This is a genomic window from Methanobrevibacter sp. (assembly GCF_030539875.1).
Lineage (GTDB): Archaea > Methanobacteriota > Methanobacteria > Methanobacteriales > Methanobacteriaceae > Methanocatella.
In genome coordinates, this window is record NZ_JAUNXI010000001.1 from 57,087 (window position 1) to 172,429 (window position 115,343).

General features: G+C 32.9%; 116 protein-coding genes and 1 tRNA gene (2 of these 117 cut by a window edge). 78 read left to right on the plus strand and 39 right to left on the minus strand.

Going from position 1 to position 115,343, the window contains the following annotated elements; all coding sequences use genetic code 11:
- A protein-coding gene (locus tag Q4Q16_RS00300) for a hypothetical protein (RefSeq protein ID WP_303345395.1) crosses the window boundary here: on the plus strand, window positions 1-23 show its final stretch. Its footprint begins 772 nt before the window's first position; 23 of the gene's 795 nt are visible here — the last part of the coding sequence; its start codon lies beyond the left edge, outside the window; it ends in the stop codon at window positions 21-23.
- Here the strand turns inward: Q4Q16_RS00300 and Q4Q16_RS00305 are convergent.
- Together Q4Q16_RS00305 and Q4Q16_RS00310 are read right to left on the minus strand one after the other, a co-directional pair.
- Window positions 20-406 carry a hypothetical protein gene (locus Q4Q16_RS00305; protein ID WP_303345396.1) on the minus strand — a complete coding sequence of 129 codons (387 nt, stop codon included), beginning with the start codon at window positions 404-406 and terminating at the stop codon, window positions 20-22. The two genes, Q4Q16_RS00300 and Q4Q16_RS00305, sit on opposite strands and share 4 nt — an antisense overlap.
- 9 nt (window positions 407-415) lie before the next feature.
- Window positions 416-1,348 carry a transcriptional regulator gene (locus Q4Q16_RS00310; protein ID WP_303345397.1) on the minus strand — a complete coding sequence of 311 codons (933 nt, stop codon included), beginning with the start codon at window positions 1,346-1,348 and terminating at the stop codon, window positions 416-418.
- Window positions 1,349-1,405: 57 nt separating this feature from the next.
- Between Q4Q16_RS00310 and Q4Q16_RS00315 the strand changes: the two genes are divergently transcribed.
- From Q4Q16_RS00315 to Q4Q16_RS00355, 9 genes are all read left to right on the plus strand, one after another.
- Window positions 1,406-2,671, plus strand: coding sequence for a tRNA(Ile)(2)-agmatinylcytidine synthase (locus Q4Q16_RS00315; RefSeq protein ID WP_303345398.1), 1,266 nt, complete (start codon window positions 1,406-1,408; stop codon window positions 2,669-2,671).
- A 205-nt stretch (window positions 2,672-2,876) separates the two neighbouring features.
- A complete protein-coding gene (locus Q4Q16_RS00320) occupies window positions 2,877-3,773 on the plus strand; it encodes a DUF3100 domain-containing protein (protein WP_303345399.1) in 897 nt (298 codons plus the stop codon).
- Window positions 3,774-4,280 (plus strand): hypothetical protein, encoded by a 507-nt coding sequence (locus tag Q4Q16_RS00325; protein WP_303345400.1) that lies wholly within the window; start codon window positions 3,774-3,776, stop codon window positions 4,278-4,280.
- Between the two features lie 70 nt (window positions 4,281-4,350).
- Window positions 4,351-5,760 carry an MmgE/PrpD family protein gene (locus tag Q4Q16_RS00330; protein ID WP_303345401.1) on the plus strand — a complete coding sequence of 470 codons (1,410 nt, stop codon included), beginning with the start codon at window positions 4,351-4,353 and terminating at the stop codon, window positions 5,758-5,760.
- Window position 5,761: 1 nt separating this feature from the next.
- The gene (locus Q4Q16_RS00335) at window positions 5,762-6,664 is read left to right on the plus strand and encodes a peptidase (RefSeq protein WP_303345402.1); all 903 of its coding nucleotides are present in this window, start codon (window positions 5,762-5,764) and stop codon (window positions 6,662-6,664) included.
- A gap of 4 nt (window positions 6,665-6,668) precedes the next feature.
- Window positions 6,669-7,541, plus strand: a complete 873-nt coding sequence (locus Q4Q16_RS00340) for a fumarate hydratase (protein ID WP_303345403.1) — start codon at window positions 6,669-6,671, stop codon at window positions 7,539-7,541.
- 59 nt (window positions 7,542-7,600) lie between these two features.
- Window positions 7,601-8,401, plus strand: a complete 801-nt coding sequence (locus Q4Q16_RS00345) for a citryl-CoA lyase (RefSeq protein WP_303345404.1) — start codon at window positions 7,601-7,603, stop codon at window positions 8,399-8,401.
- Window position 8,402: 1 nt separating this feature from the next.
- A complete protein-coding gene (locus Q4Q16_RS00350; RefSeq protein ID WP_303345405.1) occupies window positions 8,403-8,912 on the plus strand; it encodes a nitroreductase family protein in 510 nt (169 codons plus the stop codon).
- Window position 8,913: 1 nt separating this feature from the next.
- Window positions 8,914-9,252, plus strand: a complete 339-nt coding sequence (locus Q4Q16_RS00355; protein WP_303345406.1) for a hypothetical protein — start codon at window positions 8,914-8,916, stop codon at window positions 9,250-9,252.
- On the opposite strand, the gene Q4Q16_RS00360 is transcribed toward Q4Q16_RS00355, so the two are convergent.
- Window positions 9,242-9,571, minus strand: coding sequence for a hypothetical protein (locus Q4Q16_RS00360; RefSeq protein ID WP_303345407.1), 330 nt, complete (start codon window positions 9,569-9,571; stop codon window positions 9,242-9,244). The two genes, Q4Q16_RS00355 and Q4Q16_RS00360, sit on opposite strands and share 11 nt — an antisense overlap.
- A gap of 64 nt (window positions 9,572-9,635) precedes the next feature.
- Between Q4Q16_RS00360 and Q4Q16_RS00365 the strand changes: the two genes are divergently transcribed.
- The 11 genes from Q4Q16_RS00365 (at window position 9,636) to Q4Q16_RS00415 (ending at window position 19,274) form a co-directional block, all read left to right on the plus strand.
- Window positions 9,636-9,986, plus strand: a complete 351-nt coding sequence (locus tag Q4Q16_RS00365; RefSeq protein ID WP_303345408.1) for a hypothetical protein — start codon at window positions 9,636-9,638, stop codon at window positions 9,984-9,986.
- A gap of 164 nt (window positions 9,987-10,150) precedes the next feature.
- The gene (locus tag Q4Q16_RS00370; protein ID WP_303345409.1) at window positions 10,151-10,465 is read left to right on the plus strand and encodes a V-type ATP synthase subunit H; all 315 of its coding nucleotides are present in this window, start codon (window positions 10,151-10,153) and stop codon (window positions 10,463-10,465) included.
- A gap of 11 nt (window positions 10,466-10,476) precedes the next feature.
- Window positions 10,477-12,480 (plus strand): V-type ATP synthase subunit I, encoded by a 2,004-nt coding sequence (locus Q4Q16_RS00375; protein ID WP_303345410.1) that lies wholly within the window; start codon window positions 10,477-10,479, stop codon window positions 12,478-12,480.
- Window positions 12,481-12,544: 64 nt separating this feature from the next.
- Complete coding sequence (locus Q4Q16_RS00380; protein WP_303345411.1) at window positions 12,545-13,030, plus strand: V-type ATP synthase subunit K; 486 nt, start codon at window positions 12,545-12,547, stop codon at window positions 13,028-13,030.
- Between the two features lie 13 nt (window positions 13,031-13,043).
- Complete coding sequence (locus Q4Q16_RS00385) at window positions 13,044-13,655, plus strand: V-type proton ATPase subunit E (RefSeq protein ID WP_303345412.1); 612 nt, start codon at window positions 13,044-13,046, stop codon at window positions 13,653-13,655.
- Between the two features lie 15 nt (window positions 13,656-13,670).
- Window positions 13,671-14,825, plus strand: a complete 1,155-nt coding sequence (locus Q4Q16_RS00390) for a V-type ATP synthase subunit C (RefSeq protein WP_303345413.1) — start codon at window positions 13,671-13,673, stop codon at window positions 14,823-14,825.
- Window positions 14,822-15,139, plus strand: a complete 318-nt coding sequence (locus Q4Q16_RS00395) for a V-type ATP synthase subunit F (RefSeq protein WP_303345414.1) — start codon at window positions 14,822-14,824, stop codon at window positions 15,137-15,139. Before Q4Q16_RS00390 ends, Q4Q16_RS00395 begins: the two co-directional genes overlap by 4 nt.
- A complete protein-coding gene (locus Q4Q16_RS00400) occupies window positions 15,136-16,878 on the plus strand; it encodes an ATP synthase subunit A (protein ID WP_303345415.1) in 1,743 nt (580 codons plus the stop codon). The genes Q4Q16_RS00395 and Q4Q16_RS00400 overlap by 4 nt, the downstream gene beginning before the upstream one ends.
- A 2-nt stretch (window positions 16,879-16,880) precedes the next feature.
- Complete coding sequence (locus Q4Q16_RS00405) at window positions 16,881-18,272, plus strand: V-type ATP synthase subunit B (RefSeq protein WP_303345416.1); 1,392 nt, start codon at window positions 16,881-16,883, stop codon at window positions 18,270-18,272.
- Between the two features lie 27 nt (window positions 18,273-18,299).
- The gene (locus tag Q4Q16_RS00410; protein WP_303345417.1) at window positions 18,300-18,977 is read left to right on the plus strand and encodes a V-type ATP synthase subunit D; all 678 of its coding nucleotides are present in this window, start codon (window positions 18,300-18,302) and stop codon (window positions 18,975-18,977) included.
- Window positions 18,978-19,124: 147 nt separating this feature from the next.
- Complete coding sequence (locus Q4Q16_RS00415) at window positions 19,125-19,274, plus strand: hypothetical protein (RefSeq protein ID WP_303345418.1); 150 nt, start codon at window positions 19,125-19,127, stop codon at window positions 19,272-19,274.
- Here Q4Q16_RS00415 and Q4Q16_RS00420 read toward each other — a convergent pair.
- The 5 genes from Q4Q16_RS00420 to dnaG all read right to left on the minus strand — a co-directional run bounded on the left by Q4Q16_RS00420 (window position 19,246) and on the right by dnaG (window position 22,928).
- Entirely contained in the window at window positions 19,246-20,430 is a 1,185-nt protein-coding gene (locus Q4Q16_RS00420; RefSeq protein WP_303345419.1) for an ATP-grasp domain-containing protein, read from the minus strand. The two genes, Q4Q16_RS00415 and Q4Q16_RS00420, sit on opposite strands and share 29 nt — an antisense overlap.
- A gap of 26 nt (window positions 20,431-20,456) precedes the next feature.
- Window positions 20,457-20,528: transfer RNA gene (locus Q4Q16_RS00425), tRNA-Gln, on the minus strand.
- A 50-nt stretch (window positions 20,529-20,578) separates the two neighbouring features.
- On the minus strand, window positions 20,579-20,977 hold the full coding sequence (locus Q4Q16_RS00430; RefSeq protein WP_303345420.1) for a DUF1284 domain-containing protein: 399 nt from the start codon (window positions 20,975-20,977) through the stop codon (window positions 20,579-20,581).
- A gap of 48 nt (window positions 20,978-21,025) precedes the next feature.
- Complete coding sequence (locus Q4Q16_RS00435; RefSeq protein ID WP_368660201.1) at window positions 21,026-21,631, minus strand: biotin transporter BioY; 606 nt, start codon at window positions 21,629-21,631, stop codon at window positions 21,026-21,028.
- A 64-nt stretch (window positions 21,632-21,695) separates the two neighbouring features.
- The gene (dnaG, locus tag Q4Q16_RS00440) at window positions 21,696-22,928 is read right to left on the minus strand and encodes a DNA primase DnaG (protein ID WP_303345422.1); all 1,233 of its coding nucleotides are present in this window, start codon (window positions 22,926-22,928) and stop codon (window positions 21,696-21,698) included.
- 423 nt (window positions 22,929-23,351) lie between these two features.
- Between dnaG and Q4Q16_RS00445 the strand changes: the two genes are divergently transcribed.
- The 3 genes from Q4Q16_RS00445 to Q4Q16_RS00455 all read left to right on the plus strand — a co-directional run bounded on the left by Q4Q16_RS00445 (window position 23,352) and on the right by Q4Q16_RS00455 (window position 25,457).
- Complete coding sequence (locus Q4Q16_RS00445) at window positions 23,352-24,095, plus strand: RraA family protein (protein WP_303345423.1); 744 nt, start codon at window positions 23,352-23,354, stop codon at window positions 24,093-24,095.
- 97 nt (window positions 24,096-24,192) lie between these two features.
- Complete coding sequence (locus Q4Q16_RS00450) at window positions 24,193-24,480, plus strand: H/ACA ribonucleoprotein complex subunit GAR1 (protein ID WP_303345424.1); 288 nt, start codon at window positions 24,193-24,195, stop codon at window positions 24,478-24,480.
- Between the two features lie 5 nt (window positions 24,481-24,485).
- Window positions 24,486-25,457, plus strand: a complete 972-nt coding sequence (locus Q4Q16_RS00455) for a transcription initiation factor IIB (protein WP_303345512.1) — start codon at window positions 24,486-24,488, stop codon at window positions 25,455-25,457.
- Between the two features lie 106 nt (window positions 25,458-25,563).
- Here Q4Q16_RS00455 and Q4Q16_RS00460 read toward each other — a convergent pair whose 3' ends face one another.
- The 3 genes from Q4Q16_RS00460 to Q4Q16_RS00470 all read right to left on the minus strand — a co-directional run bounded on the left by Q4Q16_RS00460 (window position 25,564) and on the right by Q4Q16_RS00470 (window position 29,589).
- A complete protein-coding gene (locus Q4Q16_RS00460; protein ID WP_303345425.1) occupies window positions 25,564-27,474 on the minus strand; it encodes an MJ1255/VC2487 family glycosyltransferase in 1,911 nt (636 codons plus the stop codon).
- 23 nt (window positions 27,475-27,497) lie between these two features.
- A complete protein-coding gene (locus Q4Q16_RS00465; protein ID WP_303345426.1) occupies window positions 27,498-28,403 on the minus strand; it encodes a DMT family transporter in 906 nt (301 codons plus the stop codon).
- Between the two features lie 121 nt (window positions 28,404-28,524).
- Window positions 28,525-29,589, minus strand: coding sequence for a hypothetical protein (locus Q4Q16_RS00470; RefSeq protein WP_303345427.1), 1,065 nt, complete (start codon window positions 29,587-29,589; stop codon window positions 28,525-28,527).
- 40 nt (window positions 29,590-29,629) lie between these two features.
- Between Q4Q16_RS00470 and Q4Q16_RS00475 the strand changes: the two genes are divergently transcribed.
- Together Q4Q16_RS00475 and Q4Q16_RS00480 are read left to right on the plus strand one after the other, a co-directional pair.
- Window positions 29,630-30,439: a sulfite exporter TauE/SafE family protein gene (locus Q4Q16_RS00475; RefSeq protein WP_303345428.1), complete on the plus strand. Its 810-nt coding sequence runs from the start codon at window positions 29,630-29,632 to the stop codon at window positions 30,437-30,439.
- A gap of 9 nt (window positions 30,440-30,448) precedes the next feature.
- Entirely contained in the window at window positions 30,449-30,805 is a 357-nt protein-coding gene (locus Q4Q16_RS00480) for a lipopolysaccharide assembly protein LapB (protein WP_303345429.1), read from the plus strand.
- A 48-nt stretch (window positions 30,806-30,853) separates the two neighbouring features.
- Here the strand turns inward: Q4Q16_RS00480 and Q4Q16_RS00485 are convergent, their stop codons facing one another.
- The 6 genes from Q4Q16_RS00485 to pyrH are packed head-to-tail and all read right to left on the minus strand — an operon-like array spanning window position 30,854 to window position 33,933.
- Window positions 30,854-31,057, minus strand: coding sequence for a hypothetical protein (locus Q4Q16_RS00485; RefSeq protein ID WP_303345430.1), 204 nt, complete (start codon window positions 31,055-31,057; stop codon window positions 30,854-30,856).
- A 12-nt stretch (window positions 31,058-31,069) separates the two neighbouring features.
- Complete coding sequence (locus Q4Q16_RS00490) at window positions 31,070-31,918, minus strand: hypothetical protein (protein ID WP_303345431.1); 849 nt, start codon at window positions 31,916-31,918, stop codon at window positions 31,070-31,072.
- A gap of 1 nt (window position 31,919) precedes the next feature.
- Window positions 31,920-32,243 (minus strand): heavy metal-binding domain-containing protein, encoded by a 324-nt coding sequence (locus Q4Q16_RS00495; RefSeq protein ID WP_303345432.1) that lies wholly within the window; start codon window positions 32,241-32,243, stop codon window positions 31,920-31,922.
- 8 nt (window positions 32,244-32,251) lie between these two features.
- Window positions 32,252-32,443 (minus strand): DUF2116 family Zn-ribbon domain-containing protein, encoded by a 192-nt coding sequence (locus Q4Q16_RS00500; protein WP_303345433.1) that lies wholly within the window; start codon window positions 32,441-32,443, stop codon window positions 32,252-32,254.
- A 15-nt stretch (window positions 32,444-32,458) separates the two neighbouring features.
- Window positions 32,459-33,247, minus strand: a complete 789-nt coding sequence (locus tag Q4Q16_RS00505; protein ID WP_303345434.1) for a TatD family hydrolase — start codon at window positions 33,245-33,247, stop codon at window positions 32,459-32,461.
- Window positions 33,248-33,255: 8 nt separating this feature from the next.
- The gene (pyrH, locus tag Q4Q16_RS00510; protein WP_303345435.1) at window positions 33,256-33,933 is read right to left on the minus strand and encodes a UMP kinase; all 678 of its coding nucleotides are present in this window, start codon (window positions 33,931-33,933) and stop codon (window positions 33,256-33,258) included.
- 76 nt (window positions 33,934-34,009) lie between these two features.
- On the opposite strand from pyrH, the gene Q4Q16_RS00515 reads away from it, so the two are divergent.
- The gene (locus Q4Q16_RS00515; protein WP_303345436.1) at window positions 34,010-34,699 is read left to right on the plus strand and encodes a nitroreductase family protein; all 690 of its coding nucleotides are present in this window, start codon (window positions 34,010-34,012) and stop codon (window positions 34,697-34,699) included.
- 20 nt (window positions 34,700-34,719) lie between these two features.
- On the opposite strand, the gene Q4Q16_RS00520 is transcribed toward Q4Q16_RS00515, so the two are convergent.
- Both Q4Q16_RS00520 and Q4Q16_RS00525 read right to left on the minus strand, forming a co-directional pair.
- Window positions 34,720-35,418, minus strand: a complete 699-nt coding sequence (locus Q4Q16_RS00520) for an MIP family channel protein (protein WP_303345437.1) — start codon at window positions 35,416-35,418, stop codon at window positions 34,720-34,722.
- Between the two features lie 6 nt (window positions 35,419-35,424).
- Window positions 35,425-36,558 (minus strand): adhesin, encoded by a 1,134-nt coding sequence (locus Q4Q16_RS00525; RefSeq protein ID WP_303345438.1) that lies wholly within the window; start codon window positions 36,556-36,558, stop codon window positions 35,425-35,427.
- A 464-nt stretch (window positions 36,559-37,022) separates the two neighbouring features.
- Here Q4Q16_RS00525 and Q4Q16_RS00530 point away from each other — a divergent pair, with 464 nt between their 5' ends.
- Both Q4Q16_RS00530 and Q4Q16_RS00535 read left to right on the plus strand, forming a co-directional pair.
- On the plus strand, window positions 37,023-41,288 hold the full coding sequence (locus tag Q4Q16_RS00530) for a hypothetical protein (protein ID WP_303345439.1): 4,266 nt from the start codon (window positions 37,023-37,025) through the stop codon (window positions 41,286-41,288).
- Between the two features lie 268 nt (window positions 41,289-41,556).
- A complete protein-coding gene (locus Q4Q16_RS00535; RefSeq protein ID WP_303345440.1) occupies window positions 41,557-41,994 on the plus strand; it encodes a hypothetical protein in 438 nt (145 codons plus the stop codon).
- 11 nt (window positions 41,995-42,005) lie between these two features.
- Here the strand turns inward: Q4Q16_RS00535 and Q4Q16_RS00540 are convergent, their stop codons facing one another.
- On the minus strand, window positions 42,006-42,584 hold the full coding sequence (locus Q4Q16_RS00540; protein ID WP_303345441.1) for a ZPR1 zinc finger domain-containing protein: 579 nt from the start codon (window positions 42,582-42,584) through the stop codon (window positions 42,006-42,008).
- Complete coding sequence (locus tag Q4Q16_RS00545; RefSeq protein ID WP_303345442.1) at window positions 42,577-43,521, minus strand: 3H domain-containing protein; 945 nt, start codon at window positions 43,519-43,521, stop codon at window positions 42,577-42,579. Before Q4Q16_RS00545 ends, Q4Q16_RS00540 begins: the two co-directional genes overlap by 8 nt.
- A gap of 869 nt (window positions 43,522-44,390) precedes the next feature.
- Between Q4Q16_RS00545 and Q4Q16_RS00550 the strand changes: the two genes are divergently transcribed.
- Entirely contained in the window at window positions 44,391-45,443 is a 1,053-nt protein-coding gene (locus Q4Q16_RS00550; RefSeq protein ID WP_303345443.1) for a DUF1611 domain-containing protein, read from the plus strand.
- A 5-nt stretch (window positions 45,444-45,448) separates the two neighbouring features.
- Window positions 45,449-45,952 (plus strand): cell division protein SepF, encoded by a 504-nt coding sequence (locus tag Q4Q16_RS00555; protein ID WP_303345444.1) that lies wholly within the window; start codon window positions 45,449-45,451, stop codon window positions 45,950-45,952.
- 24 nt (window positions 45,953-45,976) lie between these two features.
- Here the strand turns inward: Q4Q16_RS00555 and Q4Q16_RS00560 are convergent, their stop codons facing one another.
- Both Q4Q16_RS00560 and Q4Q16_RS00565 read right to left on the minus strand, forming a co-directional pair.
- Window positions 45,977-46,876: a TDT family transporter gene (locus Q4Q16_RS00560; RefSeq protein ID WP_303345445.1), complete on the minus strand. Its 900-nt coding sequence runs from the start codon at window positions 46,874-46,876 to the stop codon at window positions 45,977-45,979.
- A gap of 9 nt (window positions 46,877-46,885) precedes the next feature.
- Window positions 46,886-47,641, minus strand: a complete 756-nt coding sequence (locus tag Q4Q16_RS00565; protein ID WP_303345446.1) for a TatD family hydrolase — start codon at window positions 47,639-47,641, stop codon at window positions 46,886-46,888.
- 163 nt (window positions 47,642-47,804) lie between these two features.
- On the opposite strand from Q4Q16_RS00565, the gene Q4Q16_RS00570 reads away from it, so the two are divergent.
- Entirely contained in the window at window positions 47,805-48,590 is a 786-nt protein-coding gene (locus Q4Q16_RS00570; protein WP_303345513.1) for a transcriptional regulator FilR1 domain-containing protein, read from the plus strand.
- A 9-nt stretch (window positions 48,591-48,599) separates the two neighbouring features.
- Here the strand turns inward: Q4Q16_RS00570 and glyS are convergent, their stop codons facing one another.
- The 5 genes from glyS to tfrB are packed head-to-tail and all read right to left on the minus strand — an operon-like array spanning window position 48,600 to window position 54,135.
- Window positions 48,600-50,294 (minus strand): glycine--tRNA ligase, encoded by a 1,695-nt coding sequence (gene glyS, locus Q4Q16_RS00575; RefSeq protein WP_303345447.1) that lies wholly within the window; start codon window positions 50,292-50,294, stop codon window positions 48,600-48,602.
- A gap of 14 nt (window positions 50,295-50,308) precedes the next feature.
- On the minus strand, window positions 50,309-50,893 hold the full coding sequence (gene dcd, locus Q4Q16_RS00580) for a dCTP deaminase (protein WP_303345448.1): 585 nt from the start codon (window positions 50,891-50,893) through the stop codon (window positions 50,309-50,311).
- 21 nt (window positions 50,894-50,914) lie between these two features.
- Window positions 50,915-51,742, minus strand: a complete 828-nt coding sequence (locus tag Q4Q16_RS00585; RefSeq protein WP_303345449.1) for a 4Fe-4S binding protein — start codon at window positions 51,740-51,742, stop codon at window positions 50,915-50,917.
- The gene (locus Q4Q16_RS00590; RefSeq protein WP_303345450.1) at window positions 51,739-52,647 is read right to left on the minus strand and encodes a TrmJ/YjtD family RNA methyltransferase; all 909 of its coding nucleotides are present in this window, start codon (window positions 52,645-52,647) and stop codon (window positions 51,739-51,741) included. Before Q4Q16_RS00590 ends, Q4Q16_RS00585 begins: the two co-directional genes overlap by 4 nt.
- A gap of 12 nt (window positions 52,648-52,659) precedes the next feature.
- Entirely contained in the window at window positions 52,660-54,135 is a 1,476-nt protein-coding gene (gene tfrB / locus Q4Q16_RS00595; protein WP_303345451.1) for a fumarate reductase (CoM/CoB) subunit TfrB, read from the minus strand.
- Between the two features lie 106 nt (window positions 54,136-54,241).
- Here tfrB and iorA point away from each other — a divergent pair, with 106 nt between their 5' ends.
- From iorA to Q4Q16_RS00610, 3 genes are read left to right on the plus strand one after another with little or no spacing between them, the layout of a single operon-like run.
- Entirely contained in the window at window positions 54,242-56,134 is a 1,893-nt protein-coding gene (gene iorA / locus Q4Q16_RS00600; protein ID WP_303345452.1) for an indolepyruvate ferredoxin oxidoreductase subunit alpha, read from the plus strand.
- Window positions 56,135-56,138: 4 nt separating this feature from the next.
- Complete coding sequence (locus Q4Q16_RS00605) at window positions 56,139-56,723, plus strand: indolepyruvate oxidoreductase subunit beta (protein WP_303345453.1); 585 nt, start codon at window positions 56,139-56,141, stop codon at window positions 56,721-56,723.
- Between the two features lie 54 nt (window positions 56,724-56,777).
- Entirely contained in the window at window positions 56,778-57,056 is a 279-nt protein-coding gene (locus tag Q4Q16_RS00610; protein ID WP_303345454.1) for a hypothetical protein, read from the plus strand.
- A 52-nt stretch (window positions 57,057-57,108) separates the two neighbouring features.
- On the opposite strand, the gene Q4Q16_RS00615 is transcribed toward Q4Q16_RS00610, so the two are convergent.
- Both Q4Q16_RS00615 and Q4Q16_RS00620 read right to left on the minus strand, forming a co-directional pair.
- Window positions 57,109-57,540 carry an amino acid-binding protein gene (locus Q4Q16_RS00615; protein WP_303345455.1) on the minus strand — a complete coding sequence of 144 codons (432 nt, stop codon included), beginning with the start codon at window positions 57,538-57,540 and terminating at the stop codon, window positions 57,109-57,111.
- Between the two features lie 8 nt (window positions 57,541-57,548).
- Window positions 57,549-58,850, minus strand: a complete 1,302-nt coding sequence (locus Q4Q16_RS00620; RefSeq protein ID WP_303345456.1) for a phenylacetate--CoA ligase family protein — start codon at window positions 58,848-58,850, stop codon at window positions 57,549-57,551.
- A 311-nt stretch (window positions 58,851-59,161) separates the two neighbouring features.
- On the opposite strand from Q4Q16_RS00620, the gene Q4Q16_RS00625 reads away from it, so the two are divergent.
- The 10 genes from Q4Q16_RS00625 to Q4Q16_RS00665 all read left to right on the plus strand — a co-directional run bounded on the left by Q4Q16_RS00625 (window position 59,162) and on the right by Q4Q16_RS00665 (window position 68,878).
- Window positions 59,162-60,775: a sodium:solute symporter gene (locus tag Q4Q16_RS00625; RefSeq protein WP_303345457.1), complete on the plus strand. Its 1,614-nt coding sequence runs from the start codon at window positions 59,162-59,164 to the stop codon at window positions 60,773-60,775.
- Window positions 60,772-60,885 (plus strand): symporter small accessory protein, encoded by a 114-nt coding sequence (locus Q4Q16_RS09260; RefSeq protein WP_368660200.1) that lies wholly within the window; start codon window positions 60,772-60,774, stop codon window positions 60,883-60,885. The genes Q4Q16_RS00625 and Q4Q16_RS09260 overlap by 4 nt, the downstream gene beginning before the upstream one ends.
- Window positions 60,886-61,433: 548 nt before the next feature.
- Window positions 61,434-62,537: an ABC transporter substrate-binding protein gene (locus Q4Q16_RS00630; protein WP_303345458.1), complete on the plus strand. Its 1,104-nt coding sequence runs from the start codon at window positions 61,434-61,436 to the stop codon at window positions 62,535-62,537.
- 10 nt (window positions 62,538-62,547) lie between these two features.
- Entirely contained in the window at window positions 62,548-63,561 is a 1,014-nt protein-coding gene (locus Q4Q16_RS00635) for an iron ABC transporter permease (RefSeq protein WP_303345459.1), read from the plus strand.
- The gene (locus tag Q4Q16_RS00640) at window positions 63,552-64,355 is read left to right on the plus strand and encodes an ABC transporter ATP-binding protein (protein WP_303345460.1); all 804 of its coding nucleotides are present in this window, start codon (window positions 63,552-63,554) and stop codon (window positions 64,353-64,355) included. The genes Q4Q16_RS00635 and Q4Q16_RS00640 overlap by 10 nt, the downstream gene beginning before the upstream one ends.
- A 9-nt stretch (window positions 64,356-64,364) precedes the next feature.
- Complete coding sequence (locus tag Q4Q16_RS00645; RefSeq protein WP_303345461.1) at window positions 64,365-64,934, plus strand: FmdE family protein; 570 nt, start codon at window positions 64,365-64,367, stop codon at window positions 64,932-64,934.
- A gap of 215 nt (window positions 64,935-65,149) precedes the next feature.
- Window positions 65,150-65,803: a peptide ABC transporter permease gene (locus Q4Q16_RS00650; RefSeq protein WP_303345462.1), complete on the plus strand. Its 654-nt coding sequence runs from the start codon at window positions 65,150-65,152 to the stop codon at window positions 65,801-65,803.
- Window positions 65,800-66,441: a MotA/TolQ/ExbB proton channel family protein gene (locus Q4Q16_RS00655; RefSeq protein ID WP_303345463.1), complete on the plus strand. Its 642-nt coding sequence runs from the start codon at window positions 65,800-65,802 to the stop codon at window positions 66,439-66,441. The genes Q4Q16_RS00650 and Q4Q16_RS00655 overlap by 4 nt, the downstream gene beginning before the upstream one ends.
- A gap of 4 nt (window positions 66,442-66,445) precedes the next feature.
- A complete protein-coding gene (locus tag Q4Q16_RS00660; RefSeq protein ID WP_303345464.1) occupies window positions 66,446-66,748 on the plus strand; it encodes a DUF2149 domain-containing protein in 303 nt (100 codons plus the stop codon).
- Window positions 66,749-66,790: 42 nt separating this feature from the next.
- A complete protein-coding gene (locus tag Q4Q16_RS00665) occupies window positions 66,791-68,878 on the plus strand; it encodes a nitrous oxide reductase family maturation protein NosD (RefSeq protein WP_303345465.1) in 2,088 nt (695 codons plus the stop codon).
- 110 nt (window positions 68,879-68,988) lie between these two features.
- On the opposite strand, the gene Q4Q16_RS00670 is transcribed toward Q4Q16_RS00665, so the two are convergent.
- Complete coding sequence (locus Q4Q16_RS00670) at window positions 68,989-70,539, minus strand: hypothetical protein (protein ID WP_303345466.1); 1,551 nt, start codon at window positions 70,537-70,539, stop codon at window positions 68,989-68,991.
- 595 nt (window positions 70,540-71,134) lie between these two features.
- On the opposite strand from Q4Q16_RS00670, the gene Q4Q16_RS00675 reads away from it, so the two are divergent.
- The 4 genes from Q4Q16_RS00675 (at window position 71,135) to Q4Q16_RS00690 (ending at window position 80,730) form a co-directional block, all read left to right on the plus strand.
- Window positions 71,135-72,937, plus strand: a complete 1,803-nt coding sequence (locus Q4Q16_RS00675) for an Ig-like domain repeat protein (protein WP_303345467.1) — start codon at window positions 71,135-71,137, stop codon at window positions 72,935-72,937.
- 149 nt (window positions 72,938-73,086) lie between these two features.
- Window positions 73,087-76,167 (plus strand): right-handed parallel beta-helix repeat-containing protein, encoded by a 3,081-nt coding sequence (locus Q4Q16_RS00680; protein ID WP_303345468.1) that lies wholly within the window; start codon window positions 73,087-73,089, stop codon window positions 76,165-76,167.
- Window positions 76,168-76,337: 170 nt separating this feature from the next.
- The gene (locus Q4Q16_RS00685; protein WP_303345469.1) at window positions 76,338-77,285 is read left to right on the plus strand and encodes a nitrous oxide reductase family maturation protein NosD; all 948 of its coding nucleotides are present in this window, start codon (window positions 76,338-76,340) and stop codon (window positions 77,283-77,285) included.
- A 1-nt stretch (window position 77,286) separates the two neighbouring features.
- Complete coding sequence (locus Q4Q16_RS00690; RefSeq protein ID WP_303345470.1) at window positions 77,287-80,730, plus strand: right-handed parallel beta-helix repeat-containing protein; 3,444 nt, start codon at window positions 77,287-77,289, stop codon at window positions 80,728-80,730.
- Between the two features lie 280 nt (window positions 80,731-81,010).
- Here the strand turns inward: Q4Q16_RS00690 and Q4Q16_RS00695 are convergent, their stop codons facing one another.
- A complete protein-coding gene (locus Q4Q16_RS00695) occupies window positions 81,011-81,559 on the minus strand; it encodes a DNA-3-methyladenine glycosylase I (RefSeq protein WP_303345471.1) in 549 nt (182 codons plus the stop codon).
- 66 nt (window positions 81,560-81,625) lie between these two features.
- Between Q4Q16_RS00695 and Q4Q16_RS00700 the strand changes: the two genes are divergently transcribed.
- The 14 genes from Q4Q16_RS00700 to Q4Q16_RS00765 all read left to right on the plus strand — a co-directional run bounded on the left by Q4Q16_RS00700 (window position 81,626) and on the right by Q4Q16_RS00765 (window position 95,804).
- Entirely contained in the window at window positions 81,626-83,389 is a 1,764-nt protein-coding gene (locus Q4Q16_RS00700; protein ID WP_303345472.1) for an FUSC family protein, read from the plus strand.
- A gap of 60 nt (window positions 83,390-83,449) precedes the next feature.
- A complete protein-coding gene (locus Q4Q16_RS00705) occupies window positions 83,450-84,592 on the plus strand; it encodes an aldo/keto reductase (protein ID WP_303345473.1) in 1,143 nt (380 codons plus the stop codon).
- A 107-nt stretch (window positions 84,593-84,699) separates the two neighbouring features.
- Window positions 84,700-85,050: a nascent polypeptide-associated complex protein gene (locus Q4Q16_RS00710; RefSeq protein WP_303345474.1), complete on the plus strand. Its 351-nt coding sequence runs from the start codon at window positions 84,700-84,702 to the stop codon at window positions 85,048-85,050.
- Window positions 85,051-85,055: 5 nt separating this feature from the next.
- Window positions 85,056-85,799 carry a metallophosphoesterase gene (locus Q4Q16_RS00715; RefSeq protein ID WP_303345475.1) on the plus strand — a complete coding sequence of 248 codons (744 nt, stop codon included), beginning with the start codon at window positions 85,056-85,058 and terminating at the stop codon, window positions 85,797-85,799.
- Window positions 85,800-85,857: 58 nt separating this feature from the next.
- Window positions 85,858-86,874 carry a Zc3h12a-like ribonuclease gene (locus tag Q4Q16_RS00720; RefSeq protein ID WP_303345476.1) on the plus strand — a complete coding sequence of 339 codons (1,017 nt, stop codon included), beginning with the start codon at window positions 85,858-85,860 and terminating at the stop codon, window positions 86,872-86,874.
- Window positions 86,875-88,077, plus strand: a complete 1,203-nt coding sequence (locus Q4Q16_RS00725) for a hypothetical protein (protein ID WP_303345477.1) — start codon at window positions 86,875-86,877, stop codon at window positions 88,075-88,077.
- A gap of 22 nt (window positions 88,078-88,099) precedes the next feature.
- Window positions 88,100-88,462: a hypothetical protein gene (locus Q4Q16_RS00730; RefSeq protein WP_303345478.1), complete on the plus strand. Its 363-nt coding sequence runs from the start codon at window positions 88,100-88,102 to the stop codon at window positions 88,460-88,462.
- A gap of 15 nt (window positions 88,463-88,477) precedes the next feature.
- Window positions 88,478-89,701, plus strand: a complete 1,224-nt coding sequence (gene argJ, locus Q4Q16_RS00735) for a bifunctional ornithine acetyltransferase/N-acetylglutamate synthase (protein WP_303345479.1) — start codon at window positions 88,478-88,480, stop codon at window positions 89,699-89,701.
- 309 nt (window positions 89,702-90,010) lie between these two features.
- Window positions 90,011-90,601 (plus strand): class I SAM-dependent methyltransferase, encoded by a 591-nt coding sequence (locus Q4Q16_RS00740; RefSeq protein ID WP_303345480.1) that lies wholly within the window; start codon window positions 90,011-90,013, stop codon window positions 90,599-90,601.
- A gap of 690 nt (window positions 90,602-91,291) precedes the next feature.
- Window positions 91,292-92,095, plus strand: coding sequence for a molybdate ABC transporter substrate-binding protein (gene modA, locus Q4Q16_RS00745; RefSeq protein ID WP_303345481.1), 804 nt, complete (start codon window positions 91,292-91,294; stop codon window positions 92,093-92,095).
- A 51-nt stretch (window positions 92,096-92,146) separates the two neighbouring features.
- Window positions 92,147-92,821: a molybdate ABC transporter permease subunit gene (modB, locus tag Q4Q16_RS00750; RefSeq protein WP_303345482.1), complete on the plus strand. Its 675-nt coding sequence runs from the start codon at window positions 92,147-92,149 to the stop codon at window positions 92,819-92,821.
- A 38-nt stretch (window positions 92,822-92,859) separates the two neighbouring features.
- Window positions 92,860-93,897 (plus strand): sulfate/molybdate ABC transporter ATP-binding protein, encoded by a 1,038-nt coding sequence (locus Q4Q16_RS00755; protein ID WP_303345483.1) that lies wholly within the window; start codon window positions 92,860-92,862, stop codon window positions 93,895-93,897.
- Window positions 93,898-94,084: 187 nt separating this feature from the next.
- Complete coding sequence (locus tag Q4Q16_RS00760) at window positions 94,085-94,795, plus strand: 2-C-methyl-D-erythritol 4-phosphate cytidylyltransferase (protein WP_303345484.1); 711 nt, start codon at window positions 94,085-94,087, stop codon at window positions 94,793-94,795.
- Window positions 94,788-95,804 (plus strand): alcohol dehydrogenase catalytic domain-containing protein, encoded by a 1,017-nt coding sequence (locus Q4Q16_RS00765; RefSeq protein WP_303345485.1) that lies wholly within the window; start codon window positions 94,788-94,790, stop codon window positions 95,802-95,804. Before Q4Q16_RS00760 ends, Q4Q16_RS00765 begins: the two co-directional genes overlap by 8 nt.
- A gap of 1 nt (window position 95,805) precedes the next feature.
- On the opposite strand, the gene Q4Q16_RS00770 is transcribed toward Q4Q16_RS00765, so the two are convergent.
- From Q4Q16_RS00770 to Q4Q16_RS00780, 3 genes are all read right to left on the minus strand, one after another.
- Entirely contained in the window at window positions 95,806-96,333 is a 528-nt protein-coding gene (locus tag Q4Q16_RS00770; RefSeq protein ID WP_303345486.1) for a hypothetical protein, read from the minus strand.
- A gap of 168 nt (window positions 96,334-96,501) precedes the next feature.
- Entirely contained in the window at window positions 96,502-97,866 is a 1,365-nt protein-coding gene (locus Q4Q16_RS00775; RefSeq protein ID WP_303345487.1) for an MATE family efflux transporter, read from the minus strand.
- A 113-nt stretch (window positions 97,867-97,979) separates the two neighbouring features.
- The gene (locus Q4Q16_RS00780; protein WP_303345488.1) at window positions 97,980-99,815 is read right to left on the minus strand and encodes a YhgE/Pip domain-containing protein; all 1,836 of its coding nucleotides are present in this window, start codon (window positions 99,813-99,815) and stop codon (window positions 97,980-97,982) included.
- A gap of 559 nt (window positions 99,816-100,374) precedes the next feature.
- Between Q4Q16_RS00780 and Q4Q16_RS00785 the strand changes: the two genes are divergently transcribed.
- From Q4Q16_RS00785 to argB, 3 genes are all read left to right on the plus strand, one after another.
- The gene (locus Q4Q16_RS00785) at window positions 100,375-101,298 is read left to right on the plus strand and encodes an SAP domain-containing protein (protein ID WP_303345489.1); all 924 of its coding nucleotides are present in this window, start codon (window positions 100,375-100,377) and stop codon (window positions 101,296-101,298) included.
- Window positions 101,299-101,513: 215 nt separating this feature from the next.
- Entirely contained in the window at window positions 101,514-101,762 is a 249-nt protein-coding gene (locus Q4Q16_RS00790; RefSeq protein ID WP_303345490.1) for a hypothetical protein, read from the plus strand.
- A gap of 183 nt (window positions 101,763-101,945) precedes the next feature.
- The gene (argB, locus tag Q4Q16_RS00795; protein WP_303345491.1) at window positions 101,946-102,809 is read left to right on the plus strand and encodes an acetylglutamate kinase; all 864 of its coding nucleotides are present in this window, start codon (window positions 101,946-101,948) and stop codon (window positions 102,807-102,809) included.
- Window positions 102,810-102,868: 59 nt separating this feature from the next.
- Here the strand turns inward: argB and Q4Q16_RS00800 are convergent, their stop codons facing one another.
- Both Q4Q16_RS00800 and aksF read right to left on the minus strand, forming a co-directional pair.
- Window positions 102,869-104,338 (minus strand): class I adenylate-forming enzyme family protein, encoded by a 1,470-nt coding sequence (locus Q4Q16_RS00800; RefSeq protein ID WP_303345492.1) that lies wholly within the window; start codon window positions 104,336-104,338, stop codon window positions 102,869-102,871.
- Window positions 104,339-105,328 (minus strand): homoisocitrate dehydrogenase, encoded by a 990-nt coding sequence (gene aksF, locus Q4Q16_RS00805; protein WP_303345493.1) that lies wholly within the window; start codon window positions 105,326-105,328, stop codon window positions 104,339-104,341.
- Window positions 105,329-105,493: 165 nt separating this feature from the next.
- On the opposite strand from aksF, the gene Q4Q16_RS00810 reads away from it, so the two are divergent.
- Window positions 105,494-105,958, plus strand: a complete 465-nt coding sequence (locus Q4Q16_RS00810; RefSeq protein WP_303345494.1) for a HEAT repeat domain-containing protein — start codon at window positions 105,494-105,496, stop codon at window positions 105,956-105,958.
- 191 nt (window positions 105,959-106,149) lie between these two features.
- Window positions 106,150-106,731 carry a pyridoxal 5'-phosphate synthase glutaminase subunit PdxT gene (gene pdxT, locus Q4Q16_RS00815; RefSeq protein WP_303345495.1) on the plus strand — a complete coding sequence of 194 codons (582 nt, stop codon included), beginning with the start codon at window positions 106,150-106,152 and terminating at the stop codon, window positions 106,729-106,731.
- Window positions 106,732-106,741: 10 nt separating this feature from the next.
- Here pdxT and Q4Q16_RS00820 read toward each other — a convergent pair whose 3' ends face one another.
- Window positions 106,742-107,275 carry a TIGR00730 family Rossman fold protein gene (locus tag Q4Q16_RS00820; RefSeq protein WP_303345496.1) on the minus strand — a complete coding sequence of 178 codons (534 nt, stop codon included), beginning with the start codon at window positions 107,273-107,275 and terminating at the stop codon, window positions 106,742-106,744.
- A 10-nt stretch (window positions 107,276-107,285) separates the two neighbouring features.
- Window positions 107,286-107,840, minus strand: coding sequence for a DUF2115 domain-containing protein (locus Q4Q16_RS00825; protein ID WP_303345497.1), 555 nt, complete (start codon window positions 107,838-107,840; stop codon window positions 107,286-107,288).
- A gap of 73 nt (window positions 107,841-107,913) precedes the next feature.
- Here Q4Q16_RS00825 and Q4Q16_RS00830 point away from each other — a divergent pair, with 73 nt between their 5' ends.
- The 10 genes from Q4Q16_RS00830 to Q4Q16_RS00875 all read left to right on the plus strand — a co-directional run.
- A complete protein-coding gene (locus tag Q4Q16_RS00830; protein WP_303345498.1) occupies window positions 107,914-108,558 on the plus strand; it encodes a hypothetical protein in 645 nt (214 codons plus the stop codon).
- Between the two features lie 56 nt (window positions 108,559-108,614).
- On the plus strand, window positions 108,615-109,082 hold the full coding sequence (locus tag Q4Q16_RS00835) for a hypothetical protein (RefSeq protein ID WP_303345499.1): 468 nt from the start codon (window positions 108,615-108,617) through the stop codon (window positions 109,080-109,082).
- Window positions 109,083-109,199: 117 nt separating this feature from the next.
- Window positions 109,200-109,655 (plus strand): nickel-responsive transcriptional regulator NikR, encoded by a 456-nt coding sequence (gene nikR / locus Q4Q16_RS00840; RefSeq protein WP_303345500.1) that lies wholly within the window; start codon window positions 109,200-109,202, stop codon window positions 109,653-109,655.
- A gap of 15 nt (window positions 109,656-109,670) precedes the next feature.
- Window positions 109,671-110,438 (plus strand): methyltransferase domain-containing protein, encoded by a 768-nt coding sequence (locus Q4Q16_RS00845; RefSeq protein ID WP_303345501.1) that lies wholly within the window; start codon window positions 109,671-109,673, stop codon window positions 110,436-110,438.
- Window positions 110,439-110,446: 8 nt separating this feature from the next.
- On the plus strand, window positions 110,447-110,929 hold the full coding sequence (gene hycI, locus Q4Q16_RS00850; RefSeq protein ID WP_303345502.1) for a hydrogenase maturation peptidase HycI: 483 nt from the start codon (window positions 110,447-110,449) through the stop codon (window positions 110,927-110,929).
- Window positions 110,926-112,020 (plus strand): acetyl-CoA carboxylase biotin carboxylase subunit family protein, encoded by a 1,095-nt coding sequence (locus tag Q4Q16_RS00855; protein ID WP_303345503.1) that lies wholly within the window; start codon window positions 110,926-110,928, stop codon window positions 112,018-112,020. The genes hycI and Q4Q16_RS00855 overlap by 4 nt, the downstream gene beginning before the upstream one ends.
- A 65-nt stretch (window positions 112,021-112,085) precedes the next feature.
- Window positions 112,086-113,168: a glycosyltransferase family 4 protein gene (locus Q4Q16_RS00860; protein WP_303345504.1), complete on the plus strand. Its 1,083-nt coding sequence runs from the start codon at window positions 112,086-112,088 to the stop codon at window positions 113,166-113,168.
- A gap of 22 nt (window positions 113,169-113,190) precedes the next feature.
- A complete protein-coding gene (locus tag Q4Q16_RS00865) occupies window positions 113,191-114,621 on the plus strand; it encodes a Mur ligase family protein (RefSeq protein ID WP_303345505.1) in 1,431 nt (476 codons plus the stop codon).
- Between the two features lie 81 nt (window positions 114,622-114,702).
- A complete protein-coding gene (locus tag Q4Q16_RS00870) occupies window positions 114,703-115,137 on the plus strand; it encodes a hypothetical protein (RefSeq protein WP_303345506.1) in 435 nt (144 codons plus the stop codon).
- Window positions 115,134-115,343, plus strand: the 5' end (the start) of a protein-coding gene (locus tag Q4Q16_RS00875; protein ID WP_303345507.1) for a hypothetical protein. 1,068 nt of this gene lie beyond the right edge of the window; 210 of the gene's 1,278 nt are visible here — the first part of the coding sequence; the start codon lies at window positions 115,134-115,136; the stop codon falls past the right edge of the window. Before Q4Q16_RS00870 ends, Q4Q16_RS00875 begins: the two co-directional genes overlap by 4 nt.

The following is a 115,343-nucleotide window of genomic DNA, read 5'->3' on the forward strand; positions in this document are numbered from 1 at the left end:
TCACTCTTTTAAAAGAATATTAAAGTTTAACAATTTCATATTCTTCAAATGGAACGAGGTTTTCTTCTTCAAGAGATTTATTTATATCTGCCAAACCGTTTATTAAATCTTTTAAATTTTTATTGGACGGTTTTGTACCTGTAATCTGCAGGTACTGTCTTGGTGAAATTTCACATAATTCACATTCGAAGTTGCAGCATCTGTCCTTTTCTTCACAACCATATCCTTCTTGAGTTTCATCTGTTCCAATCACAATGTCATCCAATATTCTTGAAACTCTCTCGTCTGAAGCGAACATAGCTACTTTTTGAGTCTTGCCGCATATTCCAATGGCGTTCTGCCCTTTGAAGTTGCAGACCCATTTAATAGGATAATTTTCCATTCCGGTAATCTGTAAATTTTCCATCTAATCACACTACTCTTCTTTTCTCTCTCTAATCATTTTCAGTAATTCTTTTGAATTTTCAAATTCTTTTAATTCCCAGGACTTTATAACGGGGATTGTACCGATTGACTCTTTGATTTTGTCATTGTTTATGATAAAAACAGGTTCTGATGTTGTAACCATAGATAAATCTTTTAATGGAATGGCCATTCTTTTTAAAGTTTTTTCAGTCCTGTTTTTTTCAACATTGGCCATTAACGGAGAATGTTTATCTGATGTTTTCATTTTTGCTACAGCATCAAACGGACTTTTGTTAGTTGATAAAACTCCGTATCCTAACTTTGATAAGTCATTAGCATCGTCATTATATTCAATGTCCTCCTGTTGAGGCTGTTTTAATAAGTCAATGTCAAGGGTAACCTTTGTATTTAATATCTCTTCTAAAATCATTGCAGTTTCAGCAGTTGCGCGGACAATTCCATTTTCGTATTTATACATTGTTGCACGGGATACATGGGCCAGGCTGGCCAGGTCTTTAAGAGACATGGAATATTCTTCACGGTATTGTTTTATGACATTGCCATCAATTTTAACAAAGTAACCTCCGCGGTCTGCTAAAATTTCGGGAAATTCATTGTACAAAATCATATTCTTGAAGGTTTCAAGTCCTATGGTCGGAATATTGTATCTTTCATATATTACTCCTTCTTCAAGAGGCCCGTTTCTTGATTTTTCCCCAATAATTATTGGTGAAGCCAAAAATATGTGGGCTAACTGCTTCATTTCATGAGCATTATGTTCATTTATGCTATCAATATTTAGAAATGTTTTTAAAAGTAAAATTAACAAGTTTTTTCTTGCTACAAGGTCAAATGAACCGTGTTCATAAATATCTGAGGTTTTAAAACCTTGGGATTTTAATAAAGCTTCTATTTGATGTAACAAATTTCCTCGAGTCAACATTGTAAAACCTCTAATTAGTATATATAGTTTAACTCTAATATATTTGTATATTTAAAGGTGATTATAATTAATATTTTACATATTGGAATTGATGATACGGATTCTCCCGATGGAATGTGCACTACCTTTTTAGCGAGTCAAATTATTAACAAATTCGAATATAATGGGATTGAAATTATAGATTATCCCAGACTGATAAGATTAAATCCTTTTGCCCGCTTTAAAACTCGAGGGAATGGAGCAGTTGGTTTAAAGATTTTAAATGACGGCAATGGGGATTTGGCCAAAAAAATAGTTTTGGATGCAGTTGAAAAATTATCCATGTTTGACTGTGATAATACTAATCCTGGTGTAATTTTTTATGAAGGTGAAATTACAAAGGAAATGGAAAATTACGCATTTAGGGCGATTTATGAATTCATCACAATTGAAGAGGCAGAAGAGTTTGGAAATTCTGTTGGCTGTGAAATTCATAAATTTAAAAAGGGAAGGGGAATTATAGGATCTATTGCGGCCATTAGTTTGCCTTTATCTGACTGCACTTTTGAATTATTAACTTACAGGGCCTCTGAAAATTATGGGGCCAAAAGACGAATTGACTATGAATCTGTATATAAAATGGATAAGGAAACTTTTCCGGATACTTTTGAAAATATTGATTATTCTGAAGATTATATTGCCATTGAACCCAAAACTCCATGCCCTGTATTGTATGGTATCAGGTCAAATACTGTTGAGGCATTAAAAAAAGCAGGAGATATTGTTCAGGTATCCGAACCTGTTGTGGACTGGTGTATTTTCAAAACAAATCAGCATACTGATATGCATATTCAAAAAACTACAGATATCTCATCAATGAATCAGTATGGTTGCTATGAAGTTGAAGGGGAGGTTAAAAATAAACCTAAAATCATTGATGGAGGACATATGTTTTTCCACATCTTTGATGAGTCAGGTGAAATAGAATGCGGGGCCTATGAGCCAACAAAAAATTTCAGAAAGACAGTTTCGTATTTGCGTCCAGGAGATATTATTAAAGTCTATGGGGGGATTGGAGAACAAAATACATTTAATATTGAAAAGTTTAAAGTCATAAAACTAAACGATATTGAGTATAAGAATCCAATTTGCAAATGCGGTAAAAGAATGACTTCTGCAGGTAAAAATAAAGGTTTTAAATGTAAAAAATGCGGAAATAAAATTCAGGAAAATGAAAAAGTTCCTATTAAGATAACTCGTTTTTTAAAAAATGCTCAGTTTTATGAAACACCAGTTTCTGCAAGGAGACACTTATCAAAACCTCTTTGCAGAATGAATTTATAATATATAATCCCTTAATCGCTCCATATTTGTAATTTAGCTAATTAAAATGCATATTTATTAATTCACTTATGGTGAAATAATTCTTAATTTTTCACTATTTTTATTCTATTTTTTAGAACTTTTAAGAACTATATCCTATTATTTTATATATGATAATTTTAAGAGTATAAATTATTAAACATCAGATGTTTGTTTGTAAAAGGGGTTGACAATAATATTTAAGAAACATGATGACAGTAATGAAATTCAGCACATTTACCGTGATAAAACGGATAAACGTATTTTAAAGAAGAATCCGTGGAAAGATTACGGTTTACACTGCAGCGTACTTGTTTTAGTTATAATTGCTGAACTCATTGGTCCAATCAAAATCCCAATAACTGATGGTGTTTCAGTTACAATAATGCCGTTGCTTTACACAATGATTTTAGGTTTGATATTCTATTTGGCAAAACCTATTAAATGGATTAAAAGAAAACAATCCAGAGTTGCTGAAGGGGCAATGATGCTTTTTATCGGTGTTTTAATTGCAAAATTAGCTGTTTCCAGTGGCCAATCTATTCATTTAATTTTTGAAATGGGTCCGGCTTTAATATTGCAGGAATTGGGGCACTTGGCTACAATATTAGTTGCACTTCCTATAGCATTGTTGCTTGGTTTTAAACGTGAATGTATTGGAATGACTTCTTCTATTGGTCGTGAACCTGAAGTTGCTGTTGTTGTTGACAAATATGGTTTTAACTCTGCTGAATCCAGAGGTATTTTTGCTCTTTTTATTGTTGGAACAATTATAGGAACAGTATTCATTAGTTTCCTAACAAGTATCTGCGTTTCTGTTTTGCCGTTGCATCCCTATGCATTTGCTATGGCTTGTGGTGTAGGCAGCGCCAGTATGAATGCTGCATCTCTGGCTCCTACAATAGCTGCATTTCCGGATTTAGCAACACAAATTCAGGCATTTGCCGGTTTTAGTAATCTGCTTTCATTTTCTATAGGCATTTATATTGTAATATTTATTGCACTGCCTTTAACCGAAAAATTATATAAGTTCTTAGAACCTAAAATTGGAAGGGAGCCTATTATTGAAGAGGAGGATGATTAAATGGGAGATATCATTGATGGATTTGATATTATTGACGGATCTGAAAATATTTCTGTTCACGGTATTTTAAACTGGGTGTTACTTTTAACCATATTCTCAATTATTGTTGTTGTTGGCAATTCAATAGGTTATCACAATCCGATAGGTGATTCCTTAATTGGAATGTTTATTTTATCTCTGATTACTCTTATTGGTGTCTGGATGGAAAGGTATTTGCCTTTCAATATTTCATCAATTATCTATATTAGTGTAATCGGTATTGTATTGGCATTTCCTGGAATGCCTACTTCTGAAACTCTGATTTATTATGCTTCTCAAATAGAATTGATATCAATTGTTACTGTCTTTTTAGCTTATGTAGGTATTGGAATGGGTAAAAGCTGGAATGAATTTAAGGCATTAGGTCCAAAAGCATTAATTATTACAATTCTTGTTATTGCATCCACATATTTAGGTTCTGCAGTTGTAGCGCACTGTGTTTTAATATTTACCGGCGTTCCAATATGATTTTATCATCAAAATTCTAAACTTATCTATATTAATACTACTTTTTACATATAATATAGATAGGTGTTTCATGTTTTTACAAAATATTTCAAAATTTATCTCAAACTATCGCTTTGAACAAGCAACTGCCGAATCTGTTACTACTGCAAAAGCTGCTTTTTTAGATTTCTATGGTGTTGCTTATAGGGGAATGGATGAAAATGCTCCAAATATTGCTCTAAACACAGTTGGTGAGATATTTTCAGGAAACTTTAATTCAAATTTAAAGTCATCGGTTATTGGAACAACTTTAAAAACAGATATTTTAAGTGCCGCCTTTATAAATGGTGTTGCAGCACATGTGCTGGAGTTGGACGACGGTCACAGAGGAGCCCAACTTCATTTAGGTTCCATAATCTTTCCAACTGCCCTGTCAATTTCTGAAGCTTATGATTTAACCGGCAGGGAATTTTTGGAAGGTGTTATTGTAGGTTATGAAGTTGGAATTTTACTTGGCCAGCTCGTAAACCCCAAACATAGGGACAAAGGATTTCATACAACCGGAACAATCGGAACCTTTGTTGCAGGTGTTGTTGCCTCTAAATTGTTGAATCTTGATGAAGATCAAATTTTAAATGCATTGGGATTGTGCGGAACTCAGGCAGCAGGGCTTCTGGAATCAGACCATGGCGGGTCTATGGGTAAAGTTTTACATGTTGGAAAAGCAGCATTCAACGGTATTTTATCTGCAATGCTTGCCAGAAATGGTTTTACAGGTAGCGGATCCATATTTGAAGGGGATGAAGGATTTTTAAAAGCAATGGTTTTTGATGATAGGAATCAGGATGATGATTTCTCACTAGATGATGCATTAAAAAACATGGAAACAGTAAGAGTCCGTGACATTTACTTTAAAAAATACCCATTCTGCAGACATTTGCATTCCTCAATAGATACTGCATTAAAACTTAAGGCAAGTATCGGGGATGAATATGACCACATTCAGAATGTAGCAGTTAAAACATATTCTGTTGCTGCACAGCATAATAATTTCCATCCTAAAAACCTGGAAGAATTAAAGCAAAGCCTTCCTTATGCTGTTGCTATTTCATTGGTTGTTGGGGAAATTAATGTTGATGTTATTAACCAGTTAATCAATTATGGTCTTTTAGAGAATTATTCCACCGTCGATACAGTAAACAGCATTAAGAATTTGGTAAACGGGATGGTCATATTATCAGATGATAAATTAGATGAACTGTATCCTGCAAAAAGACCATCAAATGTTATTATTAAATTGGATGACGAGTTTAGAAACGGTATTTTTCAAAACATCACATTTATTCCAAAAGGAGATTTTGAAAATCCGTTACAACTAAGGGAATTAATCGATAAATTCAAATCTCTCAACCCAAATTACAACGTTAAAAATTTAACAGTCATTGATTCTCTTGAAGATTATTCTATGAAATTTGTTGTCCGTAAATTAAATGGTGGATAATATGGAAAATACAAAAAAATTCCTTAAAAAGATAGGCATAAATGATGTTTCAAAGGATTATGTCTCTGATAAGCGTTTCGGTGATGGTGGACAGTATCGTTTTGAGGTTCCAGGTATCCAGTCTCCAAAAACAATGGATGCACTTTTAAAGGAATCTGTTAAACAGGATATTTTTATCCATAGGGTCACTCAGACCAAAGGAATAATGATGCTGACTGATTCGGAAATTAAAGAAATGGTTAATCTGGCTAAGAATTATGGTTGTGAGTTATTTTTGTCAGTAGGTCCAAGAGCAACTTACGATACTTCTGCAACTGTTCATACTCAAGAAGGAAGCAGAATAGGTTACCGCCTTAGAGGTTATGATAACTTAGTTTATGCAGTTGAAGATGTCAGGAGAGCCTGCAGGTTGGGAGTTCGCGGAATACTGCTTTATGATGAGGGATTGCTGTTTGTATTAAATCAAATGAGACAGAAAGGCGAAATGCCTGATAATGTTCATTTTAAATTGTCTGCTCATGCAGGTCATTGCAACCCTGCTTCTGCAAAACTGCTTGAATCCCAAGGTCTTGATTCATTGAATCCTGTAAGGGACCTGCAGATTCCAATGATTGGTGCAATCAGGGACGCTGTTGATATGGCTATTGACTTGCATACTGAAAACCCCAAGTCTACAGGGGGATTTATAAGGCATTATGAAGTTCCCCAATTTATCAGAGTTGCATCTCCTGTTTACCTAAAAACAGGAGGATCCGTTGCATCAAACCATAACTGGGATACAACAGAAAAAGAAGCAATAGCTCGTATAAAGCAAGTTTCATTAGTAAAAAGGGTAATTGATGCATATTGTCCGGATGCAGTTGTTTCTTCAAAAAAATCAGGAGATTTATCTATTCCTGTGTGATTTTATGGATATTTTAGAAGATATTTCAAAAACAATCATTGATGCATCAACCTCTATTTCCAAAGACAAATTCGATGCATTAAAAAGAGCTATCGATATTGAAGATAATGAAAATGCCAAATGGGTATTAAAACAAGTTTTAGAAAATTATGGGGTGGCTCAAAAGACTAAATTTCCTCTGTGTGATGATACGGGCATTCCTCATGTGATTATTGAAATTGGTGAGAAAAGGGAAATTTCAGGAGATTTGTTAAATCAGATTCATAAAGGAATTGAAATAGGTTTGAATAATCTTCCTGCAAGGCCGATGGCTGTTAAGGGTAATGAATCTGAGAGAATCGAGCAAAGTAAAGGTTTATTTGAAAAACCGGGAATGCTTCGCCCTGCATCTGTTTTAATCGATAATGTTAATGATGAATCCACATATGCCAGGAACATAACTTCCGATACATTGAATATTCATTTTCTGCTTCAAGGGGGAGGTCCTGAAATAAGGGCAAAAACATTTAGGGTCTATCATAAGAGGTCTTTTGAAAATGTGGTTGATACTGTATGCGGATGGTTGGAGGAATCATTAAAAATGTTGGGATGCACTCCATCAATTCCTTCAATTGGTATTGGGCGAACTCATTTTGAAGCTGCTTCTCTTCTTTTAAAATCAACTGCTTATGGAAACTTGGATAATCAAAACGAATACGAACAGCTAATTGCTGATAGATTAAATCAGACAGGAATTGGCCCTATGGGTTTTGGTGGTAAAACTACGGTTCTGGGATCCTATTTGAATATTGGAAATCAAAGGGCCAGTGGTGTTAGAATAGTTTCAGTCAGGCCGTCATGTTTTGTCGAACCTCGTGTTGCAACATTAAAATTGTAAATCTTTATATTATAAATTTAATATAAATTATTTTTAATTAATAAAAAGGGTACTAGAAAATGCAGGAAAATAATTTTAAAGTTAATAATCATTCTTTAAAAACAGCCATTTCAAATGTTGAAAAAGATAAAATTGTCACTAGAGGATATAATCAACGGGATTTAATTGAAAAGATTAGATATAGTGATATGGTTTTTTTACTTTTAAAGGGAAGATTGCCTTCTGTTCTTGAAGGAAAAATCTTTAATCATGTTCTTGTTTCATTTTGCGACCATGGAGTAACGCCGCCCAGCACTCAAGCAGCCCGCATAGTCTCTTCTGCAGGTTCACCAATGAATTCTGCAGTGGCAGGTGCATTGCTGTCTTTCGGACATAAACATGCCGGAGCTATTGAAAAGACAATGGAGCTATACCAATCAAAAATTAATTCAGCACGAATTGCTGAAGATTCAGATATTAGCAACAAGCAAATAGCTGCTTTGGCTATTGAAATATATAATGAATATATTCTCTGGGATAAAAAAATACCAGGTTTCGGCCATAGGTATCATGATGTTGATCCCCGAGCAGATAAGCTAATGGAACTTGTTATAAAAAAGGGATTTATAGGCAATCATATTAAACTGGCGCTGGCCGTTGAGGATTTGGTTTTCCAAAAAAAACAGATCAGACTTAATGTGGATGGTGCAAATGCAGCCATATTATCTGATTTGGGATTTTCCCCTGATTTGGGTCTGGGAGTATTCATAATTGGCAGAATTCCCGGAATCATTGCACATATTCATGAAGAGCAAATGGATGAAGACGAATTTAGAAAATTTTGCGACCTTGATGATGTAATTTATCAAAGGAGAGGATAAGATGGAGTTTATTGATGTAATCAATGAAAGGTATAGTGTTAGAGGATATCTTGATAAAGAAGTTGAAAAGGAAAAACTTGAATATGTTTTAAAAGCGGCGACAATAGCTCCGACAGGAGTTAATGCACAGCCATTTAAAGTTTTTGTAATTGATACTGAAAAATACAGGGAAGAGCTGTCTGAAATTTATGCTGCAAAATGGTTTGTTGAAGCGCCTTATGTGTTGTGCGTTGTGGCATTAAGGGACAAGGCATGGGTAAGGCCGTGGGACTCTAAAAATATTGCAGATATTGATGCAACAATTGTAATGGACCATATTATTTTGGCGGCCACCGATGTGGGTCTTGGAACTTGTTACATTGGAGCATTTAAGAAAAATAAAGCGCACAGATTCTTAAATTTAGATGAAAACGAAGAACCTGTTTTATTCACGCCTCTTGGATATGGCAACGCTGAGCCTCGTGAAACTCCGAGAAAAGAATTAGATGAATTTGTAGTATACGTGGATTAAAATGAAGTTTTATATTCTATCGGCAGACAATCCAAAAGAAATGGATAAAATATTTGAGGAATTGGCTTTAAAAAAATTTAAATCTATTCAGAATGACGAGGATTATATCTTAATGCGTAAAAGAAGATACGGCAATATTTTAATTCAGGTTGTTTGTTTAATACTGGCTTTGCAGGTCAGCGTTATATTTTTAGCAATCAATGTGGCCTATTTTACTTATTCATATCTGTGGGCTTCACCACATGTGCTGATTACAACTCAAAAAGTAGATGATGAAGGAAACCCTTTGGAATTTAGCCAAATGGATGATGTGTTAAATCAGGCTAATGCTATTCTATAATTTCATCTACGCTGTATTCCTCTATTTTTCTAATAACTAAAGGATTTAGTGCATGAACGTATTCTGATTCTTCACCTATTTTCGCATCAGCGAATACTTTATCTGCATCAGGCTCACTAAATAACGAGACAATATCTAAAATAAATTCGTCATATTCCCTTTGAATATTCTCATCACTAAAAGCTAATTTCGGCAGTTGGCTTGTCCAAAGGTCCTCTCCAGGTGAAAATTTTTTATCACAGATTTTCCCGTCTTTTATTTCACTATCTAAAATTAATGAAAAATTATTATTTAATATTATCCAAACAGCTCTTTCCATGTATACTACTTTAATATAAAATCATATAAATATTATGAAAGTAAAATAAGAATCTAGTGTTATTATGGCAAATGTTAAAATGTTTAAAATATTAGGAGTACTGCTGGCTGTAATGTTGATGGCATGGGCGATTTACCCATTTTTAAAACACCAACCGGTAACTACCGAAGTTATTGCCACTGCTATTATATTAATTTTAATAGCAGTTGCATATTTGGTTATAATGTATAATCCGAGCTGGACTAAAGCGGTTTTCTTTTTCGAAGGTGTTATTATTGGTGTAAGCGGATATGCATTATTGGATTTTCCATACAGTCTGGAATTTGCTATTGTTGGTTTAATCATAATCATAATAGCTATTCTTGCTTATTTAATGAAATTGCCTCCTAGTGTCCTAAAATGGTTTTATAGATAAGTTTTTTATCTTTTATTCTTTTTTTTCTCATTTGTTTAAATATAAATATTAAAATTTAAATGCTCTTTTTTTATTTATTTTCAATTCTAGCTATTTTTACAATATTGAATAGTAAAAGATATATATATTACACGATAAAAATAGATACACCATGGTGATTAATTATGGCAGAGATATCAGACGCAATCGCAATGATAAAAAAAGCTGAATCTGATGCTGAACAAATTATTGTCGATTCTGAAGCTAAATCTAAAGATTTAATTGCAGAATCAAATGCAGCAGCTGAGAAATTAATTTCAGAAGCTAAAATTGCAGCAGAAGAAGAAGCTCAAAAAACTGTTTTTGATGCAGAAGATAAAGCTAAAAAAGAAGCACTTGATATTGCTGAGCAGTCTAATGTTGATATTAAATCAATAAAAGACAAGGCTGTTGGTAATGTTGATGAAGCTGCTTCCATTATTGTCAAAAATATATTGTAGTGTGAGTTTATATGTTCAAGACAGCTAGAATGCGTAAAATTAGAATTGTTACACTGGATAAGTATGTAGCTCCTACAGTGGACGCTCTCCACGAGTCTGGGCTTATACAGGTCAGTGATATTTCTGAAAGCATTCAGCAAGATCCTGAATTGGCGGAATTAGTAATTCCTTCAAAAGCTACTCCTTACACTGGCAAATTATCTTCACTTCTTATGAAAACAAACGGTATATCTGAATTATTAGGAAATTCTTTATCAGAAGGCCATGGGTTAAAAGACACTTTAATGTCTTTTATTAGTCCAGATTTACCTGTTCCAAAAGAAGTTGGAAAATTAGATACTCCTGCTTTTATTGAAAAAGCTGAAGATATTTTAGCACAGGTTGAAAGTAAAACTAGCGTTATTGAAGGCAAATTAGCCGCACTCGACACTGAAACAAGTGAACTAATGTCTAATAAAAGTTTGGCTAAACGTTTATCTAATTTTGACATGGATTTAGCTCTTTTAAAAGATTCAAAGTACACTTCTACTACTGTTGGAAGGATTAATGCTGAATCTACTTCAGAAATCAAAAATAAATTAAGTAACTTGACTGATGAATTTGATGTATTTACTGTTCCTATGGATGATGATGACGGCGTTATTATCGTTATAGTGACCTTAAAAGAATTTAGTGATGATGTTTATTCAACACTTCGTAAGTTTGACTTTGAGAAAATTGAAATAGGTGATGTTGAAGGTACTCCGCAGCAGATTATTTCAAAAGCCGACTCAAGATTATTAACTATTGAATCAGAACGTACTGCTGTTAAATCAGAATTAAAAGCAGTAGCTGAGCAATGGGATGATGAAATCTTAGCTCTCAAAGAACAATTAGAAAATGAAAAAGAAAAAAATGAAATTCTTTCTTCTTTTGTTCAAACTAAGGATGCTTATGTTCTTGAAGCATGGGTGCCTGTAAAAGACTCTGATAAAGTTGAACAATTAGTTGAAAAAAGTTCTGATGGACATTGTGCCTTTGAAACTATTGAAATTGAAGGTACTGATGATGAAAATGTTCCTATTTTACAACAAAATGGATGGTATTCAAAACCTTTCGAATTCCTTGTAGATATGTACTCACCTCTACGTTACAACGAAATTGATCCAACATTATTTGTTGCAATCTCATTCCCATTCTTCTTCGGTTTCTGTTTAACCGATGCATTTTATGGATTGTTCGTATCTTTAATTGGTGTAGTATTAGTAAGGGGAATAGGTAAAATCAAAGAATCCATGCGCTCATTTGGTTGGATTTTAATCTGGTCAGGTCTGTGGGCTGTTATTTTGGGTTTGCTGACTAATGGTTTTATCGGGGACTTCCCGGAAAGGATTGCAGGATTCCGTTTGCCGACCGTATTTGCTCCAGTTGAAGCATTTGTACATCCGGATACTATTTTATTAATAGCTATCGCTGTTGGTATTGTATACACTAACCTTGGTTTTATTGTTGGTGCTATTGACAACATAAGGTACGGTAATGTAAAAGAAGCTATCGGATCTCAAATCTGTTGGTTTGTTTTCGAAGCAGGTATTATCTTCATCGCTTTAGGTTTCCTTGTGCCTGCTATAGGCATGATTGGAATGATTTTAGGCGGAATTTTAATTCTTGTAACTATTGGAATGTTAGTTTGGGCTAACGGTGCATATGGTGTAATGGATATTTTCGGTTACATGGGAGATATTTTATCCTATGCTCGTCTTTTAGCATTATGTTTAGCTACTGGTGGTATTGCTATGACTGTAAACATCTTAGCTGAAATGTTAAATAATATGGTTCCATATGCAGGTGTTGTTCTTGCAATACTTATATTCATATTCGGTCATATCGCAAACTTCGCTTTCCAAGTATTAGGTGCATTTATTAACTCTTTACGTCTTAACTATGTTGAATTTTTCTCACAATTCTTCATGAGTGGTAAAGCTAAGTTCGAAGCTTTCAAAGCAAATAGAACATTTACAAAAATTAAAAATTAGAAATTTTTCATTTATATCTTAAATTAAAATTAAAAATCAATATTATTTCAAAGGTGAATTAAATATGGTAGAAATTGCTTTAGGTACTGCTTTAGCAGCTATTGGTGCTGGAGTAGCAATTGGATTTGCCGGTTTAGGTTCCGGTTTAGGGCAAGGTATGGCAGCTGCTGGTTCTGTAGGTGCTGTTGCAGAAGACAATGACATGTTTGCAAGAGGTATTATTTTCTCCGCATTACCAGAAACTCAGGCTATTTACGGGTTCTTGGTTGCGATCTTATTATTAGTATTCTCAGGATTATTAGGTGGCGGACAAGGATTACCTACTGAAGCAGGTATTGTAGCTATCGGTGTAGGTGCATCCATTGGTTTTGCTGGTTTAGGTTCCGGTATGGGACAAGGTATTGCTGCAGCATCATCTGTTGGAGCTATCGTAGAAGACAATGATATGTTTGCTCGTGGTATTATTTTCTCTGCATTACCAGAGACACAAGCTATTTACGGTTTCTTGATTGCTATTTTACTTATGGTATTCGGTGGAATCTTAGGTTAAGGAGGCAATTTATATGAGCTCAGGCACAGATAAAATTGTTTCAAGCATTATGTCTGAAGCCCAAGAGAAAGCTGATGTAATCATTCAAGATGTTAATGCAGAAGTTTCAGCAATTAAAGCAAAAGCTGAAAAAACTGCTGAAGTTGAAAAAACAAAAATCTTAGAAAATGGTAAAAAACAATCTGATATGAGATATCAGCAAATTATCTCTGAAGCTAAGATGAATGCTCGTAGAGCAGAATTAAGCGCTAAAGAAGAAGTTATTGAAATGGCTTTTAATCAAGCTACTGGTGAATTAAAAGAAAAAGCTTCTTCAAGAAGTGTAGATTATGAAGATTCATTAATTAAAATGATTAAAGAAGCAGCTGATGAAATCGGCAGTGATGATTTAATTATTCAGTTAAATGAAGCTGATACAAATCAATTTAAAAAAGAAATATCTTCAGACAATACTTTTGAAGTTGAAGGAATCAAATTCCAGTTAGGTGAACCTATCGATGTTATTGGTGGAGCTATCTTAAAAACAAGTAATGGAGATATTGAAGTTAATAACACTATTGAAGCAAGATTAGAAAGATTTAAAAGTATCTTACGTAGTGAAGTTGCTAACGTTTTATTTAAATAATTAGGAGGATAAATTATGGCAGATGAAATTGCTACCTTAATAAGTTCTGTAGGGCTTACACAAGAAACTTTCTTAGTATTTTGTGTTATTGCATTACTTGTTGTTGGTGCAGTAGTTGTAATCATTACATCTAGACCAATTTTGGACATTTATCCTTATCTTAATCCAAGTGCAAGAGTAAGAGCTAGAAAAGGAAGATTATTTGACGATAAACAAATTTCTGAAATTGTTGAAGCTAACAATGTTGAAGAAATTGAGAATTACCTCAAAGGTGTTCCTGATTATGCGGATGTTTTAGACGAATATCCTCTTGATAAAGCATTAGATGTTGAGCGTGCTAATACTTACGATTTTGTTGCAAGATTGGCTCCTAAAGAGATTAAAGCTCCTTTTGTTGCAATGTCTAAAAAGACTGATATTAACAACATTAAAAGTCTTTTAACTGCAAAGGAAGTTGGACTCACTTCAGAAGAAACCATGGAATTATTGATTCCATGCGGTTCATTATATGATGAGTTAGAATCTTTAGTTGATGTTGATAATGTAACTGATATTGTCACAAGTTTAGACAACACTGAATATGCACAAGTTTTAGAAGATGCTCTTCCACAGTATGAAGATACTAATATGATTCTCCCATTAGAATCTGCTTTAGATAAATATTATTTAGGCAAATTATTACGTTCTACTAGCGTTCCTTCAGATGAAAATAAACAAATTTTATATTCATATGTGGGAACTCAAGTTGATGTAGCTAATCTTAAACTAATTATAAGGGCTAAAGAAGATGGCCTTGATTATGATGCAATCTCTCCTTATATATTAGAAGAAGGATACCAATTACGTGAATGGAAACTTAAAGATTTAATGGAATCTCCTGATGTTACAAATGTAATTTCCGGATTAGAAGGAACCAAATACTCCGATGCATTAACTGATGTAATGCCTGTTTATACTGAAACAGGTTCAGTTGCAGTATTTGAAAAAGCATTGGACGTTTACACTTCTAAATATTCAAAATCTTTAGCATCTAAAAAACCATTAGGTATTGGTCCAATTATTGGTTATTTAAGTCAAAAAGAAAGTGAAATTAAAAATTTAAAAATTATTGCAAGAGCAAAAAGAGAAGTGGACTTCCCTAATTCTAAAATCATGGAGATGTTAATATGAGTTCAGTAGCAATTATTGGTGATGTTGACACTGTTTCAGGATTTAGACTTGGTGGTGTCAAACAAGCAGAAGTAGTTACAACTTCTGATGAAGCTATTGCAGCTTTTGATAAATTTTTAGAAGACGAAATTTCAATTATTATCATTACTCAATTAATGGCGAATGAAATAAGAGAACATATTAATAGAAAAATTGGTTCAAGTGTTTTACCAATGATAATTGAAATACCTGATAAAGATGGGTCCTCACAAGGATCATCTGATCAAATAAATGACCTTATTAAAAGAGTTATCGGGGTAGAGATGGTTAAATGATTATTGAAGGAAATATTATTAAGATTGCTGGGCCTGTTATAGTCGCAGATGGTATGAAAGGGGCTCAGATGCTTGAGATGGTTAGGGTAGGTGACGAAAAGCTTATCGGGGAAATCATTGAGCTTGAAGGTGACACCGCAACTATCCAAGTATATGAAGAAACAGCCGGTATCCAACCGGGTGAAGTAGTTGAATGTACCGGAGGAGCATTGTCTGTAGAACTTGGTCCTGGTGTAATGAGTTCTATTTTCGATGGAATTCAAAGACCTTTAAGAATCATCAGAGATATTTCTGGTGATTTCATTGCAAGAGGTATTGATGTGGATTCCATTGACAAAGAGAAAAAATGGGAATTCAAACCTGTAGCTAAAGTTGGAGATGTTTTAAAAGCTGGAGACGTACTTGGTGAAGTGCAGGAAACCACTGCAGTTTTACACAAAATCATGGTTCCTCCATCTCTTGAAGGTGAAGTAACTGAAATTGCAGCTGAAGGCGAATACACCATTTTAGAAGATATCGCTGAAGTCGGCGGACAAAAAGTACAAATGCTCCAAAAATGGCCTGTTAAAAAAAGCCGTCCTTTTGTAAGGAAATTGGATCCGGATATACCTTTAGTAACTGGTCAAAGAGCACAAGATACTTTCTTCTCCGTAGCTAAAGGTGGAGCAGCAGCTATCCCAGGTCCTTTCGGATCAGGTAAAACTGTTACCCAACAGCAATTAGCTAAATGGGCAGATGCTGATATTGTTGTATATATCGGATGTGGAGAACGTGGTAACGAAATGACTGAAGTACTTACCGAATTCCCATTCCTCGACGACCCTAAAACTGGTAACCCATTAATGGACAGAACTGTTCTTATTGCAAACACTTCCAACATGCCGGTAGCAGCTCGTGAAGCATGTGTATATACTGGTATTACTATTGCTGAATACTACCGTGACCAAGGTTACGACGTAGCACTTATGGCTGATTCAACATCAAGATGGGCTGAAGCTATGAGGGAGATTTCAGGAAGATTGGAAGAAATGCCTGGGGAAGAAGGTTACCCTGCATATTTAGCATCCAGATTAGCTCAATTCTACGAAAGAGCTGGAAGAGTTGAAACTATCGGTTCAGAACCTAAAGTTGCATCTATTTCTGTAGTTGGTGCTGTATCTCCTCCTGGTGGGGACTTATCCGAACCTGTTACTCAAAACACCTTACGTATCTGTAAAGTGTTCTGGGCGTTAGACGCATCTCTTGCTGATAAACGTCACTTCCCTTCAATCGACTGGTTACAAAGTTATTCATTATATGTAGACAGTATTGAAGGATGGTGGGCTGAAAACATAGCTGCAGATTGGAGAGCAACTCGTGACCAAGCTATGGGTTTATTACAAAAAGAATCCGAGTTACAAGAAATTGTACAATTAGTTGGTCCTGATGCATTACCTGAAACTGACCAAGCTACATTAGAGACTACTCGTATGTTAAGAGAAGACTTCTTACAACAAAACGCATTTGATGATGTAGATACATACTGTGCACCTTCCAAACAGTACAAAATGTTAAAAACAATCCTTTTATTCTACAAAGAATCTCTTGCAGCTGTTAACAGAGGTGTTCCAATTGCAAACATTGTAGCTTTACCTGTTAAAGAAGAAATTGGTAAAATGAAATATATCCCACAAGACGAATTTGATGCAAAAATTGAAGAAATTCAATCTGCAATTACTAAACAATGCAGTGAGGCTTAAAAATGAATACAAATATTAAAACTAGAGAATATACTACTGTATCCGAAGTCTCAGGTCCTTTAATGGTTGTTGAAGGAGTAGAAGGCGTTGGTTACAATGAAATTGTAGATATTGAAACACCTGCTGGTGAAAAAAGAAGTGGACAAGTTCTTGAAGTAAGTAAAGACGTTGCTGTTATTCAAGTTTTCGAAGGAACTAATGATTTAAACACTAAAGATACTAAAACCAGATTCACTGGTCAAACCGCTAAAATCGGTGTATCCAGAGATATGGTAGGACGTATTTTTAACGGTATTGGTAAACCTATTGACGGCGGACCAGAAATCATCCCTGATGAAGAATTGGATATTAACGGGGCTCCTATGAACCCTGCTTCTCGTGAATTCCCTGAAGAATTTATTCAAACTGGTATCTCTACCATTGACGGAATGAACACATTAGTAAGAGGACAAAAACTTCCTATTTTCTCAGGATCTGGTTTACCTCACAACGATTTGGCTGTACAAATTGCAAGACAAGCTAAAGTATTAGGTGCTGACGATGAATTCGCAGTAATTTTTGCAGCTATGGGTATTACAAACGAAGAAGCAAACTTCTTTATGAGGGACTTCGAACGTACTGGAGCTTTAGAAAAATTAACAGTATTCATGAACTTAGCTGACGATCCGGCTATTGAAAGAATCTTGACTCCAAAAATGGCTTTAACTACTGCCGAATATTACGCATTCACCTTAGGTATGCAAGTATTAGTTATCTTAACAGATATGACTAACTACTGTGAAGCTTTAAGGGAAATTTCCGCAGCAAGAGAAGAAGTACCTGGAAGAAGAGGTTATCCTGGTTACATGTATACTGACCTTGCTGGTATTTATGAGAGAGCTGGTCGTATCGACGGTAAAGAAGGTTCTATTACTCAAATGCCTATCTTAGTTATGCCTCAAGACGATATTACTCACCCAATTCCGGATTTAACCGGTTATATTACCGAAGGACAAATTGTATTAAGTAGGGAAATTTTCAGGAAAGGTATTTACCCTCCTGTAGACGTACTTCCTTCACTTTCTCGTTTGATGAGTGGTGGTATCGGTGGAGAAAAAACCAGAGATGACCACAGTGGTGTATCTGACCAACTTTATTCTGCATATGCAGAAGGTCGTGAATTAAGAGACTTGGTTGCGGTTGTAGGGGAAGAAGCACTTACTGACAGGGATCAAAAATTCTTAGAATTTGCTCAAGAATTTGAAGATCAGTTCATTACTCAAAGTAAAGATGAAGATAGGACTATCTTTGAAACCTTAGACCTTGGTTGGAATTTACTTAAAATCTTACCTAAATCCGAGCTCAAAAGAGTTAAAGAAGAATTTATTGAACAATACCTTCCAAAAGATGACTAATCTCATTACAGTAATGTAGGTGATTAAATGGCACAAGATATTATAGATGGAATTAATCCAACTCGTATGGAATTATTATCTCTTAAAAACAGAACTAAACTGGCTATTAAAGGGCATGGTTTACTTAAAGAGAAAAGAGATGCATTAATTAAAGAGTTTTTTGATATCTTGGATCGTGTCAAAGGTATTCGTGAAAATGCAGAACTCAGTCTTAAAGAAGCAAATGATGCTTTACTTGAAGCTCAAATTGCTATGGGTGATTTGGCTGTTAAAAAAGCAGCATTATCTGTTAAAGAATCTATTGATGTAGAAATTACATCAAGAAGTGTTATGGGTGTTGCTGTACCTGTAACCAATGTTAAAATGGAAGAAAATTCTCTTATTGATAGAGGTTACGGTTTTGCTGACACTACCATTCAATTAGACGAAGCTGCAAAGAAATTCGAGGAATCTCTTAAGTATTTAATCGAACTTGGTGAAATAGAAAAAACAATTTTCTTACTTGCTGAAGAAATCGAAGCTACTAAACGTAGAGTAAATGCTTTAGAACACATTATGATTCCTAGATTCCAAAATACTGAAAAGTATATTGATATGAGACTCCAAGAAATGGAAAGGGAAAACTTTGTAAGATTGAAAATGATTAGATCAACTATTGAGAAAAATGAAAAAGAAGCTGCTGCTTTAAAAAATGCAGACGCTTAACTTTTTCTCATAACTTTTCATTTTCTTTTAATTTTATTTATTTTTTTAATTAAAGCTTAAATTTTTATTAATTTCAAAAAACAGTTATTATTATTTAGTTATTGTAATATATTTCTTTTACTCGAAATTCTAGAAAATGGTGTTAAAATGAAAAGAAATCCAATTGACCAATATTTGAAAGACCCTGATAATAAGGCTAACGTATTTATTTGGATTACTCGTCTTATGGTGATTACTACTTTTATGATAACACTTGGGATAATATTATTCATATTATTTTTAGTTGGTGTTTTATAGCTTCTTCTTTTACTGTTTCACTTGACAATTCAACTTTTTCAAATAAATTTTTAAAATATCTGTCCTTATCGATTACTGTAAGCAGAGGCTCTGATTTTTCAGTAATTGATCCAATGTGGGGTAGGTCATAGATATTGTCCAAATCTATTTTTTGATATTTCATTCTTGTCGGTGAATAAATGATTTTTTTATAGGAATAATATTCAGGATAGGGGATTTCAATAATTTTGCCTTTACATGCATTGATATGTGCTTCAAGCATGTTTATTCCGAATGATTTTTCAACACATTCAAATGTTCCCTGTATTCTTGGATTGATCTCGATTACATACAGTCCTTTTTCATTAAGAATATAGTCAACTCCATTTGAACCGATTAATTTGAATTTTTGTATGAGTTTCTGTGAAGTTGTTTCCAGCTGCTTTGTTATTTCATCGGTATATTTTATGCCTGCCATTATTGATTTATTTGTTAAAGGCAGTATGTTTCCAACATATTTAAAAGAGCTGTTTTTTTCAAAATCATTTATTGTTAATAATCTTGAACTGGTTATTGTCTTTGCATCACTTTCGGTTGAAAGCACTGATGAACTTAAACTGATTCCATTAATGCATTCCTGTAAAATAAATTCTCCCTCATTAAATTGTAAATCTGCATTATTATTTAATAGATTTACATCATACCCTCCACTTCCTTGAAGGGGTTTTAAGATAAATTGAGTGTCAGGGTAATTATTATTTATTTCCCGTGCTTCACCTATATCACTTAACCTAAAAGTAACCGGTGTTGAAAATTCATCTTTTATATTCCTGTAAAATCTGAATTTGTCTTCGACATTTCCAACATCCTTATTTCCTAAAATTTTCTTTTGATGTTTTTTTGAAAAATCACTTGGCGAAACGCCGGATATGGGAATTATATTGTCAACTTCATCTAGGTAGTCATTTGATATTTCCAAAAGGGTTTGACTATTGAATTGACTATCAAAAACACCACAGCTTTCATCGCATTGCTCTTTTAGGACAATTTTTTGGTTTTTTATAGAGGGTGAGTCTGATGTTGAAAAATAGCTTGCAGAATAAATATCATAATTTAATTTTAAGGCACTATTAACCATACTTCTTGTGTTAATTCCAATAAGCAATAGTTTTTCCATAAAATATCCAAAAAAAGTTTTTATAATAGTCCCGAGCGGAGTCGAACCGCCGTCTCCGGGTCCAAAGCCTAGAAGGATTACCACTACCCTACGGGACTATATTGTATTGTACAACATTTAATATATTTTTATCATGTAGTATTTAAATTTATCGGTTATCTGATAAATTTTGATAAAATAAGCATTTGTCATGCCAAATACAATTACAACAAATTTCAGATACGCTTTCTTCAGTATTAAAAATTCCATCGACTTTTTCAAATAATTCTACAGAATTAAACTCTTTTGAGGAATCTAATTTTTTTAACACTTCATTATCCATATTGGTAATTATCTCATTTGTTTTGCTGTTCTGGCATAATCCGTCTTTAAGGTTCGGACACTTCCTGCAAATATCATCTGGAGTGTTGGTTAATAAGACGGTTGTTTTTTTAAGTTTTCTTTTGGAGTTAACATCAGCCATGTTTAAAGCAAAGTTTTCATCGTAGCCGTATCCCTGAAAACCTTTAAGGCATAATAGGTGATGTCCTCTTAAAATAAGTTTCATATTTCTCAAAAAAATAAATAAAATAAAAAAAGAAGGTTAAAAAACCTTTTAGTCTTTTGGTAAAAATACTTTGGAAACAGATGCCGCTCCTAATATTTTCACAATGTCTCCTACAATAAACGGTACAAGACCCATCATTAAAAGATCAACAATACCAATTGCTGTACCTTGGGTTAAATTAAACCATAATGCGAGACCTGCAAGTCCTGGGATGTAGATTAAAGCAAAATTTGCAATTCCAATAACAACTGCCATTTTTCTAAAACTACGTGATTCAGCATATTTTTCAGTTATCAATCCAATAAAGTATGCGGTAATGATAAATCCTATGAAGTATCCTCCGGTTGAACCTAATAATGCTTCAAGTCCTCCGGTCATTCCTCCAAACCAAGGAATAAATGCAACACCTAAGACAACATATAAAACTTGACTTAAACATCCATATCTTTTACCTAAAAATAAACCAGAACATAATACTGCAAATGTTTGTGCAGTTATAGGAACGGGAGTCCATGGTAGTGGAATAATGATTTGCGCCATTATACCAGTTAAACAAGCCATCATTAATGACATGAGCAACTTAGTTGCGGTACTAGCGTCCTGAATTCTTTCAAAAACATTTTTTCTAGTACTATAAAAATTATCCATATTAATATTCATTGTTGTTTCCTCCAATTTCCAAGTTTTTAAATAAAATGAGAATTTAAATTCTCATATTTCAATCAATAGTTATGATTTTGACATTGTGCGGTTTTTTAACTATGTTGACGGATTTGAATGCGACCAATTTTTTAATTCCTTTCTCGGATGCCACATCCACTAATCTTTGACTAATAACTCCGTCGAATATTACTGCATTGGCAGTGCCTTCTATGCCTTTGATTTCTTCATAGATGTTTTCCACTTCAACTTCTTTAGTCATATTTAATGCTTCGTCTAAGATTGCTCCAACACCTGTGCCTTCAAATTCTTTAAGCATATCTTTCATTAAGCTTACTTCATCATCTTCAATGACCGGTTCTTGAACAGCTTCATGGTTATTGTTGTTGTATCTTTGTTTTTTATTGTGTCTGCCATTTTTTCTGTGTTCTTTTTTATGATTGCTGTCATTGAGAATGTTGCTGGTAGCTAAGAATTGTGCAGTTGGGACCTTATCCCTAAGTGCAATTAAAACTTCGTCTTTTTCCAGATCTTCGACTTCTTTTCCTTTTGGAGCACGGGTAATAAAGTCGACGCTTCCAATTTGCAATAGTTCTTTTAATATGAGTTCTCCGCCTCTGTCACCATCAACAAATGCGGTTGTTGTTCTTTTTTTACTTAATTCGCCGATTGAATGAGGTACATTCACCCCTTCGACAGCTACGGTATTTTTAATGCCGTATTTGAGTAAGTTTAAAACATCGCTGCGACCTTCAACTACAATAATTGCGTCGGATGTGTGGATGCTAGGGCCGGCAGGAAGGCGGTCTTCACCATATTCAGAGATTTCATGAACTCTCATGGCTTCTCTGACTTCCTCAATCATTTTCATACTGGTAGGGCCAATGCTTTCAACCATGTTTTTATAAATTTCTTTAGCACGGTTAACAACTTGTTCTCTTTTGACGGCTCTTACATCTTCAACTTTAGTAGTTTGAATTTCCGCTTCACAAGGACCTACTCGATTTATTGTTTCAAGAGATGCTGCAAGAATGGCGGTTTCAACTCTATCCAAACTGGAAGGAATTACAATTTCTCCTTTTGCTCTTCCACCATTGGATTGGATGTTGACTTGAATCCTTCCAATCCTTCCGGTTCTTTGAAGTTCTCTTAAATCTAAATCATTACTAAGTAAACCTTCAGTTTGCCCAAATACTGCACCAACAACATCAGGTTTTTCTACAATTCCGTTAGCGTCAATTTGAGCGTGAATTAAATATTTTGTTGTAGTTAATTCTTCACCTTTTCCCATTTTTAAGCCTCCTAAGCTTATTAATCGGGATAATTTATGTAATTCTAAAAATTAAAATGATTTTTAATAGGTGAATTTGCATAAATTACACGATAAACATGTTCTTGTCTTAAAGACCTAACATACATTAAAAAGAGCTTCTACATTCATAGAGGATTGCTATTAAGGTTCTACTATTAATACTTTGTATTGATTGTTCATATACGGTTATATTCCTTAATAATTGTTTTCACTCCTCTTAGATAATATAATGATAAATTAATAATGATAAATGTAAATTAACTCAAATGTGTATGTAATAAATATTAAGTATTTATAAATACTATAATTATTATTTATTGGTAAAACTAATATATAAACTGTGTCATGTGTAATTTGATTAATCTAAATTGCATAAACAGTGATGAAATTTATGGTGAAGTCATGTCAATAAGTCCAAAAGATGTTTTAAATAAAAATAAAAATCTAAATAAGCGTGTAAGTATTGAAGAAATTAATTTAGATGATGTTACAATCGATGATTTAAAATTCAATGGTAAAAATTATGATAAATATATTAATTTATATTCCCTATTGGAGAACGTTTCAGCCTGCCAGGTCTCTGATGCATATAACGGAATATCTCACAGGTCAGGAACAGTTCAAAAAATAAAGTCCGTTAACAACAACAGGGTTTTCGGAAAAATTTTCACTGCACAAACAACAAGCGATGACTGGGGAACTTCTGCTTTGGCTATCGATGATGCTGACGAGGGGGATATTTTATTTTTTAAAGTTGATAGTGAAGATAAGGCCATTTGGGGAGAATTGGCTTCTACCTGTGCAAAAAATAATGGAATTAAAGCCACTGTAATTTATGGATCAGCCCGTGACTTGGATGCGCTGCTCTATATGGATTTCCCTGTTTTTGCTTCTAATCACTGTCCTAATGCAGGTTCTGCTTTGGGTTTGGGCAGTTTAAATGAACCAATCGAAATTGAAGGTGTTGAAATAAATCCTGGCGACTTTTTCATTGGTGATGAGAACGGAATTGTCGTAATTCCAAAAAAATTATTCGCAAAAACAATGGCTGCGACACTTGCAGTTAAGGTCAAAGAATCTAAAATCATAAAAGACATTGGTTCAGGCACAACTTTGTCACAAATAGTTGGTCTTAGAAACAAATAGAAAAACATTTAAATAGAATTTATATTTATATATAAATATATCGATAGATTTATATATTAGTTTTTTATTATAATATAAATGATACAGATTTGATTTTATGAAATTATTAGGTAAAAGTTTGCACATTGCAAGCTCTGGAAAATTAATAGCTCGAACTACTAAAACACCTTCACCGGGAGCTGTAGTATTTGATAGTAATAAAAAGAAAATAGGTAAGGTAAATTATATATTCGGACCTACTAGTATGCCTTATGTGTCTATTAGATTATTCGGGTCTGCTAATAAGGATCAAATTGAGAAGAACTGTGGTGAAAAACTATTTGTATCAAAACCGAAATCCAAAAAGTCTAGAAAAAGGAGGATGAGACCACGACACAAAAAGTAGAAGAGATTCCTAAAAGGGGACGTAAAAGAACTCAAAGAACCAAAACACAAAATGATGCAAGCAATAAAAACGAACAAACTGTATGTCCTGATTGTGGTTCTACTGAATTGATAGGTGACTATGAAAGAGCAGAAGTCGTATGTGCTCGTTGCGGATTGGTCATTGATGAAAATCTTGTGGATATGGGTCCTGAATGGAGAGCATTTGACCACGAACAAAGAGACAAACGTACAAGAGTGGGTGCTCCGATTACATACACAATTCACGATAAAGGTTTAAGTACCATGATTGACTGGAGAAACAAGGATATCTATGGTCGTGACATTCCTGCAAGAAACAGGGCTCAATGGTACAGATTAAGAAAATGGCAAAGAAAAATCAGAATTTCAGGTGCTACTGAGAGAAATTTGGCATTTGCGTTAAGTGAACTTGACCGTGATTCCTCAAGATTAGGCCTTCCAAGAAGCGTTAGGGAAGCTGCAAGTGTTGTATACAGAAGTGCAGTTGACAATAAACTGATTAGGGGAAGAAGTATTGAGGGAGTAGTGGCCGCGTCATTATATGCTGCTTGCAGACGTTGTAATGTTCCCCGTACTTTAGATGAAATTGCAGAAGTGTCCAGAGTTACTAAAAAAGAAGTGGGTCGTACATACAGGTTTTTAACACGTGAATTAAACATTAAATTGCCTCCGACTTCTCCTGTAGATTATGTTCCTAGATTCGCATCTGAACTTGGACTTTCTGGTGAAGCACAATCCAAAGCAATTGAAATCATTGAAAAGGCAATGGAAAAAGGATTAACTTCCGGAAGAGGACCTACAGGTGTTGCAGCAGCTGCATTATATATTGCGTCAGTTTTACTTGGTGATAGAAAAACCCAAAGGGATGTGGCTGAAATTGCTGGTGTTACTGAAGTGACAATCAGAAACAGGTACAAAGAATTAACTGAACAGTTAGATATGGGTGTTACTTTATAAACACTCAATTATTTCTTTTTTTTGAATTAATCCCAATAATCATAGAACCATCCGCTATTTGAGATGATAAATCAGATTAGAAATTTAAGCATAAAGTTCACTGACACTAGGATGTGTCGTTTTTATATTTTGAATATTTGTCGATTCTATATTTTAATTCGTGAACAATTCCATCGTTTCCTGTTTTTTTAACTTTTTCAAGCTTTTTTTGATATTTTGGAAGTCTTTTAAGGAATTTTTTAACATTTGGAGCATTCATGCTTTCATGATATTCTCCATAACCTAACTTCTGAACATAAAATCCGTTTAATGTCTGTTCAAAATTTCCGATAGCCGGAACAGAATAAATTGGTTTTTTAAGGTATATTGCTTCTGAAATAAAGGTAAATCCGCCGTTGCAGATTACTGCTTTTGATGAAGCCAGATCATCATAAAATTCGTCTTCGTTAAACTCTTTATAGGTTAAATTTTCATCCACTTCATTTTTATTAAATCCATAAACGATGAATTTTTCATCTTTAAGGGATTTTAATTTACGAACAAGTTTTCCACTTTCCTTACTTGTCTGATAAACAATTACGCAATCTCCGTTTTCAGGTTCTAACTTCAAAATATCTTCGCGTATGATTGGAGGATAAATCACCGCATTCTTTTTTGGCCTTATTTTTGGATAAAAGAAGCTGGTTAGAATATGCACCTTCGGCTTGACAACATATGTTTTGATTACTCCTTTTGCTTTAATCATGTCTGCATAATGATTTTTAGGATAATCTATCTGGGTTTGCGTAATCATATGGATGTTGTCTAAACTTATCAGGGGGATGTTTAAAAGCTTTGAAACGACCGTTGCAAATATTTCGAAATCGGTTACTATCACGTCGGGTTTAAGCTTTCTTGCTTTTTTGTATAAGGTTTCATATCCAACTTTCATGTTGCTCGGATTTCTTTTTATGGCATTTGCAAGTGTTTTTATATTATTTACCTTATTGTTGATGTAGACTGTATTGAATCCTCCGATTTTATAAACGTTGTCGAATTTGGAATTTAAGTATTCATATGCCCTGTCGCTTGAGAAGAGATAAACATCGTAGTCCTCTTTAATTTTATCAACAATTACTCCTGTTCTTATTGCATGGCCCATTCCTTCACCACAAACACAGTAAAAAACCACTTTTTTATCTCTTTCGATTTTGGAATTGATTTTAGACCTCACTGAACTGATCTTTTCTTTTGATTCGTCATAGGTTTCCTTAATCGTATTCAGTTTCTCGGCACTTTTTTCAAGCTTTGATAATTTGGTGGTGGTAAGTTTTTCATGGCCGTGGCCGAAGTTGTAGTTTAACTCACTTGCATCAGTTCTTTTTCCTAAAAAATCGTTGACAGTACTTTTGCCGTATTGCCTAATTAATGTGGTAATTCCTTCTTCTTCCAGTCTTCTTGTTGAAACACCAATTTTGGCATTTCTAAGTACTTTAAAAGGTTCTTCCTTTGCCAACCTTTCAATGTAGTCGGTATCTTCACCGAATGTCAGTGACTCGTCAAATCCGCCGCACTTGTCATGCAATTCTTTTTTTGCAATAATTCCGTAACACCCCGCACCGTGGGGCTTGATGTTTTCAACACTAATCATAAAGTAATTCGCAAAATCATGGAATATTTTGTCCTGCATCTTATTTGATAATGGTTTCATCTGGGTAATTGCGATTCCAACCCTCTCCATTCTAAATTCATACAGGACATCTCTCAGGTAGTCTTCTGTAAGCTTTAAATCAGAATCCAGAAATAGCAGATATTCTCCTTTTGCAACATTGGCACCATTATTCCTACCTACGGCCGGAAGACCTCCGTCAACTACAATACAACCGAATTCCTCTGCAATTTCCCGTGTTTTATCTGTGGAGTTGGCATCGGCTACAATAATTTCGTAATCATGAAAATTTTGTTTTTCAATACTCTCTAAAAGAACCGGAAGGTATTCTTCTTCATTATAGGTAGGTATGATAATGCTTAAAATCATATGTTAAGATTTATTTTTAAAATTTATAAGTTTTTGTAATGGGATTTTTCATTTTCTGCTCTACTCAACATCATCATAGCGATTATTGTTAAAATAAATCCGCAAAACATCAGTAATGTCGGAATTTCTGAGTAAAATATAAATCCGAAAATCAATGCGGCAAATGGTTCGGCTCCGGATAGGAATATTGAAGATATTCCGGAATCAATATAGTTTAAACTCACAGTGGAGAAGATATAAGGTAGTGCAAATGAAATTGTCGAATGAATGATTAAAAAAGCAACGATTAAAAGAGGATTAACTGAAATGAAATTCTCAATCTGGTTAAAATCAGTTAATGGGGCCAAAACCAGTGAAATAAACACGATTGAATAAATAAGGATGGTAAATGTATGTTTTTCATTTTCGATTAGTTTTTTAGAAGCCATTAGATAAACCGCCCAAAACAGTCCTGCCCCTGCACCAAAAACAATTCCGTGCATGGGAATGTTTTCTAAAGCTGTTTCTAAAATTCCGGTCATCAATACGCATCCGAAAATAGCTAAGGACATGCAAACTAACTTGTTTTTTGTAATCTTTTCTCCAAACAGGAAATATGCAATTATTAACACATAAACTGGAGCCAGTGATAATAAAACGGCCGCCAAGGATAATGGTATGGTATTCATTGATTCATTATAGCATAAATTAAGTCCTACGATGGACATTGCACAAACCAAAATTAAAGGTATGTCTTTTAAATCTATTTTAAGCAATTCCTTCTCAGTAGCTATTATTGCTATTAATATGGGGACAATAGCTATTGAAAACCTTAAAAAAAGAATTGTAATTGAATCAATTCCATTATGCATTAGTGTTCTGATGAATACTCCGCCTGATCCGAACATCATACCTGCAAGAATTGGCAATATCAAATAGATTTTTTTCATAGAAATTATCTTTTTAATTTATTACTATAAATTTTTATCTGATTTATGTGATGTTAATGTATCTATCATTAAAAGTAATTGCATATTGTTTTGCTGTTAATGAAAAATAATTTCATTCCGTTTAGGAATTTAAATAGGAATATACGTTCCATGAAACCGTGTAATACTCGCAGGAATTATTCAATGGCACTTTTAAATCATTAACTAATTCCATTTCATTATAATCTGAATCCACGATGTAGGTTTCATTGTTTATTTTCTCAATTGGAATGTCTCCAAAGTCAACATCGTCTGAAATATTTGCAATATTTACAGTATAATGGTCTGTTTCAGCACCTGCAAGGGCTATTGTAAATCTCAGAGCTATTACTACAATGACTATTATGTATGGTAAGAAACGTTTGAGGAGATATCTTTTTTTGCTCAGACCGGTCCTTTTATATGGTGGCTGTTTTGATTCATTGTCTTCTAGTAATTTTTTATCTTTTAATATGGTGCCTGCAATTAAATTTAAGTAATATCCGTTTCTATAAACTAACCATAATCCCAATAGTCCAACAAGAGATGGGGTTGCCCACATTCCTCCGTCTATCGCACCAATAATCAGGCAACTTGAAAATAAAGCAATTAAAAAGTTTGTAAACCATGCTCTTTTTTGAGAAGCCATAACCAATGTTGTAAATAGTATGGGGATTATTAGAATTATCAAAAATCCTGCACTCGGAACATATGGATATAGGCCGATGCCGGTATTTATGTCCTGCTGGATAAAAGGTCCGATTATTTGAGTTAAAGCCGCTCCTAAAATTGATTTTAGCATGTGGGTATGCAATATGCTTGTGGAACTCATTGTGCTGGTTACAGAACAGAATATGGTGTTAAGTTCGATGCCCATTTGCATCCTAAATAAAACTTCTAAAAAAATACCTAAAACCAGTAAGGCAAATCCGATAACGATTGAAATCTTTAGATACTTTACATTATCAATTTCCTTATCTGTCAGCTGGGATAAAATTAAAAATAATCCTAAAAGACCAAAAAACAAAATGTCCTTTCCTTTAGATGATCCCATTAAAAATAAGTGGGTTACTGGTCTTATGACCGGATTTAGAATGTCACTTATAAAAAGTACTCCTGCAAGCAGCATGAATAAAAATCCGGCTATGATAGTTTTATTAAGTTTCATTAACAATAATTTAATATTAATACTTTAAATAAGTGATGTTATGTTTACAATTGAATATTTCATAGGACTAATTCTAATTGGTACACTTGCAGGTTTTGCATCAGGACTTCTGGGAGTTGGTGGAGGTTTCTTAATCACTCCACTTCAGTTTTTCCTATTAAAATATATTGGAGTCGCGCCGGATCTTGCTATCCTGATTTCTTTCGGAACAAGTTTGGCCATTATTATTCCAACATCCATTAGTGGTGCTTACAGGCACACTAAAACAATGGACAATATATTGCAGCCGGGAATCCGATTGGGTATTTTTGGAATAGTCGGAGGGGCTATTGGCGGTTTTGTTGCATCAGCACTTCCTTCAAGAACATTAGAAATAATATTTGGTCTTTTATTGTTATTCATAACTGTTAATAATGTTTTCAATATTAATAAGGAGAGGGATGAAGCCAAAATTCCATTTAATTGGTTTACTATCGGAATTATTGGATTGACTGTTGGATTTTCATCAGGGCTTTTAGGCGTTGGTGGGGGAGTATTTTTAATAGCTATCTTAACTGCACTTTTAGGATTTTCAATAATAGAGGCAATTGGAACTTCTTCAATATTCATCAGCCTAACGGCTGTTGGAGGATTTTTATCCTACATGATTACCGGTTGGGGGGTCAGCACATTTCCATATTCAATAGGTTATGTAAGTATTGTTAACTTAATCTTAATTTCATGTTTTTCAGTGCCGATGGCTTCACTCGGTGCAAAAATGGCACATAAAGTCCCTCAAAAAAAGTTAAAAATAATCTTTTCAGTATTGATTTTCTATATTGCATTAAATATGTTAGGAATTGTACCATGAGGTGATAATGTGGGTGAGAGAAAAGTCGGCGAAAATTTTGATGCTAAAAAGGCAGAAGATATTTTTGATAAGTTAAAAAATGTTGAAGGAAAAATTAAACCTAAAAGGCAGGGCGAATTCGATAATATTAAAAACATGATGAATGAAGCCCAATATCTATTTGATTTGGGTAAATTAGGCCGGGCAATCGAATTATATAAACAGGTTATATTTGTTTTGCCGGATTCAAGTAAGGCATATGAGAATTTAATAAAGATTTATCAAAAACAAGAAGACTTGGACAGTGAAAAAGACATACTGAAGAAAGCCATTAGTAACTGTAAGAAAAATGAGGATTTTAAAAAGAGATTAAAAGAAATAAGCTAATGTTTAATGAAGATATTCTCATCAAACATTTAATCCTGCTTATAATGATCATATAATAATTATTTTTATTAATGTAGTGACAACAAATATTATAATTGAAAAATAAATTATTAATCTGCCGTGTTTGCGATATAACTCCACATCTTCTTTAAAGAAAAATAATAGCGCACCGTATACCAATCCAGCAATCGGAATTATTAATGTAAGGACATATCCGATAATAGGTATGATTTTGCTTCCTTCATTTCCCATTTTTCCACCTGCTTATTTTATATACACTCCAGTTCCCATGGAACTTATCTGGTAATTGTCACCGCCAAGTCCGATTAAACAATATTGGATGTCTAAGTCAATCACGCCGTTTCCGCCGGATGCTTTTATTTTTTTAGTTAAATTGATTAAACATTCATCCTTTCCGGATTTAAGTCTTTTTAATGTTTCTTTTTCATTCTGTTTAGGATTTAAATTAATTAAATTTTTATCCTTTTCTAAAATCACGGTTGATTGAAATTGGCCTAAATTGATAACATTTTTGTCTAAAACATCGGTGCTTGTTATAAAGATAAAATCAAGGCTATTCAGCTTTTGATTGCTTCCCATTTCATCAAAATCTTCAACAACTTTAGTTTTAATTTCAAATGGTTTTTTGAGAATGTATTTATATATGATGTATTTTATTTTATAATAAAATTTGTAGATGATCTTCTTAAAGACGCTTATAATATAGACAACAGCTCCAATTCCCACAACAATCAGCACATAATTGATTAATGTCGGAAAAGCGGCCTGCAATATTACTGCAACTGATCCGACTGTTATAAAATTCACGCCCAGCAGGGGATTTGCCACTATAAAGCTGTAATATGTTGTACCTATAAACAGGATAAATGCGCTTATTGCACCTGTTGCCTCATCCATCAGCTTGTCTGCAAGCAATGTTTCACAGTATCCTGCAAGGAGCGGTGCGAAAATCAATCCTAAATTCCAGCCAAATATGGCTATTTTGAAATAAAGGAATATTGCATAAATTCCGATACCAATTATGGTACCAAAAACAATGCAAAAAACTTTTTCTTCCATATTTTCAGGCCAATCAGGCATTTTAATTTTCATGCTATTCACATTTTACAGCAGTACCATAGGCAGTTACAAGAATTGTATTTCCCATGGTGCCGCCAAGATTGTCATAAGAGATTTTAAGCCCTATTATTGCATTTGCACCTAAACTTTCAGCTTTTTCTTCCATACTTTTCAAAGCAATATCACGTGCTTTCTGCAGTTCTTCTTCGTATTTTGAGGTTCTTCCACCTACAACGTCACGCACGCCGGAAAACAAATCTTTATAAATATTTGCGCCGATTAAGGATTCTCCAGTTACCAATCCTTTATATTCGATTATCTTTTTTGTAACCAGAGTGTTTGAAGACGATAAAATCATTATTATCCCTATTTTACAAATGTCATTATTGCCCAAACAATTAAAAAGATTGCAATAATCACGTATAGAACTATTCTGGTTCTTCTGGTTTGCGCCAATCTTGCATCCCAGACAGTCTGACAATCCGGTGAGCATACAAGTTCATTTAACGGGATTGGGGTTCCACAAATCGGACAATGTTTATGAGGTTCTATTGACATTTTTAATCACTTCCTTTATATTTTGAAAAATTCTTTTGTATTTTTATTAATCTGTGTTGCAAGTTCTTCTACATCAAGACCCATGCAAAGTGCAACTGTTTTGAGGATATGAGGTAAATATTTTGGTTCATTTCTATTCTTTTTAGGTTTAAAATCAAAATTCTTAGGTATTAAAAATGGAGCGTCTGTTTCGATCATTAATCTTTCGGGAGGAATCACGCTTACAGCATCTTGCAGGTATCTTCCTCTTTTCATATCGCAGATCCATCCTGTAATTCCAATATAGCAACCTAAATCAATATAATTTTGTGCTTCCTGTTTTGTTCCGGTAAAACAGTGAACTACTGATTTTTCAATAACACTGTCATGCCTTTTTAAGATATTGTACAAATCTTCATGGGCTTCCCGCTCATGTAAAAATAATGGCATGCCGGTTCTCTCGGCCACTTCCACCTGGGCTTCAAACCATTTTCTCTGAATATCTTGCGGAGAATAGTTTCTGTTGTAATCTAATCCGCACTCTCCAATGGCAACAACACAATCGCTTTTAGCTATTTTTTCAAGTTCAAACATTGTGTGCCCATTACATGTTTTGGCATCATGGGGATGAACACCTGAAGTTGAAAATAATGTTCCAGGATATTTTGAAGCGTATTCAGCTGCAATATGGCTTGAATGCACGTTGGTTCCGGTGATAATGAATTGTTTAACACCGGCTTTTTTTGCTTCTTCAATGATTTCGGCCCTGTCTTTTCTAAATGAAGAATGCATTAGGTTCAGGCCAATATCAACAAGATTATCCACTAAATCACCTATTCGTTAATAATTTTAGTTCCTATTTTTTCTCCGTTAACTGCTTTAATTAAGTTTTCCGGCTCAAAACCATTTGTGATAACAGTTTCCAGATCAGACCTTTTAATCATCTGAACAGCAGTTGTGTCAAAGAACTCGTAAGTTCCGGCTTTAACGTCTTTGCCGCTTAAAAAGTCAAGTAAATCTGTTGCTGTAATTTCAGGAACAAGTTCGGCATCATCGAATTTATTCGGATCTTTTGTATACATTCCATCAACAGAAGTTAGGTTGATGAGTTTATCTGCTTGAATGTATTCTGCCAGGATTGCAGATACTGCATCAGTACTGTGTGCAGGTTCAGTTCCACCCATCACAATTATTTTTCCGGCAGCTGAGAATTCCAAAGCTTCCTGGAAATTGTGGGGCACTCTTTGATAGGCAACGTCGCCAAGTGCAGACAACATCAGTTTTGCATTAATTCTTGTAACTTCAATTCCGATATCGTCACATTGTGCTTCACCAGCACCTAAATCACGCACCACTCCAATATAGTCTCTTGCAGGTCTTCCGCCACCTACAACAACAAATAATTCGTGGTCATTAGCCAATTCTTTTAAAATAGTACTGTATTCCTGGAATTTTTTACAATCATATTCTTTAAGTAAAATTGATCCTCCAATTGCAATAACAATTTTCATATATTCACCTTATATGGAATATATCTTTTAGATATTATTTAAATTTTAATAAGGATTAACTTAATAAGTACTGTTAATGAATTTAGAAGAACAAATCTACATCAGAAAATCCTGTAGAAATTATTCTGATGGGGCTGTTGACATGGATTTGATTCATAAGTTTATGGAATCTGCAAAGTCCCTGAATAATGAAATCAACTGCTATTGGGAAATTTTAACAAGAGATAAGGTTGCTGTTCGAAATTCATGGTCAGCTCCCTATTATTTGGCGATATATTCCGAGAAGAAGGATAATTACTTAACAAATATCGGTTTTATTTTTCAGCAGCTTTGCCTTTGTCTTCAAAGTATGGGCATCGGCAGCTGTTGGGTAGGACTTGATGTTCCTAAGAGAAAAAATTCCGAATTTGTAATTGCAATAGCTTTTGGAATGTCCAGGGACATTTCAAGAGACCTGTCTGAATTTAAAAGAAAAGAATTGTCTGAAATTTCAGATTTTGAAGATGAAAAGTTAATTCCGGCACAGCTTGCTCCATCAGCCATCAATTCACAGCCATGGTATTTTAAACATTCCAATGTTGGTTTTGATGTTTATCAAATAAAACATAATATTTTAAAACGTCAAATCCTTAAAAGATGGAATCCCATTGATGTGGGGATAGCTTTGGCTCATATGTATGTGGCCAATAAACATTCCTTTGAATTTGAGATTAAAGATAATGAAAACATCAAAGGTTATTCATACATCGGAAGTATTAAAATTTAAAAAAAGAAAAGGTAGAGGATTTAATCATCCTCTGTGTTTAATCCTTTGTATATTAAACCTGCAATGACCGCACCGACAATAGGTGCTAAAATAAATACCCAAACCTGTTGTAAAGCCTGACCGCCTAGGAATAATGCAGGTGCTAGACTACGTGCAGGGTTAACGGAAGTTCCGGTTAATGGAATTCCCATAATGTGTACGAATGTAAGTGTCAAACCGATTACAATACCTGCAACAGCTCCGTTTTCCACTTTTTTTGTAACGCCAAGAACAGTAAATACAAATACAAAGGTTAAAATAATTTCAACAATTATTGCTCCAATCACATCTAAACCTACGGCAGATGCTGATCCAAATCCGTTTTGACCTAGTCCTGTAGCAGTATATCCTCCAAGACTTGGTGCAGAGTTTATAATAGCTGCTAAAAGAGCTATACCAATAACTGCTCCGATACATTGGAATATGATGTAGATAATTAAATCTTTGGATTCTAATCTTCCATCAACCCACATACCAATTGAAACAGCAGGGTTTATATGGCATCCGGAGATGTCTCCTATTACATAAGCCATGGCAACAATGGATAAACCAAATGCCAATGCAATTCCAAGTGTGCCCAACATGGAACCGGCTATTGCCGCACTTCCACAACCAAATAGGACAAGCACCATTGTTCCTATTAATTCGGATATATATCTTTTCATAAATTTTTCCTCCATTAATTTTTAAAATCTACCTATCCTTTTCATAAATGAATATGCAAGGATTAATACGATTAATATTAAAATAAATGGAAATATGTGCAGTAATATTGAATCATTAACTTTATCGAATTCATATTCGCTTTCAAAGCCCATATGTTGTGCGTCAGTATGATTTTGAACGATTTTAGCAAAATTATATGTTAAATCATAATAGCTGATATGTGCTCCTTCATATTCAATTGAATCAGGGGCTCTTCCATTTTCATCCATGTAATTTTTAACAGTTCCGGCCATCTTGAAATAATCATAAACTGAATATTTGTCTTTTGTTAAAAATGAAATTCCTAACGGATTTTCCGGTCCGTCATAGGTTTTCGGAATATCGATTCCATCACCATTTAAATAAGCACTGGTTTGATAAAGCAATTGGGGAGTTGTATATGATCCATATGGGCCTTTCAATTCACTGTCTCCACTATTTACAAGCAGTTTGCTTGCATCGGCCATTCCTTTAGGGGATAGCTTGTTTGTTGTAATTAAATTGTCACTTAAAACTTTACTTTCGTTTCCGGGATTATTGACTATATCAACAATTTTCTGTGCAATTTCACGATTCATATCCTCATCATATTTTGATAAATAACCGTCATCGGTATTGTCGGGATAGTCTTTTGCAACTTGAATATATTGTATTCCTGCGTTTTTAAGGAATGTTCCGGGATTGCGCATTCCTGCTAGGGATTCATTTGAATAATTGTCGTCCCATGCTCTTCTTAAAAAACTGGACTGGTTATCTAAATCATAACTGCCGGTATTAATGAAGATTATTTGTTTATCGCTGTTAACGGTGGCTTTTCCAAGCTGCAGGAAATTGCCTGCATCTGATGCTGCAATGTCTATGCTTATGTCACTTGTCACGTTTATTGATCTCCATCCTTCTCCGGGAGATGGGGACTGGTTATCAACTATTACTTGAATTTCACCATTACTTATTTCTTCGATGTATTTTTTAATCGAATTTAACATTTTTATGTCATTTTCCTGATCTATTATGTTGTCGGAGGTTATAAATGCTGTTTTTGACGCACTTACTCCCTGCACAATCGGTGCGGCTATTAATAGAATCATTAATAATATTGCAATTTGCTTTTTCATACTTTTTGTCCTTGATGTTAATTAATTATATATTTATCAACTTTATCCATAAAATATTTTTTTAAGATAAGTTTATAATATTTCTTTTTAAATCAATTATTTTTTAATTTAAAGAAATTTAAATCATTTATAAGAAAAAATTTAAATAAATTATTAATTAATAGATTTTTTGAGGATTTAAAGAGATTATCTTTTATTTTCAGTAAATTTTGCACTGATTTGAAAAAGTATATTTCTTTGCATTAAATTGGAAAATAATTCTTGGTTATGGCAATAAATTTAATCAAAAATATATTGTGCAGGGCAACCTAATTTCTAGTTTGCCTTTTAGTTAAGGTTATTTTTTTAAAATTGATGTTGTGATTTGTTCTTTTTAAATGCTGGCTTAAAATAAAAAGTTAATTGCTGATTGATAACTTCTGTTAATTAATAGTGGTAATAATGTCCTCGATGGAGGTTATGCAATGTTTAACAATATTCAAAAGATAATTATTAGCAAACCTTTTCTTATTTCATTAATCCTTGTTTGCATGATGTTTATGTCTCTTGGAGTCGATACTAATCATGCATATGCTGTAAATTTAAATGAAAGTGGTGAAATGGGATTGAAGACAGATGTTGAAGATAAACTGGAAAATTCTCAGGAAAATGATGCAATGCAAGTGACCAGTCATGAAAACTACATATTGCAGGCAAACTCATATTCATTAAATGGAGGTATGTTTAAAGATATTCAGGATGTAATTAACAAAGCAAAAAGTGGGGATACAATAAAATTAAAAGGCAATTTTGTTTCAACAGGTGGGGACACCATTTCTCTATCAAAGAAATTAACATTTACTTCATCATCACAAGCAACATTGGATGGTAAAAGTTCGGCTGTAATTCTTAAGATTTATTCCGGAGGAGCCCAATCTAAATTTTCTAATTTGAAATTTATTAATGGTTATTCAAATGACAGGGGAGGTGCTGCATTCATAGCGGCAAAATCTGTTACCTTTGACAATTGTGTGTTTGAAAATAATCATGCGGATGTAACTTCAGGTGCGATACATACGCCCTATAAGGCAGATTCGGCTCAGGGTTTAACAATTAAGAATTGCAACTTCACTAGAAATGATGCGGGAATTGCAGCAGGTGCTGTTGGAGCATATAGCCACGGGTTTTTAGTGGATCACTGCATTTTTGATTCAAATTATGTTGAATTTGAAAATGAAAGTTATGGCGGAGCAATTCAGGTTGGATTGGATATAATGCCATCTTATGGTGTCGTTAAAAACTGCATATTTAAAAATAATAAGGCCATATCCTCTAATGGCATATCTCATGGAGGTGCGGCATGTGTTAGAAACGGTTCTACATATTATAACTGTGTATTTATTAACAACAGTGCCGATTATGGTGGCGCTTTAACATATCATGCATCCGGAAATTTAAATAACTGTACATTAATCGGCAACACGGCAGGTAAGTATGGTGGAGGAATATCAATATTGATGGATTATTTGGATTTGATGAATCTAAATATTACAAACAGTATTTTTAAAGGAAATAAGGCTCCTTTGGGAGGTGCTGTTAAATTAGACGGGTTTAATATAACAATAAAAAATTCAACCTTTGATGATAATTATGCATCATGGTATGGCGGCGCCGTTAATATTAATGCAAGCAATGTTAAAATCATGTATTCTGAATTTAACAGAAACATTGCAAATATTGATGGGGGAGCGGTATTTATCAAAGGAAGGGATACTGTAATTGAGAATTCAGGATTCATATCAAATGAGGCGATACCTGATGTTAATAAATTAAAAGATGGATTGGGCGGAGCCATTTATGTAAATAGTACAAAGGTATTGGCTCAAAATAATGTATTTAAATTCAATACTGCAAGAAACGGCAGCGCGATTTACTTTGATAAATCGGGCCTTGAATTTAAGTTAAAGAATAATACATTTTACCAAAATCAGGCATGGGTTTATCATCTGCCGGTTTTCGCTCATGATATTTACTATGGTGAAGTGGAAAACTTCAAATCAGTAATATATGGCGGAAACAATATTGCAAATTTTGATAACTTGAATGTATCAAATGCCATTTATAATGCTGCCGGCGGCGATAGAATCGAAATTGATGGTGAAAATCCTATCGTGGGAGCTACCGATAGCGGTGAATTGTATCAGGACGACAGGGAATATAACGTGAACATACTGGTAATGGTTCAGCATGAAGACGGAACTGTAGTTTATAATAAAACCTTGAACTCCAGCTATTTGGGAGAGGTGGCTGATAATGTAGATAACTTAAAGCCTGGAAAGTATTATGTAACGGCTAAGCATCTTGAGGATAATTACTACAAAGCAATCACCAATACAACCGTGTTTAATGTAATTCCGAAAACAGATAATAAGATTCTAAAGACAAGTAATAGGGATTCAATCGATTATGGCGATACAGTTGTTTGGACACTGAATATTACTAATAATGGGCCAAATGATGCAACTGGTGTTGTAGTATATGATGTGTTGTCTGAAGGACTGATTTGGTTAAATGATGACAGTAATGGGGCTTATAATCCAAAAACTGGTGTTTTAACAATAGGATCTCTTAAAGTTGGTGAAACTTTAATTGTAAATATATTAACCAGAGTTAATGCTACTGGAGATATTGTAAACAAAGCTAATGTTACAGGCAACGAATTTGATATAGACCTGGATAATAATTATGATGAAGAACAGATTAATGTTCCAGCGGCCGTTGATGTGGCGGTTAGCAAAAATGTCAATGTTTCCAATCCTAATTTTGGAGATTTAATCATGTGGAATATAATAGTTTCTAATTATGGTCCGGATGATGCTCATGAAGTAATCCTGAGAGAGGTATTTTCAGAATCTTTAATTTGGATTGGTGATGATTCTCAGGGAAAATATAATCCATCTTCCGGAATCTGGAATATCGGAACTTTAAGCAAGGGAGAGTCTATTGAACTTAATATTATATCAAAGGTTAATCAGACAGGAAACATCACAAATAATGTTTCGGTCACCTCCCGCGAATTTGACATCAATTTAACTAATAATCATGACAGTGAAATTATTGTAGTTAATAAATCTGGTGATTTGGCTATTGTAAAAACAGTTAATACAAGTACTGTTGATTATGGGGGGATTATTAAATGGACTTTAACAGCTTCAAATAATGGTCCTGATAAAGTGACTGATGTTATTGTTGAAGATGAGATTCCAGATGGGTTAATTCTTCTTAACTATACTGCCAGTAAAGGATTTTATGATATGGGGATGTGGGCTTTATGCTGTCTTGAAAATGGTGAAACACAAACCTTGGAGCTAATCTGTAAGGCGGTTAAATCTGGCAGCATTACAAATATTGCCAGCATTTCTGGAATGGAATGTGACCCGATACCTGACAATAATGTGGATAACGAATCTGTTGACGTATCAATGGCTTGTGATATTGCTGTTTTAAAACAAGTAGATATTGAAAATCCCTTTTTTGGAGATATTGTAACTTGGATGATTGAAGTTAGAAATAACGGCCCTAATCCTGCAACCAATGTTGAAGTCTTTGATATGCTGTCTGGAGAATTAATTTTTAAAGATTATGTCTCAACTAGGGGAATTTATGAAAACGGCATTTGGAGCCTTGATTATCTGGATGTAGGGGAATGTGAATATCTAAATATCAGTTGCTATGTTAATGGATTGGGAAGCATTGTAAATAATGTATCTGCAACATCAAACGAATATGACCTTGACATGTCTAATAATTATGCTGAGAAGCTGATAGATTCGTTTCCAATCTCAGACCTTTCAATTGAAAAAACAGCTAATGTTTCGAATGCTAATTATAATGATTTGGTCAAATGGACATTAATTGTTTCAAATCATGGCCCCAATAATGCAACAGGAGTTACTGTTGATGATCACTTGCCCGATTCGTTACAGCTCATTGATGTGGTATGTGATGGAATTTACATGGAAGGTATTTGGCGCATTGGTGATTTGGATGTTGGTGAATCTAAAAAATTGGAGATTATTACAAAAATCATAAAAACAGGTGATATTGCCAATAATGCTATGGTATATGGAAATGAAATGGATTTGAATCCTTCTAATGATGAGGATGAATATGTTGTGCATGTCCCGCCGGCAGTTGATTTATCAATTACAAAAACTGTTTCAAAATATGAATATCATGTCGGAGACATTATTGATTATGCAATTGGAATAAGAAATGGTGGTCCCGGAGATGCTTTAAATGTCAAAGTCAGTGAAAATTTTCCGGATTCATTAGTTTTAAAATCAGTTAAAAAATCAGCTGGTACATTTGACACTTTAAAAAATGAATGGTTAATTGATAAACTTGCCGCAGGAGCAGAAGAAAAGTTATATATGAAATTTGAAGCTGTTCGGAGTGGAATATTTGAAAATCTGGTTTCTGTTGTTAATGATATATTTGACTATAATTCTGATAATAATTTTGATTCCGCATTGGTTAAAGTTGTTAGTTGGAGTAATAATTCCTCAATTAATCTCATCAATAACATTACAGAAAATTCAACTGATAATAGCATTGTTAAGGCAGGAAACGTTAAATATCCGATTTATAGTCTGGAGAGAAATCTTACTTCCAATCTTATAGCTTTGCTTGTTGTTTCTGCATTGGGGTTCATAATTTTTGGCGGTAGCAATATTTTTAGAAAAAGGTAAAATTAAAGTAGCTTTTAAGCTACTTATTATTATTTTTTTAAAACGATTTTTTAAAATTCATGAAGTATACGAATTATTAATTTTTTGATAAATTATTTTATAAGTTGATTATATAAACACTACAATAATTCTTCGTTTTTTTAATTTAAACAAAACATTTAAATAAAACTTTTGACAAATATGCAACTAGATATTGGTGAAATTATATTTTTTTTAAAAAATAGTGGTATGAATCAATATTTTTAAATAAAACAGATGAGGTGTAATTATGTCTGAAGAAGAAATGATTGAAGAAACTTCTGAAGAATTCGTCGATGAAGACGAAGAAAAATTGCCTTTCGCTAAAGCAGAAGTTGTTCGTTTAATGAAAGAAAATCTCGACGATGACAAAATGATTAGGGAAAGAGTAAAAGTGGAAATGAACAAATTCTTAGGCGAAGTTTTAAAAAATGTATGTAAACAATTAAATGAATATCCATACACTACTATTGAATATGAAATGCTTAAGGAATCCACTTATCCATACACTAATATAGAAAGAATCAATCAAGAAAAAGAAAGAATTTTATTACATTTAGAAGCTATTAAAGCAGATTGTAATGCATTGGCTATGGATGTTCAAAAAACATTAAAATTAAAAGACGTTGTTGAAGAAGATACTTTTAGTTTTTCAGCAAGCAACGGTGAAGAAACTGAAGAAGAATAATTCTTCTTTAACTATTCTTCAATATGGCTAAAACCTGTTTTTAGATTATGCAATTCCTCTTCGGGAATTTCTGAAATTTCAACATTTTCACTTACAATGTTGCTCTGACCAAACGGATCTAACATAATTAATGTTGCAGTTCCATTTCCTTTTTTAAGTTCTCTTATCCTATTTAGAGTATTTTTTCCATTTTCTTGTGATTCTAAATCGTCAAATAAGTTCAAAGCTTTTTTTACAGCATCTTCAAAGCGAGTGAGAACACCTTCAACATTTGTTACATATCCTTCAGATTTTGGTCCAGGTTCCACTTTAACACCAAGCTCCGGAATTACAACAGTTGATGACTGTGATCTGACAACTCTAACGGATAGGTTGTTTTTATTAATGCCAATAACATATTTGGCAGGATCATTTTGCTCTAAAGCTATAATGTCGCTGTGCTTGAATCCGCATTCAGGACATTTGATTGTTGTTTCTAAAACTTTTCCAAAATGAGGTATTTCTATTTCTTTCATTATTGATTTGGCAATACCTTCAACAGAGCAAGCAGGACATTTAATAACCATTTCATTAATTTCACTTTCATTCATTTAAAACATATCCTTTTTCATCTAGTTCTTTTATTATTTTATCTAATTTTTCTTTATTTGGAGCACAGATTCTAGTTTCCCTATACTCGGATAAGCTGTATAATTGGGATAAATATTCTTTTTTATCTTTATTTTCATTAAGAGTATTTATAAATCTATTGGCGGATTTTGTATCATAAACATTAATATTTCTAATTAACGGTTCTTTAAATCCTTTGAAATTATATATGATTTTTTCAAGGGTTCCGTTGTTTTTATTGCTTACAATATCAACAACATCTTCCAGCTCCTCAATTGTATTGACCAATTTGATTGTGGTACAGGATTTATTGATTATTGTTAAAATGCTGTCCAGGGTAGATTCAATAGATTCGGAGTTGATGATGGTAACATTATTATTTTTTGCCTGGTCTAATAAATGATTGTGAATAATTCTATTTTCTTTAAAGAAATCCAGTTGTTTTCCTCCTCTGTGGATTCTGATGGCTCTTTTAACAAATCTTTCTTTGTGGGACTCTTCATCAGAACTTAATATGAAAAAATAAATGTTTGCGTCATCTTTAAATTGTTCTATATTTATCAAACCCGGAACGAGATGGACTCCCTCAATAATGATGTCGTCATAATCAGTAATCGCTCTTTGAATAATTTTTTCTAGGGCGGGAATTACATATGCTGCATGGTCATCAAATCCGGCAGATACAAGTTCCTCATAGTTTTCATATCTGCTTTTATTTCTGATATGTTTATATGCATCATAAGAGGAGCTATGGAGGGCAGGCGCATATTCCTTACCGATAATTCCGCGAACAACCGCTCTTATAAAGTCACTTTCGATTAAATGTTTAATGTTTAACGATTTGGCAAGTTCAGCAGCAATCGTCGACTTTCCAATTCCGGATGCACTTCCAATTAGTATAACATAAGGCTTTCTCATGCTAATTATCCTCCAAAATTTTATTTTAGTTACTTTTTTATTTATGTTAATTTACTAATTAATTTTATTATTTTTCAGTTTATTTTTGATTGTGCCGGATTTTGTAGTGGATTTTTTAAAGTATAATTTATAAAATATATTTTTTAACTTTATATTTAATTAACAGTAATAAATTTTCATTTAATCTTTATAAATACTATTAGTATGGAGGGATATTGCTATTTGTTAGGGCGTGCTGATGTGGGGAACTTTAATAAATTATTTGTACTTGAATCTTTTTTATTTGTTTGAAATGTATTTGTGCAGTTTCGGATAATGTGGTTTAAATGATGGTTGTCGAAGTGAGGAGTTATAATATGTTTTTTTGTTGATTTAGACCTTACGGGGTATTGTCATATCATGGGATTTTCATTAATGAAAGTTATAACAAGCATAACTGAAAGTAAATTAAATATAAACTGTCAGATTTACTTTATCTGTCCGTACTATTTGTTTCATCCATATTTTCTCCAGATATAGCAAATAGGATATTGCCTTTTTAATTAAAGGGAAGTGATGGTGTAAAATAATTTTTAATAATGGAATAATGCTCATGGCAGTAATGGGGTATTATTTGTAAGCGGGTAATGCAATTTGATATCGATTATTTCAATGTGTTTAAATGTTGTAAAAAACAGGATTTCTGCAAGGCCGGTTAATAAATAAAAATAAAATCATTTTATTTCAATGTCACTTAAAAACATTTACATTTATTAATATGGAAAAGTATAATATAAAATTAATAGTAACGTTTTTTAGATTATAAAAAAAATATTAGGATAATAAATTTACGTGTTGTTATATGATTATAAAATATAGGGGTGAAGTTGTTGTATTCAGTAAAATCAGTTAAGGATATTCAAAATTTAAATCCATTCATTGTTGTAGGTTGCGGAGGAGGAGGAGAAAAATTCTCCAATCTTGAAGGTGTAGAAACAGTAGGTTTCATTGACGATAATGTAAAAAAGCAAGGAAAAGAATTTTGCGGCTGTGTTGTTTCAGGCAGTTTAGAGGAATGTCTTGAATGTGCTAAAAACGCAAAATCTGTTGTAATCATGCTTCCAATAGGCGCGGAAGGGACTGCTTTAAAATATGCTGTTCAAGCTATTGACGCAGGATTAAATGTAATCACTTCATTTAGATCATTATCTGTTGCTGAAAATATATCTTTGAAGAAATTTGCAGATGCGAAAAATGTCGTAATCAAAGATATCGGCCCCAGACTGGATGTTATTGAAAAAATAGCCGGGGTGGCTCCTGAAAAATCATGTGAAGTATTGCCAAAAATTTCATATAAGCCAAAAGCACCTGTAATCTTTGTTGGCGGAACTTCCCAGGAATGCGGCAAAAGAACCACAACTAAAATGTTAGGTCTTGCATGTATGGAAAGAGGCATTACTCCCGCCATTATTTCAACTGATGAAATGGGATTGGAAGAACCGACAGATTTTAACTTTAGGGCAGGAAGCTTATCTGCAATGGATGTTCCGGCAGCAATTTTATCTTCAATTAAATATGCCGAAGAAACAAAACATCCGGACATTATTTTCATTGAAGGCCAATCCAGTTTAACTGAAAAAGGAAATCCTCATCCAAGAGGTTTGTCTGCAGCCATTTTAATCGGTTCGGCTCCTGATGCAGTTATTGTTGGACACAGACCAAATCACCCATACAGAGAACCTAGGGGAATTGAAGAGGAAATTAAAGCTATTGAGGCTGTTGAACCTACAAAAGTTGTTGGTTTATCAATAAATCTTAAAAATGCTAGCTTAGATTTATGCCCTGAATTCTTTGAATCTAAATTCAATTTACCTGCTGAAGATGTTTATACAAATGGTGCTTCCAAATTATTAGATGCAATATTTGAATATTTAGAGGAGTAGTTTAAATGAGTTTTATGGATACTTTAAAGAGAAGTTTAGGTTTTGAAGAAACAGAATCTCCAAAGAAAGATGAAGAAAGTTTTAACTTGACAGATTTTATAAATGGTTTTACTAAGTCTTTTAAAAATGCGGAACCTCGACAAAATAATTCACAGCAGTATGAATCAACTCCTAAACCGCAAAATCGTCCGCAGCATCCTGTTTATGATGATTATGATGATTATGTAATTACTCCTGAACAGCCATTTTACGAAATTGTATTAATTAGGCCTAAGACACTTGATGACATTAATTATGTTGTTGATCAGGTAATTGAAGAAATGAATCCTGTTATCCTTGATTTATCATTTTTAGAAAAAGAAAGTGAACCTAACTTCAGATTAGCCGGAGATAAAATTAAACAGATGAGGGCGAAATATGGTGCTCAGGCATTGTTGCTTTCACGTTCTGAAGATAAAAATTTAATTGTCATATCTCCTAAAAAAGTAAAATTAATCAATAAAGGATAAGAGGATTAATTTCTGCTTTTTTTATTATTTTTTTAAGAAGTTCACATATTCGGTTATCACATAAAATACAGTAATTACCGATATTAATGTTTCTATGGTTAAAATCGATGATAAAATCAGATTTTCGCCAGCTATTTTTATAACTCCTTTTGTTGCAAGTGCGCTTATTACAAATGGAAATGTAAATGCCGAAAAACTTGGATAAAACTCCAGTGTTCTATATTCAACTAATTTATAAAATGCAAAAATATAAAATATGCACGCAATGCAGTATAAAGCCATTAAAAATTCGGGATATATTTTCGGTGCTGAATTTAAATATCCTACTATCAGTATGCTGAATAATGCTGTGTAAATGCATGTTGTTGGTTTATTGGCATCTGAAATATCGGGATATTTAATATGTCTGTATGTTATTAATGGTAGAGTTATCAGCATGGAAGCAAATCCTATAATTATGCATGCAGTTCCTATTTTGTTGAGTCCGTGAAATGGTGCTGTAACTGCTCCCATTGAAATTCCAACATAAACAATCCAGTATGTAGGATTGACTGCCAGTATATCAAAATCACGTATTATAAAATGATAGGTAAAGTAAATCATTAACAAAATATGTAAGCCAATTCCAATTATCCATATGCCTTGCGAAATAGTCGGCATAAATCCTAATGTATATGTAGATAAAAGCATCAAACTCATTGAAAAAGTACCTGAACTGCTTGCGGTTACCGGATTTTTAAAGTCATCTTTAATATCTTTCGGATATGTTATTGCCTTAACAACCAGTAAAATAATCAATATTGCACTAATCATTCCCAGGAAATATTTTATTCCTGGATTAATATCATGTAAAAGATTGCCTAATGATAATAAAGCAAGGATTAAACCTGCAACGGTAATGGGTAACCTTTTGGTGATATTCATGGTATCAAGTTATATTTTAAAGTATTTCTCTGCATTTTCATGTGATACTTTATCTATTTCTGCTTTTTTATAACCTAATCGGGTTAATTCACGAACGGTTTTAGCAACGGAAAGGGGGTCTGATGGTTTGTTGCTTATGTCGCTGTTTAAAATGAATTTATCAAATCCATAATTGTCTAAAATATCTACTGCACTTTCAATGTCAAGTTTTTGTGGCTGCACGGTCAGTCCGAGCATATAATCTTTATCAATAACTTCGTTGATAATGTCTAGGTTAATATGATCAATAACTGCTTGTGATTCATCTAAATGTTGGGGAACAATGTCTAAAATAACTTTTAGGACTTTTGATTTATTTTTCCTTGGAGTATGAATAATCACTTTTGAGTTGGTCTCATCTGCAATATCTAACTGCTTTTTAAATGTATTAATCTCCAGGTCAGTTAAATCTTCAAGACCTATTTCGCCTATTGCAACGATTTGCCCTCTTTCAGTCCATCTGTATAATTCATTAAAAATCATTTCAGGTTTTTCGATACTGTTTGTTGGATGAATTCCTAAGGCCACCTTTAAATCCATCCCATACTGTGATGCTCTTTTAGTATCATATTCTAAAATTCTATTCAAATGATTTAAAAGAACAATTTCCGAATCTATTCTGTAAGGGTAATAACTGCAAGTTATTGCACTGTCTATTCCGGCCAGATACATGTCCTTAAAATCTTCACTACTTCTTGAATCGGCATGAATATGTGTATCAATCATTTTACTCACTATTTTGTTATTTGTGGTAGTTTAGATATAAATTTTTACTCATGTCTGTTTTTATTTATAAGCTTTTTGCAAGTTCACTTTTTCATATTTTCTCACTTCAATAGATTTTATATTTTTCAGTATTAATAATATTAGTACAAGTAATACGACATTGGTGATTTATTTGGTAATTAATAAAAGTTATTTAAACAGCTACGAATCGATTTCAGAAGAACTAAAATACATGACTAATTCAATAATCAGATTAAAAATATTAGCAACTTTATACAAGTGTCCGCTGAACATGAAAGATTTAAATCAGATTACATCTTTAAGTTACAGTTCAATATCAAGTAATATGCATAATTTGGAGCTGAAAGGATATGTATATAGGGAATATAATAAATATTTTTTATCAAATTCGACTAAATTGAAAATTGACCAGGTCATGAAACTCGGTTATATAATTAATTTATTAAATGATTTTTTTAATATTTTGGACAAGCATCTTGTTAATATGATTCCAAATCAATCTGTTGCAGAGTTATACCTTCTTGGCAATGCCCATCTTATTGAATCAGACGGTATTGATGTATATAGGATTTATAATTTCATTGAAAATAGTTTAAGCAGTGCAAAACAGGTCAAATGTGTTCTGCCATTTTATTATGAAAATTTCAATGACAAACTAAACGAACTTGTTGAAAATAATAATGACGTTGAAGTTATGATTCCATCAGGCATTTCGAAAATATTTAATAAAAAGTCTAAAATTAAAAATTTATCTTATTTTGCAGGTGAAAACACATTTCTGTTAATAGTCACTGACCAGCTAATGATTTTAGGTTTGTTTAAGGAGGACGGTTATTTTGATCAAAACAGATTGCTGACATCAAAAAATAGTGATTCAATAAAATGGGCCAGTAATCTTTATGAAAATTTTAAAATTAAAAATAAATGAGTTTTAAACTCATTTATAATATTTTTCCAAATAATCTTCTAATTCAGCTATTGGAATTCTTTCTTGAGCTTCTGTATCTCTGTCTCTGACAGTCACCTTTTCATCTTCTATTGATTCAAAATCAACAGTGACTGCAAGGGGGATACCAATTTCATCGGCTCTGGCATATCTTTTACCAATAGTTCCGGTTGCATCATATTCTACAGTAAAACCTGCCATTCTCAATTGTTCTGTTAATTCTTGAGCAATTTCACGAGGGCCTTCTTTATTGACAAGCGGAAATATTCCAAGCTGAACCGGAGCAATTGATTTGTCAAATTTAAAGTATTCTTTTTCTTCTGTTTGTGTAAATGAATGTAATAAAACAGAGTAGGTAATACGGTCAATACCAAATGAAGGCTCAATAACGTGTGGTATGATTTTCTCACCGGTTATTTCTTCTTCAACATCTTCAAAGATAAGCAAATCTTCACTTACTTCATATGTTTTGTCCAATTCAATGGTGAATTTGCCTTCAGTTTCTATTGCAGTTCTTATATCTTCAACATTCGCATCTTCAATAGCCTGTTTTACCTTAGGAGAGTCCCCTTTAAATACCGGTCCGAATTTGGACAAGTTTGGTTTAACTACAGTTTTTCTGACTTTTTTAGGTTCATCATATTCAATAAATATGTTCAATTCTTCATTGCTAAACTCGGAATGTGATGATAAATCGTAATCTCCTCTATCTGCTATACCGATGATTTCAACCCATCCGTATTTGTCGGTTTTAACTTCAACGTCCCAGCAATCAAGTGCATAGTGGGCCATTTCTCCGGCTAAATGTTGTCTGAATCTTAAAACATCTTCGGGAATTCCAAGCTCAATTAAAAATTTGCGGGCTAAGTACAGCTGATAGATTAACATTTCATTTGCCACGATTCCTTTTTCAAGGGCTTCACGGGCAGTAATTTCCAAAGGTTCCAAATCGTTTTCCTGAACCTCCTGTGAGTTTAAGCGCAATACCACATCTTCGATTTGTGAAAATTTGGGATGTGTTTTTTCTTTGGGATTTAAAAAGATTTCCGCTTCTGCTTGAGTGAATTCTCTAAGTCTGATAACTCCTTGTCTTGGTGAAATTTCATTTCTGTACGCTTTACCAAGCTGAACTGCTCCAAATGGAAGTTTTCCTCTGAAAAATCTTTCCAAACGTTTGAATAAAATGAAGATTCCCTGTGCAGTTTCAGGTCTCATGTAACCTACTTTATCTCCCTTAGCACCGATTTCGGTTTTAAACATTAAGTTGTAGTTCCATATGTTGGACAGGTCTCCGCCACAATCAGGACACTTTATATTGTTGTCAGTGACTATCTGGTCAAGTTCCTCGTTTTCGAGGCTTTCCACATCTTCTCCGATTACTGCTTCAATTATGTGGTCTGCTCTGAAAACTTCTCCGCAGTTTTCGCATTTGCACATCGGATCTGTGAAGTTATCCACGTGTCCTGATGCCTTTAAAACTTCTTTGGGCATTACGGTAGGGCCTTCAATTTCGTAAAATCCTTCACCTGAAACATATTGCTTTCTCCATTTTTGCATGATATTATTTTTCAGGCTGGCTCCAAGAGGGCCGTAATCTGTAAAACCGGACACTCCGGAATATATTTCAAAGGACGGCCATAAAAATCCTCTTTTTGCACTAATATTTGACATTTTATCATGATTCATAAATATTATCTCCATTATTTTTTTAATTCGTAATCTAATTTGACCCTGCTGCTTTCAGGACGGGTCTGTCCCATATATTTGCTATTTCTAGAAGGATGTCCGTAAGGAATTTCTGAAGGTGTAGTCATTGTTTCAAATACAATCTGACATACTCTTTGACCAGGGTATAGCGCTACAGGCATTGCACCGATATTTGATATTTCCAAAGTGATTTTACCTTCAAAACCCGGATCAATAAAACCTGCTGTAACGTGCATTGTAACACCGAGTCTTCCCATACTTGAACGGCCTTCCACTCTTGCAACCAGGTCATCAGGTATTTTAACGTATTCTAAAGTGGTGGCCAAAGCAAATTCATTAGGATGGATTATAAACGCTTCGCCTTCTTTAACAATAGATGATTCCATATATGATGCAATGTCTTCTTCATCTTTAGGATTGATATAGGGTTTTCTAATAACTTTAAATACTTTAAATTCATCTCCTAATCTCATATCAACAGAAGATGGTTGTATTTGCTTTTCATCTAAAAGAGGTTCAATACCAATTTTGCCTTCTTTTAAATATTCTTTTATAGTTTTATCACTTAAAATAGCCATATTCTCACACAAGTAATTTTTTTATAATTCATTTATTTCAATTAAATCGTTAATTCTATTAATTATGCTGTCTACACTTTTTTTAGTGTAGTCAAGGGTAATAGCATCAAATTTGCATGCATTAACGCAAAGTCCGCATCCTTTGCAAATATCATGATTGATAGTTATTTTTTCATTTTCTAAACTGATGGCCTGATAAATACAAACCTCTAGGCATTTATTGCAATTCCTGCATTTGCCTTCATGAAACTTTACTTCAACACCTTCAAGTTTTTCTATCTTGCTGCTTATATCTTCATCTAAATTAGGATAAACTTTCCATAAACAGCAGCACGGACAGCAGTGACAAATCGTTAACAGGCCTTTTCCAGGTCTTATGTTCATCCAGATTGAATCAAGTTTATTTCTGCCGATAATGTGGCTTAATCCTGCTTCGTCCGCCCTGTCAATATGGACTAACGCTTCTTCAACTGTTGCTTTTTTTCCGATGTTTTCTGGAATCTTTCTAGCTGTCGGTCCAAGGAAAATGCATCCAATATCCTGAGGATAGTCCCGGCAGTTATTTGAAGTTCTACAAAGACAGGTATTCATAATTACAATGTCTCTGCTATGTTTTACAACTTCTTTAATAATGTCTGTCGGTAAGAATTCAGAACCTTCAGTTTCAATTTTTTTATTTATATTGATTGTATTTGGCACAACAACGATGTTGTCTTCATCAAAAAGCGTTTTGTCAATAATTTTTTTATAAACTTTTGATTTCCGGGTTATTTCAGCTATCCAAAATCTCCAGTTGAAAATATATTTAAGGACAAATATGCTGATGTCTGCAAATCTAATTCTTCTCATTGTTCACCAAGTTTATTTTTTAAACGCCTCAATATTCCTTTAAAGGTGTGCGCTTCTCTTGAAGTAATGAATGCTCTTGAAATAATGTTGTTGAAGGTTTTAATGCCGTTTCTTTTTTTATGATCTGGAATGTCCAGACTATCGATTAAATCGGTCATGTCATTTAACAAATATTTTTTTTCTAATTTAGTGCTTTCATCAAGCCCTTCAACACCAAAATCATGTTTGTTCTTAAATAATTCATAAAAAATTATTGCAGCTGCATGGGAAATATTCATTATAGGATAAGTCGGATCTGTTGGAATAGAAACGCATATGTCGCAATCTGCGACTTCCTTGTTAGTAAGTCCATTTCCTTCTCTTCCAAAGAGTATTGCTATTTTATTTGAAACATTCATTGACCTTCCAAGTTCTTCTGGTCTGATTGGAATTCGTGACAGATTATAACTTCCTCCCGCCATTCCAGTTGAAGCAACTTTAAAATCAATCTGTTGGGACTGGTAGAAATCATCTAGTGTAGGAAATATTTTTGCATTTTCAACAATGTATTTTCCATGGGTAGCCTGATAATATGCTTCTTTTGTTAATGTGGGAGGGTTAATCAATATTAAATTTTTCAATCCAAAGTTTGCCATAGTTCTTGCAAGAAAACCAATGTTTCCAGGAGTTTCGCATTCAACAAAAACAATATATATGTTTTCTTTAAAGAGACTAACTTCCTTTTCCTCTTGCTGTCTTATAATTTTTGCTCTGACAGTTCCTCTGGACTGGGTTGTGGATTTGGCTTTTTTTGTAGAAGTCGATTTTTTTTCACTGTCTGATTCTTCTTTTTCTTTAGGTGAGTTTAAAGAGGCAGTTTCAACTACTTTTTCTTCACCTACAGCAGTATCTCCTATTATAATCAACTCCTAATCCAATTATTCATAAGCTTTATCCAGCAGTTCTAAAATGTGCATACATTTTATATCTCCACAGCCTATTTCATTTAAACCGTCCTGTATGTTTAATTGACAAAATGGGCATATGGTAATTACTGCATCAGCACCTGTGTCTTTAATCATTTCTGCTTTTGATTTAGATAGTTCCATTGCAATTTCAGGTTTTCCGGATTTTATTCCTCCGCCGGCACCGCAGCACTGGCAAGGATAAAGCATCTCTTTAAATTCAATGCCCGGAATTTTTTCAATAACTTCTCGGGGAGCATCTTTAATGCCCTGCCCTCTTCCTAAATGACATGGATCGTGATATGTAACGGTCATGTTCAATTCTTTTAGTTTGTCTTCATCAAGCTTGTCTACTAAAAACTCACTAATGTCCATTACATTTAAGTTAGAGCCAAATTGCGGATGGTTGTTCTTTAAAGTAGATCCGCAGCCGGAACAGATTGTAATTATAGTATCATAATCCTTAAATACTTCCTTATTCTTATCAACAAGTCCCTGTACGACATCTGTCTGACCAGTTCTTAAAAGGGGAGAACCGCAGCAAACTTGGCCTTCAGGAACATCAATGTCTATTCCATTTTCTTTTAGAACTTTAACTAATTTATGGCCAATTTCAGGGAATTTGTAATCAACCATACACCCGGTAAAGAAAGCTATTTTGGACCCTGTTTTATTTTCAGCTTCTTCGATAAATGACGGTTTATCGGTTGTTATTGACCTTCCTCTTTTCTGAATATTTTCCTTAAATGCAACATGTTTTGGAAGAGGTCCTGAACCGTTGGCAACTGCAAGAGCCCTCATTTTTTCTATTGCATCACCGAACGTATTGATATTTTTAGGGCAAACTGCCAAACATTTGCCGCAACTGGTACAATTGTATAAACCTTCATCAAGTGCTTCTTTAAGCCTATCAAAATTATCTCTCGGGTCGGTATCAAATTTGTTGATGTATCTCATTAAATATGGTCCACCAAATTCTTCTGTTGCAATATTGACCACCGGACAAGTTGAATAACAGGAATAGCATTCAATACAGCTTCTCACCTTTTTAGTATCTTGAGTGTCCTCTTTGGTTATGCTTGTGTCTAATTCCTCGCAAGTGTGGTCGCATTGCAAAGACAGTTCCAGGTCTTTTACTTTTGCTTCGATACTTGATTTATCAACAATTAAATCTTTAATGACTGGGAAATTAAGAGGTTCAATAATTGCTCCATCTTTAATTTCTTTTTGACAGGCAAGAGCTCCATTTCCTTTAAATAAAATGCCGCAAGACCCGCATTGTCCTGCTCTGCAGGAGCTTCTAAAACTAATATCTGCATCATATTTTTCATTAATAGCTTGAAGGGCGTCAAGAACTTTCATATGAGGTGTTTGTTCAATTTCATAACACTCCAAATGAGGCTCTTTGTCGGTTTCTCTATTAAATCTTGAAACATAAACTTTAATCATTATTCTTCCCCATTCTTAAAAACTTATAAATTATTATAATATAATATTTATATCTAAAACTATTATATAATTTATATGTATTAATGATTATTTTGAGGAAAATATAATGAATTTAAAAAAATTAGTCACAGGAGTATCTGGTGAAAAAGAATTTTTACTGGGTAATGAAGCTGCTGTAAGGGGAGTTATAGAAGCTGGCGTTTCTATTGCAGCTACATATCCAGGAACTCCTTCATCAGAAATTGGAAATGTGTTATCAGTATTGGCCAAGGATGCTAATATTTATTTTGAATTTTCTACTAATGAAAAAGTCGCAATGGAGGTTGCAGCAACTGCAGCTGCCTCAGGTCTCAGGTCATTTACATTCATGAAGCATGTAGGTATGAATGTTGCATCTGATTCATTTATGACAACTGCCTATTCAGGCGTAAATGGCGGGATGGTTATATTGTCAGCTGATGACCCGTCACTTTTCTCATCTCAAAATGAGCAGGACACCCGTAATTATGCAAGATTGGCCAATGTACCTATTTTAGAGCCTTCTAACTGTCAGGAAGTAAAGGACATGGTTAAATATGCATTCGATTTGTCCGAACAGTTTAACATACCGGTAATTGTCAGAACAACCACTCGTGTATCTCACATGAGGGGTGTTGTTGAATTTGGAGATGTGGAGGATAATTCATCAAATAATGAAAATCACTGGAAAAGAGGTCATTTTAACAAAGACCCTTCCAAATATGTTCCTGTACCTGCATTTGCAGGTGATATGCATGTAACTCTTTGGGATAAAATCCATAAGATTGAAGATTCAACTAATAAAAGTGATTTAAACCGTGAAATCGAGTTTTCAACCGATAAAAAATATGGATTAATCGCTTCAAGCAGCGCTTATAATTATGCTTATGATGTTGTAAAATTCAACGGTTTGGATGTAAATATTTTAAAATTAGGATTTTCATATCCTTTCCCAAAGGAAAGGGTTGTTGAATTCTTAAAGGATTTGGATGAAGTATTTATTGTAGAGGAAGTTGACCCGATTATTGAAAGGGATACTCTGGCATGTATCGGTTCTGAAAATCTAAATGTGGAAGTCCACGGTAAATTAGATGGAACTTTTCCGATTTATCATGAATTTAACTCTGATATCGTAGCTGACGGATTAAATAAAATATTGAACTTTAAAAAGGATGAGGACATTGCATTTTCACAAAGCCTGGAAAAACTAAACGATGAAATTCCATCAAGAGTTCCTGTTTTATGCGCAGGATGTCCTCACAGAGCAATGTATTACGGAATAAACGTTGCAATTGAGGAATTGGGCCTAAAACCCTCTGATGTAATCTTTGCTTCAGATATTGGGTGTTATACATTAGGTATTAATCCGCCTTACAATGCTGCGGATTACTTATTGTCCATGGGTTCTAGTGTAGGGGACGGTTGCGGATTTTCAGTTTCAACAGACCAGAAAGTGGCCAGTTTTATAGGTGACTCCACATTTTTCCACAGCGGAATTTCTCCATTAATAAATGCAGTACATAACAAACACAACTTTGTTTTAACAGTATTGGATAATAGGATTACCGCAATGACCGGAGGACAGCCAAACCCAGGAATTCCTGTTGATGGGATGGGGGATGAGGCTCCCGAAGTATCTATTCGTAAGTTGGCTTTAGCTTGCGGTTGTGATTATGTACGTGTAATTAATCCGTTTAATTTAGAACAGGTTGTTAAGACTTATAGGGAAGCACTTGAAAGAGATGATGTGGCTGTAATTATATCAAAAGCTCCATGTACTTTAATTAAAGGTTTAACTAAAAAACCTCCAGTGAAATTCATTGAAAGTAATTGTAATAAGTGTGATAAATGTGTAAATGGATTTGCATGTCCGGCAATTTCCAAAATCAATGGTAAAATCATAATTAATGAATCTCAATGTGATGGATGTGGGGCATGTATTCAGGTTTGTAAATATGGAGCTTTAGAGGCAGGCAGGTGAAAAAATGGATAATCATTATAGTATTTATATTTGCGGTGTTGGAGGTCAGGGAATTATTAAAACCTCAACAATCATTGGCGAAGCTGCAATGAATCAAGGTTTGGATGTGGTAATGAGCGAAATTCACGGTATGTCACAAAGAGGAGGATCTGTTTCTACCGAGTTAAAAATAGGTGGTTACAACTCATCAATCATACCTAAGAAAGGTGCAGACATGCTGCTTTCCTTTGAACCTATTGAAACAATAAGGGGATTGGATAAAGTAAACAGTGAAACTAAAATCGTGTATAATACTCATCCGATTATTCCGTCTTCAGCCAATAAGCCATATCCTAATGTGGATAATATTACAAAAACTTTAAAAGAGAATTTTAAACATGTCCTCCCCATTAATGGAACACAATTGGCTATTGATGCTGGAAGCGTATTATCATTAAACATGGTTCTTTTAGGTGCTGTTACAGCTGATGACAAATTCCCTCTTACAAAAGAATCAGTTATTGAAGCTATGAAAAATAATCTAAAACCTAAATTCCATGAAATGAATTTAAAAGCTATTGAAAATGGATATAAATCAATCAAAAATTAAAAATTTAAATACTATTTAAACTAAAGACCTATATAGATATTAAAGTGTGATATTATGGCTTACAAAATTGACAATGCTATTATAAAAAAAGACATTAATGGGCAGGTAACATTAATTGATCCAGAAAATGTTTTTGGTGATGAGGATGCTTTTATTGCAATTAAAAGTGATGATTTAATTACTATTCAACTTTTAATCAATGGCATTATGAGAAACGATTTTAAAAATTGGAGAGAAGTAGGGGCTATTCCTGAAAGAGAACCAATTAAAAGCCTTTTTGTCCGCTTAGGTTATTCAAAAGAAGATATAGCTAATATGTTAAAAGATTTCTAGCTGTATCTGATTATTTTTTAAAAAAAATAGTTTAGAAAAGATTAAATCTTTTCTATAAATTTTTAATGTCTTCTGTTTCTAAAATTTTAACATTGCTGTTATTTAATACTTTGATGGCTTTTTCCATATCCTCTAGTCTCATAACAACAATGGCTTCATCACTTTTGCTGCTTACAAATGCATATAAATATTCCAAATTAATGCCCTGTTCATCGAATATTGCCAATGTTGAGTTCAAACCGTTTGGCCTATCAGGAACTGATAAAAGAATGACCTCATTTTCTTTTACAATAAAACCATCTTTTTCAAGAGCTTCTATTGCTTTTTTGTTATCAGAAACGATTAGTCTTAAAATTCCATATTTTGTCGTATCAGCTATTGATAGTGCACGGATATTGATATTTTCTTGAGCTAATGTGTTAATAGCTTTTTTAATCCTTCCTTCTTTGTTTTCCACGAAAATTGAAATTTGTTTAACTACCATTTTATCACCTATTCAAAATTCCTTTCATCAATTACACGAACAGCTTTACCTTCACTTCTCGGGAGTGAATCCGGTTCACAAATGGTCACATCAACTCTAAGTCCAGTTTCAGACCTGATGGATGCCTGGATTTGTTTTTCAACCTTTTCCATTTCTTTCATTTCATCGAAGAATAATTCTTTTGTTGCTTCTACTTTAACCTCTACTTCATCTAAAATGTCAGGTCTTGTTACATGAATCATGTAATTAGGGCTAATGCCCTGAATTTTAAGTAATGCTTTTTCAATTTGTGATGGGAACACCATAACTCCTTTGATTTTCAGCATATCGTCACTTCTGCCGGTGATCCTTGTCATTCTGACGGTTGTTCTTCCGCATTCGCATGGCTCCTCAATTAAAGAAGTTAAATCCTTTGTTCTAAATCTTAAAATAGGCATTCCGGTTTTTGTCAGGGAAGTAAGCACAAGCTCTCCTTTTTCACCGTGATCCAATGTTTCGCCAGTCTCGGGGTTGATGATTTCGGGATAAAAATAATCATCTTGAATGTGCATTCCATTTTGCTCACTGCACTCCTGAGCAACGCCCGGACCCATAACTTCTGTTAGACCATAGATATTGTGGGTTTTAATTCCAAGAGATGATTCGATTCTTTTTCTCATCTCGTCAGTCCACATTTCTGCTCCATGGATTCCTGCTTTTAAATTAATCTCGTCTAAGGAGATTCCTGCTTTTTCACGGGATTCTCCAAGATACATTGCATAAGATGGTGTACAGGTCAGGATATCGCTTTGAAAGTCAATCATTGTATCAAGTTGTCTTTTAGTGTTTCCTGCTGAAATCGGAATTGTAATTACGCCCATCTTATTTCCTCCATGGTGAATTCCAAATCCTCCGGTAAATAGGCCATACCCGTATGCATTTTGAAGAATGTAATCCTTTTTAGCACCTGCCATTTTAAGGCCGCGCGCAATACATTCTCCCCAGATTTCTAAATCATTTTGAGTATATGCTGTAACGGTTGGTTTTCCGGTTGTTCCTGATGACGCGTGAACTTCAACAATATCATCCCGCGGAACTGCAAGCAGACCTAAAGGATAAGCTTCTCTTAAATCGCTTTTGGTTGTAAATGGAATTTTTTCTATGTCTTTTAAACTTTTGATGTCTTCAGGTTTTAAACCTGCTTCGTCGAATCGTTTTTTGTAAAACTCTACATTTTCATATGCAAGTTTTGCTGTTTTTTGCAGTCTTTCTAGCTGTATTTTTTCTTTCTCATCTTTACTCATACATTCGGCTTTCTCGTCCCAAAACATACTATCCCTATTTTTATCAAATTTTTCTTAAATAACATTATAAATATTTCATCTTATTATTATAAAAGTTTATTATTATAATGAAATCCTTCTGAAAAATATTATTTTATTTTGTTATTGCTTATAAAATGTTGTGGTGAAGGATAATTGATTTTTAGAGTCATGAAGTGATATTGTGATGTTGGGGTAATTTATTTTTAAAAAATGCTCCGGCTGAATACTTTAATCCTGACTAGTAATTTTTATATAATTCGCATATCAAATAAATATATTGTATACACTTTTTTGTATTTTTTTTAGGAGAATTATTTATGAACGTGATGATTTTAACAATCGTATTTATAATCTATATATTTTCGCTTGTTTTAGTAGGATATTATGCCTATAAAAAAAATGATTCCTCCGAAGACTTCATGATTGCCGGTAAAGATACCCACCCTTTCATTATGGCAATGAGTTATGGTGCGACTTTTATTTCAACGGCAGCTATTGTTGGTTTTGGAGGAGTTGCCAGTGAATATGGTATGAGTGTTTTATGGTTGGCATTCTTAAACATTATCATTGGTGTATTTATTGCATTTGTATTTTTAGGAAAGAGAACTCGTAGAATGGGGCATGCTTTGGATTCTTTGACTTTCCCTGAGTTTTTAGGTAAACGTTTTGACTCAAAATTTATACATTATGTCTCAGGTTTAATAATTTTTTGCGCAATGCCGATTTATGCGGCAGTAGTATTGATTGGAGCTGCCAGATTTTTGGAATCTTCATTATTAATCGATTTTAGCATTGCTTTACTTATATTGTCAATTATTATTACATTCTATGTATTGTTTGGTGGTATTCGTGGTGTAATGTATACTGATGCATTGCAGGGAAGTATTATGGTTGTAGCCATGGTATTCCTGCTTGTATTTGTATACTGGTTACTTGGGGGTGTTGAAACAGCAAACACCGCATTGACAAACATGGTTCATTTATACCCTGCCAGCGCCACTGCAACGGGAGGAACCGGGTGGACGGCATTTCCGGAGTTCGGATCTCCATTCTGGTGGTCACTTGTATCATCCACTCTTGTTGGTGTAGGTATTGGGGTGCTTGCTCAACCTTCATTGATTGTAAGATTCCTAACAGTCAAATCAGATAAAGAATTAAACAGGTCTGTTTTGATTGGAGGTATTTTCATTGCAATCATGCCAACAACCGCTTATATTGCAGGTTCACTTTCAAATGTATACTTCTTTGATAAGCTGGGCAAAATTGCAATTGATGTAGTTGGTGGAAACATTGATAAGGTCATTCCAACATTCATTACAATGGCGCTGCCTGAATGGTTTGTATATATTTTCTTGCTTTCATTAATTGCAGCTGCAATGTCAACAATTTCTTCACAACTGCACACTCAGGGTACCTCATTTGGTGTGGATATCTATGGAACAATAAGAAACAAATCCAAACAAAAAATAGATCAGGTAACTATTACAAGGATAGGTATCTTAATAGCTATTATCTTGGCGTTAGTAATGGCATTTTTACTTCCTGGAAGCGTAATTGCACTTGGAACAAGTCTGTTTTTCGAAGTTTGTTCAGCAGCATTCCTGCCTGTATTTTTAGGAGCGCTTTACTGGAAAGGAATTACAAAGCTAGGAGCAATTGCAGGAATTCTTTCAGGAACATTTGTCAGTTTATTCTGGTTAGCATTTGTATTTAAGAAGACCGCTGTAGGACTTGGAATCTGTAAAATGATTTTTGGTGTTGAAACATTATTGCCTGCAGCGCCATGGCCGTTTATTGATGTAATGCTGATTGCAGTACCGATTTCAGCCTTATTTACAATTATTGTAAGTCTGCTTACCAAACCTCCTGCTCAGGAGGTAATCGATAAAGCATTTTCAGACATAGATAATAAAGGAAGTGAAGCGCAATGATGGTTTTGGGAATAGAAGACCCGCTGATTTGGGGAGTATATGTGGGAATTATCTTATCAACACTTCTATGTATTGTTTATGGTATTGTAAACTGGAATAAAGGAGATTAAAACCAACTTCTCCCGGAGAATGTTGAAATATCTTTCTCTGTTAAATTGGTTTAATGGAAAAACATTTAAATTAATTTCCTTTGTTGTCTTAAGACATATGCAGTATTGAGTTATTTCAATAAATAACTCATAATTTTTTATTTTTTTTATATTTGGTGCATTATTGAATGCATTTTTTTTTAAATCTTATCTCACTTTTGCTTTTTTTACTGTCTGCGGTTGCAGGGTAGAATTTTTCTTGTTAAACATTTATTTTTCCGATTAGCTTATTTGCACTTCCATATCTTAAAAATTCATAAGTAAAGTTTTTTAATTAATCTGATGTGCAGTATCATTGTTCAGTAAAATAATAACGATATATTGATTTAATTTAATTAAAACAAGTCATTTTATAATTTATATATGATTTAATTCATTGTTATTTAATTAATTTTTATTTAATGTTATATTTGTTAATTATTTTTTCTTTTATTTTTTTTAGAAAGATTATTAAATAACTTAGTGAATATATATTCCTATCGAATATTTTTTTTATTTGGGGGTTTGTAATGGAAAGGAAAATTAAAGTTATAGTTTTAATGTTAGTTGTTTTGGTGGCGATTGGCGTTGCTACTCATTTATTTTTAAGTCCCTCCACTACCGGCAGTGAAGGTTCTCAAAATATAACTGATATGATTAATAGGACAGTGGAAATACCTGCCGTTAAAAATGTTGTAGCCACTGCTCCTCCGATGACTACTGTGGTTTATATGATTGCTCCTGATAAATTAAAAGCGGTTAACTTCCAGTGGACTGATGAAGAGTTGAAATATGTGCCGAATGAATATGCAAACTTCCCCGTTGTTGGCGGTTGGTATGGTACTCAGGATGGAAGTTATGAAGAATTTATCGCAGCAGAACCTGATGTTGTAATAGAATCCATTGATGAAGGCAGCGGAGGAGATTTGTCCACTGTTAATCAGCGTCAGGAAAAATTCGGTAAAATTCCTGTTATTGGAGTTCGTGACACTACCAATGTCAAAAAAGTAGGAGAATCCATACTGTTCATGGGAAAAGTTATAGGGGCTGAAGATAAAGCCAATCAGCTTAATGATTTTAATAATAAATATTTGAATATTGTACATGATAAATCATCTAAATTGTCTGATGGTGAAAAAAAATCGGTTTATTATGCCTGCGGCAGTGATGGTTTACAGACTTATCCTTCAGGTGCTTCTCACGGTCAGTTAATTGATTTGGTAGGTGGAAAGAATGTTGCAGATTCTATAAATCAGGGCAATACTACAACAGGTGCACAAATATCTATCGAACAGGTCATTAAATGGAATCCTGATTTGATTATTACCAGTGATATGGATTTCTATAATAAAGTTTATAATGATTCAAATTGGGCGCATATTAAAGCAGTTCAGAATAAAGAGGTTTACCTGTCACCACAATCTCCGTTCAAATGGTTTGATAGGCCTGTTGGTGCTAATATGATTATTGGCGTTCCATGGACTGCAAAAGTAATTTATCCTGATGATTATAAAGAATTCAACATGGTTGATGTTACTAAAGAGTTTTATAGTAATTTTTATCATTTTGATTTAAGCGATGATCAGGCAAGGGATATTCTAATCAGTTCAGGACTTGATGAATCAAATTTTTAGGGTAGTGATTATGGATAAAGAATCAAGGGAAATTATAAGTATCTTGCTTTTGGTTTTCTTACCGGTTATTTTATTTTTCGCATCATTTCTGCTTGGAAGATATCCCATTAGTCCGGTTGATGTTATAAAAACAATATTGTGTCCACTATTTCCTCAATTGGAAGTTTCATCAACAATAACCACCATTGTTTTTGAAATAAGGCTTCCAAGGATAATTGCAGCATTTGTTGTTGGAGCATCACTTTCAATGGCTGGAGCAGCATTTCAGAGTATTTTTAAAAACCCTCTTGTATCTCCGGATTTGCTTGGCGTATCTAATGGTGCAGGTTTTGGAGCGGCATTGGCTATTTTGTTAAGTGGTGTTGGCTTTGTAACTCAGATATTTGCGTTTATATTTGGAATCATTTCAGTTTCAATTACTTATCTGATTTCAAAAGCTTATAAGGCCGGCGGAATATTGGTCTTAGTATTGTCAGGGGTTGCCATTTCGGCATTTTTCAGTGCGTTAATTTCTGCTATAAAATTCATTGCAGATCCTGATGATAAGCTCCCTGAAATAGTATACTGGTTAATGGGAAGTTTAGCTTCTGTAACTACAGACCAGCTGATAATGATTCTCATTCCGATAATTATAGGTTTTATAATTCTTATAACTCTCAGATGGCACATGAATCTACTTGCGATGGGTGATGAAGAAGCACAATCATTAGGCCTTAATCCGACAAAAGTCAGGTTATTGATTATTGCGGGATGTACTTTACTCACTTCCGCTTCAGTATCTGTAAGCGGTATTATCGGCTGGATTGGACTGGTTATTCCTCACATGACTCGTATGATTGTCGGTCCTGATAATAAAATATTGATTCCTGCATCATTAAGTTTAGGTGCAAGTTTCCTATTATTGATAGATAATATTTCACGTGCATTAATATCAATAGAAATTCCGATTGGTATTCTGACAGCCATTATTGGTGTGCCGATATTTTTATATCTACTTAAGAAGGGGTATTCAGAATGGGCTTAAATGATAAACTGTTTGATGTTAAAAATATTTCATTTTCCTATGGCGATGTGGAAATTTTTTCAAAAATTAGCTTTTCTGTTGAAAAAGGAGACGTATTATGTATTTTAGGTCCGAATGGAACTGGAAAAACAACTTTAATCAAGTGTCTTAACGGATTGCATGATATAAATGATGGTGAAATTTTAATTAATGGCGAAAATATCAAAAAATTATCTTTTAAGGAAATATCAAGACACATCGGTTACATTCCTCAGTCCCACGTTCCGTCATTCCCATTTAAAGTTTTGGATGTTGTAGTTATGGGCAGGGCACCATACCTGAATCTAACGGATTCTCCCAAAAAGGAAGATATTGAAATTGCCATAAATTCCCTAAAGATTTTAGGTATTGAAAATCTTAAGGATAAGGAATACACCAATTTAAGCGGTGGAGAAAGGCAGCTGGTGTTTTTAGCAAGGATATTGTGTCAGCAACCCGACATTCTGATATTGGATGAGCCAACTTCACATCTGGATTTTGGAAATCAAATCAAATTTTTAGAAATTGTCGATAATCTGGCAAAAGAAGGTCTTTCAATTATAATGACATCCCATTTTCCTGATCATGCATTTTTAAGTTCAAATAAAGTGGCAATAATGAAAGAAAAAAAATTCATAGATTTTGGAAGTCCGGATGATGTTGTAACTGAAGAAAATTTAAAAGAAGCTTATTCAATTGATGCGAAATTAATTGAATTGGATAATGAAAGGAAAGTCTGTGTTCCTTTAAAAACAAATTTAGAATTAGATTTATAAGGTGATTATATGAATGAACAAGATTATGATGAACAGTTAGCAAAAGCAGCAGAATTTCATGGCCATATTTGTGGAGGAATTGCAATCGGAACTAAATTGGCAATGTACGGTCTTGAATTACTTGGATTGGGATTTAATCAAAGACATAAAAACCTCATTGTCTTTTTGGAAATTGATAGGTGTATGTCTGACGCAGTTCAGTCTGTTACCGGTTGTTCCATGGGTAAAAGAACCCTTAAACAAATGTATTATGGTAAATTTGCAGCCACATTCTATAATACAGATACTGATGAAGCATTAAGGATTACTGATGCTGATGCAAATAAAAAGTTCAAGGATGAAGAAACAAAAGATGAAATGATTGCTCGTTTTAGAAGAACTCCTCCTGAAGAACTGTTTAAAGTAGATAGGGTCAAAATAGAATTGACTCCTGGAGACATGCCTGGCAAACCATATACAACCACATTCTGTTCTGTATGTGGTGAAAAGGTATCTGACGGTCGTCATGTTCTTAGAGGTGGAAAACCGGTCTGCAAGTCATGTGCTCAAGAGTCATATTATGAATTGATTGAAGATTAGTTTATAACCTTATTCTTAATTCTTTTTATATTTTTTATTTTTTTAATTTTTATTTCTAATTCCTTTTTATTGCTGTTTTATTGATTTTTAGACTATTTTTTTTAATTTGGATTAGTTTTACTTCATTAATTTATTTTTTAATAAATAATTGCGATATGTTTATATATTCATATTTAGAAATATTATTCCATAACAAAGAATTTGGGTGTTGAAAAATGGATTTGATTGGGGGTTATTTACTAATTGCTTTATTGTTATTTTCAGCTAATTTAGCTCTTTTACTTGGCAATTATCAGATTAATAATAAAAGGACAGCAGCTATTGGCTTAATATTTTCAATAATGTTATTTTTAGCGATGAGCGTCTCCAAATATTTAAGTAATCCATTATCCTTTCTAACTGATTATTTTAACTATTTATTTTTCATTATTTCAATAATCCTATTTGTTTTAATGGTAATTTATATGAAAAATAGTAATAATTTAGTTTATTTGATTTATTCAATTTCAGTAATGTTTTTTATTTCAACTTTATTATTGTCATCTCAGGCAAATTTATTATTTTCTGATGTGATTATTTATTCTTTGTTAGTTTTAATTACTGTATTTATTGTTTATCAAATTTCAAAGTTTTTAACTCATGCAAAAAGACAATACCCTGTATTAGTTGGCGAATTTATGAGTTTATTTTCAATTCTGGTCTTTATTTTTGCTCTAACATATGATTCTACAAGAAATATTGACTACACCATGTTTAGTTCATTTTTGATTTTAACTCCAACTTACCAGTTAATTTATCTTATAATTGGAATAGTTGCACTGATGATTTTGGGTGTCCTTTTAAATGAGAGTAAAGGAGGAAATTCATGATAATTCAAGGAACTGAAACATTAACTTCATTGATTCATATACTTTCGGAAAGTTTATTGACTCCAGTTGTCGTTTTAATTATTATATCTGTTGTAATAGTTATTTTGTCATTTGGCGGTCTTATTAATGAGTACATATCAAGAAAGCCAATCAGTTCAAATGAATTGGAGCAGTTAATAAGAAATGTTTCATTTTCAAATGATGTTTCAAAGCTGAGAAATGAGATTGAAAATAGTAATCTGTTCACTTTTCAAAAGGAAATCCTGATTAAAATAGCTAATAATTATGATATAGGTCAGGATGCAAGAAAAGCGCTGGCTAGTGAACTAATTTCAAATGAAGAAACAAAATTAATTAAAAAGACTAATAAAACTGATATTCTGATAAGAGTAGGTCCGATTTTAGGTCTTTTGGGAACATTAATTCCTTTAGGTCCTGGTCTGGCGGCACTGGGTACCGGAGATATTTTAACTCTTGCCCAGTCACTAACTATTGCATTTGATACAACTGTAACAGGATTGTCTGTCGGGGCATTGTCTTATTTAATATCAAAATTTAAAAAACAGTGGTATGAATCAGATTTGATTAATGTCGAATCTATTGTTGAGGCGGAACTTGAAGCTATAAACAGGTGGTAGATTTATGCTTAGAAAAAGACGAAGGATTTCACAGGACTATGATGATGATCCTATGGGAGGATTAAATAACCTTTCGGATGCTATGCTTGTTTTAGCTTTAGGATTTTTAATCTTTGCAATTATGGCTCTGTCTGTAAATCCTGATTTAGTTTCAAATCAGCAGACCACACAAGATGTATCGACTGCAAATACGTTTACCCAAAATTACACTAGTGCCGGAGGTATTGAGGATAGCGGATATAGTGAAGTGGGTAAAGTTTACGAAGATCCAAGTACCGGTAAACTGGTTCTTGTATCTGGAGGGTGATTTATATTTATTAATTAACTAGAACATTTAAGGAGGTGAAAAATGAATAAGAAATGTTTCGTGATTATATTGATTCTGTGTGCATTAGTTTCATTAAATTTCTGTGCCGCTCACGAAATTGATAATTCAACAGAGATTATTGCTCAGCAGGACAATTCTACCGGAATTCTTGAAAGCAGTAATGCTGAGATTCTGTCTGCATCAGATAAGCCGAATACTTATATTGATGCTGTAAGCAATACTACATTTGACGTGGTCGGCGAGTATTTCAAAGTGAAATTGTCTGATGGGAATAACAAATCAATTTCTAATGTTAAGGTGGTATTTACAGTAAATGGAGTCAGTTATACTAAAAATACTGATTCCAAAGGTATTGCTTCACTTCAAATTAGACTGGCTGATGGTTCATATAAGATTACTTCAAAATTCGCTGGTAATTCCATGTATAAGGCGTCATCATACACAACTAAGATTACTATGAATAATACTCGTGTTGTTGAAAGCGGTTTGACCAACGCCGAGATTCAAAATATTATTGATAATGCTAAAGTAAACAATATCATTTTGTTTAAAGGAGCCAGCTATTCAGATATTAATCTTGTAATCACTAAAAGTTTGACTCTACTTTCCAATGTTAATACTGTGTTAAAATCTACTTCAAATTCCCCAGTCATTACTATTAAAGGAAAAAATGCTTCTTTAACTTCCGTTAAAGGCTTTAACATACAGGGTAATGGTGATGGTGTCAAAGTAGATGGATCAGATTATGTGACTATTATTAAAAATGACATTACAACCAGAGGCAGCGGGATTGTTGCATCAAATGTAAAATATCTAAATATTACCAAAAATAATATTGTTAAGAATGGCAAATGCGGAATAATCCTCTCTTCAGCCAACAACTCTTATATTGTTAATAATAAGATCACAAATAATGGTGAAAACGGTATTGTTTTGACAAAATCCAACATGATTTATATTCATGAAAATACTGTTTCAAATAATGTTCGAAACGGCATTCTTCTAACTAATAAGTATAACGGATTCAGTCATAAGACAGGTCCTCAAAATGTATTTATTACCAAGAATACTGTCAATAAAAATAAATGGGACGGTATTTCAGTGGATTTTGCAGGAGATAATATAAATATTAGGGGAAATACTATAGATTCAAATGCGGATAATGGAATTTCTCTTAATAAAATCGGACATAACAACATTCAGTCCAATGTTATTACCAACAATTATGTGGGCATAAAATTCGCTGAAGAATATGCAAAACCTAAAAACCAGAAAATTGAATATAATGCAATTTATGGCAGCTCTCATGTTGAAATTGAAGCTAAAGAGACATATGCTACTGAAAATGGTGAAAAGTTAACTGTTGGTGATAATTGGTATACTGACAATGGATTGCTATGTCCTAAAATCAGTACAAATAATTTAAAGTTTACTGTAACACAAATTGGTAAAAACCAATTTCAGGCATCATTTGTTGATTCAAAAGGAAATATTGCAACCTTGCTTCCTGATAGGGTTTTAACTTATAAGACTAATGACGGCAAAACATTTTCTGTCACAATAAGTGGAGGTATTGGAACGTTCACTGTAGATGCAAAAGATGCCGACATTATTAAGGCCACTGTAGACCGCAGTAGTAGAAAAAATGTTTTTGATTCAAAAACACCTTCTTCTGCTCCAATCAACGGCCAATCTCCAACATATAATCTGCCAAGTATTCCTCAATATGGTTTATTTGAAGATATTGGAAATGGAGGAGGTTCTGGAGATGGCAACGGTCAAGGATCAAACGGCAATGCCAATAGAGGTAACGAATCTTCACATCAGTCTAGTGACAATGCTGGAAATAGTTCCCATAGTCAAAAAATGGAACCGAATGACAGTCCTGCAAATCAGGTAAATGATGTTTCACAAAGTTATGACTCATTAGATGTGGCACAGGCAAGTGCATCTGAAAGCAGCGGTGCAAATGCAGATTCTGGTTCTACTGCAAAACAGATTATTATAGATGATGAAATTTTTAAGGTTAAAGGTACATTCTTAATCATTCTGTTAATAATTTTAACAATCGGTTTGTATTACCGTGATGATATAAAAGATATTATCTAAACTTTAAAAACTTTTTTTCTTTTTTTTTTAAATTCAATTATTGTTCTTTAAGATAAAAAAGAGCAGGCACACGATTTTTCTTTAAAATAAAAAAAGAAGATAAATATTGGCTATTTATCTTTTGAATTTTGTTTTTTGTAACCTATAATCAATGCTAAAAATATGATTATCAGACAAATTATTACATATATTAATTTCGGAGACTGGGATTTGGAAACTGATTGTGTTTCATTTAATTCATATGCCTTTTCGTCTTCTCCAGCAGAAGCGGTTGAATTAATATATATCTGATTATCTGATTGTATTTTATTGCTGGTCGCATTAGGTAGAGCTATTTTTATATTATCCAATTTGCTGTTTGAATTGTTTAAATCAAAGTTTTCAACAGGTTTGTTGTTATTCGGATTTTGATTTTCATTATTTTCCTGATTTTTATTGTTTTTAATGTTTTCTAGATAATTCTCAGGGAAATAATCCTTAATTAAATCATTATATCTATTTAATAAATTCAGATTCAGTTCATTTAATAAATTAGATTTTGAAGTATGGCTTACTTTAATTCTTGAAGTTACGTTGTTCGGATCATTCACTCTGTAGTCATTAGGGTTTTCATCTCCCCAGTCATTGTTGTTAAAGTTAGGATATAAGTTTTCCGCATGTCTCCATTTTATAAAGACTTCCATACCTTTAGGGGCGGAGTTATTTGTAATTAAATTATTATTGACATTTATATAGGTTTTTGCCTTATACATTGGCTCCTGTATATAAAATGAACCTCCTGTTTCACCTCCGCTGTTATTAACAATAATGGAGTTTTCAAGGTTTAAATTACCGGAAACCATTACCGCTCCTCCATTAGTTCCAGCAGTATTGTTCATAAATATGCATCTGTTAATGTGTGATGTGCCGGACCAGCTATAATATGCCCCTCCCCATTCATCAGCATGATTATACATAAAAATACAATCTTCAACATGGCCGTATCCATAAATACTGACTCTTATAGCGCCACCGTCTCTGCAAGCAGTATTATTTATAAAAACACTATTGTAAATATCTGAATTGGCATAACAGGTAGTTACTGCTCCTCCATCATGGTCTGCATGATTATTGATAAATAACGAATTATTTACAAATAGGTATGCTTTCTGATTAGCAGTTCCGTAGTTGGATATTGCTCCGGCATTGGTGTTGTTAAGTGCAGTATTGTTGATGAAATTACAATAATCTACATAAACATGACCGGTTTCTATGGAGATTGCACCTCCAAAATTATGGGTTAATCCATTAATAAATGTTAAATTTTTAAAAGTAACATATGTAGAGTCATTGTTTATTAAAAAAATACTGGATTTTCTATCGCCATCAATTATGATGTCTGATGGTTTCCCGTTTCCGTGAATTGTTATGTTTTTGGTGATTGTCACGTTATGAATATGGTAAGTTCCTGGATTGATAACAATTTTATCGCCATTTTTTGCATTAATAATTTTATTTTTCAATTCCAAAGATGCGTCATCTGTTTCATCATCGGAATTTGTTTTTAAAATATTTAAGTCATCTTGAATACTTAAAAGATTTTCATCGCTAATACCGGTTAAATCATCGTCTGTGGCACTAACTGCTGTGACTGAAACTAGCATAATTACAAATACAATCATTAAGAATATCTTGGATTTAATTTTTTTCACCTCCTTAATTTTCTTAAATCAAATGATTTTGTAATTTAATGTTTATATTTCAATATATAATAAACTTTATGTCGTAAAAATATAATTTTTATTAATATTTTTTTTATAATGATTTATTATGGGATTTATTAGTTTTGGTGTAGTAAAATATGAATTGTGTTGTTAAAAATCATGCATTGATGATTTAAACTATTTAATTCAATTTTTTTTCATTTTACTAAATATTTATTATTTTTATTGTTGTGAATCTCTTTTCATATTAATTATTTTGCTTTATAATTATTTATATAATTAAATTTAAATTAAAATATCTTTATTTATTTTTCAACGAATTTATATATGTGCATATATGAATAAATCTTATTTTAATTTATTTTATTAAATTTAAACTAATATTAATTATTTTTAATTTTGGCGATAAATAATAATCTTTATATTACATATCGATATAAAATATTAATTATACTTATATTCAAATAAAAGTGATTGGTTTTTTTCTTAAAATTTTATTTCAATATAGTATAAGTTTCAATAATTTAATAAATGGAGAAAATGGAGAATAATTATGAAGAATAAAAAGATAATCATGTCTCTTTTATTAGTTGTTCTTGTCGCATTATCATTAGGTGTTGTTTCTGCAGAAGACCCTGCAGATTCTGCTGCTGATAATCCTGCTATTGAGGTTAGCGGAAATAGTATTACACCTCCAACAACTGACGCTGCAGGTGTTCAAGAGGCTGTTAATAGTGCAATTTCAGGAGATACTATTTTATTAGGAGACAAAACATATGATTTTGCTGATGCAACTGTAACCGTAAATCAAAAAGATAAACTTACTTTTAAAGGTGATGGCGTAAGTACCACTATTAAAGGTCATGGTGAAGGAAAAGGATTGTTCCATATAACTGAAAGTGCAAACGTTACTTTTATAGGTATCAAGTTCATTGACACAAACCCTAAAAACAATATTGTATATGGTGGTTCAATTAATGGTAATGGTATTAACTTCGATGGTATAGGTTCATCAAAGGGTACTGTAGATAACTGTTCTTTTAAAGACTTCAATCAGGCTGTCGTTGTTAACAAATGTAATAATGTAACTGTTAAAAACAGTAATTTTACTGGCGGTATCGCAACCAAACTTATTAACGACCCTACTGTAAATAAAGAATCTGGTTCCAAAATGATTAGTGTAGGCGGATCTTTCTATCTCAAAGTTATTAACAACACATTCGATGGTCGTGTACTTGATGCAATTTCAATTGCAAAAGGTAGTGGAGACGCTTCAATTATAGGAAACACTTTCAAAAATAATGCTTATTCCATTTACTTCGGAGGAGCATCTACTGAAGGTACTTACATCTATGATAACACATTTATTAAATGTGGTCAATTTGAATTAGATAATGGTACTGTTTGGGGCGAATTCCCTGTAATCAGTATTCAAAAAGCATCTGAAGGTGTTTTCTTCAACAATAACACTTTCTATGTTGTAAACAATAATCTATTAATCGCTGCTGAATCAAGCAATCCTTCTCACGGAGCTCCAAGTACTTTAGGTAACATTAACGTAACTAATAATAAAATTATCAAAGCTGAAGGAGAAGATGTTATTGGTCGTTCAGTAACTTTAATACACATTTTAAGCAGATCAGGAGACCTTAATCCTAAAGCTCCTATCACTATAACTAACAACACTTTCTTTGCAGGTGTCAGACCTCTCGTAATTTGGTATAATGATTGGGGTAATGAAGATGGGGAAATTGTAATTCCTCAAGCTCCTGAACCAATACCTATTCCAGAACATGTTGCAACCGATATTGCAGCTTCTAACTTAAATGTTTATGCAGGAAATAATGGTGTTCTCAAACTCACTTTAAAAGATGTAAATGGAAATGCTGTTGCTAATAAAATGGTGACTATTGTTATTGATGGTGTAACCAAAACTGCAACTACTGATGATAATGGTATTGCAACTTTAAATGTAAAATATGCTTCTTCTGGAACTCATTACGCTACAATGGTTTTCACTGGTGATGCTAACTACACCGGAGCTACTAAAACAGTTAAGATTAGTGTGCTTAAAAAAGCAACTGCTTTAACCACTGCTAAGAAAACATTTAAAGTTAAAGCTAAAACTAAAAAAGTAACTGCAACTCTTAAATCCGGTAAAACTGTTCTCAAAAATAAAAAAGTTACTTTAAAAGTTAATGGTAAAACCTATACTGCTAAAACCAATGCTAAAGGTGTTGCTACTTTCAGCATTAAATTAGCTAAAAAAGGAACATTTAATGCATATTATAAGTTTGCTGGAGATGGAGCTTACAAAGCAATAAGCAAAAAGAATACTATTGTTATTAAAAAATAGAATGTAATATTCTATTTTTCCTTTTTTCTTTTTTTAGTAATTTTTTTCATTTATTTGTTGGTTATTTTTAAATTGATTATTTTGGAGGGTCTGAAATAAAAAAATTTAAATTATTATTTTTATTCATGCTAATTTTTTCAATATTATTTTTGCTAGGCACTGTTAATGCAGAAGATGCAAACAGCACAGTGCCATTAACAAATGACAGTTTTGAATCTATTCAAAATCTGATTAATAATGCTAATTCTGGAGATTCTATTTATTTGGAGAATAAAACTTACCAAAGTACCGGATCTCCTATAATTGTCAATAAATCGATTAACATTTATGGTGTTGATTCTTCTAAAACAATTTTAAATGCAAATAATAAATCAAGTATTTTCATTATACCTAAAAATGTCAATGTCAGCATTAAGGGATTGACTCTTACTAAAGGTTATAATCTCACAGAAGGCGGTGCCATTTACAATTTAGGTATATTGGCTATAGAGGATTCCATAATTTCTAATAATTATGCCGAAACAGGTGCGATACACAGTGGCGGCAGTGCTAAATTAACTATTTCAAATTCGCTATTTGATAAAAATGGAGGCAGTTTTGGAGCGGCTGTTGATAATTATTTAGGGGAGCTTAAAATTTTCAGCACTGTTTTTACAAATAACTCTTGTCATGAGGGAGGTGCAATCTACAACAGATTCGGTAATTTTTTAGTTAATAATTGTACATTTATTGACAATTCAGCTGTTAGGGGAGGCGGAATTTATAATAACAGGGGAATTCTTGTTGTTCATAATTCAAGGTTCCTGTCTAACAATGCATCTGATTTGGGCGGAGGTATTAAAAGTTGGGGTGCATGTGAAGTGTATAACTCAACAATTACAAATAACGCCGCAAAACAAGGCGGGGGAATTTATGTATCCGAATTCACATTAATTGCTGAAAACTGCTTAATTGAGAATAACTGCGCTGATTTAGGCGGAGGAATAAATGTTGATGCCAAGGCCACTGCAATTATTAAAAACCTGACTATTGTAAATAATTCTGCTTATCGTGGTGGAGGCATTGATTTAACAATTGGGTCTCTTAATTTACAGAATTCTGTTGTAAGTAATAATTCTGCTCAGACTCATGGAGGAGGAATCTATTTTGCATTACTAAACTCTATTGTTCAAAATTCAGTAATTGATAATAACTCCGCAAAATTAGGTGGAGGACTTTATATTAATGGATTTAGGGGTGTTGTTGTAAATATCACAAACATAACTCTTAATAATAATTCTGCTTTTAAAGGTGGGGCAATTTATAATACTGGAACAATAAATCTTGAAACAAGCGTTTTAAAATCAAATCATGCTGATTATGCAGGGGGAGTGATTTATAATGAGCTTAATTGCAGTGTTAAAAAATCTCAGCTAATATCAAACAGTGCTGATGATATGGGAGGAGCTGTTTTTAATAAATTTAATATTGTGATTGATGAAGTTATTTTTAATTCAAATAATGCTTATGCAGGCGGTGCAATTTATAATGAACGTAACTGCAAGGTCAAAAATTCTAAATTAATTTCAAATCGCGCTGAAACGTCTGGAGGAGCAATCTTTAATAAATTTAATATTGTGGTCGACAATGATATTTTTAATTTAAATGATGCTCATAATGGCGGTGCGATTTATAATGATCTTAATTGCAGTGTCATGAACTCCCAATTTAGTAAAAACAATGGCCATTTCGGAGGAGCTATTCACAACCGTGATTTAAATATTGTCAAAAACTCAATATTTGATTCTAATAAGGCATTTCAGGCAGCTGCTGTTTATTCATCTGGAGACTTGGCCATTGACGGTTCTCAATTTATTAAAAATTTTGTCACTCATAATTCAGGGGTACTGATGCTTCATAAAGGAAATGTAACTATTTCAAATTCATTATTCAAATCTAATTATAATGCAGATGAAGGGGGATGTATTTTTAACATCCGTGCAAATGTGTTGGTTGAAAACTCTCAATTTATTTCAAATAGTGCAAGAAGCTATGGTGCAGCTATTGACAATGAAGGTAAATTAACAATTAAAAACTCATTGTTTGATAAAAATACTGCATATGGTGCCGGAGCTATAGACAATGCCGGTGAATTAACCCTCATTAAATCTAACTTTACAAATAATGCCGCAACAAAAAATGGTGGTGCTATTGACAGTAAAGGCAGAATGACAATTACCGGTTCAATTTTCAATGGCAATATTGCAGGAGGTAATGGCGGAGCAATAATGATTAGGGATAATGCTTCAATCGCTTATTCAGGCATTTATAATAATGCCGATGTGAATGGATGTGCTATTTTCAATAACGGTGTTGAAAATGTATCTCTTTTAAATAATTGGTGGGGATGCAACAATCCTAATTTTGAGAATTTATTAAACAATAATGTTCCTGACAATTTTAATTGGATAATAATGTGTTTTACAAGTAAAAATCAATTGGTTCAATATAAAAATGCTGTTTTGATTGTTGATTTTAAAATTAAAAATAAAAACGGCACTATTTCTAAAATTGATTCTCCATGGATGTTGCCTATTTTTAAAGTAAAATTATCCGCAGGAAAAGTTGAAAACATTGTTAACGGGTCTAAAGCAATATCAGTGTATATTCCATTAATTACGACTATTTCATCTAAAATTGATGGTCAAAGTATCACTTTAAAAATTGCACCAACTAACAAACGGATAATCGGCAATAAGGATATTGTTATGGATTATAATGGAAAAACAACATTTAAAGTTCGTGTAATAGGAACTGATGGAAAAATTGCAGGAAAAAATGTGGCTGTCGTAATGAAAATTTCCGGTAAAAAATACATTGCCAAAACAGATAAGAATGGATGGGCATCGAAAACATTCAGCCTACTTCCAGGAAGCTATAAAATCACTGCGACCTATAAGGGATACAGTGTTAAAAATTCAATAACTGTCAAAAAAGTTTTAAAAGCCAAAAGCGCCACTAAAAAACGCTCAAAAAAGATAAAATATTCGGCTACATTAAAAACAAGTAATGGAAAACCTATTGCCGGTAAAAAAGTCACTTTTAAAATTAAAGGTAAAACTTACATGGCCAAGACAAATAAGTATGGGATTGCTAATGTCAAGTTTATTAATTTGAAAGTGGGAAAATATTCAGTTCTTGTTAAATATGTGAATTCATATGTTAAAACAAAATTGAAGGTAAAACGATAAAGTTTTCATTAAAGGTGAGTGAAATTTTTCACATCACTTTTAATTTTCAATGAGAACCAATATTCAAATCAGATTTCAAAAATTGAATTTAACTGCTCTTTTTTAAAAATTAAATCAAATATATTAAATATGTCGATAGGTATAGTAATATATATTGATTGGAGGAAAATATGAAGTTTAATAAAATTTTAATGATATTTTTATTAATATTGGTTGGACTGCTTTGTATAAGTTCAGTTTCAGCTTCTGAAGATGAAAATATTTATGCAGAGGATTTGTCAAGTTCTGAAATATCTTCTATTGATGAATCTAGTTTAAAAGATGTTGAACCGACTTCTGAAAAACTAACGGCTGGTGAAAACTCTGGTGTATCTAATGTTATAGTTGTTGAGGAAGTTGAAAAAAATCACAATGAAATGAATGATCCTACAATACAGGTGGCAATTGATAATGCAAAGGCAGGAGACACAATTGTTATTAACGGAGAAAGCTATGTTCACTGTCATTTCATTGTCAATAAAAAACTGAATATAATAAGCAATGTCGGAACAACAATGGAGCCATGCGGTAGCAGCGCAGTATCTGGTTATAGGGGCATTTTCTATATTACTCCTGAAGCCAGCGGAACTGTAATCAGCGGTTTTAATATAGTAAATGATGTTTCCGATAATGATTATGGGATTCTTGTAAGGGGAGCATCAGATGTTACAATTAAAGACTGTAGCTTTTCTAATAGTGGACGTTATTCCGATGCAATCAGAGCAGAAAATACAAACAGAATTCTTATTCAAAATGTAACCATATCCCATGTCACAAACGGAATTAAAATTGTAAATTCACAAAATGTTAAAGTTAAGAATTCTCTGATTGATGATTCAAAATATTGTATTAACATTATTGACTCATCTAAAGCAGATTTAATTTCTAACAATATTACAAATAATTTCATTGCAGGAATTGCCATTTCAGGCTCAAGTAATAATATTAACATTCATTCTAACAATATTTCTGAAGGCAATATTGGAATCAATATGACTGCAGCCAAGTATGTTTATATCTTAAACAATTATATTGGATTTAACAAAAGATATGGTGTTTATACTAACTGCAATAACTAAAATGGAAATTAAAGGAAATTTCATTAATCAGAATGCTCAATATGATATTTTCAATGATCATCGTGTTAAAAATTTATTTAAAAAAGGTGGAGAAAGTTTACAGGTAATCACCAATAACTACATGATAGGTCATGGCGACAGACCAGTATGGCGTCAAGTTTATGAATATAAACCTTCCATAGGGGAGTTTATATATGATGCCGCAAATGATGATTATATTTATGTTGGCGAAGGTAAAGGTGAGTATATCGGTCATCAAAGCGGAACTTTCTTGGGTTATATATTCGATGTTGACCAGGATTTGATTTGTCCGAATATTTTCTTCAGCTATCCTACATCCGGCGTAACTCCATGGTCCCATACCGGAAATTATAAATTGTATTTAAGTGAGATTACTCAGGTTAAAAAAGGTGTTTATTCAATTTCAATTGTCGATGTTAACGGTAACATTGCCAAAGACATAAGTTCCGTACCGGTCATTTTTTATCTAAACAAAAACAACACTAATGTTTCTCCTCAAGAGGGGGACACTTATAAGATTGTCATGATGAAAAATGGAACTGCAACAGTGAGATTCTACCCGGATGACTTTAATAAAACCGGAAATGTCTTACTTGCAAGCTTCCCTGGTAAGGGCAATAATTTATACTCTCAGATGTACAGGCCATACAAAAAATTTGCAATTGATGATAAATACATTCCTGGAAATGTTAGTGGTACAAAAATAACAGTTTCAGATTTAAACACATATCCAGTTTCAAATGCATACTTTAAAGCAACTTTAACAGATTTAGACGGCAATCCTATTGCCAATGAAAAATTAATCTTTACAATCAATACTCGGTCATACACTGTTTTAACTGATGGTAAGGGTCAGGCCAAGCTTAAAATCGGACTTGCAAAAGAAAAAACCTATGCCATGACAGTTAAATATATTGGGGATGGGGTAGATTATTCTTCAAGCAATGCTCAGGCCAAAGTTGTCATAAAGAAAACACCTACAAAAATTTCATCTTCAAATGTTTATATGATTCCAAAAATGGCGGAAAATTTCTATATAACTTTAAAAGATGGATCAAATAAGCCGATTGCTAATCAAAAAATAGTTATTAAAGTCAATAAGAAAACATACACTTTAAAAACAAATAGTAAGGGAGTAGCATATAAAAAACTTAAATTCAATAAAAAGGGAACTTACACTATTAATATTAAATATTCAGGATCCAAGAAATACAAATCCTTTTCAAAAACAAACAAGATAGTTGTCAAATACTCTTCAAAAGGAGTTAAATTGACTGTTCCTAAAGTAACTATTCCTCCAAAAACTTATAAATACTATACAATATCATTGAAAAATCTTAATGGTAAAGGATTGGCTAAACAAAAAGTTATTGTCAAATTAAATGGTAAAAAATATTCAAAAGTAACAAATAGCAAAGGAAATATCGTATTTAAAGTTAAATTTTCAAAAATCAAATCATATTCAGTATCTGCTTCTTATAAAGGAAATAAAATATATAAAAAAGCTCATTCTGATGGCAAAATCAACGTCGCTAAGACTCCAACAAAATTTGCAGTTTCAAAAGTATCAAGTTTCCCTAATGAGAAAAAAACATACACAGTAACCTTAAAAACAAGTTCCGGAAAAGCATTATCCAAAATGCCGGTTACTATGAATGTTAACGGTAAAACCTATTCAAAAGTAACCAATAATAAGGGTCAGGCAAGTTTATCTTTGAAATTCGCAACAGAAAAAACATATCCTGTTACAGTAAAATACAATGGAAACTCAATTTACAAATCCAGTAAAGCCACTGGCAGTTTCATTGTTTCAAAGATTAACACTCAATTAATGAGTTATGATAAGACATTTGCATCTGATGCTAATAAAACTTTCAGAGTAACCCTTAAAGATAAATCCGGTAAAGCATTGGCTAATGAGAAAATTGTCTTTAAATTTAATAATCAGACTTTTACAAAAGCAACCGATAAAAATGGTGTTGCATATGTTGATATTGACTCAAATATCGGTTCATTTGATGTTTCATCAAAATATACAGGAACAAATAAATACAGAGCTGTTTCAAAAGTAAACAAAATTACAATATCAAACAAAACAAATGTGGTTTTTATTGATAAGAATTTGCCAAATTCAGAAATTCAAAATATTTTAAATGGCTGTCATGACGGAGATAATGTTGAATTTTTAGGAGATTTCTATTCTGGCATCTCACTGAATATTAATAGCGCATTAAACATCTACTCTTTAAATACCACAACTTTAAATGGTAAAGCAAAAAGCCCAGTATTTAAAATTTTAAATTCCAATACTACTATTTGCAATTTGTCTATTGTTGGAAATTCTTATGATGGAATTGAAATCAATAATGCGTCAAATGTTACAATAAAGGACAATATTATTTCCAATAAATTAGATAAGTCTAAAAATGCAAGTTATATGGACAGTACAATGTCCCTGCCTGGATACGGTATTAATATTGTTGATTCAAGGAATATTGTAATCTTAAATAACTGCATTGACAGTTTTGAAAGTGGAATTTTTGCCGGAAATACAAATAATCTGACCATTTCCACAAATTCATTGAGAAAAAATAATTATGGAATAAAATATGGATTCGGTGTTGCCAATTCCATCATTACAGGCAATAACATAGCAGACAACATTGGACTGTACACTATGCTGGTGCCTGAAGGTCCTAGAGGATATGGGGTATTCTTAAATAATTCTGCAGTAAATGTAACAATCACTAAAAATAACATCACATGGAATCATTTGGGAATTTCAGTTGATGCAAATTACTCAACAGGCATTTTGATAACTGGCAATGTAATTACTGATAATGTTTTAGAGGGAATCAGATTTAATGAAGGTTATGATTTGGCTCAAAATGCAATTGAACCGTTAGTAACTGATAATGCGATTTATAGAAATGCCAAAGGTCCAAGTATGATGATTTTAGGTGAATTAAGTGCAAATCCTGCTGGAATTTATGGTCCTGGTGCATTTAATGCATCTTTAAGATTGAATATAGGTCCAAATTGGTATGGTAAAAATCAAATTGTCACATGGGACTATGAAACCGGTATTGTCGGTTATGGAACAATGTGTCCGAGAATCAGCACAACCGGAATTGCATTTAAGGAAATTACCTGCATCACTCCAGGTACATATTCAATTACATTTTATAAAAATGAGGAAGTAGCTTCAAATCTGCCGGTATTTGAAATGTATGCTATGCTAAACGACAATCATGAAATTAAATTCAATGTTGTAAATGGTGTGGGCATATTCTCTTTTGATGCTCAGAACTTTTCAGAAGGTTCTAATGAGATAAAAATTTCAATTGGTTCTTTAAATGATGGGAATAGGACTTTTAAAGTCGAAATGTCTAAAATTTTAGAATCCAGTGAAATTCCAGTTTGAATAGTAAAATATTGATGATTAATTTCATTAATATTTCTTTTTTTTTATTCAGATTTTTCAAACACCGACTGCTGTCCTGCGGGCAAAACCAACATCTTTGATTAAATGCACGGAATCAAATATAAAACAACATTTCTTTTTAGAACTCTTAACTTTAATGATATCTGAAACTCAATATAATTGTAATGTAGTGGAAAACAGCATTCTTTGTCAATATGATACACATATCATAAAGTAGTTTCAAAGCAGGTCATGGTTTTGGATATTCTAACTTTTTTTATTAGTCCTTTCCGCAATATTTAAAACAGTCTTTCTGATGGTTATTGATGATTCCAACAGATTCAAGATAGGAATAAATTATTGTAGGTCCGACAAATTTCATTCCACGTTTTTTCAAGTCTTTTGAAATGGTTTTGGATAATTCAGATTCAGTTTTAAATTCACTATTAATTATTTCACCATTTGTAAATCCCCAAATGTATTCGTCAAAGCTTTTGAACTCCTTTTGAATTTCAATAAATATTTTGGCATTGTTTATTGTAGCATTGATTTTGCCTTTATTTCGAATAATTCCCTTGTTTGATAATAATTCATTAACTTTCCCCATGCCATATTGTGATATTTTCTTATAATCATACTCATCAAATGCTTTTCTAAAGTTGTCTCTTTTTTTAAGTATTGTTATCCAGGAAAGGCCGGCCTGAAAAGATTCTAAAACAAGCATCTCAAATAATTCTTCATCGTTATGTGTTGGAACTCCCCACTCCTCATCATGGTATCTGATATAGTCTTCATCATCACTTACCCAGTCGCATCGTTTAACAGTCATAGAAATTATTATTAAATGATTAATTTAAATATATTTTCATTAAGGACGGGTTGGAAAGGTTAAACAATGAACAAATCTTTAAAATTGAAATTGGGCATGTTCGTTTTCATGAGCATTGTCATGATTTTTTACATATTGGTGTTTGGCCAGACAAATGCAATTATTGGGCTGATGGTCGTTATTGCTGCTTTTCTGAATTTAGGTAATGATTTATCATCAAATCCCAAATTGTCATTTATTAAAATATTTTCTCTTTTGATGATTCTGGGAATCGCCTCATATCTTAACAGTCCCATTACTATTTTAAGTTGTATTCTGACATTTTTTATAGTATTTGCAACTACATTTTCATCATATAAGCTATTTGGAACACATTGCTATTTGCCTTTTTTAATGGTTTATTTTATGATGTCATTTTCTCCGGTAACTTTTGAAGATTTGGCGATAAGGATGTTATCTTTAGCTTTAGGGGCAGTAATCATTGTTGGCTTAAATTTGATTATTAATAGGAATAAATATCACAGGTTATCTGAAAATACAATTTCTTTACTAATTGAAGAGCTTATTAAAGCAGCCGATTTGAAATTGGATGGAGATGAACTGTCTTCAAATAGCTTTAAAGTGGTCAATGGATTTTATTCAAGTATCATTTCTAAATTCAAGTATAATTATTTCCCAACTCAAAAACACGAATCGGTTGTAAATGTCATAAAAGCATTTCAGAATATTGGATGGATTATGACAAATTTTAAGCTGTCCGAAGATGAATTGAAATATATCAAACACGTGTTGGCTGATTTTAAACAGTTCAGGAATTTGGATGGAGATGTTCTTGTCGAAACTAAAGGTATGAATCTGATTCTTTTAAATTTTAAAATTATTGAAAATGAAATTGATAAAAAAACATTAAAAAAAGAAAACGATTCAAAAAAGGCATTGTTTGGTGTTGTAAAGCCATTAATCAAACGACAATTGTCATTTAAATCAGCTAAATTTACTTTTGCTTTTAAAATGGCATTTGTTCTAACATTGTGGGAAGTTTTAACATTGATATTTAATTTTCCATATACGAAATGGCTGTTTTTCGCATCGATTTCCTTAATGGTTCCATATATTGATGATATTGCACGCACTGCCAGAAATCGTATTGGGGGAACATTGATTGGTGTCTTTTGCTTTGCATTAATTATGATAGCTATGCCATACATTCCAATACCTAATTATCTGCTAATTGCGGCAGTATTGTTTTTGGGGATAGTTGGAATAATTTTCTCATTTAAAAATAGATTAGTATTGTTATCATTTACAACCTTGTTGTCTGTTACGGTTTCTTTAATGTATATCACGCCTCCTGAAGCTATCGAATTGAAGATATTGTGGGTTGCTGTGGCTGTTATCGTGGTTTCATTTATCAATTATGGATTTTTACCATATTCTGTTGAAAAACAAACAAAAAATAACTTGAAAACATCTTACATTTTAAATAAGAAGTTTTTGGATTTAATCAAATCGAAATGCCTGGGCGAAGCTTCAATTAATAAAACTGCATTGCTTGTTGTAAGCAACATTATTCATGAGAATATTGAAATTACCGATAAAAACAAGGAACTGTATCGAATACAATCAGAAATAAGAGGTATTTCTAATTTCATTCTAGCATATATGGATATTTATGATTTGTCACCTCAGATAAAGAGAAAAATGATTAAAATAATTGAAGAGGAGGATAGTTTTAATAATGATTTTGATGATGGTGAAAGTGTTGTTTTGTTTTCACTAAATTATGTTGTCCAACAGTTCAATAAAGAAAAGGAATTAATCAAACAATGATTATGTTTATAAAAGTTTCAATAAAATATATAATTAAGTTTTATTATGGAGAGGGATTATATGGTTAAATTAGGTATGGGAATGATGAGACTTCCGGTTTTGGATGAGAATGATTTTTCAACCATAGACCTTGATCAATTTGCAAAAATGGTTGATGCGTATATGGATGCAGGTTTTAATCATTTTGATACAGCTTATCCTTATCATGAAGGTTTAAGTGAAGTGGCTTTGAGAAAATGTGTTGTTGAGAGATATCCGAGAGATTCTTTTACAATTGCCGATAAATTGCCTATATTTAATATTACAAAAGAATCCGAACTTGAACCGACATTTTCAAAACAACTTGAAAGATGCGGCGTTGACTACTTTGATTATTATATGATGCATAATGTAAGCGGATACTCCGAGGCGGGATGGATGGACGTTGATTCATTTGCTTTTGTAAATAAGAAAAAAGAAGAAGGATACATTAGACATTTGGGATTGTCCACTCATGCTGATGCCGAATTTTTGGATAATATACTGACAATTCATCCTGAAATGGAATTTGTGTTGCTTCAGATTAATTATCTTGACTGGGAAGATGAAGGAATTGAATCTAAAAAATGCTGGGAAGTTGCAAGAAAGCATAATAAGTCTGTAATGATTATGGAAGCATACAAAGGCGGTTTTTTGGCAGATGTTCCGAAGGAAGCCGAAAAACTCATGAAGGAATATGCTCCCGATAAATCTGTCATTTCATGGGCAATGAGATTTGCAGCTTGTTTGGATGGAATTTGCACAGTTTTAACCGGTGCAAGTAGTCTTGAACAGCTTGAAGAAAATATTTCAGAGTTTAATAATGCAACTCCTCTCAACGGCGATGAATTAAATCTGCTAAAGGAAGTTTCAGAAATTATAAATTCAAACATCACTGTTGACTGTACAAAATGCAGATACTGCGTTGATTCCTGCTCTGAAGGAATTGATATTGCAAAACTATTTGATTTATACAATAAAGAAAAGCTTCTTGACGGTAATGGATGGTCACAAATGGGCAATGCATATGTAAATTATTCTAAGCTTCCAGGTGTCGGAATAGCTTCAGATTGCAGCGGGTGTGAAATGTGTGTTGAAGAATGCCCTCAGCAGATTAATATTCCTGAAGTTTTAAAGGATGTCGCTGAAACATTTGAAACTGAAACTTATGGATTTACCAATTAATTTTATTTTTTTTTGAATTTTATTTTTTTAAAATTGCAAATTAAAGCAAGTTTTAATAATAATTAATAATATAATTAGAAATAGTTAACTTTTATGAGGATTGTATTATGATACCTGGTATGAACAAAAAACAAATGAAACAGATGGAAAGGCAAATGAAAAAAATGGGTATGAAAATGGAGGAACTTGAAGGCGCTCGTGAAGTCATTATCCGTTTTGATGAAAAAGAGTTGATTATCGATAATCCCAGCGTAAGTTTAATGAATGTAATGGGTCAGGAAACCTACCAGATTGAAGGTAAAGCCCGTGAAGTGGAGCTAGAATACGAAGTTGAAATTCCTGATGAAGATGTTGAAATGGTAGCAAACAGTGCGGATGTTTCATTAGATGAAGCAAGAGCAGCACTTGAAGAATGTAAAGGAGACCTTGCAGAAGCTATCATGAAATTAAACCAATAGATAAAATGACTGTTGTTGCACATATTTCGGATTTGCATGTTTGTAAATTAGAATTTGATGAAGAGGTTTTCATGAATGCTGTAAGTGAAATAAATCATCTGCAGCCTGACATGATTATTTTAACTGGAGATCTTACCAATAATGGTTATTATAAAGAATATCAACAGGCGGCTAAATATTTAAAGATGTTTGAAGCCCCAATATTTGTTGTTCCTGGAAACCATGATGCCCGAAATTTAGGTTATCAAACTTTCGAAGAGTTAATTGGAGAGAGAAGTTGGAAACTTACTATGGACGGCAATCTTACAGTAATTGGTCTTGATAGCAGCACTCCTGATGAAAATAGGGGTCATATTGGAAATCCTCAACATATGTGGCTGGATCATCAGTTGGATGAATGTGTGATAAATGAAAACTTTTCCATTGTTGTTTTACACCATCATGTAATTTCCATTCCTCAAACAGGGCGTGAACGTAATGTTTTATCTGATGCGGGAGATATTTTAAAGACACTGACAGGTCATGAAGTTGATTTGGTGTTGTCCGGACATAAGCATGTTCCAAATGTCTGGAAAATAAATAACACGGTTGTTGTAAATGCGGGATCTCTTTGTTCAACCAAGCTTAGAGGGAAAAATAAGAATTCTTACATGGTGTATAATATTTCTGATGAGCATATAGAAATCATCCTCAATATTGTTGGTGGGGAAAAATTCTTATTCGGAAAATATGCTCGAAATGTATTATAATTAAAAATTTAAATAAGAACATACAAAGATATAATATTAATTTGATTTAGGTGATATTATGAAAGTTGTTGTAGATGCTTCTAATGTAGCTTACTATATTAAAAATGAAAATGGCCAACCTCAAATGTCCAACATACTTGCAGCTGTTAAAGCATTAGAAGAGGGTGAAGACGAATTTGTAATTATCGCCGATGCATCACTTCGTCATGATATTGATGATAAGGATAAATTCTTGAAATTGCTGGAAAATGAAAATGTGGAAGAAGTTCCGGCGGGCAACGATGCTGATCATTTTATTTTAGGTATTGCTGTGCGTGAAAAAGCTAAAATATTGTCTAATGACAAATTCAGGGATTATGCGGCTGAATTTAAGAACATTCCGACTATGGTGATTCCATTTGTAATTGATAATGATAGGCTTACATTTGGCAAACCTAAGAAAGCTAAAAAAGATAAAAATATTCTTCAGCATATTTGTGATGAAATTATTAAAGAGCTAAACTTTAAAAAGTGGGAAATTTACACAGGTAAAGAAGGTTTGGAAATTTCCCCGTTAAATATTGCTAAACAAGCAATTATACGTATTGATAATGAAAACAATGTGGAATCAAAACTTGAAAGCATTTTCTCTAAAATCCCGATGTTCAATAAAATTGTTGATATGGTTGGGGATGTTGAAATAGCAGCTCCATATGTGATTTTTGTATTGGTGCATCCTAAGGATTATAAACTTGCTGTTAAGAATGCAGGAAACATTTCCGTTACTGTTGCAGACAGATTGGGTCTTGAGAAAAAACCGCTGATTGCCGTTAGAAACGATTTATTTACAAAACCTGGCACTTTTGAATTAAATATCATGCTGGCTGATGAAGTAACTGAACAAGCACCATACAATATCGCTGTTCGCGTATCTGCTCATGATGAAATATTTATTAAAAGAAACTCCAGAAATATTGCAAGCACCATAGCCGGAAGACTAGGGTCTTGGAAATTCCCTTTTGTTTCTGTAAAACCGGACATGCTTTTAGAAAAACCTGGCGATTTTGAAATTGAACTTGAAAAGGGAGGGGAATAGATGGTTAATATATTAACCAGGTCTTTAATCAAGTCATTTACTAAATTAAATCCCATTTCCATTGGAACTAAATTTTTTCCAACAAATTCACTTGAAACAGAATATGTGGAGCTGTTCAATTATACTCAAACTATTCTTTTTGAAATTGATAAGGCGGAAATTACTTCCGATTCCATTTTGGAGAATTTAATTCGTGATGTGGGCGGGGAAAACCTTCCGGATGATTACAATTTTTATGAATTAAAACCTGCTGAAAATAAAATTGAAGAATATGCTTTGGTAAGCAATATCATCATGGGTAATGACCGTTATTTTTATATCGAACTTCCCAATCCTTCTAATCTAATTAATATCTTTGTAAAAATTATTGAAAATGAAAAAGGGGAAGTTGTAGAAAAAACGGCAACAGAATTAGTTGCTAAAATGTTGAGTAAAAATGATGCGATTCGTGTAGCTATTGAATTAATAGGTATTGGTTTATCTGAAGGGGTTCAGGTAATATCCGCTGTTGGAATGACTGGTGCCGCTTCAATTGAAAGGGCAATTCATTATACTCAAAATGTAGGTAGCTTTCCAGGTATTGCCTTTACAAAATTAGGTGGGGAATACGCCCTTGTCTTTGACTCTCCATTTTTACTTCAAGAATCAAGGCCTGTTACTTTGGAAAATTATTTGTTCATTGATCTGATTGACTCCACTAAGTTTATTGATAAAAAAGGCCGTAATCAACTAGTTGAATTGATGACTGGCATTAAGAACTTCATTGAAACAGAATGTAACGGTGAGTTGGAAGGATATCGTGAAGGAGGAGATGATTTCATTGCAAGATTTCCGTCTAAAGATTTGGCAATACGTGCAGGTCTTGACACTGCATGGTTTGCACTTGACAATGGTGCAAAAATACGTGCAGGTGTTGGTAAGAGCAGAAGAGAAGCAGGTGAAAGGGCTCAACTCGTAGATAATTTGAATTCAACATCTCCATTATCTTTAGTTGTATTTGAATTGGCCAATGGGTTATATGCATATAATATCCCCTCCGAATTTACAAAAACTTTAATTAATTTAGTAGAAAACGAAAAAGCCAAACTGATTGGTGTTTTTGCATTTGTATTTGTATTTACTTATTTAATGTCAGTGTTGGGATTCGGAATGTTTAGTTTTGTTGGGGTTATTATAGCTCTAGTTTATGCACTTTTAGCTTAATGATTAAAAAAGGAACAGTAATATGCGAAGAAATAGAGATGACAAAAGGGTTTTGTATTCACCAAGAAACAATTCTGGAAGAGGTTATAAACGGCCAAAAACAAATAAACCTCCTCATCAGCGTAGAAGGGGTAAAACTAATCGTATTACAGTTTTTGTTATTATTTTGGCATTAATTGCATTTGTTATTGGTGCAGGAGCTGGAATATCCTTAACTTTTGATGATGGGGATGAAGGGCCTCAATGGCATAATGTTACCGAAGAGATGACTACAAACCTGACTGGTGATGAAAAAGTATACTTTGATGAAGACTTAGATCAGGTTGATTTTAACAATAATGAAACATTAACTGAACTGAATATTACTAAAGAACCTTCTTATTAAGTTTTGGCGATTATTATGGATTTTATTAAAGAATTAAATGGCGGATTTTCTGTTATTGAAAATCTCAAAGTATCCGGTGCGCGTGAAAGTAAATATGGTGTTGCCATCATTTATTCACCGAACAGTACTGCCTCTGCAGTTTTCACTTCAAATAAAGTTGTTGCAGCTCCGGTTAAATATACTAAAAACATGCTTAAAAATGGAATTGTTTCTGCCGTTTTTGTAAATAGCGGTAATGCTAATTGTTTTACCGGAAAACAGGGTTTTAAAGATTGTGAAGCTTTGGCCAAATTAGTTTCCAATGAGTTGAAAATACCTGAAGATGAAATAGCTATTTCTTCAACCGGTGTTATTGGTCGTGAAATGCCGATGGGCATTATTTCTGAAGTGGCTCTTGAATCCCTTTCAAAACTGGGAAACGGTCCTGAAAACTCACTGGCAGCTGCAAAAGCCATAATGACAACTGACACATTTCCAAAAGAATGCGCTATTGAAGTTACATTAACCACAGGTGAGGTTGTTAAAATTGCAGGTATTACTAAAGGCAGCGGGATGATTGCTCCGAATATGGGCACCATGCTTTCATTTATTGTAACTGATGCAAAAATTCCGGCTAATGAAATCAATAAGGCACTAAAAAAAGCTTCAGATATTAGTTTTAACATGATTGTTGTAGATGGTGATGAAAGCACAAACGACACATGTTTGATGATGGCTAATGGAGCATCTGATGTTGAAGTTGTAAAAGACGCTAAATTAGATTCTAATTTCCAGGAAGCTTTAAATTATGTCTGCATTGATTTGGCTAAAAAAATGGCAAGGGATGGTGAAGGAGCAACCAAATTCATTGAAGCTAATGTCTGTGGTGCTAAAAACTTGGAGGGCGCAAGACTTGCGGCCAAATCAGTTATTTCTTCAAGCTTATTTAAATCAGCAGTATTTGGCGGTGATCCGAATTGGGGAAGAATTGTTTCGGCCATAGGTTATTCCGGCTGTGATTTAAATCCGGATATTGTATCAATAGCTATTGGAAATGATTTGGATGAAGTGGATCTGGTTAAAAATGGTGAAATTTTAGCATTTGATAATACTCCACAACTCAAAAGAGCTGAAAAGATAATGCAATCCAAGAATGTCATTGTAAACATCGATATCGGTTTAGGTGATGGTGAAGCAACTGCATGGGGTTGTGATTTAACATATGATTATGTTAAAATTAATGCTGAATACACTACATAAAGAAAACCTTTAAATATCTTGAAAACAAATATTTTTTTGTTATAGATGTAATTCTAATTATTTTTTTCATTAATTTTAAGGAGGGTGAATATGGCAAAAGTTAAAGGAACTAACAGGAGAACCAGACAAAAAAGAAGTTATACCAAACCTGGTAGTAAAAGAGGAAGAGGAGTTAAACAAACTTGGAAAAAATAATCCTCTTATAACTTTTTTTATCATTTTTAACTATTTTTTTTGATGTTATGAAAACATCGCCATATTGAAAATTATTAAATACTATTTTTTAAAGATATTATATGTGGTGATTATATGAATGGACATAGGGCTCATGGTTTTTCAAGTGTACATTTCTTGGATTCTGATGAGATTATATCTGAATTAAATTTGAAAGGTGATGAAACTTTTATGGATGCCGGTTGCGGAGACGGCCACATCGCAATAAAAGTGCTAGATGATTATCTTCCAAATGGGACTGTTTATGCTGTTGATGTTTATGATGCATCTATTGAAGATATGGAAACATACAAAAATGAAAATAATGTTGAAAATTTAATCAACATTGAAGCAGACATTCCTAAAGGAATTCCCGGTGTTGAAGATGAATCTGTTGATGTTGTTTTAATGGTTAATGTCTTCCACGGATTTAAGGCATCAAGAACAGCAGATGATGCCATAGATGAATTTGCAAGAATTATTAAACGTGATGGTAAAATTGCAATTATGGATTATAAAGCTTGGGATGTTCCAAAAGGACCTCCAACAGCATTTAGAAGTCATCCGTCTGAATTGGAAGAATTATTTGCTAAACACGGTTTAAAAATGACTTATTTAAATGAAGAAATTGGTGAAGATATTCCTGAAGGCAAATCTCACTACTTCATTGTTTTCCAAAAAGAATAGATGGGGGTCTTTTCTCTATTTATTCTTTTTTTCAATTCTTCTCAGTTTTTCTTATTTTAATGTGCTTGTAATGGTGTGGAATATTTGTTAATGTCAATTGGGGTTGCGTTTTGGTGAATATTATATGTAATGTGTTATATGTAATATTTGAGCAATCGTTAATTTTAAATCAATTCAAAAGTTTAGAAACATCAAAATAAAACTTTAATTTTATTATAAATTATTTTTATTATTGTGTGATGATTTTTATGTATTGTTTGGTGGTGTATCTCTAAAAAAGTACTTACATTGCGTTTCTACTTTCCAGACATTATTTAATTTTGATTCGATATGAAAATGTTTATATATTAGTATATAATTAATGAAACTCGTCTTTAAACTCTTTTTACTCCAGTAATGTTATTATTGTCCAATTCAATTTTAATTCGATATGATAATATTTATATATTACTATATGATTAAAATAATATTGCTAATCATGATTATTAAATCGTAATTATGGGATTGGGGATAAATGAAAGACAAATGTTGAGGGTGTAATTTTATTTTTTGCAGTTTGCATGCAGATGTAAATAGTAGGTATTCTACACACATTTTGGTTCAGATTGAATTTCCTTTTTCTAATCTTAGATTATTGTATTTGATGTCTGATAGTATTATTTTTATCAATTGGTTTAAAGGAGAATAATCATGAAATCTATGAAAACATTAGTTATCGCTATTATTGCGGTAGTGGTGGTTATTGGTGTGGGTTTATGGGCTACCGGCTCATTAGACACTAACCAAGACTTAGGTAATCAAGAAATTCAATTAGCAGCTGCTGCTAGTTTGAAAAATGTTTATGATGAAAAGTTAATTCCTATGTTTGAAGAAAAGCATCCTGGTGTGAAAGTCACTCCTACTTATGCTTCAAGTGGGGATTTGCAAACTCAAATTGAAAATGGTCTAAAAGCTGATGTATTTATGTCTGCTGCTAATAAACAGATGAATGCTTTGGTTGAAAAAGGTTATATTGACAATGCTACTAATGTCCAATCTTTGGAAAATAAAGTTGTTTTAATTGTACCTGCTGATTCAAATTCCAATATATCTTCATTTGATGATTTAAAAGATGTAAAGGGCACTATTGCTATTGGAGACCCTGAATCCGTACCTGCCGGTCAATATGCTAAAGAAGTATTATCCAACCTTGGTATTTGGGATGATGTTGAATCTAAATTATCTTTAGGTACTGATGTAACTGCTGTATTGAACCAAGTAGCTCAAGGATCTGCTGATTGCGGTATTGTTTACTCTACTGATGCTAAATCTAGTGATGATGTTAAAGTAGTTTGTGAAGCTCCAGAAGATGCATTAAAAACTCCGGTTATTTATCCTGTAGCTGTTCTTAAAGATTCCGAGCATTCTGATGCTGCAAAAGCATTTGTTGACTTCTTACAAACTAAAGAGGCTCAGGACGTATTTGTTGATTATGGATTTGCTATTCACCAGTAGATTTGACGGATTATTCATATAAAATAATAAATGTATTAAAGAGATAGAGACATGATGGACTGGACTCCGATTTTCATTTCAATGAAAACTGCAAGCTTATCAATATTCATAACCTTTTTTGTAGGTTTGATTGTTGCTTGGGGTATTGTTAAGATGAAAAATGAAACAATAAAGATTGTACTTGATGGTATTTTTACACTGCCGATTGTGCTGCCTCCTACTGTAGTGGGGTTCTTTTTATTGTACATTTTTGGTGTCAGAGGTCCGATAGGTAAGTTTTTTATAGACTTTTTCACTGTGAAAATAGCATTTTCATGGTCTGCAACTGTTATTGCAGCTGTCGTCATGTCTTTTCCTTTAATGTACCGTTCCGCTCGGGGTGCGTTTGAACAGGTGGATTCTAACTTGTTGGATGCAGGCCGTACATTAGGTATGTCTGAGTGGAAAATTTTCTGGAAAGTTTTATTTGCAAATGCATTGCCTGGAATTATCAGCGGCGGAATTCTTGCTTATGCTCGTGGTTTAGGAGAATTTGGTGCTACAGCCATGCTTGCAGGCAATATTGCTGGACAAACCAGAACTCTTCCTATGGCGGTTTATTCTGAAGTTGCTGCTGGAAATATGGGTGATGCTTTTAATTATGTCGTGTTCATTGTTATTATATCATTTATAGCTATTTTTATTATGGATTATGTTTCCATACGCAAGGAAAAGCAATGGAAATGATTTTATAAGTATTTTATTTTGTTTTATGGGGGAGGATTATGAGTAATAAATTGTTAAAGGTAGATATCCACAAAAAACTTAAAGAATTCGACATGGATGTTGATTTTGAACTGAAAAAAGGGTGTTTAGGTATTTTAGGTCCTTCTGGCTGCGGTAAAAGTATGACGCTTAAATCTATTGCAGGTATTGTCACTCCTGATGATGGTGTTGTAAGTTTAAATGCTGATGAAGAAACTATTTATTATGATTCCAATGGAAAAATTAATTTAAAACCCCAAAAGAGAAATGTAGGTTACTTATTTCAAAATTATGCTTTATTTCCCAATATGACTGTTGAAGAAAATGTTGCTGTTGGTTTGCCTAAGGATTATGATGAGAAAATATTGTCCGGAATGATTGAACGCTTTCGTTTAGGTGGATTGGAGAAAAGATATCCTAGACAATTGTCTGGAGGCCAGCAGCAGAGAGTGGCACTGGCCCGTATTTTAGCTTATGGCCCGGATGTTATATTGCTGGATGAACCATTTAGCGCCATGGATACTTTCCTAAAAGAACAGCTGCGCATTGAACTTATTAACTTGCTAGACGATTTTGAGGGATTGTCTATTTTAGTTACTCATGACCGTGATGAGGCATTCCAGTTTTGTGATGAACTTCTAATATTGGATAAGGGCAAAGTTATTGCAAAAGGACCTACTCATGAAGTATTTGAGAATCCAAAAAAGGTTCAAGTTGCAAGACTTACTGGATGTAAAAATATTTCCAAAATCGAAGTTATAGATGATTATCATATTAAATCTTTGGATTGGGGAGTTGTATTTGAAGTGTCTGAAAAGATTTCCTCTGATATTACTCATATTGGAATAAGGGCTCATGATTTTTCTCCGGCAGAGGAAGATGATGTTAATGTGATTGACACTTCAGATTCAGTAAAAGTGGAAATGCCTTTTGAGTGGGAAGTGACTCTTTCAAATGGATTATGGTGGAAAGCCGATAAAAAGATTCATGAGCATGAATTTGAAATTCCCAAGTATTTAAAAGTTGATTCTAAAAATATTATCTTGTTGGAAGAATAGTTTGGATTCACATATTATTGGAATGTTTTTCATAACTTATTTTAATTCATATTTTATGGATTTGTAATATTTTTATTGCATACTCTTATTTTGAAAATTATTAAATACTATTTTTTAACAATTATTAAATAGGTGAAACTTTTAATTATTATTAAATTATTTTACATATGAAAAGGGGAATGTGTTAATGATTTTTGCAGCAATTTTAGCAGGCGGTATGGGATTAAGGATGGGTGGTTGTGATACTCCTAAACAATTTTTGAATTTAGGCGATAAGCCTGTCATTGTTCACACGATAGAAAAATTTGTAATAAATGATAAAATTGATAAAATCGTTGTTTTAACACCTAAAAACTTCATTAATCACACCATTCACTTGATTGATAAGTATATTTCAGATAAAAAAGACATTATTGTTATAGAAGGTGGAGAAACTAGAAACGACACATTAATTAATAGTATTAAATATATTGATGAGAATTTCGGCATTGATGAGGACTCAATTATCGTTACACATGATTCTGTCAGACCATTTGTAACTCATAGGATTATAGAGGACAATATCAAAGCCGCAAAAAGATATGGGGCATGCGATACTGTAATTCCTGCTACTGATACAATTGTTGAGAGTATAAATGGGGCGACTATTGAAAGCATTCCCGTAAGGGATTATTATTACCAGGGTCAAACTCCACAGAGCTTCAATATAAAGAAACTTTTTAATTTGATTAGCAGTTTAACAGAAGAAGAATCTATTATACTTACAGATGCATGTAAAATATTCACACTTAAGGATGAAGATGTACATCTAGTTGATGGTGAAGTGACAAATATTAAGATTACATACCCTTATGACTTAAAATTAGCAAATACCATACTTGAGGATATTCATGATTAATATTGTTTATAGGTTAAAATCCCCTAAATTTTTTGAGGAAAATATTGACGAGATTGAATTGGACGGAGTCATAGTCAGACCGACTTATCTTTCAATCTGTCAGGCTGATCAAAGATATTACCAGGGCTCACGTCCTGCCGAGATTCTGGAAGAAAAATTACCCATGGCTTTAATTCATGAAGGAATAGGGGAAGTCGTTTATGACGGGTCCGGTGAATTTAAATCCGGAGACAGTGTTGTAATGATTCCAAACACTCTCGATAAAAAGGATGTTTATAGTGCAAATTACTCTTACGGTTCTAAATTCAGGGGAAGTGGTTTTGATGGATTCACTTCTGATTTAATTAAATTGGATTCTGATAGGCTTGTTAAAATACCGGATGATTTCAATCCTCATGTTGCGGCATTCATTGAATTAATTTCAGTTGCATATCAGGGAATATCTAAATTTAATGAGATTGCAACCACTCCAAAAGAGGCACTGGGTGTTTGGGGAGATGGCAATTTAGGTTTCATTACTTCCCTTCTTTTAAAAGACAGATTTCCTGATTCCAAAGTCATTGTATTTGGAAAACATTCGGATAATTTAAGTTTGTTTTCTTTTGCTGATGGCATTTATCAGATACATAATGTCCCTGAAGATTTAGTAATTGACCATGCTTTTGAATGTGTCGGTTCAAGTGCATCTCAATCAGCCATTAACCAGAGTATTGACTTAATCAACCCTCAGGGAATAATAAACTTATTTGGTGTAAGCGAATATCCCATACCAATCAATACACGTATGGTTTTAGAAAAAGGATTGACAATTCAGGGAAACAGCAGATCTGAGAGAGAAGATTTTGTTGGTGTTGTTAAAACACTCAAACAAAACCCTAAGCTTTTTGAGTATTTGGAAAAATTAGTCACCAATATATGTGAAATAAATTCTTTAAACGATTTAAAAGAGTCTTTTGATGTGGACCATATTTCAAATTTTGGAAAAACAATTTTGAAATGGAATAAATAGTTTAATAATGAATTTCATTAATTATTCTAAAGTATTCTTTTCTAAAATAATTTCTTTCTTCTTTTTTACATATCACTGGCATCATTGCCAATGCATATAAATCATCATTATCCAGCATTTCTCCTTTTGCCATTTTTGCTTTGATTATATTGAGCAGGATATGTGCGGGGTTTTCTTCGATGCAGGCTAATTTGATTGAAAAATCTGCTTCTGATTTGATTTCACATTCCTTGACACGAACATTGACTGTATTTGGGCAGATTATGTATATTGAGACATGTTTTCGGTTTGTCTCAAACAGTGCTTCTGCAAGTTCCACATATTTTACAAGTTCATCTTCTGTAAAATCGGTTATTTGCAATTCCAAATCAATTATTTCGTCATTTTCAGTAATGAAAATGTTTCCTTCTTGATAGATATTTTCATCCAATCTTAAATTCTGAATTGGAAGATGGCATTTAATTTTTCTTTTATCCTTAAATGTTTCTTTTATGAATTTTGTTTTCATTATGAAATCTTGCTTATTCATTGTTTAACCTCGGATAATATTAATTTACATTCTTTATATCTGATTTTAATATTAATAAATTGGTCAGTTATTTATTAAATCAATTTTACAAGGTTAAATCAATTTTAAATCAATCTAGTGTATTTTTATAACACTTTAAAAAAAGATGAATTAAGAGTTGGAAAACTCTTAATTTCCAAATTTCGCTTTAAGTCTTCCGACTTCATATCTTGCAAATAGGTAATTCAATATACTTGCTACTGCTCTTCCAATACATAGTCCTAACCAGATTCCAACAAGACCGAAATTGAAAACAAAAACAAACAAGTAAACTAGAGGAACTACAAATATGATTTCTCTAAGTATTGTAAACATTAAACTGTAAATTCCTTTTCCGATTCCCTGATAGAAAAAGCTTGACGGTATTCCAATACCTGTTAAAATTAATGCCGGACATGCAATCTGAAGATATAATGCAATTCCCGGAACCAAACTTGCAGTTTCAGCAGTATATGCAAATATTGTAGCTAATGGTGTTGCAAAGATTACTAAAATTAAGGTAATTGCAGTACCTAATGCTAAACCAAATTTAGAACCGTATGTATGTGTTCTTGATAAATAATCTCCATTTTTAGCACCAAATGCACTTCCGGATACTGCAATAACTGCAGACCCGATAGCTGTAAGAGGCATTATTGCAAATAAGTATAATCTCTGACCTGATGTAAATGTAGCAATTCCGTAATCTCCTCCAACTTGGGATATTATGATTAGATAAATGGACATTGCAATTGCCATTATTAACATATCAAGGGATGATGGAATTCCGACTTTTAAAATATCTTTTGCCAAGTTTAAGTCAGATTTAAAATTTTTAAGAGTAACATTGACATAAGTGTCTTTTTTAATTAATATCCAATAGAGCATGACAAAGGCTGCAATTGCGGAACTTACAATTGTTGCAATAGATGCTCCTGCAGAACCTAATCCTAAAGTGTAGATGAATATAGGATCCAAGGTTGCATTTAAAATAACTGTAATAACTACAACATACATTGAACGTTTCATATCTCCTTCTCCACGAAGGATTCCGCTGCATCCGTTTGAAAACATAAATGCTATTAAACCTAAAAATAATGGAGTACTATAAGCTAATGCTTCATTTAATGTTTGTCCACTAGCCCCATAACTCATTAGCAACGGTTTTTGAATTATTAACAAAACGATTGTTAAAATAATCGATGCTATTAAAAAAATAAACAAAGAGTGCTCTACAGATTTATTTGCCATTTCATGATTCTTTGCACCAATGAATCTTGAAATACTACTTGTTGCACCATTCCCTAGTCCAACACTTGCTCCATTCAACACCATAAATATAGGTGTTACAAACCCTATTCCTGCTATGGCTGTTGGTCCAAGTCCAGCTACCCAGATACCGTCAATGATATTGTATAATGCGGTTAAAATCATTGATATCATTATTGGTATGGCTAATTTTTTAACAGCCGTTTCAGGGTTCCCCCTCATTAACTCTACATTTTTATTAGTCATAATTCCTATATTAGATTATCATAGTATTTAATAGTAATATTTGATTGCGGAATTAGTTTCAATGCAATGTTGAAATTTATAAAAAATAAGAAGTAGAAGTTAGTAATTAACTTCTAAAATAAGTCGCTTTCTTTTAAACGTTCTTCAAAGTAGTGAGATGCTTTGTCTGCTTTTTGTTTAATAAGTGTTGCAACAATAACGGTCACTATTCCAATAACTACAAGAATGGTTAATGCAGGTATGTAATTTGACCAAACCACACCTAACTGTGCTTCACGTATTAATGTAATTGCATAGGTCATTGGTAAATATGGGTATAATATTTGGAAAAATCTGTGCATAATTTCGATTGGGTAAATTCCTCCGGTTCCAGATATTTGAAGTACCAAAAGAACAATTCCAATAGCTTTTCCAACTTGACCTAATGCAGAAATAAATGAATACATTAAAATCATAAATACTACCGATATTAGAACTGCAGAAAATATGAATAATGGTGTATTATCAATATAAACACCTAAAAGATATGTTCCGGCTATTGTGACTCCTGCCTGAAGTATGCTCATTATTATGAAAAATCCTAATTTACCAAAATACATTTCACTTGGAGTATATTTAGTTCCTTCACTTATTCCTCTTCTTATCATTACGCAAGTAAGTATAGCACCTACCCACATGGACAATACGAGATAAAAAGGAGCTACATTGGACCCGTAATTAGGTACTGGAAATACTTCGTTCCTATCTAATTTTACAGGTGAGAAGAAGTAGTCTCCAAGCAGTGTTTCATTAACTCCTGTGATGCTTTGAAGTGAATTTGCAGAAGCTCCTAGAGCACCTGCTGCTGCAAATAAAGCTTGTGATGCAGAACTTGAAAGCATTTGAGCACCGGCTGCAAGACTTAATGATCCTTTTGCAAGTTCAACAGAACCTCCTGCCAGTTTATTGGCGCCTCCTGCAACATCATTGGAACCGTCAGCTAATTTTGATGAACTTTCAGCAAGTTGAGCAGAACCGTCTGCTAAATTGGATGAACCTTTAGCTAATTCGCCGCTGCTGTTTGCAAGTTTAATATTTCCTTCAACATATTGTTTCATAGGATCTGGAAGTGTTGACGGATCTATTTGTGATTGTATATCTTTTGATCCTTGTTCAATGGCACCAGCGCTTTCTTTAATAGATGATGAACCTTGTTTTACGTCATTTGCTCCTTGTTTGATTGCAGATGAACCTTGTTGAATCTGATCCGCACCGCTTTGAACTTGGCTTGCCCCACTTTCCACATCATTTATTCCGGAGGATACCTGGTTGGCTCCTGAGGATATCTGTGATGAACCGGCTACAAGCTGACTTCCTCCACTTGATAATTGACTGGCACCTGATGCAAGGCCTTCTTGCAATTCTCCAAGTTTTCCATAAGCTGCAAGGTTTATAATTTCAATAATTTTAGAGTTGAGTGTTGTATAAACGGTATTTGCAGCACTGTCTGTTAATTTATTAGCTACAGGATTTGTTTTAATATTGACAACATATTCTAGTTGGGCCTGTTTTGGTTTATCGGTTGTAATTGAAACTACATTTTTACTGAGATTTTTAGGTATTATTATGCCGGCATAGTAATCTCCGTTATTTACACCGTCTCTTAGTTCTTTTTCAGTTACAAAAGTCCAATCAAATTTCGTGTCATTTTTTAATTCTTTAACAAGCTCGTTTCCAACGTTTAACTTCACATCATTATACTCTGTTCCATTATCCAGATTTGCTATTGCAAATTGCACATCATCTGTATTTTCATAAGGATTCCAACATGCTTGGATATTTATAATGGCATAAAGTGAGGGTAAAATGATTATCCCAATTAATACAATCATTACTATTGGATTTGACAATGATGCTTTAAAATCACGTTTCATTATCTCAATAATATTATTAAAATTTATTCTATCCATTGTAAACCTCTTTTTTTTAAAATAATTCTAGTTTTTGACGTGAAGAGAATTTTGCATGGTTTAAAAACTTTTTTATCTTAACTTCTTTCTACTGCTTTATTTTGCATATGAAGTGTTTTTCATAATTCTCAATTCTTTTAAAATATCATTGTGGAAATAATATATTTAAAAAGACACTCTACTAGAATGCATTATATAATGTTTAGATTAATTAATATAAAAACTATATGTTATGTATAATTAATCCCTACTGTTGTATGTCATTGTGATGATTTAAACATATATGTTAGTTCTTTGTTTTGAGAGTCTGTAAAGTAAATTTTTCCTTGGCATTTTTCTTTTAGTTTACAATTGAAGCATTATTTTTCAAAAATTTATTTTTGAGTTCTGGCGATGGCTTTTGTTTCTTATAAGAAATAACGAAATTGAGGCAAAACATTAAATTAATATAAAAAATATAATATCACTAAATCAAAACTGGAATGCTTTCTTAACTGAAAGCAGCTATTGCATTTGGCAATTTTAAAATCATTGCTAATGAAATATAAAAGGTGTTTATGTGAGTGAACAAAAATTAGAAATTTTTAATGTTTTAAATTTTTTAAATAACGGTTATGAACTTGATGATATTTTAAATGAAGGTAATTTCGCAACTTTTCCATCAGCACAGGACTGTATTAAATATTTAGTTGATGAAGGATATCTTGAAGGCGATTTTGATGTAAGTGTTGGTGGCGGTGAATCATTAACTGAAGAAGAAGTATCTAAAAAATACACAGTTGCCGAGTTAAAGGATATTTTAAGAGAAAACGGTTTGAAAGTTTCAGGTAAAAAACAAGAGTTAGTTGAAAGGGTTTTACCTGTATTATGTGGCGGATCAGGTGATGAAGATGTTGGAAGTGAATCACATGATTTGGAATTAACTGACAAGGCACATGAATTCTTAAAAGAAAATGATTGGATGGATTTATACATGTTTGCACTTGTGGCATTCAGGTTTGAAGATTATGAAACCTATGTTGCAGGTTCATCTTTAGATAAAATAGAAACCGGTTTAAAATTCTGTGATGAAATTATTTCAAGAGCATTAATTGCTAATCAGTTTTTGGTTTTCATTGATGCGTTATCTGCAAAAGCACATGTTTATGCCTATGATGGGGATTATGAATCATTTTTAGATTATGATTTGCAGCGTTTCATATTGGGATTAAATCCTATTGTAATGGATGCGCAAACTTATGCGGGGTATGATGTTATTAATCATGCAAATTTAATTAATCTAAAAAATGTTTCTGAAAAATTTGATTTTGGAAGTTTAAAGAAAAGATTTGATAAAATCTGGAATAAATCCCATATCAAAAATACAACCGTACCTAAAAAAATCTGTTTTAAAACTTTAAAGAAAGCTATTGGCGGTGCAGATTTAGAGGAACTCAACTTAGAGTTAAAAGAAAAATACTTTAATAAAAAATATGGAATTTAATTTAAGCAGATAGCTTTTTTTTGCAGATTGCTTTTAAATTTCTATTTTTATACTTTTTTTATAGTAATTTTTTAGCTATGAATTCGAAAATTCACTGTTAATGCTGGGATTTGACGCTTATTTTTTGCAGCTCTTTTTAAATTTAAAGAGTTCATGACACAGATATATAAATGTTTATATACTTTTTAGGTTAACTATGATTAAAGGTGATATTAATGACAAACTTGGATAAGGATGTTGAAGAAAAAATTTTAGCTATTGTTGAAAAATATCAGAAAGAGGACACAAAACTTTTAAACTACCTGATTACCGATGATGAAATTACATTTTTCTCACCATTGGCTAATGGCAGTGCGATAACTGCTGAAGACTTACAGAAAGTTGCAGATATTTTAGAAGGTTCATTTAAAGGAATGGAAGTTGTAAATCAGGAATACAGATTTACCTTTAAATTTTGTTTATAATGGGGTTAATCAACCCCTGAAATATTTTTTTTATAAGTTTGCATTTAAACAAAATCATCTTTATTGATTTGAAATAAAATTTTTTCACAGTCTTTAATGTTATGTGCAATATATAATTACATTAAAGAATATAATTTATAATGTACAACTTATGATTAAAAAAATTATTAATTCAGTGATTAAATGAAAGATATAAATGTATTAATCGAAGCTTTGCCTTATATAAAAAAGTTTCATGATAAAAAAATCTTAATTAAATATGGTGGACATGCAATGGTTGATGATGAAGCAAAATCATCTACAGCACGTGACACAGTTTTACTTAAATATGTTGGGATGAAACCTCTTATTGTACATGGGGGAGGTCCGGAAATATCCAGATCAATGGATAAATTAGGTAAGGAGCCTAAATTTATCAAAGGTTTAAGAGTAACCGACGAAGAAACTATGGAAATTATTGAAATGGTGTTGGTCGGTAAGATTTCAACAGAAATCGTATCAGAACTTATTAAACATGATGGGGATGCAATAAGTCTGTCTGGAAAAGATTCAAGCTTGATTTTTGCCCATAAAAAAGAGGCTAGAAAAATCGATGAAGAAGTCATAGATTTAGGCCTTGTAGGTGAAGTTGACTGTGTAAACACCAAGCTGCTTAAAATGTTCTTGGACAACGATTATATTCCGGTCATATCTCCTGTGGGAATTGCAGAAGATGGAACCAGTTTGAATTTAAACGCAGATACTGCAGCTGGAGAAGTTGCAAGTGCAGTCGGCGCTGAAAAATTAATTATTTTAACTGATGTTCCTGGTGTTTTAAGAGATCCTGATGATCCAAAATCCCTAATTCAAAAGATTAGAATTTCAGAAGTTCAGGGTTTAATTGAAGAGGGAGTTATTTCAGGCGGAATGATTCCGAAAATCGAAACATGTGTAAAAGCTATTGAAAATGGTGTTAAATCCTGCCATATCATTGACGGACGTAAGAAACATTCCCTTCTATTTGAAATATTTACTACAGATGGCATCGGAACCATGATTTATAAATAATCACAGAAAAAATAAGGGAGTTAGAATCCTCTGATTCTAATTCCAAAAAAAACTTTTTTTTATTTTTTAAACATTTTTCTAAGTTCTCTTCTAAGTAATTTCCAGCCGTTTACTCTTGGAAGTTCATCGATTGCAAATATTTCTCTTGGAACTTTATATCTTGATAAGTTTTCACGGGCGTATTTAATTAACCCTTCACGGTCTTCTTTATTTTCCCAAACAACTGCTGCAACAGGAATTTCTCCTCTATGACAGTCGTTTATGCTGAAAATGGATATTTCCTTAACCTCAGGATATTTAATTAGCACTTCTTCAACTTCAGTAGGATAGATTTTCCATCCGCTCATTACAATCATGTCCTTCTTACGGTCTGTAATGAATAAACGGTTATCTTTATCAACATATCCAATATCACCAGTTAAAAACCATCCGTCATCTAAAAATGATTCTTTAGTTTTTTCTTCATTGCCCCAATATCCTTTAGCGATTGCAGGTCCTCTAAGTGCAATTTCTCCCTGCTTGTATTGTGGCAATATTTTATTGGAGTCATTCTCATCAACAATTTTCACTTCTGAAAAACAGACGGGATGGCCAACGCTTTCAAACCTGTCAGCTTCTTTATAATCTTCTGGTCTGATAACTGTGCCGGTTCCAATTACAATTGTTTCAGACAATCCATATGCATTAATAATTGGTATTCCGTAGGTTTGATGAAAATCTTTCCATATTTTCTTATGTAATGGTCCTCCTCCGGAGATAATCTCACGAACACTTTTAAGTTGGCTGCGGGCATCCATTGTAGTTAATGAATGGATTACGGGAGGCATTCCTGTTAAAACAGTAACTTTCTCCTTTTCGCACAATTCCAGATATTCATCAATATTGAACTGTTCAATCATAATGTAGTAAGCAGCAGCCCTTAAAGCAGCAATAGCCCATGATAGGCCAACATGTGCCATAGGATAAATTCCTAAAAATACGTCGTCTTGTTTTAAGGTTAATACGTCACATTCATTGTGGATTGCTGTGAAATAATTTCCATGGGTAAGCATAGCACCTTTAGGTTGTCCTGTAGTGCCTGATGTATATTGTAATTGGCATAAATCGTCCCAATCAGTATTTTCAGATTCTAAAACCTCGCAATTTCTAAATTCTGAAATATTTTCAAGAATATGTGTATCAATATCAATAATGTCTTTTGCTTTTTTATCTGTAATCATTAATTTTGCCTTTGAATCACTTACAATGTATTCAAGTTCGTTAGATGTAAAGACCCTGTTTGTTGGAATGGCTATTGCACCTATCCTCCATATTGCAAAAAGGGAAAATAAATATTCTTCTGAATTTTTTAAATAAATTATGACTCTGTCGCCTTTTTTAATTCCCAATTCCTTTAAATTTCTTCCAATCTCTGATACTATGGATAAAATTTCACTGGAAGTATATTTTTCGCCGGTTGTGGAATTGTATAAGACGTTTTTATCTAAACGTTTTGAATTTGCATCTAAAAAAGTAGTAATATTCAACATTTAAATTAACTCCTTAACTATTGCTTTTGTTACTTCCATTGTTGAGGAATCTCCGCCTAAATCGGGAGTTCTGACTTTACACTCTGAAATAATTTTCTCAACAGCATTTTTTATATTATTTGAGATTTCCCATTCTCCTAAATAATCAAGCATCATTGATGCGGACAGTATCATTGAACATGGATTTGCAATGTTTTTGCCTGCAATGTCTGGTGCTGATCCATGAACCGGTTCAAATAATCCGTTATGGTCTCCTATATTTCCAGATGGGGCAAGGCCCAGTCCACCAACGAGTCCGGCACTTTCATCAGAAAGTATGTCTCCAAATAAATTGCTAGAAACAATCACATCAAAGTTTTGAGGTTGTGTAACCAGATACATGGCCATTGCATCAACATAAAAGTCTTCAGTTTTAATTTGAGGATAATTTTGGGCTACTTTATAAAAACTTTCTTTAAAAACACCGTCGGTCTTTTTTAAAACGTTGCTTTTGTGAACGCAAGTGACCTTGTTTTCCCCTCTTTTGACACATATGTTGAATGCGACTTTAGATATTCTCTCAGATGCTTTTCGAGTAATTATTCTCTCGGCAATCATCTTATTTTTATCACCATATTCGATTTGTGAGTATAGTCCTTCTGTATTTTCCCTAACAATTACAAAGTCAATATCATCATGAATTGAATTTACTCCTTTGTATGATTTAATAGGTCTTACATTTGCATAAACATTAAGTTCCTTTCTTAAATTGATAATTGGGCTGGGTTGTCCGGGGGTTGATGTTGATGCTCCGAAAAGCACTGCATCACTATCCTTAGATATTTTAATGGTTTCTTCAGGTAATGTTGTACCATTTTTATTATAACAGTCAAAACCCGCTTCTCCATATTTAAAACTAAATTCCAAGTCCAGTTTATCGAGCAAATATTCACATGCTGACATTACTTCTTTTCCTATGCCGTCTCCACTTATTACTGCAATATTATACATTATTTCACTTACAACAATCGTTCGTATATTAATAATATTATCTTAATTATATTTAAATGATAATTTTGTAGAAATTTGTTCGTATACTATCGAAATATTTATATGCTTTAAGTTATAATTATTAATTAAATGATGGTAAACTACCTTTGTATGTGAGGGATTGAAATGGAAAATAGTATTGAAGAATTAATTGAATTATTAAATGATAAAGATGATTTTGTTGTAGAAGATGCTGTAGGGCAATTGGAGTTAAAAGGCGAGGAAGCAATCGATTATTTAATCGATGCATTATCAAACAGAAAGAAAAACATAAGATTGCATGTAGCTACTCTTTTAGGTGCATTAAATGATGAAAAAGCTATTCCTGCATTAATCAAAACATTAAAAGACAATAATAAACTTGTTAGAAGGGAAGCTTCCACTGCACTGTCCCGTATGGGTGATGCAGCTGTTGATCCATTAATCGAAACTTTAGATGATGAAGATTGGAAAGTAAGGGGGGCAGCTGCCTGGGCACTTGGAAATTTAGGTGATGAAAAAGCTATTCCTAAACTTGAAAAATTACTTGAAGATGAAAGCAGTTTTGTAAAAGCAGGTGCAAGAAGCGCAATTGATACAATTAAAAAATAAATTCTCTTTTTTTCTTCTTCTTTTTTTAATCACATTCGCCAGTAAAGTTCACTGCACAAAATTTTCTTTATTTTGCAATTGAAGCATTATTTTTTTAGAAATTAATTTTTGAGTCCTAGCTATATCATTAATAAATTTTTAATAGCACCTGTAACAAATATCTAACTAATTTTTATATTTTTGGTGTTATGATGATAAAAATAGGAATCTTAAATTTACAAGGTGCAGTAAGTGAGCACTATGACATAACAAAAAAGGCGGCCCGGAACATGGGTGTTGACATTGTAGTTGAACCTGTAAGATATGCTGAAGATGTACAAACCTGTGACGGCATAATTATTTCTGGAGGAGAAAGTACTGTAATAGGCAAACTTATCTTTGAGAGAGGAATTGATAAGGTAATTAAAGAAAATAATATTGCAGTATTCGGAACTTGTGCAGGGATGGTGCTGCTTGGTAAAAAAACAGACTTTGACCAGCCATTAATTGGTTTAATGGATATTTCAGTTAAAAGAAACACTTATGGGAGACAAAAAGATTCCTTCGAATCCCCTATTGAAATATTTAATCAGGAATATCAGGGAGTATTTATTAGGGCTCCTGCTCTTGAGGGTTATGATAAATCAAAAGAGGATATTAAAGTACTGTCTGTTTTAGATGATGAAATTATAGCTATTCAGCAAGGTCACAATATTGCCATTTCATTCCATCCGGAACTTACACATGATACTTTAATTCATGAGTACTTCATCAATGAAGTGCTCAATCAGTAAAAATCTTTTTTTATTTATTTTCTAAAAGTTCAAAGATTTCATCTACGGTACTGGCTTTTTTAAATGTTTTGGATGGTTTATATAGGAATCCTTTTTGATTCATTTCATCAAGCATTTCAAACATTTTTTCATAAAAATTGTCAATATTAAAGATAATGATGTCTTTATTGTGCTGTTCGAGTTTTTTTAATGTAATAGCTTCAAAAAATTCGTCTAAAGTGCCCATTCCGCCCGGTGCAACAATAATTGCATCGGAATTTTCCAAAAACTTATTCTTTCTCTCATCCATTGATTCGACATAAATAAATCGGGTGCATTCATCGCAGAGAGGTTCAAAATTTTCAATCCACTTGGGAGCAATTCCTATTGATTTCCCGTCATTGTCATGAACTCCCTTAGCACATGAACCCATTATTCCACTGTCTCCTCCACCAAAAACAAGAGTATGTCCTTTCTGAGCCATTATACAGCCTAATTCATAAGTGGCATCTGTATATATTTTATTTATATCTTCGCTTCCTGATCCATACACGCATATTCTCATAAAATCAACTCTAAATATCCGGTGTCTGTTCTGCTAAGCATAAATGACAAACTGCATTGATATTATCTTTCTGATTGTCCTTAACCGGACATAAAAATTTCCCATTTCTCTCCTCTACCTTTAAACTTCCTGGAAATTCACTTCCCACAGGATGTATGGGCTCTTCTAAAATGAATGTAGTGTATAATGATGTAATGACATAAATTAATGGAAATTTATCATCTTTTGAAGCGCTCAGTCTTTCTTTTTCAAACACTCTCTCAAGCATTGGAAATGATTTCTCAAAAGCCACTTTATCAATATTTGCTTCGTAATCATAGTCTTCTTTTTCCAGAACTTCTTTCATTCTCATGATAAAATATTTTATATAAACTTTCAGATATTTTTCACGATACTTGACATGAACGAATTCTCCATCCTTTCTCATATATGCTGTAGCCATCATTAAATCATATACTGAAATAATGCCGGCATACTTTTTAAGTATATTCATCAATTCTTCTTTTGTAATGTTTTCATTTGGAGATAATTGCCTAAGTTCAACCAATATGTATTCGCTTTCCATGTTTTTTATTATAATGATTTAATTAATAAATACTTTTAATATTATAAACATCTAAATAAATATGAGGTAAATCATGTCTGAAGATTTTATGGAAATTACAAAAGAAGAGATTGAAAATATAGAAAATGCACTTAAAACAAATGCTGATTATAAACTGAACAATGTCAAATTTGATGTTAAATCTTTTGAAAAAGGAAAGGAAATTAGCATGATTCAACATGTTGTAAATGTGGAAAATGAATTGATTTTCCAAACAAAAGAGGAAAACGGCAAATATTTTATCTCAGAGATATTCGGTTTATTTATGGACAATATTTTAAATGGAAATGTTTCAAGAGATGTTTTCCAGTCAGTAAGCAGTTATTTCCATGAAGTTATTGAAGACGAAACTGATGATTTTGAATATGAAAAAGAGGAACTGATAAACTTTTTGGTTTTAACCGAAGAATATAATGCTAATCAGCTTGAAATCGATTTGGATCCATCAAAAATACGTCAGGATTATAAAAAAGATTATGATAGAATTTATAGTGATGATTCTTTAAACAGGGTTCAAAAGAGTCTTGCTTTAAAAGAGTTGGTTCACATGTCCATATGTCAGGTGGTTGATGATATTGAGCTGTTCTTTACAAGACCCTATGATTTAACTCCCGAAGAGCATGCTGAAAAAACCCGCCAGGAAAAAATAGCTGCCGATAAGGAAGTACAATTATCATAAATATTTAAGTAATATTACTTAGATAATATATTATTATAAACTTGTCAACTGATTATATGATAAATATTACTAAAAAAGAAGAGGTTGTTTTAGACCAGATTAAAATATTCAACATTGAATATCCTGATGGGATTCCAGTTGATATTTTGAAAAAGGAACTGGGATTTCATGAGTATGATTTGGTTCAGATTCTCGAAGAGCTTCAAAATAAAGATTTGGTTGATTTTTCCGATAATAAAGTCAGTTTGTCGAAAAGCGAAAAGGAAATTAATACAGTTAATTCTAAAAAAGATATTAAAGAGTTGGAATTAAACTTAAAAGAAGAGGAATCATATAAATTAATTAAAAGTTTGGTTGATGATAAAAATTTGATTTCAAAATACACTCTTGAGGGTTATCTGCTTTATGGTGATTTGAAACTTACTAATTTTAGAATGTACCATATCATTTTGTCCCTTCAGAATAAGGGGCTCTTAAAATTAATCAATAAGGCCGATGGGGAATATTATCTGTTGGTTGAATAATATTTTCTCTATTTTTTATTATTATGAGTAATATTATTTTATTATTTAATCATAATATTTATATAATCTAAATTCTATATGTATAAATAACAATTGATGTTTTAATGCGTGTATAATATGATGAGAATAAGTATGTCTTTACCAAAAAAATTACTAGCCGATTTTGATGAAGTTTTAAAAGATAGAGGATATCAATCTCGTTCAAAAGGAATTCGTGATGCACTTCAGGATTATATTGTAAGATATCAATGGATGAATTCTATGGAAGGGGAAAGAATTGGTATTGTAACTATTATTTATGATCACCATTATACTGGTGTTATGGAAAATTTAGCTGAAATCCAGCATAGTTTCAGAAATGAAATCAATACCAGCATGCATATTCACATGACTGACAAGTATTGTATGGAAATTGTAGTTGTTAATGGAGATATTGCTGAAATTCGTGATTTAACTGAAAGAATCATGAGGCTTAAAGGGGTTGAACACGTAAAACTTACAAGTACAGCAAATGGTGAAGATTTCCACGAACCCGGTCAGTCTCATGACCACCATCATTATCACCACCATTAATTCTTTTTTTTTAACATGAAATTTAAAACAACGCCTTATCATTTTGATTTACTAAAAGATAATGACAGGTTGTCCGTTTTTTTTCAAGCTATTGATGATTATGAAGGGAACATGGATTTGGCTTATGATTTAGGTTGTGGAAGCGGCGTTTTATCCTATTTTTTAAGCAAATATTTCAATGAAGTTATTTCTCTTGAAATTGATGAAAAGGCATATGAATGCGCCAGGGAAAACTTAAGTTCATTCGACAATACTGAAGTAATCAACAGTGATGTTTTAGAGTATGATTTCACAAAAAAAGCAGATTTAATTGTTTGTGAAATGTTAGACACCGCATTAATAGATGAGGAGGAAATCCCAGTTCTTAACCATGCTAAAAAATTTTTAAAAGAAAACGGCAAAATCATACCTCAGGGAATTATCAACACGGTTGAACTTGTAAATCTTGAAAGGCATTATATTCATTGGGATGAAGGAGCGAATTATGAAGAGTATTCAAAACCTGTTGTTTATTCCGAATTTAATTTTTTAAATGATATTAAACCGGAATTTGATATTGATTTAACCTTAAAAACAGATAAATCAGGTACAGTTAACGGATTGATGATTACAACCTACACTAAACTTACAGACAACTTAATTGTTGGACCTCTGCCTATGTTGAATCCGCCATTATTGATTCCATTGGAAGAAAAATCAGTAAAGGTAAACGATTTAATAAATATAAAACTAAAATATATAATGGGAAATGGTATTGAAACTATTAAAACAGAATATTATTAGGTGATATGTTGTCTTTTGATTCAGATTTAAAGGAATTTTTAACCGGTTTTAAAAAATTAATCATATTAGGTGTTGGTAATGAGCTTAAAAGCGATGATGGTGTCGGTCCGTTTATTATTAATAAATTAATTGAAGAAAACTTCGAAAAGGATAATGTATTGCTAATAAATTCAAAGACGGTTCCTGAAAATTATACTGGCAAAATTAGAAAGGAACAGCCGAGTCATGTAATTATTGTTGATGCATGTTTAATGGGAGCTCAACCCGGAGATATTAAAATTGTTGACGAAAAGGACTTTGTAAATATCGGCATTTCAACCCATTCAATGTCATTGTCATATTTTGTCAAATATTTGCAGAAAAGCATGGATTTTAAGATAATATTTGTTGGAATCGAACCCGAAACTATGGACTGGGGTGAAAATCCCACTTTAAATGTTGAGAAAACCGCTTATGATTTTATTAATTTATTAAAAGGATGTGTATTATGAAGTTATTATTCATTGGTTCAAGATTATACGATGATATCGATTGGTATGTTAAAAGTAAAAACATAGAAAGTGTTTTAACAGAATCTAATGAAGATGCAATTAATTTAGATTTGCCTGATCAAGTATTTATCGTCCCCCGTGGAATGGAAGGTCCAAAACAAGTGGCATTGATGCACAATGTTGATGCAATTGTTCCATTAATAGGAATAGATCCTCCATTAATTGACATTGCCCGTATGAAAGAAGAGGTTGAAGGGGAATTTGGAATTCCCGTAATTGCAGCCGGGGTTAATGCGGTTGAACTGACCTCCGATAAAATTAAAACTAAAGAATTTTATCAGGAAATAGGCGTTGTGACTCCGGATTATCAAATTTTAAACAGTCCTGAAGATTTAACATTGGATTTTCCGGTTGTGTTAAAGCAGGGTGAGGGTCAGGGTGGAAAGGATATTAAAATAGCCAAATCCATTGAGGATGTTGATGAATACTTTGAAGAATTTAATCAGGCTTTATGCGAAGAGTTTATTGAAGGGTCTGAAATTTCTATTGAAGTATTGGGGTATAATGGAGAATATGTTGCTTTGCCTCCAATTTATAAGGGTGAAACAACTTTGGAAGGAACACATCCGTTAAATAAAGTTAAAACAGGACCTTGTATGGTTCGCGGATTGGATAATAATTTAGTGCAGCATGTTGCCTATCAGGTTGCTAAAAACTTGGCATCCGATGGCATTTTTGAGATGGATTTCATGTATTCTGCTAAAAAAAACCAATTATATGCTATTGAAGTAAATACACGTCCTAACGGCACAAGATATTTAACTACAGCTACTTGTGGTGTTAATTCATTATGCGAATTAGTTAATATGGCAATTGGTGAGTTTTCATTGTCTGATATTTCAGATAAACTAAAATATTATTATTCTACCGAAATTCCTGTTGGCAATTATGAAGGTCCGGCTCCAAATGTGCCTGTAAAGTCATTTGAATATAATGATTTTGTTGTTCATGGTCCAACTGATTATCAAAGAGTCACTGCAAGGGCAAATTCAAAAGAAGACCTTGAAAAATTAATTGAAAAATTAGTATAAGTTCATGTTATAAGTTATAATTATATACTATTACCAATAGATAATTTATTAGTTTAGAAGATTTATTGTGTGGTAAAATGAATTATACAGATATTTCAATCCTTTTTTTAATAACATTATGTGCCACTATATTATTCACATGGTATGTTAAAAGGATATTACTTAAGGCAAGGATTGCGGATAATCCGATTGTTAGCGAACATAGACATAAGAGCGGTACTCCAACAATGGGAGGTATTGCATTCTTATTTACAATTTCCCTATTAATTGCATTATATTATCAAAATACGCCAATTTTAATAGTGTCTTTTATAATGCTTGCAGGGGGAATTGTAGGTTGGGTCGACGATTTAATTGGTCTTAAGGTTAAGGAAGTTCAAAAAATTGTTGTAAATGTTTCTGATGAAATTGTCACTCTTGGAAGATTGGATGTTGAACCTGATGAGGAAGTCCGTGTAGCTACTCCTAAAGCAAAGGCCGAAGTAGATGATTTGCTTAAAAAGGGTAAAGTTGAAGTTATTGGAGAAGTTCCGATTAAAACAGAACCGGAAGAACTTGAAAAAATTATATGTCAAATTGTATTGGGGTTGTTCTTGGGTTTAACAGGTGTTGTTACTTCTATTGGAGGTTTTCAATTAGGTATATTGGCAATTCCAGTAGTTGTAATAGCTATTCTCGGATGTATTAATTCAGTTAATCTTATTGATGGGATGGATGGTCTTGCAGCAGGTATTGTGGGTATTGCTTCATTTGCTTGTTGTGCATATGGCTATTTATTCGGATGTGCAAATACTATTGCGCCATTTTTAATTCTTGCAGGATTATGTTTAGGATTTTTAGTATTTAATAAATATCCTGCTTCAATATTTATGGGGGATACAGGATCATTTGTACTGGGTACCGGCTATGCAGCAGCTGTTTTAGTATGTGACATGCCTTATTTTGGTGTGCTTGCATTGGGCGTGCCGATTATTTCAGTTGTCGTTAGTCTGCTTCACAGAGCACATATCATCAAATTGCCCGTAGAACCTCTACATCACACTTTAAATCATTATGGCATGTCTGAGGTAAAAATTATATTAAGTTATTGGGGATTCACAGTTTTATTATGTATAATAGGTATTCTTGCTAAGATGTACCTATTCTAATTGCTTTTTTTAGGGGATTTATATGAAAATTAAAGATTTGGCTAAATATGTTGATGGAAAACTCGTTGGAAATGTCGCTTTCTTTTCAATAGATGGATTTTCAGGCAAATTCACTTTTTTAAATGATGCGCACACTGGAGATATTGTTGTGCGCCATTGGATTGATGCTGAAGGGGTAAAGATGGCATTTAGAAAAAATATTGCCTGTTTAATCACACGAACACCGAAAGACGGAGCTATTGAAATGGCTGAAAAGCTCAGTTTCCCATTAATAATTACAGATAAGATTGAACTTGCTAATGCTTTTGCGCTTTATGATACAATTAATAAATTTTCACCTAATTCAACTAATATCATTATTACCGGAACAAATGGTAAATCAACAACTTCCCATTTAATTTATCATATTTTAGATAATGCGGGATACCATGTTCTCACCAATACTGATGACGAATCGGAATTTAACACATTGATTGATCCGATGGTTTCTAAATTGATTTCTGATGAAGTGCTTGAAAATGGTGAGCTGGATTATTTGGTTATTGAAGTTTCAGAAGTTCAGGGATGGCTTGGAAAATTAATGGAAAATCATGCAGCACTGATGACCAAGGTTATTAGGCCAAAAGTCGGTGTTATAACCAATATTGCAGTTGACCATATAGGCCTTATAGACTCTATTGATGATGTATTTAAAGAAATATCCGAAGTTCCAAAAGAGATTGGTGATGGAATTTGCATTTTAAATCATGATGATGAATTGTTAATGGAGATGGATGTGAAAAATCCATTTTACACTTCAATGTCTAAAATTAATGATGAAAATGCAGTCTATTTTGACAATGACAAGATTTACTATAGGAATTATCCTATTTTAACTATTGATGAATTGCCTTTTAAAAGCAATCATTTCATTCAAAATATTTTATCCGCTATTGGGGCTTGCATATCATTGGATTTGGATGTTAAAGTTATTGTTGAAGGAGTCAAATCTTACAATTCTCTTAATAGGCGTTTTACCAAATTAAATGATGAGCCTTTGATTTATGATGATTTTGCCCATAATCCTGAAGGCATTAAAGCAACAATTTCTGAAACTCTAAAAATGCTTCCGGACAATCAGAAATTACATGTTGTCTGTGCTATCAGAGGTTCTCGGGGCGTTGAAATTAACAGGTTAAATGTTGAGGCCCTTGCAGAATCTATGGATGATGATATTGAATTGTATTTGTCTTCAAGTAATGATGTTGTTAACCATTTAAATTATGTTATTAATGAAGAGCGGGAAGTATTTTTCAAGGTGTTAAATCAGAACAATATTAGATATGTTCACTATGACAATTTGAAAGACTGCTTAAGTGAAGTTTACAATAAGGCTGATAAAAAAGACATTATTTTGTTAATCGGGGCTCAGGGAATGGATTTTGCAAAGAACATCTTAAATGATATTATATAACTTTAAATATTTAATTAAATTAATATAATAAATGAATAAATTTTATTCTTATTCAAAGATATTGATATTAAGAGGATAAATATGTTTATAAAAATTAGAAGAGACACATTGATAATTTTATTATTGGCGTTTATTTTAATTCTTTGCGGTCGTTTAATCACTTATGTCGCATTTGCTTCTTCTGATGAAATTAATGACGGTATTGCTATTTCCGGTGTTATCGTTAAAGGCAATGATATAGTTCCTGTTGAAACAATTAGAGGAAACGTTATGCAAGCAGGTTTTAGAGAGGGCAGTGTAATATACGGTGATATTTTGAAAACTTCCAAAAGAGAAGTTTCGCTTCAGGATGCCATTCAATCGGCTCAGGAATTTGCAACACGGTCTACGGTGCCAGGTACATCTGTTCAACCTATTACTGTTGCTGATGTACAAGTAGACAAGAATACTGGCGTAGTTACTGTAACTGTTATAGAAGACTTTTCGTCTGTTGAATTGGAAAATAAAACGAAATGAAGTTGGTGAAGGAATTGAATAAATTAAAAGTTTCATGTGTATTTTTTGTAATATTATTATTAACAATGAGTAGTGCGGCAGCTACTTGTAATATTTTAGTTATTACAGATCCAACCGGAAGCGATCCTAATGGGGCTGCTGCTGGAAGTATGTCCTTTGCTCATAACATGTTCCAATCAACTTTCCTGCTTTCTAGAAATAATCAC

Bases quoted from the DNA above. Each gene is read 5' to 3' on its own strand.
- Q4Q16_RS00305 (WP_303345396.1), bottom strand. From the start codon at position 406: ATGGAAAATTTACAGATTACCGGAATGGAAAATTATCCTATTAAATGG.
- Q4Q16_RS00310 (WP_303345397.1), bottom strand. From the start codon at position 1,348: ATGTTGACTCGAGGAAATTTGTTACATCAAATAGAAGCTTTATTAAAA.
- Q4Q16_RS00325 (WP_303345400.1), top strand. From the start codon at position 3,774: ATGGGAGATATCATTGATGGATTTGATATTATTGACGGATCTGAAAAT.
- Q4Q16_RS00330 (WP_303345401.1), top strand. From the start codon at position 4,351: ATGTTTTTACAAAATATTTCAAAATTTATCTCAAACTATCGCTTTGAA.
- Q4Q16_RS00335 (WP_303345402.1), top strand. From the start codon at position 5,762: ATGGAAAATACAAAAAAATTCCTTAAAAAGATAGGCATAAATGATGTT.
- Q4Q16_RS00340 (WP_303345403.1), top strand. From the start codon at position 6,669: ATGGATATTTTAGAAGATATTTCAAAAACAATCATTGATGCATCAACC.
- Q4Q16_RS00345 (WP_303345404.1), top strand. From the start codon at position 7,601: ATGCAGGAAAATAATTTTAAAGTTAATAATCATTCTTTAAAAACAGCC.
- Q4Q16_RS00350 (WP_303345405.1), top strand. From the start codon at position 8,403: ATGGAGTTTATTGATGTAATCAATGAAAGGTATAGTGTTAGAGGATAT.
- Q4Q16_RS00355 (WP_303345406.1), top strand. From the start codon at position 8,914: ATGAAGTTTTATATTCTATCGGCAGACAATCCAAAAGAAATGGATAAA.
- Q4Q16_RS00360 (WP_303345407.1), bottom strand. From the start codon at position 9,571: ATGGAAAGAGCTGTTTGGATAATATTAAATAATAATTTTTCATTAATT.
- Q4Q16_RS00365 (WP_303345408.1), top strand. From the start codon at position 9,636: ATGGCAAATGTTAAAATGTTTAAAATATTAGGAGTACTGCTGGCTGTA.
- Q4Q16_RS00370 (WP_303345409.1), top strand. From the start codon at position 10,151: ATGGCAGAGATATCAGACGCAATCGCAATGATAAAAAAAGCTGAATCT.
- Q4Q16_RS00375 (WP_303345410.1), top strand. From the start codon at position 10,477: ATGTTCAAGACAGCTAGAATGCGTAAAATTAGAATTGTTACACTGGAT.
- Q4Q16_RS00380 (WP_303345411.1), top strand. From the start codon at position 12,545: ATGGTAGAAATTGCTTTAGGTACTGCTTTAGCAGCTATTGGTGCTGGA.
- Q4Q16_RS00385 (WP_303345412.1), top strand. From the start codon at position 13,044: ATGAGCTCAGGCACAGATAAAATTGTTTCAAGCATTATGTCTGAAGCC.
- Q4Q16_RS00390 (WP_303345413.1), top strand. From the start codon at position 13,671: ATGGCAGATGAAATTGCTACCTTAATAAGTTCTGTAGGGCTTACACAA.
- Q4Q16_RS00395 (WP_303345414.1), top strand. From the start codon at position 14,822: ATGAGTTCAGTAGCAATTATTGGTGATGTTGACACTGTTTCAGGATTT.
- Q4Q16_RS00400 (WP_303345415.1), top strand. From the start codon at position 15,136: ATGATTATTGAAGGAAATATTATTAAGATTGCTGGGCCTGTTATAGTC.
- Q4Q16_RS00405 (WP_303345416.1), top strand. From the start codon at position 16,881: ATGAATACAAATATTAAAACTAGAGAATATACTACTGTATCCGAAGTC.
- Q4Q16_RS00410 (WP_303345417.1), top strand. From the start codon at position 18,300: ATGGCACAAGATATTATAGATGGAATTAATCCAACTCGTATGGAATTA.
- Q4Q16_RS00415 (WP_303345418.1), top strand. From the start codon at position 19,125: ATGAAAAGAAATCCAATTGACCAATATTTGAAAGACCCTGATAATAAG.
- Q4Q16_RS00420 (WP_303345419.1), bottom strand. From the start codon at position 20,430: ATGGAAAAACTATTGCTTATTGGAATTAACACAAGAAGTATGGTTAAT.
- Q4Q16_RS00430 (WP_303345420.1), bottom strand. From the start codon at position 20,977: ATGAAACTTATTTTAAGAGGACATCACCTATTATGCCTTAAAGGTTTT.
- dnaG (WP_303345422.1), bottom strand. From the start codon at position 22,928: ATGGGAAAAGGTGAAGAATTAACTACAACAAAATATTTAATTCACGCT.
- Q4Q16_RS00445 (WP_303345423.1), top strand. From the start codon at position 23,352: ATGTCAATAAGTCCAAAAGATGTTTTAAATAAAAATAAAAATCTAAAT.
- Q4Q16_RS00450 (WP_303345424.1), top strand. From the start codon at position 24,193: ATGAAATTATTAGGTAAAAGTTTGCACATTGCAAGCTCTGGAAAATTA.
- Q4Q16_RS00460 (WP_303345425.1), bottom strand. From the start codon at position 27,474: ATGATTTTAAGCATTATCATACCTACCTATAATGAAGAAGAATACCTT.
- Q4Q16_RS00465 (WP_303345426.1), bottom strand. From the start codon at position 28,403: ATGAAAAAAATCTATTTGATATTGCCAATTCTTGCAGGTATGATGTTC.
- Q4Q16_RS00470 (WP_303345427.1), bottom strand. From the start codon at position 29,589: ATGAAACTTAATAAAACTATCATAGCCGGATTTTTATTCATGCTGCTT.
- Q4Q16_RS00475 (WP_303345428.1), top strand. From the start codon at position 29,630: ATGTTTACAATTGAATATTTCATAGGACTAATTCTAATTGGTACACTT.
- Q4Q16_RS00485 (WP_303345430.1), bottom strand. From the start codon at position 31,057: ATGGGAAATGAAGGAAGCAAAATCATACCTATTATCGGATATGTCCTT.
- Q4Q16_RS00490 (WP_303345431.1), bottom strand. From the start codon at position 31,918: ATGAAAATTAAAATGCCTGATTGGCCTGAAAATATGGAAGAAAAAGTT.
- Q4Q16_RS00495 (WP_303345432.1), bottom strand. From the start codon at position 32,243: ATGATTTTATCGTCTTCAAACACTCTGGTTACAAAAAAGATAATCGAA.
- Q4Q16_RS00500 (WP_303345433.1), bottom strand. From the start codon at position 32,443: ATGTCAATAGAACCTCATAAACATTGTCCGATTTGTGGAACCCCAATC.
- pyrH (WP_303345435.1), bottom strand. From the start codon at position 33,933: ATGAAAATTGTTATTGCAATTGGAGGATCAATTTTACTTAAAGAATAT.
- Q4Q16_RS00515 (WP_303345436.1), top strand. From the start codon at position 34,010: ATGAATTTAGAAGAACAAATCTACATCAGAAAATCCTGTAGAAATTAT.
- Q4Q16_RS00520 (WP_303345437.1), bottom strand. From the start codon at position 35,418: ATGGAGGAAAAATTTATGAAAAGATATATATCCGAATTAATAGGAACA.
- Q4Q16_RS00525 (WP_303345438.1), bottom strand. From the start codon at position 36,558: ATGAAAAAGCAAATTGCAATATTATTAATGATTCTATTAATAGCCGCA.
- Q4Q16_RS00530 (WP_303345439.1), top strand. From the start codon at position 37,023: ATGTTTAACAATATTCAAAAGATAATTATTAGCAAACCTTTTCTTATT.
- Q4Q16_RS00535 (WP_303345440.1), top strand. From the start codon at position 41,557: ATGTCTGAAGAAGAAATGATTGAAGAAACTTCTGAAGAATTCGTCGAT.
- Q4Q16_RS00540 (WP_303345441.1), bottom strand. From the start codon at position 42,584: ATGAATGAAAGTGAAATTAATGAAATGGTTATTAAATGTCCTGCTTGC.
- Q4Q16_RS00545 (WP_303345442.1), bottom strand. From the start codon at position 43,521: ATGAGAAAGCCTTATGTTATACTAATTGGAAGTGCATCCGGAATTGGA.
- Q4Q16_RS00555 (WP_303345444.1), top strand. From the start codon at position 45,449: ATGAGTTTTATGGATACTTTAAAGAGAAGTTTAGGTTTTGAAGAAACA.
- Q4Q16_RS00560 (WP_303345445.1), bottom strand. From the start codon at position 46,876: ATGAATATCACCAAAAGGTTACCCATTACCGTTGCAGGTTTAATCCTT.
- Q4Q16_RS00565 (WP_303345446.1), bottom strand. From the start codon at position 47,641: ATGATTGATACACATATTCATGCCGATTCAAGAAGTAGTGAAGATTTT.
- glyS (WP_303345447.1), bottom strand. From the start codon at position 50,294: ATGAATCATGATAAAATGTCAAATATTAGTGCAAAAAGAGGATTTTTA.
- dcd (WP_303345448.1), bottom strand. From the start codon at position 50,893: ATGGCTATTTTAAGTGATAAAACTATAAAAGAATATTTAAAAGAAGGC.
- Q4Q16_RS00585 (WP_303345449.1), bottom strand. From the start codon at position 51,742: ATGAGAAGAATTAGATTTGCAGACATCAGCATATTTGTCCTTAAATAT.
- tfrB (WP_303345451.1), bottom strand. From the start codon at position 54,135: ATGATTAAAGTTTATGTTTCAAGATTTAATAGAGAAACCGACAAAGAG.
- iorA (WP_303345452.1), top strand. From the start codon at position 54,242: ATGAATTTAAAAAAATTAGTCACAGGAGTATCTGGTGAAAAAGAATTT.
- Q4Q16_RS00605 (WP_303345453.1), top strand. From the start codon at position 56,139: ATGGATAATCATTATAGTATTTATATTTGCGGTGTTGGAGGTCAGGGA.
- Q4Q16_RS00610 (WP_303345454.1), top strand. From the start codon at position 56,778: ATGGCTTACAAAATTGACAATGCTATTATAAAAAAAGACATTAATGGG.
- Q4Q16_RS00615 (WP_303345455.1), bottom strand. From the start codon at position 57,540: ATGGTAGTTAAACAAATTTCAATTTTCGTGGAAAACAAAGAAGGAAGG.
- Q4Q16_RS00620 (WP_303345456.1), bottom strand. From the start codon at position 58,850: ATGTTTTGGGACGAGAAAGCCGAATGTATGAGTAAAGATGAGAAAGAA.
- Q4Q16_RS00625 (WP_303345457.1), top strand. From the start codon at position 59,162: ATGAACGTGATGATTTTAACAATCGTATTTATAATCTATATATTTTCG.
- Q4Q16_RS09260 (WP_368660200.1), top strand. From the start codon at position 60,772: ATGATGGTTTTGGGAATAGAAGACCCGCTGATTTGGGGAGTATATGTG.
- Q4Q16_RS00630 (WP_303345458.1), top strand. From the start codon at position 61,434: ATGGAAAGGAAAATTAAAGTTATAGTTTTAATGTTAGTTGTTTTGGTG.
- Q4Q16_RS00635 (WP_303345459.1), top strand. From the start codon at position 62,548: ATGGATAAAGAATCAAGGGAAATTATAAGTATCTTGCTTTTGGTTTTC.
- Q4Q16_RS00640 (WP_303345460.1), top strand. From the start codon at position 63,552: ATGGGCTTAAATGATAAACTGTTTGATGTTAAAAATATTTCATTTTCC.
- Q4Q16_RS00645 (WP_303345461.1), top strand. From the start codon at position 64,365: ATGAATGAACAAGATTATGATGAACAGTTAGCAAAAGCAGCAGAATTT.
- Q4Q16_RS00650 (WP_303345462.1), top strand. From the start codon at position 65,150: ATGGATTTGATTGGGGGTTATTTACTAATTGCTTTATTGTTATTTTCA.
- Q4Q16_RS00655 (WP_303345463.1), top strand. From the start codon at position 65,800: ATGATAATTCAAGGAACTGAAACATTAACTTCATTGATTCATATACTT.
- Q4Q16_RS00660 (WP_303345464.1), top strand. From the start codon at position 66,446: ATGCTTAGAAAAAGACGAAGGATTTCACAGGACTATGATGATGATCCT.
- Q4Q16_RS00665 (WP_303345465.1), top strand. From the start codon at position 66,791: ATGAATAAGAAATGTTTCGTGATTATATTGATTCTGTGTGCATTAGTT.
- Q4Q16_RS00670 (WP_303345466.1), bottom strand. From the start codon at position 70,539: ATGATTGTATTTGTAATTATGCTAGTTTCAGTCACAGCAGTTAGTGCC.
- Q4Q16_RS00675 (WP_303345467.1), top strand. From the start codon at position 71,135: ATGAAGAATAAAAAGATAATCATGTCTCTTTTATTAGTTGTTCTTGTC.
- Q4Q16_RS00685 (WP_303345469.1), top strand. From the start codon at position 76,338: ATGAAGTTTAATAAAATTTTAATGATATTTTTATTAATATTGGTTGGA.
- Q4Q16_RS00690 (WP_303345470.1), top strand. From the start codon at position 77,287: ATGGAAATTAAAGGAAATTTCATTAATCAGAATGCTCAATATGATATT.
- Q4Q16_RS00695 (WP_303345471.1), bottom strand. From the start codon at position 81,559: ATGACTGTTAAACGATGCGACTGGGTAAGTGATGATGAAGACTATATC.
- Q4Q16_RS00700 (WP_303345472.1), top strand. From the start codon at position 81,626: ATGAACAAATCTTTAAAATTGAAATTGGGCATGTTCGTTTTCATGAGC.
- Q4Q16_RS00705 (WP_303345473.1), top strand. From the start codon at position 83,450: ATGGTTAAATTAGGTATGGGAATGATGAGACTTCCGGTTTTGGATGAG.
- Q4Q16_RS00710 (WP_303345474.1), top strand. From the start codon at position 84,700: ATGATACCTGGTATGAACAAAAAACAAATGAAACAGATGGAAAGGCAA.
- Q4Q16_RS00715 (WP_303345475.1), top strand. From the start codon at position 85,056: ATGACTGTTGTTGCACATATTTCGGATTTGCATGTTTGTAAATTAGAA.
- Q4Q16_RS00720 (WP_303345476.1), top strand. From the start codon at position 85,858: ATGAAAGTTGTTGTAGATGCTTCTAATGTAGCTTACTATATTAAAAAT.
- Q4Q16_RS00725 (WP_303345477.1), top strand. From the start codon at position 86,875: ATGGTTAATATATTAACCAGGTCTTTAATCAAGTCATTTACTAAATTA.
- Q4Q16_RS00730 (WP_303345478.1), top strand. From the start codon at position 88,100: ATGCGAAGAAATAGAGATGACAAAAGGGTTTTGTATTCACCAAGAAAC.
- argJ (WP_303345479.1), top strand. From the start codon at position 88,478: ATGGATTTTATTAAAGAATTAAATGGCGGATTTTCTGTTATTGAAAAT.
- Q4Q16_RS00740 (WP_303345480.1), top strand. From the start codon at position 90,011: ATGAATGGACATAGGGCTCATGGTTTTTCAAGTGTACATTTCTTGGAT.
- modA (WP_303345481.1), top strand. From the start codon at position 91,292: ATGAAATCTATGAAAACATTAGTTATCGCTATTATTGCGGTAGTGGTG.
- modB (WP_303345482.1), top strand. From the start codon at position 92,147: ATGATGGACTGGACTCCGATTTTCATTTCAATGAAAACTGCAAGCTTA.
- Q4Q16_RS00755 (WP_303345483.1), top strand. From the start codon at position 92,860: ATGAGTAATAAATTGTTAAAGGTAGATATCCACAAAAAACTTAAAGAA.
- Q4Q16_RS00760 (WP_303345484.1), top strand. From the start codon at position 94,085: ATGATTTTTGCAGCAATTTTAGCAGGCGGTATGGGATTAAGGATGGGT.
- Q4Q16_RS00765 (WP_303345485.1), top strand. From the start codon at position 94,788: ATGATTAATATTGTTTATAGGTTAAAATCCCCTAAATTTTTTGAGGAA.
- Q4Q16_RS00770 (WP_303345486.1), bottom strand. From the start codon at position 96,333: ATGAATAAGCAAGATTTCATAATGAAAACAAAATTCATAAAAGAAACA.
- Q4Q16_RS00775 (WP_303345487.1), bottom strand. From the start codon at position 97,866: ATGACTAATAAAAATGTAGAGTTAATGAGGGGGAACCCTGAAACGGCT.
- Q4Q16_RS00780 (WP_303345488.1), bottom strand. From the start codon at position 99,815: ATGGATAGAATAAATTTTAATAATATTATTGAGATAATGAAACGTGAT.
- Q4Q16_RS00790 (WP_303345490.1), top strand. From the start codon at position 101,514: ATGACAAACTTGGATAAGGATGTTGAAGAAAAAATTTTAGCTATTGTT.
- argB (WP_303345491.1), top strand. From the start codon at position 101,946: ATGAAAGATATAAATGTATTAATCGAAGCTTTGCCTTATATAAAAAAG.
- Q4Q16_RS00800 (WP_303345492.1), bottom strand. From the start codon at position 104,338: ATGTTGAATATTACTACTTTTTTAGATGCAAATTCAAAACGTTTAGAT.
- aksF (WP_303345493.1), bottom strand. From the start codon at position 105,328: ATGTATAATATTGCAGTAATAAGTGGAGACGGCATAGGAAAAGAAGTA.
- Q4Q16_RS00810 (WP_303345494.1), top strand. From the start codon at position 105,494: ATGGAAAATAGTATTGAAGAATTAATTGAATTATTAAATGATAAAGAT.
- pdxT (WP_303345495.1), top strand. From the start codon at position 106,150: ATGATAAAAATAGGAATCTTAAATTTACAAGGTGCAGTAAGTGAGCAC.
- Q4Q16_RS00820 (WP_303345496.1), bottom strand. From the start codon at position 107,275: ATGAGAATATGCGTGTATGGATCAGGAAGCGAAGATATAAATAAAATA.
- Q4Q16_RS00825 (WP_303345497.1), bottom strand. From the start codon at position 107,840: ATGGAAAGCGAATACATATTGGTTGAACTTAGGCAATTATCTCCAAAT.
- Q4Q16_RS00830 (WP_303345498.1), top strand. From the start codon at position 107,914: ATGTCTGAAGATTTTATGGAAATTACAAAAGAAGAGATTGAAAATATA.
- Q4Q16_RS00835 (WP_303345499.1), top strand. From the start codon at position 108,615: ATGATAAATATTACTAAAAAAGAAGAGGTTGTTTTAGACCAGATTAAA.
- nikR (WP_303345500.1), top strand. From the start codon at position 109,200: ATGATGAGAATAAGTATGTCTTTACCAAAAAAATTACTAGCCGATTTT.
- Q4Q16_RS00845 (WP_303345501.1), top strand. From the start codon at position 109,671: ATGAAATTTAAAACAACGCCTTATCATTTTGATTTACTAAAAGATAAT.
- Q4Q16_RS00855 (WP_303345503.1), top strand. From the start codon at position 110,926: ATGAAGTTATTATTCATTGGTTCAAGATTATACGATGATATCGATTGG.
- Q4Q16_RS00865 (WP_303345505.1), top strand. From the start codon at position 113,191: ATGAAAATTAAAGATTTGGCTAAATATGTTGATGGAAAACTCGTTGGA.
- Q4Q16_RS00870 (WP_303345506.1), top strand. From the start codon at position 114,703: ATGTTTATAAAAATTAGAAGAGACACATTGATAATTTTATTATTGGCG.